The sequence below is a fragment of the Streptomyces sp. NPDC002088 genome (assembly GCF_040296605.1).
Classification (GTDB): domain Bacteria; phylum Actinomycetota; class Actinomycetes; order Streptomycetales; family Streptomycetaceae; genus Streptomyces.
In genome coordinates, this window is the sequence record NZ_JBEOXO010000018.1 from 1 (window position 1) to 114091 (window position 114091).

The window sequence follows — 114091 nt, forward strand, 5'->3', positions numbered from 1 at the left end:
CGCTCGTCCCGGCTGCCGGAAGGGCAGTCGTCAGGCGCGCTGGCCACGGCGTCAAACCCACCACCGCAAGGTAGGGGGGAATCTCCCCCGCTCACGACTCCGTTGGGCGGAGTCGCTCACAGGGGAGAGATCTTCAATCCGGGAGGGGTTGGGGCGGCCGCGGCCCCACGTAGTTGCCGCTCGGGCGCATGCGCAGCGGGCGCTCCCCGTACTCCTCCAGGGCGTGGGCGATCCAGCCCGCCGTACGGGCGACGGCGAAGATCGTCTCGCCCGCGGAGGCGGACATGCCGGAGGACGCGGTGAGCACAGCGAGGGCCAGGTCCACATTGGCGTGCAGCGGAGTGTGGCGGGCGGTGGTCGCCACGATGTCGCGGGCCGCCGCGAGGGCGGGCGCGGCCTGGGGCATCTCCTCCAGAAGGGTGAACAAGGCACGCGCGCGTGGGTCCTCGCCGGGGTAGAGCCGGTGGCCGAGTCCGGGGATACGACGGCCGGCCCGCAGCTCTTCCGCGATCACGGGGGCCGCGTTGCCCTGGTCGAGCACCTCCAGCAGCAGCCGGTGGGCGAGTCCGCTGGCGGCGCCGTGCAGGGGGCCCTCGATCACGCCGAGCCCGGCGGAGACGGCCGCGTAGGGGTGCGCGCGGGCCGACGCCGCGACGCGCACCGCGAGCGTCGAGGCGGCCAGGTCGTGGTCGACCAGCAGGCCGAGTGCCGTGTCCAGGACCCGCAGTGACGCCTCGTCGGCGTCCAGTCCGGTGAGCCGCGCCCAGAGTCGGTGCGCCAACGGGCCCGCGTCACGGTGGCTGCGCCGCACCGGCGGCAGTGCCGCGACGAGGGTGGGGATGAGGGTGCGCGCGGTGCCGAGCACGGCGTTCTCGGACAGGTCGAAGCGCAGGGGGTCGGCCGCTGCCGCGGCGATCGCGGCGACTCGCAACCGGTCGGTCGGTCCGGCATGTTCGGGCAGGGCGCCGACCGCGCGGCGGGCGACGGCGACGGACGCCTCGGGGGCGGTGAACGTGATGCCTGGGCGCAGTCGCCCCGTCCACAGCCATTCGGCGATCTCTTCGTAGGAGTGGCGCGCGGCCAGCTCGGTGGCGTCGACGCCCCGGAAATAATACCGGTCCTTGTCGATGAGCGTGATGCGGGTGCGTACGGACATCTCCGAGCCGGCGCCCGAACTTCCGCTGCTCTCCCGCCTGTTGCGCCGGGCGACCGCCTCGACCTCCTTGGCGTCGAAGGTGCTGCCCCGGCTGCCGGGCACACGTTGGCTGCTGAGCTGACCGCGACTCACGTACGCGTACACGGTCTCGGGCTTCACGCCGAGCAGCTCGGCGGCCTCCTTGGTGCTCAGCCGCCGTCCCGGGTGACCGGGGTCGGATTCTTGATCGCGCATGGAAGTCACCGTATCCGCCCTTTCAATACATTGATTCAATCAATATTGACAGAAGAATAGTCAACCATGGACAGTCGAATCAATTCCAGGGAGGAAATCATGTCCGTCAACAGGTCCGCTGCCGCTCTTGTCGAGGTACCGCGGGGGCTCTCGGGGGTCGTCGTCACCGACACCGAAATCGGTGACGTCCGGGGGCTCGAGGGCTTCTACCACTACCGCCAGTACTCGGCCGTCGAGCTCGCGCAGAGCCGCAGTTTCGAGGACGTCTGGCACCTCCTGGTCCACGGGGAACTGCCGGACGCCGAACGAAGCGCCGCCTTCACGGCCCGGACCGCGGCGCTGCGCCGGCTGCCCGACGACGTGAGCGGGGCATTGCCGGCCATCGCGGCGGCCGGCGGACAGTCCGGCCCGCTCGCCGGCATGCGTACGGCCCTGTCCCTGCTGGGCGCGGCCAAGGGATTCCGCCCGGTGTACGACATCGACGCCGCCCGGCGTCGCGAGGACACCGTCGTGGCCGCCGCAGCCGTACCGACGCTGCTCACCGCGCTGCACCGGCTGCGGCAAGGACTCGACCCGGTGGAGCCCCGCGAGGACCTGTCGTACGCGGCGAACTACCTGTACATGTTGACCGGAGTGGAACCGGACCCGCAGCGGGCCCGTGCCGTCGAGCAATACTTGATCTCCACCATTGATCATGGCTTCAACGCGTCAACCTTCACGGCGCGCGTCATAGCGTCGACCGGGGCGGACGTGGCGGCCTGTCTCGTCGGCGCGGTGGGTGCGCTGTCGGGGCCGTTGCACGGCGGTGCGCCCAGCCGTGCGCTGGACACCCTGGACGTGATCGGCACCCCCGACCGGATCGATCCCTGGATCCGCGAGCGCGTCCTCGCCGGCGAGCGCATCATGGGCTTCGGTCACGCCATCTACCGCACCGAGGACCCCCGCTCCCGGATGCTCCGCGAGATCGCCCAGGGCTTCGGCGGTCCGCGGGTGGACTTCGCCGTCGAGGTCGAGCGCCGGGTCGAGGCGATCCTCGCCGAACTCAAGCCGGGCCGCGAACTGCACACCAACGTCGAGTTCTACGCGGGCGTGGTCATGGAACTCTGCGGTCTGCCGCGCGAGATGTTCACCCCCACCTTCGCGGCGGCACGCGTGGTGGGCTGGGGCGCCAACATCCTGGAGCAGGCGGAGGACTCGAAGATCATCCGTCCGGTGGCGCGGTATGTGGGGCCGGGGGCGCCGGCGAAGGTACCGGACGCGGCCTGAGGAAGCGTGCGGCCTGGTGCCGTTCTGGCGCCAGGCCTCATCGGTGATGACCGGGCAGTGACGGGGTGCCGGGCTGCTCGCGGGATGGGTGCCCGGTGCGCTCGACGGTTGCGGCGGCCGGGGCAAGTGACGGGCCGGGTCAGGGGTGGACGCGTGCTCGTGCGGGGACGTCAGGCGTCGGGAATGTCCGCCTTGGCGCGGATCAGGGTCTCCCGGCTCACGATGACGATGCGTTCGTAGTCTGCGCGGGAGGCGTCGGTGGGCAGTTCGCCATCCAGCGCCTCGGTGGCCTCGGTGCCGATGACGGCGAAGTTGCCGTCGCTGAGTTCGAACACGTCCGGGCAGTTGGCTCCTGACGTACTGCCACGGGCACTCGGGGGCACACCGATGCGGCGCACGATCTTCAAGGGGTACCGGTCCTTACAGAAGATTTGGGCAGAGTGGTGGGCAGCACGCTACTGGGCTTCATGAGGCGTACGCGTCCACATGGGCAAAAGACACCCAGCCGTGTCGCCGTTGCGGATGAGTTGACTGAACGCACGGAGCCGTGCGGGTCAGTCGGGCGGGGGGTTGCCCACCACCCACCACTCGTCTGTGTCGGCTTCGTCCAGGTCCTTGATGAGGCCGTCGACCATGAGGCCGATCCTGGCCTCGTCGGACGATTCCTTCAGAGTCGCGCGCTGCCCCTTCGAGGCCTCCCAGTACTCCCGTAGGAGCGGGCTCTGAAAAATCTCGCGCAGACGTCCGAAGAGCTCCTCCTGGTCCAGGATTCCTGATCGGTAGAGGTGGAAGAGGTTGACGTACCAGGCGTTGGCGTAGAAGAACTGGCGCCGTTTCTCCGCGGGGATGTTCTTGTCGTAGGTGTCGATCACCGAGCCCAGGGAGGGGTCAGCGATGGCCATGGACAGCAGCTCCCAGTGCATGCGCTGCTGATGCGCCAGAGCCGTGCGCCGAGAGTTCAGTTCCTCGAGTTCGAGTCGCTTCACGTGCAGCCGCGCCTCCTCGAGGCGCCGTTGACGCGCGGCCAGCGTCAATGTAGCGGTGGCGAGCATCAGACCGGCCGCGATGGAGCCGACCCTCCCCGCGGTGTTCTTCTGTGTGGCCATGTCAACCCCGATTCAGGCGACCGTCCGCCGGTCGTCGGAGTGCGGGTCGACTGGTGGGGACCGGCGAGCGATGGGCGGCGCGTGCCGCCTCCAGGGTGCCGAGCGGCTCTGATCGGCGGGGGAGGCGGAGAGGAGGCGCACGGAAGGAAGCGAGGGTCGCACACTCCGGCGCCATGCCCAACGTCTGCCCCGCCAACGCTGCTAACAATCGTTCACTCAGCGGTGATTCTTCCGGCTCGTATCCTGGGGCGGCATTCATTCTTTGTACGTGCGCCGGGCCATGAGCCGGTGTACGCGTCGGCGTGAGAGAGGTCGTACGTTGAGTCAGCCGAGCCCGAGCCCGCAGCAGATCCCGGTGGTCGTACTCGCCGGATTCCTCGGCTCCGGCAAGACCACGCTCCTCAACCATCTCCTCCACCGCAGCGGCGGCAGCCGTATCGGCGCCATCGTCAACGACTTCGGTGCCATCGAGATCGACGCGATGGCCGTGGCCGGTGCGCTAGGTGACTCCACCGTCTCCCTCGGCAACGGATGTCTGTGCTGTGCCGTCGACGTCAGTGAGCTCGACGACTACCTCGAGCGGCTCACGAACCCGTCCGCCGGCATCGACGTCATCGTCATCGAGGCCAGCGGGCTCGCCGAGCCCCAGGAGCTGGTGCGCATGGTGCTCGCCAGTGAGAACCCCCGGGTCGTCTACGGCGGGCTCGTCGAGGTCGTCGACGCCGCCGAGTTCGACGACACCCGCGCGCGACACCCAGAGATCGACCGGCATCTCGGCCTCGCCGACCTCGTCGTGGTCAACAAGCTCGACAGGGCGGCGGACGGCGAGCGGGTCCTCGGCCTCGTCCGGTCCCTCACCGACCGCGCCGCAGTCGTCGCCGCCACCTACGGCCGTATCGACCCCGAGTTCCTCTTCGACTGTCGGCCGAACGAGGAGCGCATCGGGCAGCTGTCCTTCGACGACCTGCACGATCGCGACAGTGGGGGTGATCACGACGGTCATCTGCACACCGCGTACGACAGCCTGTCCTTCGTCTGCGCAGTCCCCCTGGAGCCACGCCGGCTGATGGCCTTCCTCGACAGCAGGCCCGAAGGGCTCTACCGGATCAAGGGGTACGTCGACTTCGGCGCCCACGACGTCCGCAGCCGTTACGCCGTCCACGCCGTCGGGCGGTTCCTCCGCTTCTGCCCGGAGCCCTGGGCCGCCGGTGAGGAACGTCTCACCCAGCTGGTGCTCATCGGCTCCGGCATCGACGCGCCCGCCCTCCGCAAGGAGCTCGAGGCCTGCGAGAACGCCGCCCCGCACACCGCCGACGAGCGCGGCATGTGGGGCGTCCTCCGCTACGTACGAGACCCCGAGGAAGCCGGGGAACCCGGGGAACCCGGGGAACGGGCCTAGACCGGCCCCGCCACCACCGCCACCGTCTTCGCCAGCGACACGCCCGAGCCGTCGCGGCGCGGGTCGATGTCCGGGAGTTCGGCCGGGGTGCCGTTCTTCTGCGCGGCCCGTGCCGGGACGGCGCCCGCCCAGGCCAGGGACAGGCAGTCCTCGCCCTTCAGGAACCGCTGGCAGCGGACGCCGCCGGTGGCGCGACCCTTGCGCGGGTACTGGTCGAACGGGGTCATCTTGGCCGTCGTCTGGACGGAGTCGTCCAGCGTGCCGCGCGAGCCGGCCACGGTGAAGACGACCGCGTCCACGGCCGGGTCGACCGCCGTGAAGGAGATCACCTTCGCGCCCTCGATGAGCTTGATGCCCGCCATGCCGCCCGCCGCACGGCCCTGGGGGCGGACCTGGGCGGCCTGGTAGCGCAGCAGCTGAGCGTCGTCCGTGATGAAGACCAGGTCCTCCTCACCGGTGCGCAGCTCGACCGCGCCGACGATCCGGTCGCCCTCCTTGAGGGTGATGACCTCCAACTCGTCCTTGTTGGACGGGTAGTCCGGGACGACACGCTTGACCACGCCCTGTTCGGTGCCGATGGCCAGGCCCGGGGACGACTCGTCCAGCGTGGTGAGACAGACCAGCGTCTCGTCGTCATCGAGGGAGACGAACTCCGACAGCGGTGCACCGCCCGACAGGTTCGGCGCCGACGCGGTGTCCGGGAGCTGAGGCAGGTCGACGACGTTGATCCGCAGCAGGCGGCCCGCCGAGGTGACCGCGCCGAGCTCGCCGCGTGCCGTGGCCGGGACCGCCGAGACGATCACGTCGTGCTTGGTGCGCCTGGCGTCGGGGTCCTCCGGGAAGGGCTCGCCGTTCGCCGTGCGGGCCAGCAGGCCGGTCGAGGACAGCAGCACGCGGCACGGGTCGTCCGCGACCTGGAGCGGCACGGCGGCGACCGGGGCACCAGCCGACTCCAGCAGCACCGTACGGCGCTCGGTGCCGAACTTCTTCGCCACCGAGGCCAGTTCCGCGGACACCAGCTTGCGCAGCTCCGCGTCCGACTCCAGGATGCGGGTCAGCTCCGCGATCTCCGCGTTGAGCCTGTCCTTCTCCGACTCCAGCTCGATCCGGTCGAACTTGGTCAGGCGGCGGAGCGGGGTGTCCAGGATGTACTGCGTCTGGATCTCCGAGAGCGAGAAGCGCTCCATCAGGCGCTCCTTCGCCTGCGCGGAGTTCTCGCTGGAGCGGATCAGCCGGATGACCTCGTCGATGTCGACGAGCGCCGTCAGCAGGCCCTCCACCAGGTGCAGACGGTCCCGCCGCTTGCTGCGCCGGAACTCCGAGCGGCGGCGGACGACCTCGAAGCGGTGGTCGAGGTAGACCTCCAGGAGCTCCTTGAGGCCCAGTGTGAGCGGCTGGCCGTCCACCAGGGCGACGTTGTTGATGCCGAAGGACTCCTCCATCGGCGTCAGCTTGTAGAGCTGCTCCAGGACCGCCTCCGGCACGAAGCCGTTCTTGATCTCGATGACCAGGCGCAGGCCGTGCTCGCGGTCGGTGAGGTCCTTGACGTCGGCGATGCCCTGGATCTTCTTCGAACCGACCAGATCCTTGATCTTGGCGATCACCTTCTCCGGACCGACGGTGAAGGGCAGCTCGGTGACGATCAGGCCCTTGCGGCGCGCGGTGACGGTCTCGACCGCGACCGTGGCGCGGATCTTGAAGGTGCCGCGGCCCGTCTCGTACGCGTCCCGGATGCCGGTGAGGCCGACGATCCGGCCGCCGGTGGGCAGGTCGGGACCCGGGACGAACCTCATCAGGGCTTCCAGATCCGCGTTCGGGTAGCGGATCAGGTGGCGGGCGGCCGCGATGACCTCGCCGAGGTTGTGCGGCGGCATGTTCGTGGCCATGCCGACCGCGATGCCCGACGAGCCGTTCACCAGGAGGTTCGGGAAGGCCGCCGGCAGGGTCGCAGGCTCCCGCTCCTGGCCGTCGTAGTTGGGGTTGAAATCGACGGTGTCCTCGTCGATGGACTCCGTCATCAGGCTCGCGGCGTCGGCCGCCCGGCACTCGGTGTAGCGCATGGCGGCCGGCGGGTCGTCGTTGCCCAGCGAGCCGAAGTTGCCATGGCCGTCGACGAGCGGCACACGCATGGAGAAGGGCTGGGCCATGCGCACCAGGGCGTCGTAGATCGACGCGTCGCCGTGCGGGTGGAGCTTGCCCATGACCTCGCCGACGACACGGGCGCACTTCACATAGCCACGCTCGGGGCGCAGGCCCATCTCGTTCATCTGGTACACGATGCGGCGGTGCACCGGCTTGAGGCCGTCGCGGGCGTCCGGCAGGGCGCGGGAGTAGATGACCGAGTACGCGTACTCGAGGAAGGAGCCCTGCATCTCGTCGACGACGTCGATGTCGAGGATCCGCTCCTCGAACGAGTCGTCGGGCGGCGGGGTCTTCGTGCTGCGGCGGGCCATCGCTGCCGGCTCCTTGCTGAAGCGTGAACGGGTTCTGACGCGGACCATTGTGGACCGCGGTACTGACAGTGCGGGCGAGGGCCCGGCGTCGGCCGCCCGGCCCGGTGTGGAAGGGCGCCTCCCTCCACGACTGCCCGCAGGCTACGCGATCTCGCTCTCGGCGTACGTCGTGCGGGAACTTCGCCCATGGTCCGCCCGCTTGCATACAGTGGCAGGACAGGCACGAAACACGCGGTTCAGACGACCGCGACCGCGATCGAAGGGACGTACATGCCCATGGGTCACACGGCCACAGCCGAGGCAGGCTCCGGGGGCCTGACAGCGACCGAGCACCGACTGGCCAACGGGCTCCGCGTGGTGCTCTCCGAGGACCACCTGACCCCGGTCGCGGCGGTGTGCCTCTGGTACGACGTCGGCTCCCGCCACGAAGTCAAGGGCCGTACCGGCCTGGCTCACCTTTTCGAGCACCTGATGTTCCAGGGCTCCGGCCAGGTCAAGGGCAACGGCCACTTCGAGCTGGTGCAGGGCGCCGGCGGCTCGCTCAACGGCACCACCAGCTTCGAGCGCACCAACTACTTCGAGACCATGCCCACCCACCAGCTGGAGCTCGCCCTCTGGCTGGAGGCCGACCGCATGGGCTCCCTGCTCGCCGCCCTCGACGACGAGTCCATGGAGAACCAGCGGGACGTCGTGAAGAACGAGCGCCGCCAGCGCTACGACAACGTCCCCTACGGCACCGCGTTCGAGAAGCTGACCGCCCTCGCCTACCCGGAGGGTCATCCCTACCACCACACGCCGATCGGCTCGATGGCGGACCTGGACGCGGCCACCCTGGAGGACGCGAGGGCGTTCTTCCGGACGTACTACGCGCCGAACAACGCCGTCCTCTCCGTGGTCGGCGACATCGACCCGAAGCAGACGCTCGCCTGGATCGAGAAGTACTTCGGTTCCATCACCTCCCACGACGGCAAGCCCGCCCCGCGCGATGGCTCGCTGCCCGAGATCATCGGCGAGCAGCTGCGCGAGGTCGTCGAGGAGGAGGTCCCGGCGCGCGCCCTGATGGCCGCCTACCGGCTGCCGCACGACGGCACGCGCGCGTGCGACGCGGCCGACCTGGCGCTGACCGTCCTCGGCGGCGGCGAGTCCTCCCGCTTCTACAACCGGCTCGTACGGCGCGACCGTACGGCGGTGGCGGCCGGTTTCGGCCTGCTGCGGCTGTCCGGGGCGCCCTCCCTGGGCTGGCTGGACGTGAAGACGTCCGGTGACGTCGAGGTGCCAGTCATCGAGGCCGCCATCGACGAGGAGCTCGCCCGGTTCGCCGAGGAGGGCCCCACGGCCGAGGAAATGGAACGCGCCCAGGCCCAGTTGGAGCGCGAGTGGCTGGACCGGCTCGGCACGGTCGCGGGCCGCGCCGACGAACTGTGCCGCTACGCGGTCCTGTTCGGCGACCCGCAGCTCGCCCTCACCGCCGTCCAGCGTGTGCTGGACGTGACCGCGGAGGAGGTCCAGGAGGTCGCCAAGGCCCGCCTGCGCCCCGACAACCGCGCGGTGCTCGTCTACGAGCCGACCGTCCCCGAGGCCCTGGACGAAGCCGAGGCGGCGGAACGCACCGAAGACCCGGAGTCCGCGGCGACCGTGGAAGCCACCGACGAGACCGAGGAGGCGGCCCAGTGACCGAGCTCGCCACGATGGAGTTCCACCCGCAGCCCCGGCCGGGCGAGGCCAGGCCCTGGGCCTTCCCGGCGCCCGAGCGCGGCACCCTGGACAACGGCCTGACCCTCCTGCGCTGCAACCGGCCCGGCCAGCAGGTCGTCGCCGTCGAGGTGCTCCTCGACGCGCCCCTGGAGGCCGAACCGGCCGGTCTCGACGGCGTGGCCACGATCATGGCGCGGGCCTTCTCGGAGGGCACCGACAAGCTCTCCGCCGAGGAGTTCGCCGCCGAACTGGAGCGCTGCGGAGCCACCCTCGACGCGCACGCCGACCACCCCGGCGTACGCCTGAGCCTCGAAGTCCCGGCGTCTCGCCTGGCCAAGGCGCTCGGCCTGCTCGCCGACGCCCTCAGGGCGCCCGCGTTCGCGGACAGCGAGGTCGAGAGGCTGGTCCGCAACCGGCTCGATGAGATCCCGCACGAGCTGGCCAACCCCGCCCGCCGTGCCGCCAAGGAGCTCTCCAAGGAACTGTTCCTGGCCACCTCGCGCATGTCGCGCCCGCGCCAGGGCACCGAGGAGACGGTCGCGAAGATCGACTCCGCGGCCGTGCGGGTCTTCTACGACCGGCACGTCCGCCCCGCCACGGCCACCGCCGTGGTCGTCGGTGACCTCGCCGGCATCGACCTGGACGAGCTGCTGGGCGACACCCTGGGCGCCTGGACGGGCTCCTCGGCCGAGCCCCGCCCCGTGCCGCCGGTGAGTGCCGACGACACCGGCCGCGTCGTCATCGTGGACCGCCCCGGCGCCGTCCAGACGCAGCTGCTGATCGGCCGCACCGGCGCCGACCGGCACGACCGCGTGTGGCCCGCACAGGTGCTCGGCACGTACTGCCTCGGCGGCACCCTCACCTCCCGTCTGGACCGCGTCCTGCGCGAGGAGAAGGGCTACACCTACGGTGTGCGCGCGTTCGGGCAGGTCCTCAGGTCGGCGGCCCCCTCGTCCCCCGGAGGGGCTACGGGCGCCGCGATGCTCGCCATCAGCGGCTCCGTGGACACCCCCAACACCGGTCCCGCCCTGCAGGACCTGTGGACCGTGCTGCGCACGCTCGCCGCGGAGGGCCTGACCGACGCCGAGCGGGATGTCGCCGTGCAGAACCTCGTCGGTGTGGCGCCGCTGAAGTACGAGACGGCGGCGGCCGTTGCGGGCACGCTGGCCGACCAGGTCGAGCAGCACCTGCCCGACGACTACCAGGCGACGCTGTACCAGCAGCTCGCCGCGACCGGCACGGTGGAGGCCACCGCGGCGGCCGTGAACGCCTTCCCCGTGGACCGTCTGGTGACGATCCTCGTCGGCGACGCAGCGCAGATCAAGGAGCCCGTCGAGGCCCTCGGTATCGGTGAAGTCACCGTCGTGTCCGCCGAGTAGAAGCCAAGCAGAAGCCAAGCAGAAGCCAAGCAGAGGCAGAGCAGAGGCACGCGCGCGTAGGGGCCCTGGTGACTGATGAGTCGCCAGGGCCCCTCAATGTCCGGAGAATGTCCGAATTGAGGGAGAGTTACCTGTCTGCCCTGTGGCATGCGCTACAAAAGCTCTGATCCGTTTGAGGATTGAAAGACGGCGCCCGTACGGTCGTCCGGGCTGTTCGTCAGGCAGTGCGCCGCGCCCGCGGCAGCGGACAGCCATCGCCGAGTCCCCGTACGGCGCAAGCCAGGGGAGCCGGGGACCCAATCGCAGTCCCTGGGGTGAATCGGACGCCCGCGCGTGCCGCGAGGGGGTCCGTAGGAGACCTTCCTGCTCCGAACCCGTCAGCTAACCCGGTAGGCGAGAGGGAAGGAAAGGACCAGCCACTACATGGCGTTCATGTGCGCCCCCGGGAAGCACCGTCGTCCCGGCCGGATGAAGCGCACCAGCGCTCAGGCAGCCGGCATCGCGGCCCTCACCACCACCGGCGTCATGGGCACCCTCGCCGCCCCCGCGCTCGCCGCCGAGAACTCCGTCGAGCAGACCGGCCTCACCCCGGTCATCACCATCGGCGACTGGGTCGCCGAGCAGATCGGCGCCCAGGCCGCCGCCCAGAAGCAGGCCGCCGAGCAGAAGGCGGCCGAGGAGGCCGCCCGCAAGAAGGCCGCGGAGAAGGCCAAGAAGGAGCGCGAGGCCAAGGCGCGCGCCGCCCGCGAGGCCGAGCGCAAGCGCCTCAACACGTTCGTGGCGCCGATCTCCCACTCCTACGTGTCCACGGGCTACCTCAGCGGCGGCTCGCTCTGGTCCTCCGGCAGCCACACCGGCATCGACTTCCACGCCGCCAGCGGCACCTCCGTCCACGCGGTCGGCTACGGCACCGTCGTGGAGGCAGGCTGGGGCGGGGCGTACGGCAACCAGGTCGTCATCAGGATGAACGACGGCACGTACACCCAGTACGGCCACCTGTCGTCCATCGGCGTCTCCGTGGGCCAGAAGGTCACCACGGGCGAGCGGATCGGCCTCTCCGGTGCGACCGGCAACGTCACCGGCCCGCACCTGCACTTCGAGGCCCGTACGACCGCTGAGTACGGCTCGGACATCGACCCCGTCGCCTACCTCCGCAAGCACGGTGTCAACATCTGACGCTCGCCCGGCGTGAACGTCCGACAACGGACGGCGAGACATACCGAAGCCCCGGCCCCCCGAGCCGGGGCTTTCGGCGTTTCAGAGGCCCCGCTGTCCAAAAAATATCCCTGGATTCCGGCCTCCCGTCGGAAATTGCAGCTGATTGCAATAGAGTCACTGAACGCACGTCAATCGGCGACGTTTCACGGGGATTAAGGCGGAGGTCGGTCATGCGTATTCCGGCGCACTCGGTATGCACGGCGATCCGGGACGACATCGTCGCCGGTGTCTACGAGCGCGGCAGCCGGCTCACCGAGGAACTCCTCGCGCGCCGCTACGGCGTCTCGCGCGTCCCCGTCCGGGAGGCCCTGCGCACCCTGGAGGCGGAGGGTTTCGTGGTGACCCGTCGGCACGCGGGCGCGTGCGTCGCGGAGCCCACCGAGCTGGAGGCCTCCGACCTGCTGGAGATGCGCATGCTCCTGGAGCCCCTCGGCGCCTTTCGGGCCGCCCAGCGACGTACCGAGGCCCATCTGAAGGTGCTGCGCGGCCTCGTCCGGCTGGGCCAGGAGCGGGCCAGGCGGGGCAACAGCGAGGATCTGCGCTCCCTGGGCGGCTGGTTCCACGAGACGCTCGCGCAGGCGTCCGGCAGTCAAGCCCTGACCTCCACGCTCACCCAGCTGCGGCACAAGATCGCCTGGATGTACGCGGTCGAGGCGCCGGCCAACCCCGTGGAGTCCTGGACCGAGCACGGCGCGATCGTGGACGCGGTGGCGCGCGGTGACGGTGAGCGCGCGCGGGCGATCACGGCGCTGCACACCGAGCGCTCGAGCGTCGCGCACCGGCTGCGTTTCTCCGGGGGAGGAGAGCGCCCGGACCGCGTGAGGACTTCGCAACCTCCCGTAAACATGACGGGTCTGCGGCATTAACACGGGGGCCGTATACAAAGAGGGGATAATTCCCGGGGGACTATTTCTGCTGCCCGTAAACAGGGAAATGCGAAGGGCTCGCCCGATAATTCGGACGAGCCCTTCGGAGTTGCGGGAGAACGTCTTTAAAGCGACAAGCACCGCAACCGTCAATTGAGGGACCCTGACGGCGCGCAACCGGCTCCGCGAGAGCGGCGCCGGCTCAGACGCAAAGGGGGGCGCTCAGACGGTCTCGGGGAGCTCCTCGAGCCCCTCGGAGACCAGCTTCGCCAGACGGTCGAGCGCGGCGTCCGCACCCTCGGCGTCGGAGGCGAGGACGATCTCCTCGCCGCCCTGCGCGCCGAGGCCGAGGACGGCCAGCATGGAGGCCGCGTTGACGGGGTTGCCGTCGGCCTTGGCGATCGTGACCGGGACGCCTGCGGCCGTGGCGGCTCGGACGAAGATGGAGGCGGGACGGGCGTGGAGGCCCTCGGCCCAGCCGACGTTGACGCGGCGCTCAGCCATGTGATGCTGCCCTTCAGTGTCTCAGGGTTGTCTAGACCAGTGTTCCACATCGGAATGCGTGCCCGGAGCGGTCCTGTGTCCCGTCCCGGGGGTGTCGTCGGATCGCGGCCTCGACCCGACTTCCGTCCTCCACAGACTGCCTCGCGCCGATGTCGTACGCGAGCCGTACTCTGGGGCCCATGCAGACCTCGGCGGACCGGCACGAGTACCCCGCCCACTGGGAGGCGGACGTGGTGTTGCGCGACGGCGGCACCGCGCGCATCCGGCCCATCACCGTTGATGACGCCGACCGCCTGGTCAGCTTCTACGAGCAGGTCTCGGACGAGTCGAAGTACTACCGCTTCTTCGCGCCGTACCCTCGCCTGTCCGCCAAGGACGTCCACCGCTTCACGCACCACGACTTTGTGGACAGGGTGGGACTCGCGGCCATGGTCGGCGGCGAGTTCATCGCCACCGTACGCTATGACCGCATTGGCGCCGACGGCATGCCCGCCTCCGCGCCCGCCGACGAGGCGGAGGTCGCCTTCCTGGTGCAGGACGCACACCAGGGCCGCGGTGTCGCCTCCGCCCTCCTGGAGCACATCGCCGCTGTGGCCAGGGAGCGCGGCGTCAGCCGCTTCGCCGCCGAGGTACTGCCCGCGAACTCCAAGATGATCAAGGTGTTCACGGACGCCGGCTACACCCAGAAGCGCAGCTTCGAGGACGGCGTCGTACGTCTGGAGTTCGACCTCGAACCCACTGAACGCTCGCTCGCCGTGCAGCGCGCGCGGGAGCAGCGCGCCGAGGCGCGGTCGGTACGGCGGCTGCTCGTCCCGGGGTCCGTCGCGGTCGTCGGCGTCGGCCGCACCCCGGGAGGCGTCGGCCGCAGCATCCTCGGCAACATCCGGCAGGCCGGGTTCACCGGAAACCTGTACGCCGTGAACAAGGCCCTCCCCGAGGGGCAGAGCGAGCTCGACGGAGTGCCCGCCCACCGCTCGGTGCGGGACATCGAGGGGCCTGTCGACGTGGCGGTCGTCGCCGTGCCGACCGAGCGCGTGCCCGACGTGGTCACCGAGTGCGGCGAGCACGGTGTGCAGGGACTCGTCGTGGTCTCCGCCGGGTACGCCGAGAGCGGCCCCGCGGGACGCGAGCGCCAGCGCGAACTCGTACGCCACGCGCGCGTGTACGGGATGCGCATCATCGGCCCGAACGCCTTCGGGATCATCAACACCTCCCCGGACGTGCGGCTGAACGCCTCCTTGGCCCCGGAGATGCCGAGGCCCGGGCGGATCGGTCTGTTCGCGCAGTCCGGCGCCATCGGCATCGCCCTGCTGTCCCGGCTGCACCGGCGCGGCGGAGGGGTCACCGGGGTCACCGGGGTGTCCACGTTCGTCTCGTCCGGCAACCGGGCGGACGTCTCCGGCAACGACGTCCTCCAGTACTGGTACGACGACCCGGACACCGACGTCGTACTGATGTACCTGGAATCCATCGGCAACCCACGCAAGTTCACCCGCCTCGCCCGGCGGACGGCGGCGGCGAAGCCGCTGGTCGTGGTGCAGGGTGCGGGTTCCGCTCCGCAGGGGCACGCCGTACGGGCGACGCGGTTGCCGCACGCGACCGTGTCGGCGCTGCTGCGGCAGGCCGGGGTCATCCGCGTCGACACGATCACCGAGCTGGTGGACGTGGGGCTGCTGCTCGCGCGCCAGCCGCTGCCGACCGGGCCGCGGGTGGCGATCCTGGGAAACTCCGAGTCGCTGGGCGTGCTGACGTACGACGCGTGCCTCTCCCAGGGGTTGCGGCCGTTGCCGCCGGTGGATCTGACGACGGGGGCCACGGCGGACGACTTCCGGCGGGCGCTGTCACGGGCGTTGGCGGATGAGACGTGCGACGCGGTCGTGGTGACCGCTATACCGGCGATCGGGGAGGCGTCGGTCGGGGACGCGGTGTTGGCGGAGGCGTTGCGGTCGGCTGCCGAGCAGGTCCCGGGGAAGCCGGTGCTTGTCGTGCACGTGGAGCTCGGGGGACTCGCGGAGGCGCTGTCGGCTGCGGCGAGTACCGCACCACAGGCGGGTTCGAACGCACCCGGCACGGTAGGCGGTGCCCACTCGTTCTTCCGCCCTGCGGAACGACCGCCCAGCGCGGAACCGGAACAGCCGGCCACCGCCGCCGAGACCTCCGAAACCGGCTCCCGCCTCATCCCCGCCTACCCCGCCGCCGAACGCGCCGTCCGTGCGCTCGCCGAAGCCGTCAAGTACGCGCAGTGGCGGCGCGAGGCCGCCGACCCCGGGAAGGTGCCGGAGCGCGAGGACATTGACGAGAAGGGCGCCGCCGAGCTGATCGGCGGGCTGCTCGCGCGGGGGCAGGGGCTCACGCTCGGGTCGGAGGAGACGGGCGAGCTGCTCGGGCGGTACGGGATCGCCGTACGCAGGGCCGTGCCCGCGCCCACCCCCGACGCCGGCGTCGAAGCCGCCCGCGCCCTCGGCTACCCCGTGGCCCTCAAAGCCACCGCCCCGCATCTGCGGCACCGTGCCGACCTGGGTGGCGTACGCCTCGACCTGGCGGACGAGGAGCAACTGCGGCGGGCGTACGCCGAATTGACCGAGCTGTTCGGGAAACCGGAGGAGCTGCGGCCGGTGGTGCAGGCGATGGCGCCGCGCGGGGTCGACACGGTCGTACGCGCGGTCATCGATCCGGCGGCCGGGGCCGTACTGTCGTTCGGGCTCGCCGGAGCGGCCTCCCAGCTGCTCGGCGACATGGCGCACCGGCTGGTGCCCGTCACCGACCGCGACGCGACCTCGCTGGTCCGGTCGATCCGGACGGCGCCGCTCCTGTTCGGTTGGCGGGGCTCGACGCCGGTCGACACGCCTGCGCTGGAGGAGCTGCTGCTGCGCGTGTCCCGGCTGGTCGACGACCACCCCGAGGTCGTCGCGGTCACCCTGGAGCCGGTCGTCGTCGCCCCGCAGGGACTGAGCGTCCTCGGTGCCACCGTCCGCCTGGCGCCACCCCCCGCCCGCGACGATCTCGGCCCGCGGACGCTCCCCGCCTACTGAGCGGAACCTTCCCGGGTACGGAACCTTCCCGTGCGCTGAGCGGTGCCTCGCAGTCAGTGCGTCCCCGTAGGATGGACGTCATGGCCAAGACCAGTACGACGACCCAGGGGCTGCGAGCGGCGATCGAGCGCAGCGGCTACTACCCGGCCCTCGTGGCCGAGGCGGTGGAGGCCGCTGTGGGCGGCGAGCCCATCCGGTCGTACCTGGTCCACCAGGAGACCACGTTCGACCAGAACGAGGTGCGGCGGCACGTGACCGTGCTGGTCCTCACCGGCAATCGCTTCATCGTGAGTCACACCGATGAGCAGGCCGCGGACACCACCTCCCCGACGCCGTACGCCACGACGTCCACGGAGTCCGTGAAGCTCGGCCGGATCTCGTCCGTCGTGGTCAGCCGTGTGGTCGCCAACCCGGAGTCCTACACCCCGGGCACGCTGCCGCGCGAGATCGTGCTGACCATCGGCTGGGGCGCCGTCTCCCGCATCGACCTGGAGCCCGCCGCCTGCGGCGACCCCAACTGCGACGCCGACCACGGCTACACGGGCAACTCGACCGCGGACGACCTCAGCCTGCGCGTCAGCGAGGCCGGGGACGGCCCGGAGACGGTCCGCCAGGCCCTCGCCTTCGCGCAGGCCATCTCCGAGGCGACAGCGGACGTCACCCGCTGATGTCCCACCTGTCGTCCGCTGATTCCGTCGCCTGGGACCAGCCCGAACCGCTTCCCGTCGGCTCCGCCCCCGTCCCCGAGTACGGCTCCGGCTCGCTCGCCGACCTGCTGCCCACGCTCGCCACGGGCATGGGCGTTCCGGGGATGCCGTCCGCCATCCCCGAGCTGACCGCCGCCGACCGCAACTGCGTGTTCCTGATCGACGGCCTGGGCTGGGAGCAGCTGAAGGCGCACCCCGACGAGGCCCCCTTCATGGCCTCGCTCCTCGCGAGCTCCCGTGGCGGCACGGGTCGCCCGATCACCGCCGGTTACCCGGCGACCACCGCGACCTCCCTCGCCTCCGTCGGCACCGGCCTCCCGCCGGGCTCCCACGGCCTGCCCGGCTACACGGTCCGCAACCCGGCCACCGGCGAGCTGATGAACCAGCTCCGCTGGAAGCCGTGGACCGACCCGCGCCCCTGGCAGCCGTACCCCACCGTCTTCCAGCTGGCCCAGGACGCGGGCGTGCACGCCGCCCAGGTCTCGTCGCCCACCTTCGCGAACACCCCGCTGACCAAGGTCGCGCTCAGCGGCGGCGTGTTCCACGGGAAGCTGACCGGCGAGGAGCGCATGGACCGCGCGGCCGAGCAACTGGCCGCCGGCGACCGCTCCCTGGTCTACACGTACTACGCCGAACTCGACGGCGCCGGCCATCGCTACGGCGTCGCCTCGGACACCTGGCGCGGCCAGCTCATGTACGTCGACCGCCTGGTCCAGCGCCTGGCCGAGCAGCTGCCCCCGCGCAGCGCGCTCTATGTCACCGCCGACCACGGCATGATCGACGTGCCCTTCGACGAGCAGCACCGCATCGACTTCGACGAGGACTGGGAGCTGCGCGCCGGGGTCGCCCTGCTCGGCGGCGAGGGCCGCGCCCGCCACGTCTACGCGGTGCCGGGCGCCGAGAACGACGTACTGACCTGCTGGCGCGAGGTGCTCGGCGAACAGTTCTGGGTGGCCTCGCGGGACGAGGCGATCGCGGCGGGCTGGTTCGGCCCGCACATCGACGACCGCGTGTACGCGCGCATCGGCGACGTGGTCGCGGCCGCGTGTGACGACGTCCTGATCATCGCCTCCGAGCGGGAGCCGAAGGAGTCGGCGATGGTCGGCAACCATGGTTCGATGACCCCTGCCGAGCAGCTCGTACCCCTGCTCGAAGTACGCTCCTGAAGCTCCCCGCCCTGCCACCCCCGTTCTCTTTTCGCCGAAAGGTGCTCAACTCCCCATGCCCGAGCTGGTGTTCTTCTCCGGAACGATGGACTGCGGGAAGTCGACGCTGGCTCTCCAGATGGAGCACAACCGCTCCACGCGGGGGCTGGTCGGCATGATCTTCACGCGTGACGACCGCGCGGGCGAGGGCAAGCTGTCCTCCCGCCTCGGCCTGGTCACGGACGCGGTGGAGGTCGAGGACGGACAAGATCTGTACGCGTTCCTCGTCGAGCACCTCTCGCAGGGCGGGCGCGCGGACTACGTGATCGCGGACGAGGCGCAGTTCCTGGCGCCGGAGCAGATCGACCAGCTCGCGCGGGTGGTGGACGACCTGGGTGTCGACGTCTACGCCTTCGGTATCACGACCGACTTCCGCTCGAAGCTGTTCCCCGGCTCCCAGCGGCTGGTGGAGCTGGCCGACCGGGTCGAGGTGCTCCAGGTCGAGGCCCTGTGCTGGTGCGGCGCCCGCGCCACGCACAACGCGCGCACGATAAGCGGCGAAATGGTCGTCGAGGGCGCCCAGGTGGTCGTGGGCGACGTCAACCACTCCGCGGACGAGGTCGGCTACGAGGTGCTGTGCCGCCGTCACCACCGCCGCCGTATGACGGCGGCTACGGCGCACGCGGCGGCGCTGTCGCCGGACGTCCTCCCGGTGTCGACTTCCTGGACCGGGTCCCCTGGACCGGATCCCCTGGACCGGGCCTCCTGATCCGGAGTTCCCGAGGGTCAGCGCGGGCTCTGGATCAGTGAGAACCGCGCCCCCTCCGGATCCGCCACCGAGGCCACGCGCCCGTGGGCGCTGTCCCGGGCCGGCATGAGCTCATGACCGCCCAGCTCGACGAGCCGGGCCAGCGCCTCGTCCGTGTCGGCGACCTCGAAGTACGTCATCCAGTGCGGGCCCCTGTCGCGCGGCAGGGCGTTGCCCACGCCGTGGATCCCGGCGACTGGGCGGCCCCCGACATGCAGCGTCACGTAGTCGAAGTCGGCGGAGACGACCGGCTTCTCCTCGTAGCCGAACACCGTTTTGTAGAACTTGGCGACGTTCGCCGACTCGAAGGTCAGCAGCTCGTTCCAGGCGGGCGTACCGGGTACGCCGGTGATGCCGGTGCCCAGGTGTGCCGTCGCCTGCCAGACGCCGAAGACGGCGCCCGACGGATCCGAGCAGATCGCCAGCCGCCCGGCCTCGGCCGCGTCAAGCGGGCCGACCCCGAGTGTGCCGCCGCACAGCCGTACCGTCTCGGCGGTCTGGTCCACGTCGTCCGAGGCCAGGTAGGGGGTCCACGCGATCGGGAGGTGGCGGTCCGGCGGCAGCTGGCCGATGCCCGCCACCTCGCGGCCGTCCAGCAGGGCCCGCACGTAGGGGCCGAGTTGCTGGGGGCCAGGCTGGAACTCCCAGCCGAACAGCTGTCCGTAGAAGTCCTGAGTCGCGGCCAGTCCGTGCACCATCAGACTCACCCAGCAGGGCGTGCCGGGCGAGTACCGAGCGTGCCTTTCGCCGTTCGGGTCGGCCGACCCCCGTGCCTCGGTCATCGTCACTCTCTTCTCGGCCCCTCGCGGTGGCCGTGTCGCTTCCGCTCTCCGGAGCCCGTGCCGATGTTCGCACCGCCCGTGGTGCCGTGCTCACCGGGCGCACCGTCGCGCGCGGGCCGTGACCGGAGAATGCCCGCAGCGCGGTTTCTCGCCCGTTTCCGCGCGATTGCCCACGGGGGTCGATCAGTTGTACAGCATGTGCCCGATCCCGTACGCCTCGTGATCGGGCCTGCCCGGCCGAGCAGAGTAGCCGGACATGGACGATGCGGCCACCCCGTGCGCAAGGATGGTGACCATGAACGCCATCATCTCCGCATCCGAACTCGCGAGCGCCCTGGCGGGGGAGCACCCGCCGGTGGTGCTCGACGTCCGCTGGCAGCTCAGCATGGCCAAGGCCGCCGGTGAGCCGGCCTTCGACGGCCGGGCCGAGTACGAGGCCGGTCACGTTCCCGGTGCCGTCTTCGTCGACCTCGACAGGGAACTCGCCTCCGCGCCCGGCGTGGCCGGCCGGCATCCGCTGCCCGACGTGGCGGACTTCGGCGCCGCGATGCGCCGGGCAGGCGTGTCGGCCGCGGTCCCGGTAGTTGTGTACGACGGCGGGCAGGGGTGGGCGGCAGCCCGCGCGTGGTGGCTGTTGCGCTGGACGGGTCACCCGGACGTGCGGGTCCTCGACGGCGGATTGCCGGCCTGGGAAGGGGCTCTGTCGGTGGACGTGCCCTCACCTGCCGAGGGCGACTTCGAGCCGGCGCCGGGGGCTGTGGGGCTCCTCGACGCGGACGGGGCCGCGGCGCTGGCACGGTCGGGGGTGCTGTTCGACGCGCGCGCGGGGGAGCGGTACCGGGGCGATGTGGAGCCGATCGATCGGGTCGGCGGTCACATTCCGGGCGCGGTGTCGGCCCCTACGACGGAGAACGTGGGGGCGGACGGGCGGTTCCTGCCCGCCGAGGAGCTGAACGCGCGCTTCAAGGCTCTGGGTGCCGCCGGTGACGCCGAAGTGGGCGTGTACTGCGGCTCGGGCGTTTCGGCCGCCCATGAGGTGCTGGCGCTGGCGGTCGCGGGGATTCCGGCGGCGTTGTACGTGGGTTCGTGGTCGGCGTGGTCGTCTGATCCGCAGCGGCCCGTCGCCGTGGGTCCCGAGCCGCAGTAGCCGGTCGGCCGGCGCTCGGGGACGGCCCCGGCTGTGCGGCTGACCGTGCCCCGGTCTCACGCCGACGGCGCCCCCGGCCAGTCGGCTGACCGCGGTCCCGCACTCCGACGGGCCGGTTCGGTACGGCAGGTCCGCACACGACTTCACGCACGCACACGACTTCACGCGCGGCAGGCGCGCGCGCGACGCCCTGCATGGCAGACGGCATACGACGCCACGCACGGCAGACGGCACGCGAAGTCACGCACGGCAGACGGCATACGACGCCACGCACGGCAGGACGGGACAACCACCTCACATACGGCAGGGCCCGCGCCCTCATGGGCGCGGGCCCTCAGCCTCGTAAGGCGGGGACTACTCCTGCTTCTTGCGTCGCGTCCCGAACACGATCTCGTCCCAGCTCGGCACTGCGGCCCGGCGGCCGGGGCGCACGCCGTCGGCCTCGGCCTGGCGGTCGGTCGCGCCGACGAGCCGGTCGCGGTGGCTGCCGACGGAGCGGGGCATGAGGACGTCCGCGTAGGCGGAACCGGCGGAGGCAGCGGGGGCTGGAGGCTCCTCGGCCTCCGGTTCCTCCGCGGGCTCCTCCACGGGTGGTTCCGCCGGGCGTTCCGGGACCACCAGGTCGCCCCGGAAGCTCGGCACCGCCTCCAGCAGGCTGGTCAGCGAGTCCCGTTCGCCCATGCTCTCCTCGGCCGGCTCGGACGCCTGCGCCGGCAGGCTCGGCCGCTCCCGGTCGAGGGAACGATCAAGCGGGCGGTCGCGCGGCAGCCGTGCGATACGCGGCACGAACGGGAAGCTGGGCTCTGGCACGGCGAGGTCGTCGGACTCGCCGATCAGTGAGCGCGCCTCCTCGTCGACGGCCTGGACGAGCCGCCGGGGCGGGTCGTACGTCCAGCTCGCCGAGTGCGGTTCGCCCGCGACCAGGTAGACCAGCAGAACCTCCCAGGTGCCGTCGTCGCGGCGCCACGAGTCCCACTGGACGGTGTCCTTCTCGGCGCCGCGCAGCACCAGTCGCTCCTGGACGGCCTCGCCGAGCTGCGGCCCGGCGTTCTCGCCGGGCCGTCGGACCGGAGTCTTCCGGGCCCGCTCGGCCATGAAGGCGCGTTCGGCCAGCACGGGGCCTTCGAAGCGGCGTACGCGATCGACGGGAATGCCGGCCATCTGGGCGACTTCTTCCGCGGTCGCGCCTGCGCGTATCCGCGCCTGGATGTCGCGGGGGCGGAGATGGCTCTCCACCTCGATCTCGATCTGGCCGAGGCGGGGACGGTCGCCGCGCACGGCGGCACGGAGCCGTTCGTCGATCGGAAGCGTGTACTCCGTGCTGTCCGCAGCCTTCAACACCAGCCGTGTGCCGTCATTCGAGACGGCCACGACACGCAGTTCGGGCATGGGGACCTCCCGGGTGGTGCCTGCCGACGTCACGTGCGTCGCTGCTTCCGCTAGTCGAGTGTGGCCTGCCCGGGTGCAGCCTGCCACAACCTTGCCGAGTTGCCCGGCGTGTCGGGCATGGGCCCGCGTACGCCGTTATGACACGGTTACCTGTTCGCAACGCTAAGTGACCAACTCCGTCACCCTGTGCAACTAGCCCCCTCCCGGTGGTCCGGCAAGGCCCCGGACGCCCAGGCGGGAGACCGGACCCAGGGCTCGCAACAGTACTCCATTTGGGCCACGTGCGTGGATTGGCGCGCCGCCCAACTTGTCGCAAGGGATGGGACTTGGCCCTCCGTTGCGCGGTTCCGCGGTATCGAACGTGGCGTACTTCACGCAATGGCCAGAAACGGAACTAATGGTTTCGTTCGTACGTCCCCTTCTCGTGCAGGTGGTTGATCAAATGGGAAAAGTCGATCAAGTCAGGGAAAGGCAGGCAAGGTCCCGGGATGCGTGAAAGGCCCGTTGTCGTGGACGAGTCCAGCGCCGGGGAGGAGGCGGGAAAGAGGAAGCGGATCGACCTGAGCGTCCCTCAGGTCGCGGGCAGTGCCGTGGCCGCGGTGGTGGCGGCCAAGCTCGCCTCCTACTTCGGCGTCTACGGGACGATCCTCGGCGCCGGTGTGGTCAGTGTCGTCGCCACCTGCGGCGGCACGCTCTTCCAGCACTTCTTCAAGCGGACCGGCGAACAGATCCGCGAAGTGACCGTCCCGTCCAAGTCCGCCGTGATGGTGCCCCAGGTCGAGGCACCCCCGCCCGTCGGCGAGTTCACGGAGGGCACCGTCTACCGTGCCCGGGTCAGGAGCTGGAAGCGGCCGCTGGTCGCGGCCGCCCTTGTGTTCGGGGTCACCATGGCCGGAATCACCACATACGAGCTGGCGTCCGGCAACAGCTTCAGCGGCGGCAGTACGACTGTCGGCGACGCCCTTTCGGGCCACGACAAGTCGTCCTCCGGCTCAGGCTCCGGCGGCTCAGGCTCCGGCGGCGACTCGCCCTCGTCCACTTCCTCCGCGACGCCGGAGGCGACCGACGGCGCCACTCCGTCGAGCGGCGCCTCGTCCGGGGACACGGGGAACGGCGGTACGACGCGGAATCCGGCACCGGCTCCGAGCACCACCGACAGCGAGGGCTCGGGTGACGGCTCGTCGACGCCGGCCGGGACGCCCAGCGCGTCCGCTACTTCCCCAGAACCCTCCGCAAGTAGTCGTTCTGGAACAGCCGTTCCGGATCAAGCCGGTCCCTCAGCGCGTTGAACTCGCCGAAGCGCGGGTAGACCTGGGCCAGGTACTGCGCGTCCCGCGTGTGCACCTTGCCCCAGTGCGGCCGGCCCTCGTGCGCGGTGAAGATGCGCTCGGCGGCGGTGAAATACGCCTGATAGGGCGTACCCCTGAACATATGGACGGCGACGTAGGCGCTGTCCCGGCCCGAGGCCGTGGACAGGGCGATGTCGTCGGCCGGGGCGGTGCGCACCTCGACGGGGAAGCTGATCCGCAGGCCGGAACGGTCGACCATCGTCCTCAGCTCACGCAGCGTCTCCACCAGGGCCTCGCGCGGGACGGCGTACTCCATCTCGACGAAGCGCACCCGGCGCGGAGAAGTGAAGACCTTGTAGGGAATGTCCGTGTAGGTGCGCGCGGACAGGGCCCTGCTGGAGATCCGGGCGATCGCGGGGATCGTCGTCGGGGCCGCCCGGCCGACCCACTGGGCCACCTGGAAGACGCCGTTGGAGAGGAACTCGTCCTCGAACCAGCCGGTCAGCTGCCCCACCGGCTGCTCCGGACCCGCGCTGCGGTTGTTGCGCTTGGTGTTGGTGCTGCCGGTGTGCGGGAACCAGTAGAACTCGAAGTGCTCGTTCTCGGCCCAGAGTTCGTCGAAGTCGGCGAGGACCTTGTCGAACGGCATCGGCTCCTCGCGGGCCGTGAGCAGGAAGAGCGGCTCCACGGCGAAGGTGATCGCGGTGACGATGCCGAGCGCGCCCAGGCCTATGCGGGCGGCCGCGAAGACCTCCGGATTCTCCTTCTCGGAGCAGGTGAGCACCGACCCGTCGGCCGTGACCAGTTCCAGCCCCTTGATCTGGGCGGCGATCGAGGCCGACTCGCGGCCGGTGCCGTGCGTGCCGGTGCTGGTGGCCCCGGAGACCGTCTGCTCCATGATGTCGCCCATGTTGGTGAGCGACAGGCCCTCGCGGGCCAGGGCCATGTTGAGCCTCTTGAGCGGGGTACCCGCCTCCACCGTGACGGTCCCGGCCTCACGATCAATCTTGCGGATGCCGGTCAACAGTTGAGGGCGGATCAACACGCCGTCGGTGGCGGCGATCGACGTGAACGAGTGTCCGGTCCCCACGGCCTTCACCTTCAGGCCGTCCTCGGCGGCCTCCCGTACGGCCGCCGCCAGCTCCTCGACGGAGGCGGGCGTGACCTCCCGCGCGGGTCGGGCGGAGACGTTGCCGCCCCAGTTACGCCACGTGCCGTTCTTCCCGCTCGCTGTCGTGCTCAACGGTGCCTCCCCGCCCCGGAGCCGGCCTGCTGAGCCGGCGGTACCCCAGGAAACCGACCGCGACCGCGACGGCACCGGACACCGCCGGAACCCCGTACCCGGCGCGCGCACCGGCCGCGTCGATCACCCAGCCGGCCGCCGAGGAACCGAGCGCGACGCCGACCGCGAGCCCGGTGCTCACCCAGGTCATGCCCTCGGTCAGTTGCGCGCGTGGTACGTGCTCTTCGATGAGGGACATCGTCGTGATCATCGTCGGCGCGATGGACAGGCCCGCAACGAACAGCGCCACGGCCAGAAACGGCAAGTTTCCGACCAGTAGGAGGGGGATCATACTCACGGCCATCATGAATACGCCCAGCAGCCAGCGACGTTCGGGCGCCCCCTTGAAGTGCTGCAGCCCGAAGACGACTCCCGCCGCGCAGGATCCCGCCGCGTACAGCGCGAGGACGACGCTCGCGGCGCCCTTGTGGCCGCGCTCGTCGGCGAAGGCCACGGTGACCACGTCGACCGCTCCGAAGATCGCTCCGGTCGCCACGAAGGTGGCCACCAGGACCTGCAGTCCGCGCGAGCGCAGCGCCGTACCGCCGCCGTGCCGCTCCCGCGGGTGCGGCTCGGGTTCGGTGGCGCGCTGGGCGGTCAGCCAGAAGACGCCGACGGCCAGGAAGCAGGCGGCGAGCAGCGGCCCGGCCTCCGGGAACCACGCCGTGGACAGCCCGATGGAGATGATCGGCCCGAAGATGAAGCACACCTCGTCCACCACGGACTCGAAGGAGTAGGCGGTGTGCAGCTGTGGGGTGCCCCGGTACAGGGCGGCCCAGCGCGCGCGGATCATTGCGCCGAGGCTCGGTACGGAGCCGATGCCGGCGGCGCACACGAACAGCACCCAGTCGGGCCACTCGAATTGCGCGGCGAGCAGCAGCCCGGCCGCCGCGGCGAGTGCGACCAGCGTTGCGGGGCGCAGCACCCGCCGCTGCCCGTACTGGTCGACCATCCTCGAGATCTGCGGGCCGACCGCCGCCGCGGCCAGCGCGATGGTGGCCGACAGCGCGCCCGCGAGCCCGTATCGCCCGGTGAGCTGGGAGATCATCGTGACCACGCCGATGCCCATCATCGACAGCGGCATCCGGCCGACGAAGCCCGCGGCGGAGAAGCCCTTGGAGCCGGGTGCGGCGAAAAGGGCGCGGTAGGGGCTGGGCACGGGTGTCTCCGGGGATCCGGTAAGGCGCGAAGAAAGCTGATACAGCTTACGGGTTAGGTGACCCTAACGCACCCGGGGTGCGGGCCGAGATCCCGGCTGTCGGTGCCGGGTGGCAGGATCGACTCATGCCAGACGCGCTCGATGCCACCCCCTACGACGCCCTGCTCCTGCTCTCCTTCGGCGGCCCGGAAGGTCCGGACGACGTGGTCCCGTTCCTGGAGAACGTGACGCGCGGGCGCGGCATCCCCAAGGAACGCCTCAAGGAAGTCGGACAGCACTACTTCCTGTTCGGCGGGGTCAGCCCCATCAACGACCAGAACCGCGCCCTGCTGGACGCCCTCCGCAAGGACTTCGCCGGCCACGGCCTGGACCTGCCGGTCTACTGGGGCAACCGCAACTGGGCGCCCTACCTGACCGACACCCTGCGCGAGATGGTCGCCGACGGCCGCCGCCGCGTCCTTGTCCTGGCGACCAGCGCCTACGCCTCGTACTCGGGCTGCCGCCAGTACCGCGAGAACCTCGCGGACTCGCTCGCGGCCCTGGAGGCCGAGGGCCTGGAGCTGCCGGAGATCGACAAGCTGCGGCACTACTTCAACCATCCCGGCTTCCTGGAGCCCATGATCGACGGGGTGATCGAGTCCCTCGCCGACCTCCCCGAGGACGTCCGGGACGGCGCGCACATCGCCTTCTCGACCCACTCCATCCCGACCTCCGCCGCCGACGCCTCCGGCCCGGCCGAGGAGCACGGCGACGGCGGGGCGTACGTCAGGCAGCACCTGGACGTGGCGCAGCTGATCGCCGACGCCGTCCGTGAGCGCACGGGCGTCGACCACCCCTGGCAGCTCGTCTACCAGTCCCGCTCCGGCGCCCCGCACATCCCGTGGCTGGAGCCCGACATCTGCGACCACCTGGAGGAGCGGCACGCGGCCGGCGCCCCGGCGGTCGTCATGGCCCCCATCGGCTTCGTCTCCGATCACATGGAGGTCCTGTACGACCTCGACACGGAGGCCAGGGCCAAGGCCGAGGAGCTGGGACTGCCGGTGCGCCGCTCGGCCACCGTCGGTGCCGACCCGCGCTTCGCCGCCGCGATCCGGGAGCTGATCCTGGAGCGCGCCGGGAGCGAGCGCGGGCAGGAGGTCACGCCCTGCGCCTTGGGCGCGCTCGGCGCGAGCCACAACCTCTGCCCGGTCGGCTGCTGCCCGGCCCGCGCCCCCCGGCCCGCCGCCGCCGGCGCCGACAGCCCCTACGCGTGAGGAACACCGTGACCGACCCCCTGCACACGGAACTGCTCGAGCTCGCCCAGGAGGCCGCCCGCCGCGCGGGTGAGCTGCTGCGGGACGGCCGTCCGGCCGACCTCGCGGTCGCGGCCACCAAGTCGAGCCCGATCGACGTCGTCACCGAGATGGACATCGCGGCGGAGAAACTGATCACCGGCCTGATCGCCGACCACCGCCCCGCCGACGGCTTCCTCGGAGAGGAGGGCGCCTCCAGTGAGGGCACGAGCGGCGTCCGCTGGGTGATCGACCCCCTCGACGGCACGGTCAACTACCTCTACGGGCTGCCGACCTGGGCCGTGTCCATCGCCGCGGAGCAGGACGGTGAGACCGTCGTCGGGGTGGTGGCGGCCCCGATGCGCGGCGAGACGTACCACGCGGTCCGCGGCGGCGGGGCCTGGGCCACCGGAGCCTGGGACGGCGAGCGCAGGCTCGCCTGCCGGCCCGCAGCGCCCCTCGACCAGGCCCTGGTCTCGACCGGCTTCAACTACGTCACCGAGGTCCGCGCGCACCAGGCCGAGGTCGCCCAAAAGCTGATCCCGCTGCTGCGTGACATTCGGCGCAGCGGCTCGGCCGCCGTCGACCTGTGCGACGTCGCCGCGGGCCGCCTCGACGGCTACTACGAGCGTGGACTGCACGCCTGGGACTACGGCGCGGGTGACCTGATCGCCCGTGAGGCGGGCGCCCTGACCGGTGGACGCCCCTCGGAGCGCCCCTCACGCGACCTCACGGTGGCGGGGACCCCGGGCGTCTTCGAACCCCTCCAGCGGCTTCTGGAGGACTTCGGCGCCTGGCACGACTGAGAGCCGGCCAAGACGCCGTACGACGACAGCGGGGCCCCGGCACTGGATCGCCCGGGGCCCCGCTGTCGTACGTACGAACCGGTCAGACGGCGGACACGCCGACCTCAACGCCGTGCTCGGCGGCGAGGCGGCGCAGGTCGTCGAGCTCGCCCTGTTCCACCTCGACGAGGAAGTCGTCGCCCTCGTCACGAGCCCGCGTCAGGTCGGACTCGGTCGCCTTTATGCGCTGCAGAAGTCCTGCGGTGAAAGCGTCCATGCTGCGCCCCCTCGTCCTGGGTCGTGGGCCGATGGCACGGGGGTGTGCCGTTCGGAAGGGGCGATCACGTCTCCCATGGGTGCCCGGCGCAGCCCATTGCCGGGCGGCCACGGTGCCGGACACCCACGCCCACTCTGCGGAAAGCGGACGGCGACGTGCCGCATGGTGTTGCGGCACAAGCAGAGCGTGATCGCGGGGTGTAAACGGTCCTCCCCCCACTCCCTTCCGCGGAAACCTCAACCCGACGAGAAAATCTGCTGTTCCCGGCCGATCACCCGCGCTTCGGAGCCCGATCACCCGTCTTACGGCCGACTTATGACCGAAAAGGGCAGGATGGACGCCACACACCCACGAAGACCCCCTGCCCGCGTGTGCCCAAGGCGCTACGCGGGTGGACACAGGAAGGACAAGCGACGTGCGCGTACTCGTCGTCGAGGACGAGCAACTGCTCGCCGATGCGGTGGCCACCGGACTGCGCCGGGAGGCCATGGCCGTCGACGTCGTGTACGACGGTGCGGCCGCACTGGAGCGCATCGGCGTCAACGACTACGACGTGGTCGTCCTCGACCGCGACCTCCCGCTCGTCCACGGCGACGACGTCTGCCGCAAGCTCGTCGAGCTCGGCCTGCCCACGCGCGTGCTGATGCTCACCGCGTCCGGCGACGTCAGCGACCGTGTCGAGGGCCTGGAGATCGGCGCCGACGACTACCTGCCCAAGCCCTTCGCGTTCAGCGAGCTCATCGCGCGCGTGCGTGCCCTCGGCCGGCGGACGAGCGTGCCGCTGCCGCCCGTCCTGGAGCGGGCCGGCATCAAGCTCGACCCCAACCGCCGCGAGGTCTTCCGCGACGGCAAGGAGGTCCAGCTCGCACCCAAGGAGTTCGCCGTCCTGGAAGTGCTGATGCGCTCCGAGGGGGCGGTCGTCTCCGCGGAGCAGCTGCTGGAGAAGGCCTGGGACGAGAACACCGACCCGTTCACCAACGTCGTGCGCGTGACGGTCATGACCCTGCGCCGCAAGCTGGGCGAGCCGCCCGTCATCGTCACTGTCCCCGGTTCCGGCTACCGGATCTGATCCACCGTGGCCACGACTCCCGCGCCGCCCCAGGCGCCCCCGAAACCCACCTGGGACCCCAGGAGGCCGCAGCCCCCCTTCCCGTGGCTGCGCCCGACCATCCGGATACGGCTGACGCTGCTGTACGGCGGCATGTTCCTGATCGCCGGCATCCTGCTGCTGTCGATCATCTACCTGCTGGCCGCGAACGCCCTGAACGTGGGCAGCGATCTGCCCTTCAAGATCATCTCGGGTCAGGTCACCAGCGACATCTGCAATTTCCCGACCCAGACGACCGCGAGCGAGCTCAACCACGCGATGAGCGAGTGCGTGAACGAGCAGCGCCAGCACGCCCTGGACGACCTGCTCAGCCGCTCTCTGCTCACCCTGCTCGGCCTCGCCGTGATCGCCTTCGCCTTCGGCTACGCCATGGCCGGCCGGGTGCTCTCCCCGCTCGGCCGGATCACCCGCACGGCGCGCGCGGTGGCGGGCTCGGACCTGTCCCGTCGGATCGAGCTGGACGGCCCGGACGACGAGTTCAAGGAGCTGGCCGACACCTTCGATGACATGCTGGAGCGCCTTCAGCGTGCCTTCACCGCCCAGCAGCGCTTCGTCGGCAACGCCTCGCACGAGCTGAGGACGCCGCTCGCGATCAACCGCACGCTCCTCGAGGTCCACCTGTCCGACCCGAACGCGCCGGTGGAGCTGCAGCAGCTCGGCAAGACGCTGCTGGCCACCAACGAGCGCAGTGAGCAGCTCGTGGAGGGCCTGCTGCTGCTCGCCCGCAGCGACAACCAGATCGTCGAGCGCAAGCCGGTGGACCTCGCCGAGGTCGCCGAGCAGGCCGTCGACCAGGTGCACGCCGAGGCGGAGGCGAAGGGCGTGGAGATCCGCGGCGAGCGGAAGCCCGCCGTCGTCCAGGGCAACGGCGTGCTGCTGGAGCGGATCGCCCTGAACCTGGTGCAGAACGCCGTGCGCTACAACGTCCCCGGGGGTGGCTGGGTGGAAGTCACCACGGAGGTCGAGCACGGCCAGGCGGTCCTGGTCGTGTCGAACACGGGACCGGCCGTACCGGCGTACGAGATCGACAATCTCTTCGAGCCGTTCAGACGGCTGCGTACGGAGCGCACGGGCAGCGACAAGGGCGTCGGCCTCGGCCTGTCCATCGCGCGGTCCGTGGCCCGGGCGCACGGCGGGCACATCGCGGCCCAGCCGCGGGAGGGGGGCGGGCTCGTGATGCGGGTCACGCTTCCCATCTGAGATCATGTCGCCGACACACGCGGACATGTTCGCTTTGCGCGGAATTTTCAGGGCAATCGACGATCAGTTCCATGTGTGATCGATCACAAGGGCGAATTTCAGGCCATCTACTCTCCGTGATCATGGCTGGTGTCGTAAAGCCGGGAAAATCCGGGTTTTCGCAGGTCCTGATCACGGGAAGTACACGGTGAGACGCCTTTGAAGAGCGGCCGTCGGACCGTGTACGGTCCCGATCGCCATCCAAGCCGATCACTCTTGAGGGGTCCGGTTGGGTGTCGATTGAGTAACAGACCTTGATGTGAGGCAAAATCTCCGCCTCGGGTCGGGCACAAGTCCGGCCTCTCACGCGTTACGTGCGCTGGAGACACCCGCAGACACCCAGAGGGGGAGAGCGACCATGGCAACCGATTACGACACCCCACGCAAGACCGACGACGACGTTGACTCGGACAGTCTTGAAGAGCTGAAGGCTCGCCGCAATGACAAGTCGGCCTCGGCCGTCGACGTCGACGAGTTCGAGGCCGCCGAGGGCCTCGAACTGCCCGGAGCCGACCTCTCGAACGAGGAGTTGGCCGTCCGAGTGCTGCCGAAGCAGCAGGACGAGTTCACCTGCATGAGCTGCTTCCTGGTGCATCACCGCAGCCAGCTGGCCCGCGAGAAGAACGGCCAGCCGATCTGCCGCGACTGCGACTGAGGACGGGTCGGCCGTGACTGGCTCGACCCCTCCTCGGAAGCGCCGCTTCCCCCTGGGGAAGGCGGACCAAGGGCCGTCCGACGGCCCTCACGGCGTGCGTGACGACGAGCGGGGCTCATCCGGTACGACTGAGTCGTCCGGCTCAGCCTCGCTCGAACCGGCAGGCGACCGGGGTGACCTCCCGGCGCCGGTGGAGAGTCCCGCGCCCGTCGCCAGGCGACGGGCCGCGGCGATCCGCGACAAGGCCACCGACCTGGCCAAGGAGGGCGTCCGCAAGGGCGGCAGCCGCGCCAGGGCGGGCCTGGCGTACCTCGCCGACCGGATCATCGAGATCGCCCCGCGTGTCCCCGTGCGGGACCTCGGGACGCTCCGCAGGCAGTTCCCGGGCCTCGGGCCCGAGCAGCTCGCCGACAAGCTCGTGGCGGGCGCCGCGAACGCGACGTCCAGCGTCGGAGCGGGGATCGGGGCGGCCGCGATGCTCCCCGTGCCGCCCGCGATGCCCACCGAACTGGCCGCGGAGATCACCGGGGTCGCGGCGATCGAACTGAAGCTGATCGCCGAGCTCCATGAGGTGTACGGCGTGCGGCCGCCGGGACAGCTGAAGGACCGCAGCACCGCGTATCTGCGCTCATGGTCGGGCGAGCGCGGGATCGACGTGCTGAAGCCGGCCACGGTCAACTCGGCCCTGGGCGGCAAGATGAAGCGCGAGCTTCGGCAGCAGATCATGAAGCGGACGGTCCGGGACCTGCCGAACCTGATGCCGTTCATGGTCGGGGCCGCCGTGGGCGCGGTCATGAACCGCCGTGACACGAAGAAACTTGCCGCGCGGATCCGGGCAGACCTGCGGAAGATGCAGGTGCCCTGGGACGCGCTGCCCGAGCTGCCGCCGCTGGAGCCCCCGGCGGATCCGGTGCAGCTGGGCGACATCTCGAAGGAACTGGGGCGCTGAGACGTACCGCCCGCGGGTGCCGTCGGCCCCTGTGAGTCGCCCCACGGCCTTCCAGCCCGCCTCCCGGCCGTCGGAAGGCCCGCGACCCCCGCGGGGCCCAGGCGTTACGCCGCGGCCGCCCGGGCGGCCTTCAGGGCCTCCGCCAGGCGTTCCGGTTCCCGGGTGGACAGGTACAGGTACGGCGTGGGGTCGTCCGGGTCCGTGACCTCGACACGCAGGGCCTTGGGGATGTAGGCGCGCAGCAGGAGGAAGGCGCGTACGTCGGCCTTGTAGGTGCGCCAGGCGCGGGCCTCCTCGGCGTCCAGGACCTCCGCCTCGCCGAGGGCCGACAGGGGGATCTTCGCCTCGCCGGCGATCAGGGAGTCCCCCACCACGCGGATGCGGAGCGAGCCGTAGGAGCTGGCCGCGACCGCCGCGGCCGCCGTGCCGCCGACGAGACCGCCGAGCATCGGCAGCGTGCCGAAGGGGAGCAGGATCAGGGCGAGGGCGACGCCCACGAGGAACGAGATCAGCCACCACGAGCGGGGGGCGGTCAGGCGTTCTTCGTACGGGGTGGCGGAGAGCTGCATGGAGTCAAGCTTGGCACGGTGTCCGGATCGCGCCGACGCGCGGGTAAGGTCTGCGGCTGTGAGTGGTACTTCCCCAGCTCTTCAGCCTCCCGTCGATGCCGTGAAACCGGTGCGGCACCCCGATGCTCCCGCACCCGGCGAGCTCCTCGGCGCCCACTATGAACAGTGTTTCGGGTGTGGTGGCGAGCAGCCTCATGGGCTGCACCTCGAGGCGCGGGCCGGCGAGGGCGTCACGATCACCGCCGAGTTCACCGTGCAGCCCGCCCACCAGGGCGCTCCCGGGCTCGCGCACGGCGGTGTGCTCGCGACCGCGCTCGACGAGACCCTCGGCTCGCTGAACTGGCTGCTGCGGACCGTCGCCGTGACCGGACGGCTTGAGACCGACTTCGTACGGCCGGTGCCTGTCGGCACGACCTTGCATCTGGAGGCGGAGGTGACGGCGGTGGCCGGGCGGAAGATCTACTCGACCGCCACCGGACGCATCGGCGGACCCGACGGGCCCGTCGCCGTCCGGGCCGACGCCCTCTTCGTCGAGGTCAAGGTCGAGCACTTCGTCAACCATGGCCGCGACGCGGAGATCCAGGCCGCCATGAGCGACCCGGACCAGATCCGGCGTGTCCGCGCCTTCGAGGTGAACCCGTGAGCCCCGTCGGCCGTGACCTCGTGGACGTCCTGATCCGGCGTGTCGATCCCGACGTACCGCTTCCGGCGTACGCACATCCCGGTGACGCGGGCGCCGACCTGCGCACCACCGAGAGCTGTGAGTTGCAGCCGGGCGAGCGGGCCGTCCTGCCCACCGGGGTGTCTGTCGCGCTCCCCGAGGGGTACGCGGCCTTCGTGCATCCGCGATCCGGTCTCGCCGCCCGCTGCGGTGTCGCCCTGGTGAATGCCCCGGGGACGGTTGATGCCGGGTACCGTGGGGAGATCAAGGTGATCGTGGTGAATCTCGACCCGCGCGAGTCCGTGCGGTTCGAGCGTTTCGACCGGATTGCTCAACTGGTTGTCCAGCAGGTCGAGAGGGTCCGCTTCCAGGAGGTCGCGGAGCTTCCCGACTCGGCACGGGCCGAGGGGGGCTTCGGGTCCACCGGCGGCCATGGCGCGGTGGGCGGCGCGAGCGGCACAAGCGGTCAGGCCGCCGAGGGCGGCACAACGGGTGGGTGTAGATACGCTTCGGTCGTATCCGACCGGGAAGGACAGTGACGTGTTCGGACGTCGCAAGAAGAAGGGTGCCGCCGAGGATGCGGCCGGCGAGGCCGAGCAGGTCGTCGACAGCGTCGACACCGAGGCGGACGAAGAGGGCGGGCGCGGGCGCGTGAGGCTCGAGCCCGAGCCGCGGCCCGACGGGCCCTGGGACGACACCGAGGTGCGCGACCCGGGCGAGGGCCGCGTGGACCTCGGCGGTCTGTTCGTGCCGGGAGTCGACGGCATGGAGCTGCGGGTCGAGGTCGCCGGCGACGCGATCGTCGCGGCCACCGTCGTGCTGCGCGACAGTGCCATCCAGCTCCAGGCCTTCGCCGCTCCCAAGCGTGAGGGCATCTGGGGCGAGGTGCGCGAGGAGATCGGTTCGGGCATCACCCAGCAGGGCGGCATCGTCGACGAGGTCGAGGGTCCGCTGGGCTGGGAACTGCGGGCCCAGGTACCGGTCCAGCTGCCCGACGGCACGGGCGGTTTCCAGGTCGTGCGCTTCGTCGGCGTGGACGGTCCCCGCTGGTTCCTGCGTGGTGTCATCTCGGGCCAGGGCGCGGTGCAGCCGCAGGCGGCCGGTCTGCTCGAGCAGATCTTCCGGGACACCGTCGTGGTCCGCGGCGAGGGCCCGATGGCGCCCCGCGACCCGATCGTCCTGAAGCTGCCGAACGACGCCCAGATGGTCCCCGAGGGTGTCCAGCAGGAGGAGGCCGGTTCGCGCTTCTCCGGCGGCATGGGGCAGTTGCAGCGCGGGCCGGAGATCACCGAGGTTCGCTGAGCACAGTCGTACGCGGTGGGCCGTACCCCGACGGGGTACGGCCCACCGCCATGTGCGGGCTCATGCGCGATCCCTTGACGGCCAGTTGGTCTGTACCTATGGTCTCGGCCCAGCGCACTGTTCATGCAGGCGCTCATCGTTCACATACGAGAACGGATGGCCCCCCACCATGCGCCGTACCGCACTCCTCGCCACCGTCGCCACCCTCGTCGCGGGCGCCCTCGTCTGGCCCGCCGCCCGCCACGCCGACGCCGCCCCCGCCACCTTCGTCCACCCCGGAGTCACCGTCTCCAAGGGCCAGTTGGACTTCGCCCGCACCCAGGTCAACGCCGGCGCTCAGCCCTGGAAGGGCGCGTACGACCAGATGCTGGCAAGCAAGTACGCCGACCTGAACCGCACCCCGGCGCCCCGCGCGACCGTCGAGTGCGGCTCGTACTCCAACCCGAACTACGGCTGCACCGACGAGCGTGAGGACGCGATAGCGGCGTACACCGACGCCCTCGCCTGGTACATCACGCGCGACGCCCGGTACGCGCAGAAGTCCATCGCGCTGATGGACGCCTGGTCCGCCGTGATCAAGGACCACACCAACAGCAACGCGCCGCTGCAGACCGGCTGGGCCGGCTCCTCCTGGACCAAGGCCGCCGAGATCATCAAGTACACGTACACCGGGACGTGGACCAACTCCGGCCGCTTCGCGACCATGCTCCGCGACGTCTACCTCCCCGAGGTCATAGGCGGCTCCAACTCCAACGGCAACTGGGAACTGACGATGATGGAGGCCGCCGTCGGCATCTCCGTCTTCCTCGAGGACAAGACGTCGTACGACAAGGCCATGGCGACGTTCCGGACGCGGACGGCCGCGTACGTCTACCTGTCCTCCGACGGCTCGGTGCCGAAGACCGTGCCGAGCCAGAACCTCGACACCACCGCGAAGATCGTCAACTACTGGCAGGGGCAGTCCACCTTCGTCACCGGCCTCACCCAGGAGACCTGCCGCGACCTCACGCACACCGGGTACGGCATCTCGTCCATCTCGCACATCGCCGAGACCAGCCGCATCCAGGGCCAGGACCTGTACGGCACCGACGTCGGCGAGCGGCTGCGGCAGGCACTCGGCTTCCAGTCCAAGTACCAGCTGGGTACGGCCGTCCCGAGCTGGCTGTGCGGCGGCTCCCTCACTCTCGGGCTCGGTCCGGTCACCGAGGTCGGCTACAACGCCCTGCACAACCGGCTGGGCATCGCGATGACCAACACCCAGACACTGACCCTGCAGAACCGTCCGGCCGGCAGCAACAACCTGTTCGTAGCCTGGGAGACCCTCACCCACGGGGACAACCCGAACTGAAACCGTTGAACGGCCGGGCGCCCGGCGGTGATACTGGCGCCCGGTCCACGGGGGACACGGGGAGCACGGGGGAGGGCACATGAGCCGGGTGGTCACCGAGACCATGGTGCGGGTCGAGGACGTCCACAAGTCGTACGGCCGTGGCGCCGCTGCCGTCCACGCGCTGCGCGGCGTCTCCTTCGAGGTCCCGCGAGGTGAGCTCGTCGCCCTCAAGGGCCGGTCGGGCTCAGGCAAGACCACGCTCCTCAACATCGTCGGCGGACTCGACGAGCCGGACACCGGCCGGGTCACCGTCGACGGGCTCGACCTGGCGGAGCTCGGCGAGGACGGGCTGCTCGCTCTGCGCCGGGACCGCGTCGGCTTCGTCTTCCAGTCCTTCGGCCTCATCCCCATCCTCACCGCCGCCGAGAACATCGGGGTGCCGCTGCGGCTGCGCCGGGCCGACCCGCGCGAGCGCGAGGAGCGCGTCGAACTGCTGCTCTCCCTGGTCGGCCTGGCCGACCACGCGGCCCAGCGGCCCGGCGAGCTGTCCGGCGGCCAGCGCCAGCGGGTCGCTGTCGCCCGCGCCCTCGCCAACAACCCCGCACTCCTCATCGCCGACGAGCCGACCGGCCAGCTGGACGCGGAGACCGGTCACGCCGTCATGGAGCTGCTGCGCGCCGTCGTCCGCAGTGAACGGGTCACCGCCCTGGTCGCCACCCACGATGCGACTCTGCTGGACCTGGCCGACCGGGTGCTCGAGTTGAGGGACGGGGAAGTGGCCGAGCAGTAGGCCCCGCCGGGCGGTAGGCCCCCCCGCCCGGCGCGTCAGGGTTGTGTCAAAGACGCCCCCTGCCCCATTCCTCGCCCTATTTGTCGACATCGTTGACCGTAAGGTCGACGCTGCGTACGCAGTAGTCACGGGAAGACAATGGGGCCATGGCACGCGGCAAGCTTCGGATCTATCTCGGTGCGGCACCGGGCGTCGGCAAGACGTACGCGATGCTGTCCGAGGCGCACCGGCGGGTGGAGCGCGGTACCGACTGCGTGGTGGCGTTCGTGGAGCACCACGGCCGGCCACGTACCGAGGTGATGCTGCACGGCCTGGAGCAGATCCCGCGCAAGGAGCTCGGCTACCGGGACACGGTCTTCACCGAGATGGACGTCGACGCGGTGCTCCGGCGCGCGCCCGCTGTCGCCCTGGTGGACGAGCTGGCCCATACGAACGTCCCGGGCTCGCGCAACGCCAAGCGCTGGCAGGACGTGGAGGAGCTGCTCGCCGCCGGGATCGATGTCGTCTCGACGGTGAACATCCAGCATCTGGAGTCGCTGGGGGATGTCGTGGAGTCCATCACGGGGGTGCGGCAGCGGGAGACGGTTCCGGACGAGGTGGTGCGCCGTGCCGACCAGATCGAGTTGGTCGACATGTCGCCGCAGGCGCTGCGCCGCCGGATGGCGCACGGGAACATCTACAGGTCGGACAAGGTCGACGCGGCCCTGTCGAAGTATTTCCGGCCGGGGAATCTGACCGCGCTGCGGGAGTTGGCGCTGTTGTGGGTGGCGGACCGGGTCGACGAGTACCTGAACGAGTACCGCAGTGAGCATCGGGTGTCGGCGATCTGGGGTTCGCGGGAGCGGATCGTGGTCGGTCTGACCGGTGGTCCGGAGGGCCGGACGTTGATCCGGCGGGCGGCGCGGCTGGCGGAGAAGGGTGCCGGTGGTGAGGTGCTGGCGGTGTACATAGCCCGCAGTGACGGGCTGACGTCGGCCTCGCCGAAGGAGCTGGCCCTCCAGCGGACCCTGGTCGAGGACCTGGGCGGCACGTTCCACCATGTCGTCGGTGAGGACATACCGGCGGCGCTGCTGGACTTCGCGCGCGGGGTCAACGCCACGCAGATCGTGCTGGGTGTCTCGCGCCGCAAGGCCTGGCAGTACGTTTTCGGGCCGGGCGTGGGAGCGACGGTCGCCCGGGAGTCGGGGCCCGACCTCGACGTCCACCTGATCACCCATGGCGAGGCGGGCAAGGGGCGCGGGCTGCCCGTGGCCAGGGGCGCGCGGCTCGGGCGGGCCCGGATCGTCTCGGGCTGGCTGGTCGGCGTGGCCGGCCCGGCGGTCCTGGCACTGTTGCTGAACACCGTGAACCTGGGCCTCGCCAACGACATGCTGCTGTTCCTGTCGCTGACGGTGGCGGCGGCCCTGCTCGGCGGGCTGCTGCCGGCCCTCGCCTCGGCAGCCGTCGGATCGTTCCTGCTGAACTACTACTACACGCCCCCGCTGCACCGGCTGACGATCGCCGATCCGAAGAACATCGTGGCCATCGCGATCTTCGTCGGGGTCGCGGTGTCGGTGGCCTCCGTGGTGGACCTCGCGGCCCGGCGTACCCACCAGGCGGCCCGGCTGCGGGCCGAGTCGGAGATCCTCTCCTTCCTGGCCGGCAATGTGCTGCGCGGGGAGACCAGCCTGGAGGCGCTGCTGGAGCGGGTGCGCGAGACGTTCGGCATGGAGTCGGCGGCGCTGCTGGAGCGGGAGAGCGACGTGGCGCCCTGGACCTGCGCGGGGCGCGTGGGCCTGGGGCGGCCGCTGGAACGGCCCGAGGACGCGGACGTGGACATGCCGGTCGGGGACCACATGGCGCTGGCGCTCACGGGCCGGGTGCTGCCCGCCGAGGACCGCCGCGTACTGGCCGCGTTCGCCGCGCAGTCCGCCGTCGTCCTGGACCGCCGACGCCTCCAGGAGGAGGCCGACCAGGCCCGGAGGCTCGCGGAGGGCAACCGCATCCGTACCGCGCTGCTGGCCGCCGTCAGCCACGACCTCCGTACGCCGCTGGCCGGGATCAAAGCGGCCGTGTCGAGCCTCAGGTCCGACGACGTGGACTGGTCCGAGGAGGACCGGGCGGAACTCCTGGAGGGCATCGAGGACGGCGCCGACCGCCTCGACCACCTGGTCGGCAACCTGCTCGACATGTCCCGCCTCCAGACCGGCACCGTCACCCCGATCATCCGGGAGACGGACATCGACGAGGTCGTCCCGATGGCACTCGGCGGCGTCCCCGAGGACAGCGTGGACCTGGACGTCCCCGAGACCCTGCCGATGGTCGCCGTCGACGCCGGGCTGCTGGAGCGGGTGGTGGCCAACCTGGTCGAGAACGCGGTCAAGTACAGCCCGAGCGACGAGCGCGTCCTGGTCGCCGCCAGCGCCATCGCCGACCGGGTCGAGGTACGCGTGGTGGACCGCGGCCCTGGCGTCCCCGACGACGCCAAGGAACGTATCTTCGAACCCTTCCAGCGCTACGGCGACGCCCCGCGCGGAGCGGGCGTCGGCCTCGGCCTCGCCGTGGCCCGCGGCTTCGCCGAGGCGATGGGCGGCACCCTCGACGCCGAGGACACCCCCGGCGGCGGCCTCACCATGGTTCTCACCCTCCGCGCGGCAGGATCGCGCTCTGAGTTTCTCCCTCCCGTACAGCCCGAAAGGCAGGTCACATGGTGAGCCCGACCGGGGGGACCCCCCAGACCCCCACGAGGGTGCTCGTGATCGACGACGAGCCGCAGATCGTGCGCGCCCTCGTGATCAATCTCAGGGCGCGCAAGTACGAGGTCGACGCGGCCCACGACGGAGCCACCGCGCTCCAGCTCGCCGCGGCCCGCCACCCGGACGTGATCGTCCTCGACCTGGGCCTGCCGGACATGGACGGCGTCGAGGTCATCAAGGGGCTGCGCGGCTGGACCCGGGTGCCGATCCTGGTGCTGTCCGCGCGGCATTCCTCCGACGAGAAGGTCGAGGCGCTCGACGCGGGCGCCGACGACTACGTCACCAAGCCCTTCGGCATGGACGAGCTGCTGGCCCGGCTGCGGGCCGCCGTCCGCCGGGCCGAGCCCGCCGGGGCCGACGAGGACGCAGTGATGGTGGAGACCGACGAGTTCGCCGTCGACCTGGCCGCGAAGAAGGTCACCCGGGACGGGAAGGACGTGCGTCTGACGCCCACGGAGTGGCACCTGCTGGAGGTGCTGGTGCGCAACACCGGCCGTCTGGTCAGCCAGAAGCAGCTGCTCCAGGAGGTGTGGGGACCCTCCTACGGAACCGAGACGAACTACTTGCGGGTGTACATGGCCCAGCTGCGCCGCAAGCTGGAGGCGGACCCCTCGCACCCGAAGCACTTCATCACGGAGCCGGGGATGGGTTATCGCTTCGAGAAGTGAGCGGCGGCGGGCCGGGGGTCCGGGGGTTGGCCCCCGGGGGATGTGGCATCACGGAGCCGGGGATGGGTTATCGCTTCGAGAAGTGAGCGGCGAGAGGGACGCGGCGTTGCGGAGCCGGGCACGGGGACCGGTTCGAGCGTCGGCACGGTGGGTACGTTGCTGACAGTGCATCCCGGTACGCTTCAGATATGAGTGGTGTTCCTCGTTCCGAAAAGCCGGTGGGCCGGTTCCGGCGCATGCTCGACCGGCTCTCCTCCTCGCAGGAGGAGTTGGAGTCCGAGGAGCTGCGGGAGGACGCCGAGACCGCCGGCTGCGTCCGGATCGGTGACTGCCAGGACCGGCAGATCGTTACGGTTACTGGTACCTTGCGCACGGTTACCCTGCGGCCGCGCGCCGGAGTCCCGGCCCTGGAGGCCGAGCTGTTCGACGGCTCCGCCGCACTGGACGTGGTGTGGCTCGGCAGGCGCTCCATCGTGGGGATAGAACCGGGGCGCAGGCTGATCGCGTCGGGCCGGATCTCCATGAGCCGGGGCCGCCGGGTGCTGTTCAACCCCAAGTACGAACTGAGACCCCTCGGACGGGAGTAGCCGGTGACGTCGCTCGACAAGCCGACCCAGGACACCCAGCAGGATGACGCCCGGGCGGTGACGGAGGCCGCGCTCTTCGAGGCGTTCGGCGGGGTGCGGGGCATGGTCGAGACGGTGCTGCCCGGCCTGCTCTTCGTCACCATCTTCACGATCAACAAGGACCTGCACTGGTCGGCGATCGCCGCGCTGGCCGTGTCGCTCGTCCTGGTCGTGGTCCGGCTCGTGATGAGGGACACCGTCAAGCACGCCTTCAGCGGTGTCTTCGGCGTCGCCTTCGGTGTCGTGTTCGCGATGATGACCGGCAACGCCAAGGACTTCTACCTGCCCGGCATGCTCTACACGCTGGGCCTGGCACTGGCGTACATCATCACCACGCTGTGCGGCGTCCCGCTGATCGGCCTGATCCTCGGCCCGGTCTTCAAGGAGAACCTCTCCTGGCGCACCCGCAACCCGGGCCGCAAGAAGGCGTACGCCAAGGCCAGCTGGGCCTGGGGCCTGATCCTGCTCGCCAAGTGCGCGATCATCTTCCCGCTGTACTGGTGGGCCAACACCGCCCAGCTCGGCTGGGTCCTGGTCGCTCTGAAGATCCCGCCCTTCCTGCTCGCCGTCTGGATCACCTGGCTCCTCCTGGCGAAGGCGCCCGCGCCGATCGACGTCTTCGCCGAGATGGAGGCGGAGGAGAAGGCCGAGGAGGAGCGCAAGGCCGCGCTGGCCGCGGAGCAAGGCGAAGCGACGGGCGGACGCCACCGCCGGTAGGCACCTCAGCCGCGTGTACGGCGACCGATAGGCACCTCAGCCGCGTCTACGACGATGGGGGCGCCCGGAGATCTCCGGGCGCCCCCATCGTCGTAACCCCTCGGGGCGACTAGCTCGACGTGTCCTCACGACGCACCGACAGCAGGTCCTCCAGCTGCTCCTCGCGGGCCTGCGCGGCCACGAACAGCAGTTCGTCGCCCGCCTCCAGGGAGTCCTCCTGGGACGGGGTGAGGACGCGGGTGCCGCGGATGATGGTGACGAGGGAGGTGTCCTCGGGCCACTCCACATCGCCGACCTGGGTGCCGGCCAGGGCCGACTCCTCCGGCAGGGTCAGTTCGACGAGGTTGGCGTCGCCATGGCTGAAGCGCAGCAGCCGGACCAGGTCGCCGACGCTCACCGCCTCCTCGACCAGGGCCGACATCAGACGCGGGGTGGAGACGGCCACGTCCACGCCCCACGACTCGTTGAAGAGCCACTCGTTCTTCGGGTTGTTGACGCGGGCGACGACGCGCGGAACGCCGTACTCCGTCTTCGCCAGCAGCGAGACGACCAGGTTGACCTTGTCGTCGCCCGTCGCGGCGATCACGACGTTGCAGCGCTGGAGCGCGGCCTCGTCCAGGGACGTGATCTCACACGCGTCGGCGAGCAGCCACTCCGCCTGCGGGACGCGCTCGACCGAGATGGCGGTCGGCGCCTTGTCGACGAGCAGGACCTCGTGGCCGTTCTCCAGCAGCTCGCCCGCGATCGAGCGGCCGACCGCACCGGCACCGGCAATGGCGACCCTCATCAGTGACCGCCCTCCTTCGGGCCCTCGGCGAACGACGCCTCGACCTTCTCGACATCGTTGCTGCGCATCATCACGTGCACCAGGTCGCCCTCCTGCAGCACAGTCTGCGAGGTGGGCAGGATCGCTTCGCCGAGGCGGGTCAGGAACGCCACGCGGACGCCCGTCTCCTCCTGCAGCTCGCTGATCCGGTGGCCGACCCAGGCACTGGAGGCGTGCACCTCGGCGAGCTGCACGCCGCCGGTGGGATCGCGCCACAGCGGCTCGGCGCCGGACGGCAGCAGACGGCGCAGCATCTGGTCGGCCGTCCAGCGGACCGTCGCGACCGTCGGGATGCCCAGGCGCTGGTAGACCTCGGCGCGCCGGGGGTCGTAGATGCGGGCCGCGACGTTCTCGATGCCGAACATCTCGCGGGCCACGCGCGCCGCGATGATGTTGGAGTTGTCGCCGCTGGACACGGCCGCGAAGGCGCCGGCCTCCTCGATGCCGGCCTCGCGCAGGGTGTCCTGGTCGAAGCCGACCCCGGTGACCCGACGGCCGCCGAAAGAGGAGCCCAGTCGTCGGAAGGCGGTGGGGTCCTGGTCGATCACGGCGACCGTATGCCCCTGTTGCTCCAGGGTCTGGGCGAGAGCGGAACCCACTCTGCCGCAGCCCATGATGACGATGTGCACCTAGCCCTACCCCGCAGTCCTGGTCATCCCGCTGACCTGCGAAAACACGCTGCTCACTCTTCTCTCTCAGTCTGCCGGGCAACAACGGGGCAACAGCATGCGGCGTTGCCCCGAAACGAGCTTATGCTGCAACGTCGTCCGTGCCAGCATCCGCGTACGCATTGGCACGGGCGCGGCCGTGGAAGGCCCGCCCGGCGTCGGATACGACAGGGCCTGGTGCGTGACGGCCGGCTCGGGCCGCCGTGATCCATGAGACGAACGGCAGCCCTCTGGCGGCGACCTCCGCCGACGTATGGAGGACCGTGACGCGGGGTGTGTTCGAGTACGGCCGTCGCGTCGCCTCTTCGGCGGGTGGGGACGAAGCAGACTCCTGAGCGGCCAACACATGCGGGGATCGCGAGCTGTCGTTGGCGCTGTGGGTGAGGCGCGTCTGGTTCGATGAGGTGTCGCTGGCTGCCACAATCCGCGAGGAGTCGATCCTGAACACGTCGGTCGCCGAGGTCATGTCGGTGGTCCTGCTCCTGGCAGTGCTGGCCTGTGCGGTGGTGCGCCCGTGGGGCTGGCCGGAGGCGGCCGTCGCGGTTCCGGCTGCCGGAGTCCTGATCGGCACCGGGGCGATCTCGCCGGAGCACGCGTGGGCCGAGGTGACGCGGCTGGGCCCGGTCGTCGGCTTCCTGGCGGCGGTGCTGGTGCTGGCCCAGCTGTGCGACGACGAGGGCTTGTTCCACGCGTCCGGGACGTGGATGGCGCGGACCGCGGCGGGGCGGCCGCGTCGGCTGCTCGTGCAGGTGTTCGTGATCGCGTCGGTGATCACGGCGGTGCTGAGCCTGGATGCCACGGTCGTGCTGCTCACCCCGGTGGTGTTCGCCACCGCCGCGCGACTGGGCGCCCGCCCCAAGCCGCACGTGTACGCGTGCACGCACCTGTCGAACACGGCCTCACTCCTGCTGCCGGTCTCCAACCTGACCAACCTGCTGGCGTTCACGGTCAGCGGGCTGAGCTTCGCCCGCTTCGCCGCGCTGATGGCGCTGCCGTGGCTTGTCGCGATCGGCGTCGAGTACGTGGTCCTGCGGCGCTTCTTCGCCGCGGATCTCGATGCCGGTGCCCAGGCCCCACTCGCCGCGGACCCTCCCGAACTGCCGGCGTTCGCCCTGGTCACCGTGGCGGGCACGCTGGCCGGCTTCGTGCTCACCTCCGCGCTCGGCATCGAGCCGGTGTGGGCGGCCCTGGCGGGTGCGCTGGTGCTGGCCGCCCGTGCCCTCGCCCAGCGCCGGACCAGTCCCGGGGCGATCGTCCGTGCCGCGGCCGTGCCTTTCCTGGCCTTTGTGCTGGCGCTGGGCATCGTTGTCCGAGCGGTCGTGGACAACGGCCTCGCCTCGGCCCTCGCCGGCCTGGTCCCCGGCGGCACCGGTCTGCCCGCCCTGCTGGGCATCGCGGCGCTGGCCGCCGTGCTGGCGAACGTCATCAACAACCTGCCCGCCGTCCTGGTCCTGCTGCCGCTGACCGCTCCGGCAGGGTCCGGCGCGGTCCTCGCGGTGCTGCTCGGAGTGAACATCGGGCCGAATCTGACGTATGCCGGCTCTCTGGCCACCCTGCTGTGGCGACGCATCCTGCACGAGCACGACACCGCCGTGGAACTGCGGGAATTCACCCGGCTCGGACTCCTCGTCGTGCCGCCGGCCCTGGGACTGGGCGTGGTAGCACTGTGGGTGTCGTTGCACGTCATCGGAGGCTGATCACGTGAGGGTCATTGTCTGGATCGTTGAAGGCACCTGGCCGGCCTGCATCGACGCCGCCCGCTCGCACGCGCCGCACGATGCCGACGTCGTGCTGCTGCACGTCACCGGTCACGACGTGCCCGGCGCCGCGCACGGCGCGTACGCCGGACTGCTCGGCCGTGGCCACCCCGAACGTGACCCCGGCACCCGTGTGGAGGATCTGGCCCGGACGTCCGCCGAAGCCCTTCTCCGGACCGCTGCCGAGCGACTCGCCCGTCCCTGCACCCGCGAAGAGCGGCTGGGACGTATCGAGCTGGAGGTCGTGGCCGCTGTCGAGGGAGCCGACCTGCTCATTCTCGCCCGCGACGGCGACCGCACTCACCTGGGACCCCGCAGCCTCGCCCCCGCCAGCCGCTTCGTCGTCGACCACGCCCCCTGCCCCGTCCTCCTCGTCTGGCCCGAACCAGCCCCTGGCATCGCCACCATTCCGCCCCCGCCACCGCATCCTCCGCACCACCACCCCTAGGGGCCGGGTTCGCTGTATCGGGCGTGCCTGTGGCGGCGCGGCCCGTCGCGGCGCACCGCATACGTGAGCAGCGTGAGCAGATGAGGCCCCGGACCGGTGAGATCCCGGACCGCCGCCCAAGCCGCCCAACCCGCGTACGCGGTGCGCGCTGAGGGCACCCCGTGGCCGGTTACGGGGGATGCGGCGGTCGGCGGCGCGTGATGCTGCGCACGCTGCGCAGGGTCAGGAATCCGAGGCCGACAAGGGCCACGGCGGCGCCGATCAGCTCTGCGGTCGTGGACATGGAACCTCCGAGGGTCGGCGACGGCGGGGTTCAGACATCTAGGCACGGCGGCGGCTCCACCTGCGGAATCCGTCGCCCGCCGCGTCCGCGAATTCACCCGTGAGGCAGATCTCGGGTGGCAGGTGGGCGAGCTTCTGTTCGAAGGCCTACGATCCTCTGTTGTGTCCAAACTGACCGACGTGCCCAAACGGATTCTGATCGGGCGCGCCTTGCGCAGTGATCGGCTCGGAGAAACGCTCCTGCCGAAGCGCATCGCCCTACCCGTTTTCGCCTCCGACCCGCTGTCCTCCGTCGCGTACGCGCCCGGAGAGGTGCTGCTGGTCCTGTCCATCGCGGGCGTGTCGGCGTACCACTTCAGCCCCTGGATCGCCGTCGCGGTCGTCGTGCTGATGTTCACCGTGGTCGCCTCCTATCGACAGAACGTCCACGCCTACCCCAGCGGCGGCGGGGACTACGAGGTGGCGACCACCAATCTGGGACCCCGGGCGGGCCTCACGGTCGCCAGCGCGCTGCTCGTCGACTACGTCCTCACCGTCGCCGTCTCGATCGCCTCCGGCATCGAGAACCTCGGCTCCGCCATCCCCTTCGTCGTCGAGCACAAGGTGATCTGCGCGGTCGCCGTGATCGTGCTGCTGACGCTGATGAACCTGCGCGGCGTGAAGGAGTCGGGCAAGCTCTTCGCGATCCCGACCTACGTCTTCGTCGGCGGTGTCTTCATCATGATCGCCTGGGGCGCGTTCCGCGGACTCGTCCTCGACGACACCATGCGGGCGCCGACGGCGGCGTACGAGATCAAGGCCGAGCACCAGGGACTGGCGGGCTTCGCGCTCGTCTTCCTCATGCTGCGCGCGTTCTCCTCGGGCTGTGCCGCGCTCACCGGCGTCGAGGCGATCTCCAACGGCGTTCCGGCCTTTCGCAAGCCCAAGTCGAAGAACGCGGCGACCACGCTGGCCATGATGGGTCTGCTCGCGGTCACCATGTTCTGCGGCATCATCGCCCTGGCCATGACGACGAAGGTCCGCATGGCCGAGAACCCGGCCGCCGACCTGCTCCACAACGGCAACCCGCTCGGCTCCGGCTACGTCCAGAACCCGGTGATCTCCCAGGTCGCCGAGGCCGTGTTCGGCAAGGGCAGCTTCCTGTTCGTCGTGCTGGCCGCGGCGACCGCCCTGGTCCTGTTCCTGGCGGCGAACACCGCGTACAACGGCTTCCCGCTGCTCGGCTCGATCCTCGCCCAGGACCGCTACCTCCCGCGCCAGCTGCACACCCGCGGCGACCGCCTGGCCTTCTCCAACGGCATCGTGCTCCTGGCCGGCGCGGCCATGCTCCTGGTCGTCATCTACGGCGCCGACTCCACCCGACTGATCCAGCTCTACATCGTCGGCGTGTTCGTGTCCTTCACGCTCAGCCAGACCGGCATGGTCCGGCACTGGAACCGCCACCTGGCCACCGAGAAGGACCCCGTCAAGCGTCGCCACATGGTCCGCTCGCGCGCCATCAACACCTTCGGCGCCTTCTTCACCGGCCTGGTCCTGGTCGTCGTCCTCGTCACCAAGTTCACGCACGGCGCATGGGTCGCCCTGCTCGGCATGGTGATCTTCTACGCGACGATGACGGCGATCCGCCGTCACTACGACCGGGTGTCGGAGGAGATCGCGGCCCCGGAGGGCCCGAGCGACGACAGCGTACGGCCGTCCCGCGTGCACTCGGTCGTCCTGATCTCCAAGATCCACCGCCCCACGCTGCGCGCCCTGGCCTACGCCAAGTTGATGCGCTCGGACACCCTGGAGGCGCTCACCGTCAACGTCGACCCGGCGGAGACGAAGGTGCTGCGGGAGGAGTGGGAGCGGCGCGGCATCGACGTACCGCTGAAGGTGCTCGACTCGCCCTACCGCGAGATCACGCGGCCGATCATCGAGTACGTCAAGAGCCTGCGCAAGGAGTCGCCGCGCGACGCGGTCTCCGTGATCATTCCCGAGTACGTGGTCGGCCACTGGTACGAACACCTGCTGCACAACCAGAGCGCACTGAGGCTCAAGGGCCGCCTGCTGTTCACGCCGGGCGTCATGGTGACCTCGGTGCCGTACCAGCTGGAGTCCTCCGAGGCGGCGCGGAACCGGGCCCGCAAGCGGCAGGAGTGGAACGCTCCGGGCGCGGTGCGGCGCGGTCCGGCGGAGGAGCGGTCGAAGGAGTCGTCGACCGCGAAGAGCTGACCCCGCTCGGCTGACCCCGCTCGGCTCACTCCGCGCGGCGGCTCGTGGTGAACGGCCGGACGACACCCACGTAGACTGGTGGGCTGTTGTCCGGCCGTTCCTCTTTCGATGTTGTGGAGTCACCCCGCCATGCAGGCAGAACCGAAGAAGTCGCTGGTGGGGGAGGAGTACGAGGTCGAGATCGGCCCCGTCGCCCACGGCGGTCACTGCATCGCCCGTACGGACGCCGGCCAGGTGCTGTTCGTCCGGCACGCGCTGCCCGGCGAGCGGGTCGTGGCGCGGGTGACCGAGGGCGAGGAGGGGGCCCGCTTCCTGCGCGCGGACGCGGTGGAGGTGCTGGACGCCTCCAAGGACCGCGTCGAGGCACCCTGCCCCTACGCCGGTCCCGGCCGCTGCGGCGGCTGCGACTGGCAGCACGCCAAGCCGGGTGCCCAGCGGCGGCTCAAGGGCGAGGTGATCGCCGAGCAGCTCCAGCGGCTCGCGGGACTCACGCCCGAGGAGGCCGGCTGGGACGGCACGGTGATGCCGGCCGAGGGCGACAAGCTGCCCGCCGGCCAGGTACCGCAGTGGCGCACGCGCGTGCAGTACGCGGTCGACGCCGACGGCAACGCCGGCCTGCGCCGCCACCGCTCGCACGAGGTCGAGCCGATCGAGCACTGCATGATCGCGGCGCCGGGCGTCAGCGAGCTGGGCATCGAGAAGCGCGACTGGGCCGGCATGGCCTCCGTCGAGGCGATCGCCGCGACGGGCTCCCAGGACCGCATGGTGATCCTGGAACCCCGCCCCGGCGCCCGCCTGCCCCTCGTCGAGCTCGACAAGCCCGTCTCCGTCATGCGCGTCGAGGAGAAGGACGGCGGCATCCACCGTGTCCACGGCCGCGCGTTCGTACGCGAGCGCGCCGACGGCCGCACCTACCGCGTCGGCAGCGGCGGCTTCTGGCAGGTCCACCCGATGGCCGCCGACACCCTGGTCAAGGCCGTCATGCAGGGCCTCCTGCCGCGCAAGGGCGACACGGCCCTCGACCTGTACTGCGGCGTCGGCCTCTTCGCCGGCGCCCTCGCCGACCGGGTCGGCGAGCAGGGCGCGGTCCTCGGCATCGAGTCCGGCAAGCGCGCGGTGGAGGACGCCCGGCACAACCTCGCCGGCTTCGACCGGGTGCGTATCGAGCAGGGCAAGGTCGAGAGCGTCCTGCCGCGCACCGGGATCACCGAGGTCGACCTGATCGTCCTCGACCCGCCCCGCGCCGGCGCCGGCAGGAAGACGGTCGAACACCTGTCCTCGCTGGGTCCCCGCCGCATCGCGTACGTCGCCTGCGACCCGGCGGCACTCGCCCGCGACCTGGCGTACTTCCGTGACGGCGGCTACAAGGTGCGGACGCTGCGGGCGTTCGATCTGTTTCCTATGACGCATCACGTGGAGTGCGTGGCGGTGCTGGAGCCGGTGGCGAAGGGGTCCTGACCTGGGGTTTTGACGGCGCACATGATGTGCGGTGTGGGCGTTACGGGCGATGTCCTGACGCTGAAGTGACGCTCATTCTGACGGTCGTCATGTGCGCTGATGCGCTGGTCAGTCGACCAGGTCGCTCGGATCGGTGTTGGCGCCGCAAAGGACGACGGCGACCTTCTCGCCAGAGGCCGGGCGCTCTCGCGGTAACGCGCGCGCGGCCGTCGCCGGACAGCCCAGCCGTGCCCAGGGTCGGCGGCTTCCCGGCCTGGACCTGCCGTTCTTCGAGCTGCCGCGAGAACTCGCCGACTCGCACACCATCGGTGTCATCTACGACGAGGTCGACGGTCTCAACTTCTACGCGGACTACAGGATGCTGCGGGACCTCTTCGCGGACCCGGCCGTCGCGGGCCGCAGGCAGCATGTCTCCGTGATCGGCGACCGCCTCAGTGCGCTTGCCGTCGGCCGCTGCCCGAGGGCGCGCATATCGCAGTATGCTCGCGTCATGGCGGACACGACGCGCATTACGGTGACGCTGCCGACCGAGCAGGTCGCCGAACTGAGGAAGCTCACCGACAACGTCTCCGGTTATGTCGCCGAGGCGGTGGCCCGCCAGCTGCGGCACCAGCTGCTCGGCGCCGACCTGCAGCGTCACCAGGAGGAGCACGGAGCCTTCACCGAGGAGGAACTGGCGGAGGCCCGCTCCAGGATCTTCGGGACGACGGACGCCGGCGGGTCGGCGAGCGCGGCGTGAACGAGCACATCGAGACCGTCGTCCTGGACTCCCAGGGGGTCTCCGCCTGGATCGCGCAGGATCGCAAGATCCTGGCGATGTTCCAGGTGTTCCATGCCATGGGTGCCGATTTCGTCATCGGTGCCAACACCGTCGTGGAAGTCAGCCATGCGCGGATGAATATGCCCCGGCTGCGGTGGGTGCTGTCCCGCGTCAAGGTCGAGCCGGTGACCGAGAACGCGGCGAAGGCGTCCGCGGAACTGCTCAAGGCCGCAGGTCTGCACGGCCACAAGTACGCGATCGACGCGACAGTCGCCGAGGTGGCACTGCGCCAGCCGGGTCCGGTGGCCATGCTGACGTCGGACATCGATGACATGGCCCGGCTGTGCGGCGACCGCGTCCGGCTCATTGGCATCTGAGCAGGGAAACCCCCCTCCCCGCACCCCGGCTTGGAAGGGAATCCTCCCTGGTCAGGCCGCGATAGACGAAAAGGGCTTGACTGACTCGATCTGAGCGCGCAGTTCACCGATCTTCTCCCGCGCGGCAGCCTCTCGCTGCTCGAGTTCCGCCGGCCACGATCCCAACGCTGTCACCTCCGGAATCCGGCCACCGACACCATGACGATCGATCAGCCAACCGCCGGTGAGCAGTCACGCAGGTCAAAGCTCCCTGCAGGAGAGCCGCACCCAAAACGATTCCCGGCACGAGATCCCGCCCTGGCGGAGCGAGTCGACATGGCCTGGGCATCGCCCCGCAGCGGTGTCCGGCCGTACGCAAGAGAGCGCGGCCGTGAGCACGGGTGGCGGTGTGCTGGGGCAGCCGACGCGCTGCCGAAAGGTCATCTTCCGGTGCGACAGCCTCACAGGTACCATCCCTTGGCAGCCGCGCGCCAGGGCAGGTCACGGGAGTTGGAACGCGGTTTGACCACCACAGGGGGTCGTCATGGGGGGCACGATCAGCATCGGCGAGGTGATCGCGCGCCGCTACACGCTGCTCCGCATCCTCGGGACCGGGGGATTCGGCCAGGTGTGGCACGCCCACGACGAGGACTTGAACGTCGATGTCGCCCTCAAACAGGTGCGCCTGCCGGACCTGGTCGCGCCCGAGGAGCAGCGGCAACGCATCGCCCGCGCGGTGCGGGAGGCGCGGCATGCCGCCCGGCTGCGCGACCACACGAACATCGTCACCGTCCATGACGCCTTCGAGTACGACGACAGCCCGTGGATCGTGATGCAGTACGTCGACGGCCGCTCGCTCGCCGAGGAGCTGCGGCAGCACGGACGCCTGCCGATCGACCGGGTCGCCGGGATCGCCGAGGCGGTGCTGTCGGCCCTGGAAGCCGCGCACAAGGCGGACATCGTGCACCGCGATGTCAAGCCTGGGAACGTGCTTCTCGCCGCTAATGGGCAGGTACTGCTCACGGACTTCGGTATCGCCGTTGCCCCCACCGATGCCACGCTCACCGCCGCCAGCGTGGTCATCGGCTCGCCAGGCTATGTGGCGCCCGAGCGCTTGCAAGGCGCCGAACCGGGCTCGGCGGCCGACCTGTTCGCCCTCGGAGTGACCCTGTACGAGGCGGTCGAGGGCGAGCCGCCTTTCACACGGCAGAATCCGGTTGCGGCCCTGATCGAGGAGCCCCGGCCGCCCCTGCACGCGGGGCGACTCGCCTCGCTCCTGCTGCGCATGGTGGAGAAGGGGCCCACCCAGCGGCCCGATGCCGCCGCCGCCCGCGTCCTGCTCCGGGCAGATCTGGACACCCGCGTGCCTACCAAGCCCACCAAGGTCATCACCACGGAGCGGACCGCGGAGAAGGCGCCCGAGCGCCCGGTGTCCGTCGAACCCGCGACGATCACCAGCGATCGGATGGCGACAGTCAAGGCGCGCGGTACCAGGGCGGCCGACTTCTGGTGCCAACTCCTGGGATTGCTCGGCGTGATAATCGGGCTGGTGGCAGGGCTGACCGGCAACGAATTGATCAGCAACGCCGGGGTGGGCGGGAGCACCTTGCTCGGCTGCTTGGGTGGCTCGGTCGCCGGCTACTTCTGCGGCTGGGGGCTTGGCGCCTGGGATGGGATGTTTGGTGAGCTGGACAGCCTCACGGTCAGCTCTGCCGGGCTGACCGTGAGTGGCGAGGAACCAGCCGTGTACAAGTGGGGTGATCTGAAGGCCGTGACGCTCAAGCGGTCCGGCGCCACCGTGACGCTCGTCGCCACCGTCTGCTCGGAACGCGTGTCCGATACGCAATGGCGACGGAAACACCCGGTCAAGATCGGCAAAGAGGGCAAGTCCAAGATATTCGTCGGCCGCGGCATCCCCGCGAGCGACGTCGGCCGCATGATGACCGCGCTCTCCCACCACGCCGGGACCCTGTACAACGGCCCGTCCAGCCTGCCCTGAGTGAACAACTGGCGCTGATCCTGTGACCAGTAAAGAGGCTGATCGCAAAGCGAGTTGAGAACAGACTGTCGGAAAAGGATCATCGGGAACGGGCCTGGACGAGGCGGGGGTGGCTGTGGCGAGCGGTACGCAACCGGGTCAGGTGATCGGCGGACGCTACCGGCTGGTCGCCGACCTCGGCTCGGGAGGTTTCGGGCGGGTCTGGAAGGCCATGACGAGACCCTCCGCATCGATGTGGCCGTGAAGGAGCTCTGGCTGCCACCGGCACTCTCCGAGACCGAGCAGGCCGAGCGGCTGGCCCCCGCCGAACGCGAGGCGCGGCCACCCGCCGCCGCGGCGCTGTGGCCGGGATGTCAGCCGAGCGCCGCGATCTCCTCGGCCACCGCCCGCATCACCGGCACGGCCGCGTCGACCACGTCCTCTCGGGCGGTGATCAGGTTCACGCACAGGTGCAGCGCAGGATCGGCGGTGCGCAGCGGCACGGCGACGCCGTAGGCCCCGGGTTCGATCTGCCCGAACGTACGGGCGTACCCCCGGTCCCTGACCTCCGCCACGGCGGCCGGCTCCCCCGGGGAGGGCAGACGCAGCGCGGCGAGGGCGAGCCCAGCGGCGCCGACACCGATCGGGTGGCGGCTGCCCACGCGATAGGCGATGTGGTAGTCGACGGTCTGCGGCTCGACCACCGCGACGGCGACGGCCTCGTCGCCTTCTGCGGAGATCAGCGCGACAGTGGCGCCCAGCTCGTCGGCGGTGCGCCGCAGCACGGGCAGCGCCGCCTCCCGGATGCCCGCCGCGTACCCGCGCGCCAGGGTGACCGTGCCTGAGCCGGCGCGATAGCGGCCGTCGGAGCTGCGCACGACCAGCCGGAACTCAGCGAGCGTGACCAGGATGCGGTACGCGATGGTGCGATGGACGTCGAGCCGCTGCGCCACCTCGTTCACGGTCAGGCCCTGAGGCTGACCCGCGATCGCCTCCAGCGCCAGCAGGCCGCGGGCGAGTGTCTGGGAGCCTGCGGCCTTTCCCTGCGCGCCGCCGCCCTGCGCCGTCAAGCCCCGGGCGGTCTTGGCCCCCCGTGTGTTCGAGGCCACCTGATCGTCGCTCATTCCGGCAGTCTACGGCCGCGCGATGACAGCCTGTCACCGCCGCCCACGCCCTGCGGTGCGGGATCCGATCGCCGTAGAATCGGATCCCGCACCGCAGGCCATGACCTGCAGGGGACACGCGCGGAGGCGGGAAGCGGAGGCGGGCGTGGGCGAGGCCGCACCGAGCGGTGTGCTGAGCAAGGCACTCGCCGTGCTGCAGGCGTTCAGCGTCGAGGACACCACCCTCGGCTTCGCCGAGTTGCAGCGTCGCACCGGCCTGCCCAAGGGCACTTTGCACCGCACGCTCGGCGATCTGGTGGCCGCGCGCCTGCTCGACCGGGTACAGGGCCGCTACCGTCTGTCCAGCCTGGTCTTCGAACTGGGGATGCGCGCCTCGGTCGAGCGCGGCCTGCTGGAGGTGGCGACCCCGTTCCTGGAGGACCTGTACGTGCGCACGCACGAACTGGTCCACCTGGGCATCCGCGAGGGCACCGAGGTGGTCTATGTGGCGAAGATGGGCGGGCACCAGCAGGCCGACTCCCCCTCCCGGCTCGGCGGGCGCATGCCGCTGCACTCCACTGCCCTCGGCAAGGTTCTCCTCGCCCACGCGCCCGCCGACGTCCGTGAGTCGGTGCTGCGCGGACCGCTGGAACGCCGGGCCCCCCGGACCATCACCAACGTCGACGTCCTCACGCGCCAGCTGTCCGACATCGCCGCGAAGGGCGTCGCGTTCGAGTACGAGGAGTCGGCGGTCGGCATTGTCTGCGTCGCGTCCGGGATCTTCGGCCCGTCGGACGAGATCCTGGGCGCGGTCAGTGTGACAGGCCCCGTGCACCGCTTCCAGCCCGCCCGGCACGCCAACAGCATCCGGGCGGCGGCGGGCGGCATCACCGCCACCCTCGGCCGACGCGAGGAACTCCTGCGGCACTGACCCCCTCAGGGGCGCCCGGCGGACAGGCCCGAGTTCCGTCTCGCGGAACTTTTTTCTGGGCGCCGCGCGCCCCGAGTCTCCAAGCTGAGGGTATGAACGAAACCCTCCGTGGCAGCGACGCCGTAGCAAAGGCAGCTCAGCGCCTGTTGGCAGCCGCCGCCGACCGCGTGCCCTGCTCCCCGGTCCGCGACCTGATCGGCAGCGACGACGTGAAGGCGGCGTACGCCGTCCAGGAGCTGCTCACCGCACGCCATGTGGAGACCGGCGCGCGCGTCACGGGACGCAAGATCGGCCTCACCTCGCCCGCCGTCCAGGCCCAACTCGGCGTGGACCAGCCTGACTTCGGTGTCCTCTTCGACGACATGCAGGTCGCCGAAGGCGCCCTGGTGCCGGCCGAGCGGCTGCTCCAGCCGAAGGTCGAGGCCGAGATCGCGTTCGTACTCGGCGCGGACCTCGCCGAGGGCCCCCTGGACGCGGAGCAGATCCGGGACGCCGTGGCGTACGCCGTCCCGGCCCTGGAGATCGTCGACAGCCGAATCGCCGGCTGGGACATCACCTTCGGCGACACCGTCGCCGACAACGGCTCCAGCGCCCTGTACGTGCTCGGGTCGGCGACGAAGACCATGGCCGAGTTCGAGCCGGTGACCGCCACCATGACGCTCGCCCGGGGCTGCGAGACCGTCTCCAGCGGTGACGGCGCGGCCTGCCTCGGCGACCCGCTGACCGCGCTCGCCTGGCTGGCGCGGACCGCACGCGAGGTCGGCGACCCGCTGCGCGCGGGCCAGGTCGTGCTCTCCGGCGCCCTCGGCCCGATGGTCGTCGCCGAGCCCGGTGACACGTTCACCGCCGAGATCAGCGGCCTCGGGTCCGTCTCCGTCCGCTTCCCCGCGTCCCCCGAGGGCGACGCGCTCTCCGACTCCGACGAAGGAACCTCCGCATGAAGACCAAGGTGGCCATCATCGGCTCGGGCAACATCGGCACCGACCTGATGATCAAGGTGCTGCGCCTGTCCGACACCCTGGAGATGGGCGCGATGGTCGGCATCGACCCCGCCTCCGACGGGCTCGCCCGCGCCCAGCGGCTCGGCGTCCCGGTCACGGCCGAGGGCGTCGAGGGCCTGGTCCGCATGGACGGCTTCGAGGACATCAAGATCGTCTTCGATGCCACGTCCGCCAAGGCCCATGTGGCCAACGCCGCCGTCCTCGCCCCGCACGGCAAGCAGCTCATCGACCTCACACCGGCCGCGATCGGCCCGATGGTGATTCCCGCGGTCAACCTCCCCGAGCACGTCGCCGCAGACAACGTCAACATGGTCACCTGCGGCGGTCAGGCCACGATCCCGGTCGTCGCCGCGATCTCCCGGGTGGCTCCGGTGCCGTACGCGGAGATCGTCGCGTCCATCGCGTCGAAGAGCGCGGGCCCCGGTACCCGCGCCAACATCGACGAATTCACCGAGACCACGAGCCACGCCATCGAGAGCGTCGGCGGCGCGGGGCGCGGCAAGGCCGTCATCATCCTCAACCCGGCCGAGCCCCCGCTGATCATGCGGGACACCGTGCTCGCCCTGGTGAACGCACCGGAAACGGACACACACGAGGCGATCCGCGCCGCCATCGCCGCGATGGTCGAGCAGGTGTCGGCGTACGTGCCCGGCTACCGGCTCAAGCGACAGGTGCAGATCACCCCGGTCCCCGCCGACCAGCCGGTGCACACCCTCACCTCGGACCCGGTCACCCACCAGGTGTCGGTCTTTCTCGAGGTCGAGGGCGCCGCCCACTACCTGCCGGCCTACGCCGGCAACCTCGACATCATGACCAGCGCGGCCGTCCGCATGGCCGAGGCCATGGCCGCCCACAGCAACGAACTTCAGGGAGCGGGCGCATGACCGTCGACAGGCTCTTCATCCAGGACGTCACCCTGCGGGACGGCATGCACGCCATCCGCCACCGCATCGAGCCGGAGCAGCTCGGCCGGATCGTGGCCGCGCTCGACGCCGCAGGCGTCGACGGCATCGAGGTCTCCCACGGCGACGGCCTCGCCGGCGGCTCCCTCAACTACGGTCCAGGCAGCCACACCGACTGGGAGTGGATCGAGACCGCCGCCGCCCACATCAAGAACGCCCGCCTCACCACGCTGCTGCTGCCCGGCATCGGCACCATCGAGGAGCTCAAGCAGGCGTACGCGCTCGGCGTCCGCTCGGTGCGCGTGGCCACCCACTGCACCGAGGCCGACGTCTCCGCGCAGCACATCGCCACCGCCCGCGAGCTGGGCATGGACGTGTCCGGCTTCCTGATGATGAGCCACATGGCCGACGCCAAGACGCTCGCCGGGCAAGCCAAGCTCATGGAGTCGTACGGCGCGCACTGCGTGTACGTCACCGACTCCGGCGGCCGTCTGATGATGGACGGCATCCGCGACCGCATCCGCGCCTACCGGGACGTCCTCGACCCGGCCACCGAGATCGGCGTCCACGCCCACGAGAACCTCTCCCTCTCGGTCGCCAACTCGATGATCGCGGTGGAGGAGGGCGTCACCCGGGTCGACGCCTCGCTGGCGGGCCAGGGCGCGGGCGCGGGCAACACCCCGCTGGAGGCGTTCATCGCCGTGGCCGACCTCAACGGCTGGGCCCACGGCTGCGACCTGTTCGGGCTCCAGGACGCCGCCGACGACCTGGTGCGTCCGCTGCAGGACCGCCCGGTGCGCGTCGACCGCGAGAGCCTCACCCTCGGCTACGCCGGCGTCTACGGCTCCTTCCTGCGGCACGCCGAGACCGCGGCCGAGCGCTACGGCGTCGACGTGCGCACCATCCTCGTGGAGGTCGGTAAGCGCGGCCTCGTCGGCGGCCAGGAAGACATGATCGTCGACGTGGCGCTGGGGCTGGCCGAGTCCCACTGACCCACGGGGGACGGCACGGCAATTCCCGGACAGCGGCCGGGCCGTCGCCCGTGTCCGCAGACCCGACCCGCTTGCGCGTGCCGGTGGACGACGCTCGTCGGCGCCATGTCCGGAACGTCGCGGGCTGAGCCGCCTGGGTGACTTCCTCCGGAGAGGCGCGGGCAGTTCGGTCCTGGCGCTGCGGCTGGGCCGCCCCACCAGGGCGGCCCAGCCGCAGCAGGACCCCGAACGCCAACGGCACATCACGTTGTCCGGCACGGACGCCCCGGCCGACGACCTGTAGGACTTCGAAGGCACCGACGTCTACGGCGGCAACGCCGTCCCGCCCACCCTGACGGGCCATGGCGTGGTCAAAGACTCCATCGGGGACAGCAACGTGACGGTGAGCGGAGGCGTGCTCTCCACGCTGACCGGTTCGACGAGGGCGGCCACGTCGGAAGCACCACCCTGTCAAGGTCGACAACGACGAACAGATCGCCCCAGCGGCGGAGGCGGCTCCGACAGCTCGGACTACTACTAAGCAGCCTTGTCGAAGTCCGGTGCGGTACGGCGCCCCGTAAGGGGCGCGGGGCTGTGTATCTGCGGCTCCGCCGCGTGGGCGCGACCAGCCCCCACCGGCCCGCGGGTTCGTCACCGCGCTTCCAGCGGAGCGCTTAGGCGCGCGCCCGGTCGGCCCGGGCGAGTGTGGCCTGGCGGCACGGCGCCCGCAAGCTCTCGCCGCTTTGGGCGGTGTGCAGGTGCCAGGACCCGATGCCGAGGCCACGGCCCGTGGACAGCTCGCCCTCGTGCTGCTGCCGCCGAAGGTCAGGCTCGCTCCGCGGCGACCGGTGCGGATGTGACACACCGGCAGCCGCACTGACCGGTCACGGTGCGGTGTGCGCCGTCATCACGCCGAAGCCTGCGATGTACTCGCGGATCGGCCGGTAGAACGAGTACGCCACGTCGTACGGGCCCGCCGCGCCGAGGGCCGCGAAGGCGGCGACCCAGGTGCGGACCTCGTGGGCGGAGTTTCCGGCGTCCTTCGCCATCTGCTCGGGTGTCATCGCGTCGACCGGGGAGAGATCGCCAGAGGCGAGGGTCGCCATCAGGGCCTGGTCCCACTCGGGGTTGAGGTCCTGGATGGTGGCCGTGCCCGCCGTGAAGGCCTTCGCCGTGTCGATGACCCGTTGCTGCCGGGCGTCACGGGCCGCGGCCGTGGGGTGCCTGCCGTTGAGCAGCATGGCGCGGGCGGTGTCGTCGGCGGTGGCCCACTGCGGTACCGGCGGGTCGTGGGAGAGGCCGCCGGAGCCGATGACGAGAACGCGCTCGTCCTTGAGTGTCGAGAGGAAGCCGCCGATCGCCTCGCCGAGCCTGCGGACCCGGCGCATGGTGACGAACGGCTTGGCGACACCGTTGACGAAGACGGGGATGGTCGGCACGGTGTCGATGCCGCCGAAGAGGAGCTCCAGCGGCTGGATGGCGCCGTGGTCGACCTCCATCCGACGGGAGATGGCCACGTCGATGTCGCGTTCGGCCACCCACTGGGCCAGTTCCTCGGCGCGCTCGGTCGGCACGCTCAGCGGGCCTTCGGTGGTGCCGTAGTCACCGACGCCCAACGCCTCGTAGCCGATGCAGAACGGCGGCATCAGGTCGTAGAAGAAGCCGTTGTAGTGATCGGGCGCGAAGGAGACGACCAGCGTGGGGTCGTACTCCTTGACGAAGGCCCGCGCGGTGGCGAAGGCGCTGTGGACGGCGTCGACCACCTCGGCGGGCGGGTCGGCGTACTCGAGGAGCGGGCTGTGCGACATCGTGACGAGGGCGAGGCTCATGCCTGCACTCCTTCCGTGGTACGTGCCGTGGTCTGCGCAGGGGTGTCCGCAGCGGTTCCCGCTGTGAAGAGCGAACCGGCCTTCTTGACGGAGGCGAGGGCCTGCGTCGCCTGCCGGGTCAGGGAGGCCGCGGCGACGAAGCGGTCGGGGCGCAGTACGACCAGGCCGCAGGAGCGGACGTCGAACCAGTCCTTGAGGGCCCCGGTGGTGTCACCGACCACGGTGACCGGCGCCGGGGAGCCCGCGTACTGCTTCTCGGCCCAGGTGCGCTGGGTCTCCGGCATGAAGGAGACCAGTTTGATCCGGTGGCGGCGGACGAACTCGAGGTCGGTGGGAGAGAGGAACGCCGTCGGGTCGGTGCCCCAGGTGGCCAGCGTCCACCAGTCGCCGGTGACGTCGTCGAGCAGGACGTTCGTGGCGTCCGCGGTGTTCACCCGGGGCTGGATGAACTGCAGACCGACCGGCGAGAGCTCACCCGCCGAGTCGATGAACGGTGCCAGCTTGCCGTGCTTGAAGCCGGCCTGCGCCCGGCCCGGGGTGAGCGTGGCCTGGTCGACGACGACACCGGCGGCGTAGCGGGGCATCGGCTTGAACCGCAGCTCGGTGAAGTACGACTTCCACTTCGGCACGAGGTTGAGCGCGGAGGCGGACAGGTCGCGCACCTTGCCGCCGAAGCGGCCCATCTTCATGACCGTACCGGCCGCCATGTTCACGTCGATCATGTCGGCGGCGTGCTTGCGGCGCTCCTCGGTGTAGGTGTCGAGGAGGGCGTCGTCGGCGTCGCCGGACAGGACGGCGGTGAACTTCCACGCCAGGTTGGTCGCGTCACGTATCCCGGAGTTCCAGCCCTGGCCGAGCCAGACCGGCATCAGATGCGCGGCGTCACCGGCGATGAAGACCCGGCCCTTGCGGAAGTCCGAGGCGACCCGGCCGTGGTGGGTGAAGGTGCGCTGGTTGATGACCTTCAGCGTCGACGGGTCGGGGACGTGGCGGCGGAGCAGGGAGTGCATGAACGTGGGGTCGTCGCACAGCTCGCTGGGCTCGTCCTCGTGGAGCATGAACTCCCAGCGGCGGATGCCCTGGGGAAGACCGATGGACACGTACGGTCGGCGCGGGTCGGCGCCGAGGTACACCGACGGGGTGCCGATCGGGTCGTTCTCGACGTCGACGACCACCCATCGGGTCGACGGCGACTTGCCTTCGAACTGGACGCCCATCCACTTGCGGGTGAAGGAGCTGCCGCCCTCGCAGCCGACGGCGTACCGAGCGGTGAGAGTGACCGTCCCGGTGGCGTTGTCGTCGGCGTCGAGCCGCTCGGCGGTGACCGCGACGTGGTCCCCGCGGTCCTCGATCCCTACGACACGGTGACTGAAGCGCAGCTCGGTGCCCTCGAAGCGGTCGAGCCCGGCGGCCAGCTCCTTGTCGACCAGCGGCTGGATGAAGCCGTGCTTGCGCGGGTAGCCGAACTCCTGCGTCTTGGGAGCGTTGGTGGCGAGCACCTGGCCCGTGCCGTTGACCAGCCGGACCACGTGGTGCGGGACCGTGTAGGGCTGGATCTGCTGCCACAGGCCCGCCGTGTGCAGGGTGCGGATCGACTCGTCGTCGAGGCCGACACCGCGGGGGTAGTCGATCAGCTCGTGGCGGGCTTCGAGCACGGTGGCCCGGTGGCCGCGTACACCGATCAGGTTGGCGAGGGTGAGGCCCACCGGCCCGGCTCCGATGACAACGACGTCAGTGTCGAAGGTGGTCATGGGGTGTGTCCGATCGGGTCAGCTGTCAGTTGTGGGAGAGGAAGTCGATGACGAGGCGGTTGAACTCTGCGGCGTGCTCGATCATCGCCCAGTGGCCGCAGCGGTTGAGCAGTACGAGCCGCGAGTTGGGGATGTTGGCCAGGAGCCACAGGCTGGTCTCGTAGTGCAGGACCCGATCGTCCTTGCCGTGGATCAGCAGGGTCGGCGTCTGGATGCCGGGGATCTTGTCGCGGTCCACCTTGATCGGGATCGGGGCGCCGTGCGCGAGGCCCTCGACATAGTTCTTGAGGTGGTCGGGACGGGCGAGCGCCGCTTCCGAGCGGGCCCGGGTCAGCTCCGGGGTCGCGAAGCGCGCCTTGTCGTAGGTCATGATCTCGACGAGCGCCTTCATGTTCTCCGGGCTCGCGTCCTTGTATGCCTTGACCAGGACCTTCAGGCCCTCGCTCGGGCCGTCACCAGCGCCGAAGAGGGAGGCCGGGCCGCGGCCGAGTGAGGCCCCCATGGTCACCAGGTGGGTGATGCGCTCGGGGTGCAGCGTGGCGAAGCGGACCGCGGTGTGGGCGCCCATCGAGTTGCCGACCAGGGCCGCCTTGGGCAGGCCGAGCGCGTCCAGGAACTCCACGAGTGTCTTGTCGTGGTCCATGTCCGTGGTCGCCTGCGCGTCGGAATCGCCCCAGCCCGGCATGTCAGGGGCGATGACATGGAAGCCGGCGTCGGCGATGGCGCTGATGTTGCCGGAGAAGTTCGACCAGCCGGTCGCGCCGGGGCCGGAGCCGTGCAGCAGGACGACGGGCCTGGCACCGGCCTCGCCGGCCTCGTAGTACCGCATGTGCAGCCCCGACGGAAGGGCGATGTCGCGCGATGCGGTCTCTTTTGTGACGGCCATGATCCGGGTCCCTCGTACGGCGCTCGTGCGTTATTTGAACGGCAACGAACGATAGTTGCACTGTTACGTGTATGTAACGCTCGCGATCGAGGAATGTCAAGGGATGGTTGTGCCGGAATGAGGCGCAGCCGATCGGCCGCCACGAGCACCGACGACGGCATGATCGGCGATCTCGGCGAGGCATGGCGTGAAGCTGGACAGTGCGCCGCATGGCGGGCCCCTCTCGGGGGCCCCGCCGGCCTCCGTGCGGCGATCCATCCCACCGGGGGCCAAAAGTATTCAGAAGTCACCTGGTGATCGAGTCGCCCGAGGCGTCGTGCGTGCTCGGATTCACGGCGCACGCGCCGATGACCACCGCCTTCACCCGCGTCCAGTCCTCCACATGGGCGGGCCCGCAGCCGGTTCAGCCCTGACGCACCGGAAGCCGCATCAGATCCGCTCCCAACACCATGCGCCCCCCGTAGTCCGCCTGCCGGGCACTGTCGCGCAGCAGGCGGCGCCAGGTCGCGTCGGTGACGGCGGTCGGCTGTCCCGGGCTGAGGTGGGTGGCGACCAAAGTGCCCACCTCGGCCTCGGCGGCGATCGAGCCGAGTTCGGCCACGTCGGTGTGGGAGGACTTGATGTGGTCGATCAGGGACTGGGAGAGCCCGAGGCTCGCCAGCCCATCGGGGTAGAGGGCCTCGTGCACGAGCACGTCCGCGCCCCGGGCGAGCGTGATGACGTTCGTGGTCGGGGCGGTGTCGCCGGAGAAGACGACGCTGCCGTGGTCGGTGTCGAAGCGGTAGGCGTACGCGGGGAACACCGCGCCGTGCGGGACCAGGACGGCGCTGACCCTCACGTCGTCGTTCTCCATGACCGTGAAGGGCGTCATCGCCGGCGCGGTGTGCGTCGCGGAGGCGCCGACGGCGGACGGCGGCAGCACGTCGTGGACGTTCAGCAGGGTGGCCGGGTCGATGCCGGCGTGCTCCGTCATGAAGAAGGTGGGGGAGGCGGCGTACGCCTGTCCGGCCAGCCGGGTCATCTCCACGGTGCCGGGTACGGGCCCGGGGGCACCGGCGGTGGTGGAGGCGATTCCGGCGGGGCCGGGGCCGTACACCTCGACCGTGCCGCGGAATCCCTGGGCGCCGGAGGCGCCGGCCGCGAGCAGGGGGAACGCGTAGTAGTCGACCACGTGGTCGGCGTGCAGATGGGTCAGGAAGATCCCCGCCAGCGACGGCATCGACAGCCCGGCGCGCAGGTACTGGGTCACCGCGCCCCGGCCGCAGTCGACGACGTACGTCCGGCCGTTGACCACCAGCGCCGACGAGATGCCGTACCGGTCGGCCAGCGGCGGCGGCCCGCCATTCGTCCCCAGCAGGACGACGGAGAGTGGCGTGTCGGCGGAGCCGTCCGGAGTCGCCGCCTCGGCCGGCGAAGTGCCCAGCAACACCGGGGCGCCCACGGCGGAGGCCGCCATGGCGCCCAGCAACGATCTGCGGGACGTCGTCTGCGGGGCGCGTCCACGTCGCGCCCCCGCGGTCGGGTCTCCGGTCGACATCACATCGCCTGCGGCTTCGGCTTCGCACATGGCGGGGCAGCTCCTCTGCGGTTCACAAGGGGTGCTGCGGAATGCTGCCTGCCGCCGCACACGGACCGGGAGCGCGCGGAGCGCAACCTAAGATCGCGCGACCACGCCCTCGCTGCCGCGCGACCACGCCCTTGCTACCAGTCGCGGGCCGCCGCTCGGAGGCGCTCGCGTACGCGGATGACGTCCGGGTTGGCGTCGGAGCCGGGCCGTTGGACCAGGAAGAGGGTGTTGAGCGGTGGTTCCTCCGGCTCGTGGAGGAGTGCGAGGCGGCCGGAGTCCAGGTACTCCTGGCACAGCGAGCGGGGGAGCACGCTGTAGCCGGCGCCCGCGTTGACGGCGGACAGGACGGCGTGCAGGTTCGGCACGGTGACCGCGGCCCGCTCGGTGAGCTGTTTGCCGAACACGGTGCGCCAGTAGCGGCGGGCGATCGGCAGGTCTTCGGCGTAGGTGACCAGGGGGACGGCCCGGAGGGTGGCGCAGAGGTCGTCGGCCTCGGGGTGCTCGGCGATGCGCTCGCCCCAGGCGGGGGCCGCGACCAGCACGTATTCCTCGTCGGCCAGCGGCGTCGAGGGCAGCGCGCGGCCACGGGGCCGTCGGGTGGCGAGGACCAGGTCGTGCTGTCCGGCCCGCATCTCCTCCAGGAGCGGCTCGGTCACCCCCTGCGTGACGCGCAGCTGCACGCCGTCGGCGACGAGGGGTGCCAGCGCGGGCAGTACCCGTACGCAGAGCAGCTCGGACGGGCCGGCGAGGTGGACCGGGGAGGCGTGTCCCGCGAGCGTGCCCTTGCCGCCTTCGAGTGCGGTGAGCGCGTCCAGGGGGCCCGCGATCTGGCCGGCGAGTTCATGGGCGGGCTGGGTGGGTTCCACGCCTCGCGGGAGCCGGGTGAACAGCTCGCGGCCGGTCTGCTGTTCCAGGGTGCGGATCTGGGCGGTGACCGTCGGCTGCGACAGCCCGAGCAGCGGGGCGGCGGCGGTGAACGAGCCGGAGCGGTAGACGGCCAGGAAGGTGCGCAGCAGGTTCAGGTCGGCGTGCGACGGAAGCCGCCGGCCGTCGGTCTCGGTCCCGTCGGCAGGGAGCGTCCGGTTCTTCATACCGGCCAGAGTAGCGCCGTACGGCATCGGAGTTCCGATATCAGAGATCGGGGCATCTATTGGTACTCCGATGGCATGCGGGCCTACCGTCGAGGGCGTCGCCAAGTGGCGGCAGCCGCCGTGAGCGGCAAGCATGCAGCCAAGGGCACCGAGGGAGTCCATGGCGAAGATCCTGTTCCTGATGACCGGCGTGGTCCCGCCCGTCGACCCCGCCCGCCTCGCCGCGCAGGCCGACGGCGGCCCGGAGGGCGCCGGCCCGAACCCCGCCTCCTCCGGCCCCGCTCGCCGCCGAGCCGCTGCAAGGAGCTCGGCTGACTCCCCGGTGTCCCTGAAAGGACTACGAACATGACCGTGCAGAACGCGATCAACTGGCCCGAGCGCTACCTCCCGGGCACCGGCGACAACTTCGTGTCCAACGAGGTGATCGTCAAGGGCCTGACCGCCGCGCAGGTATGGCACTACCTCGTCGACACCTCCACCTGGGAGTCGTACTACGACAACGTCGCCGACATCTCCTTCCCGCAGGGCGATGGCCCCGAGCTGAAGGACGGCGTCGGCTTCAGCTTCGGCACCTTCGGCTTCCCGCCCCTGGCCGCGCGGGTCGTGGAGCTGCAGGAGCCCGCCGAGGATGTCCCGGGGCGCCTGTCGTGGACGGCGAAGCAGGACGGCCCGCCGCAGGAGCAGCTGGACGTGCTGCACGCCTGGCTGGTGGAGGACCTGCCGGGCGGCCGGGTCCGCATCCTGACCCAGGAGACGCAGATCGGGCAGCCCGCCGCCGAGTTGGCGCAGCAGACGCCGAACCCCATGCTCAACGGCCACCAGGCGTGGCTGGACGGACTGGTCCGCGCCGCCTCCGGGCACTCGGGCTGAACACCGCACCACCCCCAGAGCACAACGAACAGGAAGCCGACGAAGATGACCGACAAGCGCACCGTGAGCGTCCTGGGCACCGGCATCATGGGTGCCGCGATGGCCCGCAACCTCGCCCGTGCCGGACACACCGTCCGGGCCTGGAACCGCAGCCGGGACAAGGCCGAACCGCTGGCCGCCGACGGTGCGCACATCGCCGACACGCCCGCCGAGGCGGTCCAGGGCGCCGACGTCGTCCTGACCATGCTGTACGACGGCCCCACCACCCTGGACGTGATGCGCCAGGCGGCGCCCGCGCTGCGTCCCGGCGTGGCCTGGGCACAGTCGACCACCGCGGGCGTCGAGGCGATCGGTGAGCTGGCCGCCTTCGCCCACGAGCACGGCCTGCGCTTCTACGACGCCCCCGTGCTGGGCACCCGCCAGCCCGCGGAAGCCGGTCAACTGACCGTGCTGGCCGCCGGCCCGGCCGAGGCGCGGGACGTGGTGACGCCGGTCTTCGACGCCGTGGGTGCCCGCACGGTGTGGACCGGTGAGGACGGTGCGGCCGGCAGCGCCACCCGGCTGAAGCTGGTGGCCAACAGCTGGGTCATCGCGGCCACCGCCGCGGCCGGTGAGGTGCTGTCCCTGTCGAAGGCGCTGGGGGTGGCTCCGCAGAGCTTCTTCGACCTGATCGCGGGGGGCCCGCTGGACATGGGCTACCTGCGGGCCAAGGTCGCACTCGTGCTGGACGACCGGCTGTCCCCGGCCCAGTTCGCGGTGACGACCGCCGCGAAGGACGCCCGGCTGATCGTCGAGGCCGGCGCGCGCGCCGGCGTCCGGCTCGACGTGGCCGCCGCGAGCGCCGAACGCCTGGAGCGCGCCGCCGCGCAGGGACATGCCGACGAGGACATGGCCGCCGCGTACTTCGCCAGTTTCGACGACACGCCCACCGCCTGACAGACCTGTCCCTGACAGGCCAACGCCTGACAGATCAAGGAGTCCTGATGTCCAAGCCGCCGCTCCCCTCGGAGGCCGTCGCCCTGCTGCAGCGCCCCAACCCCTGCGTCATGGCCACCCTGCGCGCCGACGGCACCCCCGTCTCCACCCCGACCTGGTACCTGTGGGAGGACGGTCGGGCGCTGATCAGCCTGGACGAGGGCCGGATACGCCTGAAGCACCTGCGCCGCGACCCGCGCGTGACCCTCACCGTCCTGGCCGAGGACGACTGGTACACGCACGTCACGATCATCGGCCGCGCCGTCGAGATGTACGACGACGAGGGCCTGGCCGACATCGACCGCCTCTCGGGGCAGTACACCGGCAAGCCCTACCCGGACCGGGTACGCGCCCGCGTCAGCGCCTGGATCGAGGTCGAGCGCTGGCACGGCTGGGGCGCGATGAAGGACAGCGACCAGGCGTCCACATAAGCCATGTGAGCCGAACGACGAGCGGACGAGGGGACGAGCGGCACCGGCGGACTCCGGACCGGTGCGCAACCTCCAGGTGCACTCGATGGTCACATCTGAGTGACCTCGACTCAGATACTGCGCGGCCGCGACGTCTCCGCCGCCCTGGACGCCGACGGCGTCCACCTCACCCGTTCCGGAGAGCGCGTCGACATCCCGCTGGCGGCGGTCCGGGAGGTCCGTGCCGCCGGTGACAGGGTCGTCGAGATCGTGCTCACGGACGGTGTCGCGCACCGCGTGGAGGGCGGCAACCCGACCGCCAACGCCGCCTTCGCCGCCGCCCTGACCACCGCGCTGCCCGAGCGGCGCGACCCGGCCGGGAGTGCCCTGGTCACCGTCGTCGCCGAGCCGCGCGGAGGCATCAACTACGGCTGGCTGGCGCTCTACGCCTCCGGTCCCCTCGCGTTCGTCGCCTACGCCGTGTGGGTCGGCGTCACCCACGGCGCGCGCGTCGTGGGGGTGGTCGTCGGCGTCGTACCGCTCGTGCTGGGCATCGCCTTCATCGGCACCGCCGTGCACGACGTGTTCCGCCGTACGATCCTGCGCCGGCGGGGCATCACCGTCCTGGCCGAGGCGGTCGGCAGGTCCGGCAAGAAGCACACCGTGTACGAGTACACCGACACCGACGGCGCCGTGCACCAGTACCGGTGCAAGCGCAGCAACCCGCGGTTCCAGATCGCTTACGACCCGCGCAAGCCCGAGCGGGCCGCGCATGCCATGTGGCTGCCCGAACTCCTGGTCAGGCTCGTGGTGCTCTTCGGCGGCTCGGTCTTCTGGCTGTTCGTCGGGGTGACGATGATGTTCAGTGTGCTCTGGGACTGACCGGACCCGCGTTCTGGCGGTGAAAATCCGTACTCACGTCTGACGACCGGAGCACGGATGCAAGGATGGGGCGCCATGACGGCTGGGTGGTGTTCCCGCACGGTACGGGCCGCGGTGTTCGCGGCCGTCTGTGTGCTGCTCGCCGCCCTGGGGCACGTCATGATGTCGGGTTCGTATGTGCCCGGTCGGGTGCTGGCCGCGGGGCTGGCCATGACCGGTGCCGCCGGCTGGTGTCTGGCGGGCCGTGAACGCGGGCTGCCGCTGGTCGTGACCGTCGTCGTCGCCACTCAGACGGTGCTGCACTCGGCGTTCTCACTCGCCCGGTCGGCGTCCGGGGGCATGGCCTCCATGGACATGGGCCACATGGACATGAGCGGCATGGCTCACATGGATCACATGGACATGCGTCACATGGATTACATGGATCATGTGGATTACATGGGGCAGTCCATGAGCGGCTCGTCCATGCGCGGCGGCACGTCATCCTTCGGCATGCTTGCCGCCCACCTCCTCGCCGCGCTCCTGTGCGGGCTCTGGCTGGCGTACGGCGAGAAGGCCGCCTTCCGCATCCTGCGGGCCGTGGCCGGCCGGCTTGCGGCCCCGCTGCGGCTGCTGCTCGCCCTGCCCGCCACCCCGGACCGCCCGCGCATCGGCGCCCGCCGCCCCCGCTCGGACCGGGCGCCGCGCCTGCTCCTTCTCGTCCACGCGATCACCTCTCGGGGGCCGCCTGTGGGGACCGCTGTCGGCTGACGACAGCTGGTATCCCGAGGCCGCCCGTATGCGCCTCGGGTCACGGCCGTACGCCCGCGCAGGCGCCGTAGGGCCGTCTCTCCGCTCACCGGACGGCTCGCGCCCTCGTATGCGCCGAGGTCCGGATCCGGGGCGACCCGGACGACCCGAGAAGGACATCAGGTGATCCACTCCACCCTGCCCGTCGCGCACACCAAAAGCGACAAAGCGACATTGGCCGACGAGTCGACAACAGCCTGGGCGCTCGCTGCCCGTGGCGGTGACGCGCGGGCGGTCGAGCAGTTGGTGCGCGCGCTGCAGCGCGACGTCCTGCGGTACGTCGCCCATCTGTGCGCCGATCCGCAGGCGGTCGACGATCTGGCACAGGACACGTTCCTGCGGGCGCTGGGCAGTCTGCACCGTTTCGAGGGGCGCTCCTCGGCCCGGTCCTGGCTGCTGTCCATCGCCCGCCGGGCGGTGATCGACAGCTATCGGTACGTGGCCGCCCGGCCCCGGCTGTGCGACGTGGCGGACTGGCAGCTGGCGGTCGAACGCGCCCAGCCGCGCGATCTGCCCGGCTTCGACGACGGTGTCGCTCTGCTGGACCTGCTGGCCCTGCTGCCGGCCGAGCGGCGGGAGGCGTTCGTCCTCACCCAGCTGCTCGGCCTGCCCTACGCGGACGCGGCCGCGCTGAGCGACTGCCCGGTCGGCACGGTCCGCTCCCGCGTCGCGCGGGCCCGGGCCACCCTGCTGGACCTGCTGACCGAGGCGGCCTGAGCCCGGCGGAAGGGAGGGCGCCGCTTACTCCGCGGCGGCGCCCTGCTCACTCGGTGGCGGCGTCCCGCTCATTCCGCGGCGGCGCCCTGCTTACTCCGCGGCAGCATCCTGCTCGCTCCCGGCGAGGTCGGGCAGCAGTCCGCACACCGCCTCGCGCTGGTCCGGTCCCATGATGCCGGCGAGGGCCTGGGTCACCGTTTCGGCGAGGGGGCCCGAGGCCTCCCGCAGCAGACGGCGGGCCTTGTCGGTGAGGGCGACCTCCACGCCGCGCTTGTCGCCGCACACGGACTTGCGGGTGACGAGCCCGGCGTGCTGGAGGCAGGCGATCTGGTAGGTGAGCCGGGTCTTGGGGCGGCCCAGGAGCTCCGCGATCCGGGTCATTCGCACGCCCTCCCGGGGCTGCTCCGCGAGCAGGCACAGGACCAGGAACTCGTCGTGCGAGACGTCCAGCCGTTCCTTGACCACGGAGCGCAGCCGCTGCTCCACCGCCCCCGTCGCGGCGAGCAGAAGCATCCAGGCACGCAGCTCGGCAGGGAGCAGCCCGGTGCCCTGCGCGGACGGACATTCGGGCAGGTCGGCGGGGTGCTCAGCGGGGTCTGCCATGGTCCCGAGTCTACCTGTTGTCCAAATTTGCACGAACAGGTTGTTCAATTTTGGATATCCGGTTACTGTGGCGCACCTCGGACATCCAAATTTGGACCACTTGGGAGAAGGATCATGACCGTCGCCGTGGAAACCGGACTCTGGCAGCTCGACCCGAGCGCCTCCACCGTCGCCCTCCGGCACCGGACGATGTGGGGCCTGGTCACCGTCAAGGGCACCTTCTCCGGCGTGGCCGGCCAGGGCGAGGTCGCCGCCGACGGCGCCGCCACCGGCACCCTCACCCTGGACGTCGCCTCCCTCGACACCAAGAACGCCAAGCGCGACACCCACCTGCGGTCCGCCGACCTCTTCGACGCCGACAGTCACCCCGAGATCACCTTCGTGGCGCGCCGCGCCGAACCGGGCGACGGCGACACGGTGCAGGTCTCCGGTCAGCTGACCGTGCGCGGCATCAGCCGGCCGCTGTCCTTCCCCGCGCGGCTGACCGGGGCGGACGCCGAGGCGCTCACGCTGGACGCCGAGTTCACCGTGGACCGGGAGCAGTTCGGCATGGGCTGGAACCAGCTGGGCATGATTCGCGGCCTGACCACGGTCACCGCCACGCTCCGCTTCACCCGCTCTTCGTGAGTCGTACGTCCGTGCTCGACAGCGTCTGCGGCGCGGGTGTGAAGGCGCGCAGTCGGATCCGTACGCCGGGACGGGGGACAACGAACCTGCCGTTCGGCGGGCGGAGTTCGTAGTCGGCCGTGGCGTGGGCGGGAAGTGCCGCCGGGCCCCGCACGATCGACCAGTACTTGTTCATGCCCTGGCCCGTGGTGAGGGTGAAGTGCGGCGTCAGAGCGCTGTCGTCCGTGTTGGTGACCCGCAGGCTCAGCAGGGACACGGCCGTCGCCGAGACCCGCCGCACGGCGGTGACCCGCATGCGCAGCGGTGGCGCTCCCGTGACCGCCCAGACCGCGCTCACCAGGGCCGGGGCGAGGACCAGCAGGGCGACGGCGGCCCGGACCGGCCGGCGGCGCGGACCGCGCAGCGCGCGGGGACGCGGCTGCCACGCGTCGGCGAACTCCGCCGGGGGCGCGGTGACCGCGGCCGCCAGCCACAGCGGCGTCATCATCAGGTAGTAGCCGTCCTGGGAGCGCATCGCCAGGTAGAACGCACACCAGGGCAGCACGGTCGCCGCCGGCCCGAGCCGCCGCACGAACAGGACGAACAGCGCGAGCAGCGCCGCGGCCAGCAGCAGGCTGGCGTGCCCGTACCAGTCGACGCGATCGCTGCCGTCGGTCAGGTACAGCGACACGCCCACCAGGCCCTGGCCGTGCAGCACCGCGCCCTGGGTCAGGGGCAGCGCGATCCCGCCCAGCCAGGTGCCGGGCTCGTGCACGATGAAATACGTGTTGACCAGCAGCCATACGGCGGCGGCGACCCCGGCGACCCGCAGCAGCACGGCTGCCGCCGCCCGCCCGCCCAGTTCACCGCGGCGCACCGCGTAGATCCCAGCCAGCAGGAACGGCGCCAGGAACCACGGGAGTTGCTGTGCCGCGCAGGCCGCCCCCAGGCACACGGCCCGTGCGATCCCCGGCGCCTCGAGCCGGCCGCCCTGTCCGATCCGCGGCCAGCGCACCACCACCGGCACCAGCAGGGCCAGGGCCAGGATCGCCGGATAGCCGAGCCGGGCGTACGACGGCAGGAAGCCGAAGCCGAGGAACAGCATGGTCGCCGCCGACCGCCACGGCACCGGCAGCATCCGCCAGGTCACCACCGCGGCGATGACGAGCGCGCCGGTGGTCATCGCCGTGGCGGGCGTGCCGGCGTGCCCCAGCCACAGCAGTGGCGTGGTCAGGAGCGGGGCCAGGGGCGGATAGCCGTAAGTGAAGTCGTAGCCGCCGGTCACCGTCGGTGTGACCGCGACGCCGTGGGTGAACAGCCAGGGCCAGGGCTGCCCGTAGACGGCGTGGCCCACGACCAGTTCCCTGGCGGCCTGGGCGGTCAGGACCGCCTCGTCGCCGCCGTTGTGGGTCATGCTCCACGCGCACAGGGCGAGTGTCACCGCGGTGAGCAGCACACACAGGTCCACGCGTGCCAGCGACCGGGTCCGGCGCACCACCAGGGCCAGCACCCCGCACGCGAGGATCGAGGCGTAACAGACCGAGATGACGGCGGCCACGCCGAGACGGTGGCTCGCCGCCGCCGTCCACACCGAGCGCGTTCCGATGAAGAGACTGACGTCGGCCAGGAGGGTGAGCACGCGGTGCCACTGCGCGGGCGGTTCCGGGGCGGCGGACACCGCCGACTGTGTCCGCCGACCGGGTGTCACCAGCTGTGTTTCTGCCAAGTGCACGCCAACGGACGGTAGTCGCTCCCGGTGAGCGGGGCGTCGCCGGACGTGAAGAGTCCGGTGTGAGGGCGGTAAGAGGCCGGGTCGGCGGGGAATCCGCCGGTCGCGGACCGTGTCGCTGTTGGGCCGAACGGGTGACTTGGCGTAAGAATTGGCTGGTGCAGGCAATGAACGCGAGTCAGATCGGGGGGAGCCGGTGAACCGTTACGACGCCACCGATGAACAGTGGGAAGGGCTCGCCCAAGTCGTTCCGCTGCGCGGTCGGGACGCCTGGCCGTCCGCGGTGGACCACCGCTCGCTCCCGGACGCGGTGACGGAGACCCGTCGCCGGTTCGTCGTCCTACGGGTCAACGTCTTCGCCGACGCCCGCGAGGTCGCCGAGACGCTGATGGCGGGCATCCCGGTGCTGCTCGACCTGACCAGCGCGGAGACCGAGGTCGCCAAGCGGGTGCTGGACTTCAGTACGGGCGTCGTCTTCGGACTGGCGAGCGGGATGCACCGGGTCGACCGGAACGTGTTCCTGCTGACACCGCCCGGGACCGAGGTGAGCGGGCTCATGGAAGGGGCCGGGGTTTCCGGCACATGACGGCGGTCCCCCGATCGTAGGAAAGGCGCCCCGGGCGGAACGGTTCCCCTGACACCGGAGCCCTACCGTCCGGGTATGGCCCTGCCCTTCGTGCCCTCGACCCCCTCCGCACCCTCCACGCCTGCCGCTGCCTCCGTGTCGCCTTCGGCGTCGCCCGCGTCCTCCGTGTCGTCCGTGTCGTCCGTGCCTTCGGTGTCGTCCGTGTCGTCCGTGCCCTCCGTGCCGTCCGTGCCTTCGGTGCCGTCCGTGCCGTCCGTGTCGTCCGTGCCCTCCGCGTCATCCGCGCCGTCCGGGCCCTCGGCGTCTTCCTCGCGTGCCTCGCCGTTCTCGTCGGAAGCCGCGCCTGTGCCGCCTCCGGTGCCGCCGAGGTACGGCCAGGCATTCACGGACCGGCCGTGTCTCACCGAGCTGCGGCTGTCCGCCTTCGCCGGGCACCGGCGCGCGGGGTTCCCGCTCGGACCGTTCACCCTGTTCGCCGGGCCCAGCGGCGGCGGCAAGTCGAGCGCGCTGCGGGCCTACGAGGCGCTCGCCCGGCTCGGCGGCGGCGCCGAGCTCGGCGAGGTGTTCGCCGACCCGGCCGCCTGCGTACCCGAACGGGCCCGGCCCGACGCCCAGCGCCGCCGCGGCTTCCGCATCGGCTGTACGGCGGACGGGCCCGAGGGGCCGGTCCGGCTCGACGTCGCCGTACAGGCCGAGCCCGAACTGCGCATCGTGGGGGAGCGGCTGACGGCCGGTGGACGGGTCCTGCTGGAGACCGCCCTGCGTGATCCCGGGCGGCGCGCGGTGCAGGCCGCCTGGTACACGGCCGGGTCGGCGCCGGTGACCCGTGCCCCGCTGCCGGACGACCGGCTCGGTACCGCGCTGCTGCCGCTGCGGGTGGCCGGCAAGACGGACGGACAGCGCCATGTGCTCGCCGCCGCCGAACAGATGGTCGTCGCGCTGCGCTCCGTCTTCCCCTGCGATCCCCGGCCGGAGCGGATGCGCGCCCCCGTCCCGCTCGGCTCCGGGCGGCTGCTCGGCGGCTGCGACAACCTCGCCGACGTACTGTGGCGCACCCGGGCCGAATGCGCGCGGCGGCACGGGCAGTTGGTCGCGGCGGTCCGGGCCGGGTGCGCCGGGCCCGTCGCCGACGTGCTCGCCGAACCGTTGCCCGGCAGAACGGTCCGCGCGCTGCTGGACCGGGGCGACGGCATCCGCACCGAGCTCGGCCGGCTCGGCGACGGCGAGCTGCGCTACGTCGCCCTCGCGCTGGTGCTGCTCACCGGCCCCGGTGTCCTAGAGGTCGACCCGGCCCGCGAGGTGCCCGCCGCCCTGCAGACGCTCACGGTGCTCGCCGACGGCTTCGACCGGGCCCTGGACGTACGGCAGCGTGCCGAACTGCTGCGACTGGCGGCACGGATGGGCGAGGCCGGGCACCTGCGCTGCGTCGGCGCGGTGAGCGACGCCTCGTGGGCCGCCGGGGTGGACGGAGTGACGGTGGTACATCTGGACGCGTGACGAAAGAGCCCCAGCATCTGGACGTGGCCAAACTGCAGCGCCGCTTGGCCGAGTTCGCGGCGGCGCGCAACTGGCAGCCGTACCACACCCCGAAGAACCTCGTCGCCGCGCTCAGCGTGGAGGCCTCCGAACTGGTGGAGATCTTCCAGTGGCTGACGCCGGAGGAGTCGGCGCGCGTCATGGACGACCCGGACACCGCGCACCGGGTGACGGACGAGGTCGCCGACGTGCTCGCGTATCTGCTGCAACTGTGCGAGGTGCTCGGGATCGACGCGCTGGCGGCACTGGACGCGAAGATCGACCGGAACGAGGGGAGGTTTCCGGCGCCGGGGAGTCCTGAGGAGTCATGAGGAGTCATGAGGAGTCATGAGGACTCGTGAGGGCCCAGGCGCTCAGGAGTCGATCGATCCGTTTTCACTCTCCGGAGTCATTCCACCTCCTCGAAATCGATTTGTTGTCCGAAGATTTCCGTCTTCCTCTGGCTTTTCACCCCACAGCCCTTCACTCTGGGTAGTGAACAGTGTGGTTCGGGCGGACGTGCGAGGAACACGTCTCGGCGGACGGGGGCAGGCCATGGACGCGGTGCGGCTCATCCTGACGAGCAGGCGTGCTCTCGCCGGGAGCGGTGAGGTGCGGGAGATCTTGACGGAGGTGTGGCAGGCGCAGGCCCTGGCACAGGCGATAGGCAGCCGACTGGCGGTCTCGGGCCCGCCCGAACTGCGCGGCGAGGCCCTGGGGTTGACCGAGCTGGCGGGCAGAGGCTGCGGTGTGCTGGACGCGCCGGAGCTCGACCCCGGGGACTTGCGCGCCGCCCAGCTCACCGAACTGGACGACGCCCGCCAGGCACTGCTCAGCCTCGGCGGTCTGCTGGGCGAGGTCGGCATCGCCCTCGTCGGCATCGCCAGCGGCGCGGACGACGAGGGGACGTACTGGCAGTGCATGGAGGCGATCGACGCGGCGGACGAAGCCCGGGACCGGGTCCGGGAGATGCTGCGGAAGCTGGCGGACCGGGATCAGGTGGTGCCGGAGAGATGAGGCGGGTGGGGTCGGCGAAGGGCGGCGGTCGGAGCGGCGGCGTCCGCTCGGGTTTCAGCCGACGGCGTCAGTCTCCTCGGCCGGCGTCCGCCCCGTGCTTCCGGCCGACTGCGACTGCAGGTCCGAGTCCAGGGCGGAGAGGTCCGCGTTCAGCGCCGCCATGAGCTCCTCCATCTGCTGCAGCAGACCCTTGGGCTGAGCGGTGCCCCCGTCCTGCTGCGGCACGGTTTCCTCGGACATGACGGCCTCCTCGGCCCAGGCCTCCGGGGAGGCCGACGCGGGTGACACCCCGGCGGTGACCGGCGGTGCGGGCGCCGGTCGGTCCGGCTCCGCCCGAGCCAACGATCACCATCGGACCGGGTCACTGGCCCGGGCAGGCCGCCGTGTGCGGGGTTGACGGTTTTCACTCGCCCGGGGACGGGAGGGGCCAGGGGGACCGGTGGGATTGACGGGGACTCCGGCGTGCAGGATGGAGGTATGGATCTCCGCATCTTCACCGAGCCCCAGCAGGGGGCGACCTACGACACCTTGCTCACCGTGGCGAAGGCCACCGAGGACCTCGGCTTCGACGCCTTCTTCCGGTCAGATCACTATCTGAAGATGGGCTCCGTGGACGGCCTCCCCGGCCCCACCGACGCCTGGATCACCCTCGCCGGCCTCGCCCGCGAGACCAAGCGCATACGGCTCGGCACGCTGATGACCGCCGCCACCTTCCGCCTGCCCGGCGTGCTGGCGATCCAGGTCGCGCAGGTCGACCAGATGTCGGGCGGCCGCGTCGAACTCGGCCTGGGCGCCGGCTGGTTCGAGGAGGAGCACACGGCGTACGGGATTCCGTTCCCGAAGGAGAAGTTCGGCCGCCTCGAGGAGCAGCTGGAGATCGTCACCGGGCTGTGGGCGACGGAGGTCGGCAAGTCCTTCGAGTTCCACGGGAAGTACTACGACCTCACCGACTCGCCCGCGCTGCCCAAGCCCGCGCAGCGGAAGGTCCCGGTGCTGATCGGCGGCCACGGCGCGACCCGCACTCCGCGGCTGGCCGCGCGGTACGCCGACGAGTTCAAGAAGTCGGTGCGGCCAACTCATCGAGAGTCAGTCGCTCCGCAAGGGCCATCTGGATGTCCAGGCCGGGCAGCCTTACAGCGTCCGGAAGCGGGCTGCCGGGGTAGTCCCCGAGCAGGTCAACGGCCTTCGCCAGGTACTCACCCTCGACCATGTTCACGGCCATCAGTTTCAGGGCCCGGTAGGTCGTGAATGCTGTGACCTCCTCGGGCAACTCCGTCCACCGCAGGCCGTGACGGGCCTTGTAGAACATCGCGTCGAGCACCAGCCTCCGCGACGTCCAGCGCCTCGCGTCACGAGGATCCCTGGGGCTCGGGAGGACGTGAGCAATCCGATCCCACTGCTCATCCGTGAGGGCGTCCGGAATGAGCTTGTCGTTCTCCTTGAACCACTTCTCCACAACGCTGGGCCGGAGTACACCACTGTTGTTCTGATCGGTGACCCTCACCTTGACGTCGAACAGGTCGATCACGTCCCGGCGCTGCCTCGGAGTCAGCTCTTCCAGGCGCGGGGAAATCTGATCCGCAAGGGCGAGGACATCCGCGACGCGCTGTTCCTCGGCCTCAGCCTTGGCCAACCAGCTACGGACGTCGCTCAGTTCCTTTTCGAGATCCTGTTCCTGCTTCGTCAGGGTGGCCTTCAGTTCCTCGACCATCTCCTTGTCGACGTTCCCGGCATCGTCGGTGATTTCCTCGGAGAGGGCGAGCATGGTGAGGATCTTCGACTTGCGGGACTTCCGCTTCTTCTCGATGGCGGTTTCCAGCTCGTTGATCCGGCGCCGGTAGGCTTCCGAGCGCTCGGGAATGCTGCCGAGCCACTGATTGGCCAGCGCTCGTAGGTTCTCGGTGTCCTTCAGGCCGATGACGACGGCGTCCCACACGAACTTCTCGACGGCTTCGGCGTTGATCTGCGCGCATCCGCATTTGGTCTTGCCTCGGGTGTCGTGGCCGACGGATCCGTTGCAGCGGTAGACCGCGTCGCGGTTCTCTGCCTGGTTCTGGGCGCCGATGTAGTCGCTGCCGCAGCGTCCGATGATCCGCTTCGTGACGAGGTAGTCCCGGCCGTTCGGGGAGACGGGCCGGGCCAGGCGCTTGATGGCGGCGCGGGCGGCGTAGACGCGATCGATGGGCAGGATGATGGGCAGCAGCACCTCGTGCGTCTCGCCGTTGACGAAGTTGCCGTCCTCGTCGCGCTCTGCCTCGGACAGCCCGCTCTCGGGGTCGCGGTAGCGGATGAAGCCCTGGACGGCGTTGCCCATGAGGATCTTGCGGAGGGAGGTGCTGTTCCAGGGGCCGCCCTTTCGAGTGGGGCGTTTTTGCTGGTTCAGCTCGTCGCAGGTCTGGGCCAGGTTCTTGTCCAGGTCGACCAGGTACTCGATGGCGAGTTCCAGGGTGCGGGCTTCCTCATCGTTCTTGACGGGTGTGGCGTCGGCGCCCTTGCCCTCCAGAGCGAAGCCGAACGGTGCAGCACCAAGTCCCCACTTGCCTTCGGCCAGCTTCGCCTCGCGACCGGACATGGTGCGTTCCTTGATCAGGATGTGTTCCATGTCCGCCATCCAGGAGAGGATGGAGAGCATCAGCTTGAACATGTCGTCGCTGCTGTCGAGGCGGCCGTCTGCCGTAATGACGCGGACGCCCAACTTGGTGGTGTCGAACACCCACTGGTGGATGTCCTCCATCGTGCGGCCGACGCGGTCCAGCTTGGCGACTACGACAACGTCGATCAGCTTGGCGGCGATCATCGTGTTCATTCGGTCGAACTGCGGGCGGGAACTCAGCTTGCCGGAGACACCCCCGTCGGTGAACACATCGACGATCTCGTAGGGGTGGTTGTTGAACCTCAGGCCAATGAGGGCCCGGCACATTTCGTCCTGCGTCGAGAGTCCGTAGCCTTCGAGCTGTTTGGCCGTGGATACGCGCAGATAGATGGCTATGCGCAGAGTTGCACGGCGCTGCCGGGGCAGTGTTGACTTACGCATGGTCAGTCTCCTCGCAGACTGTACTGAGAAAGCCCCAGCAGGGCCCTATCCCTGCTGGGGTTTCTTGTTGCCCTGGAGACTATCGGATGTCAAGCGGTTTGTGCAGACCGTTTTGTTAGGCCGCCTCCTCGCCGGGGCGGGGTCCGAAGAGGATGCGTGCAAGGCGTTGCTGCTCCTCCTCGGTCCAGGTGCGCCGGGTGATGGTCAGGGTCGACTTGGGACGCTCCGCAGGGGAGCCGGTATGAAGCGGCGTGATGTCGATGATCTGTGCGTCCATAACGTGAACCGTACTACGGCTTTCCAGTTACGTCTATGCGCGCTTGTTAAGGGTATTGCGCAAGTCGCTTGACGTGAGTACGCTCTGAGTCGCAGCGAACACCCCGCACCAGGAGGAAGCGTGACCATCGCACTTCGCAGCGCAGTCGACGAGTTCCTGGATGTCCGTGCGCGCTCCGGCAAGGCCGACAACACGATGCGCACCGACAGCTCCCTGCTCCCGCGCTTCGCGGAGCACGTCGGCAACCCGACCTTCGAGGTCCTGAGTCCGCAGCAGGTGCGGGATTTCTTCTACGGTGACGGCGGGCTGATGGACATCCACGTCACCCGCATCAAGGGTCAGCAGCTTCGCGTGGCCGTGGGGCCCGGCACCCACAACCACTACCGCAAGCGCCTGGGGGTCTTCTTCTCGTACGCCCACATCGCCGGGCACGCCCCGGTCAACAACTACCTCTCCCTCGTCGATCCGCTGCCCGAGCCCAAGCGCAAGCGGATGCAGCCGAGCCCGTCGATCCTGCTGTCCCTCCTGGACCAGGCCGAGTGCGCGATGCACCGGGCCTACCTGGCGACCGCGATCAACACGGCCTGCCGCGCGAGCGAGTTGGTGAATCTGCGCGTCGGGGACGTCGACTTCGCGGCCTCCGAGGTCTTCGTGACGGTGATCAAGACCCACGAGGAGGACGAGATGCCGCTCACCGCCGACCTGGGCAGGGAACTGCGAGTCTGGTTCGAGGAGTACGCGGCCCTGCTTGGCCGCCCGCTGCGCCCGGACGACTACCTCTTCCCTGCTCGTTCCGGCAACCAGATCAAGACCCACTACTTCGACGAGGGGCTGAGGCGGCGGGTCTATGAGCGCACGCCCTTCGTGTGGCATCCGGACCGGCCGGTGGAGCGTACGGAGAAGATCGTCAAGGCGGCGCTGGAGAAGCTGGGCCTGCCGACGCGGTACGAGGGCACGCACACGCTGCGCCGGGCCGTGGCACGTGCCTACTTCGACATGCTGTCCGAGGAGGTCGGCTACGACGCCGCGCTGCGTACGGTCTCCGCGCTGCTGCACCACTCGAACCAGGCGACGACGGAGCGGTACCTGGGCCTGTCGAGCGAGACGAAGCGCCGGGACCAGACGATGAAGGGGCGGCCGTTCCTGACGGGGATGGTCTCCCAGGAGAACGTCGTGCAGCTCCGTCCGGCGCGGTAGGAACGACAGAGCCCCCGACTGGTCAGCTACGACAGTCGGGGGCTTTGGGTTGCGGGTGTAGCGGTCAGCCGATGCCCAGGATGTACTTGAAGATGAAGCCGAGGACGAAGAGGATCAAGACCCCGGTCGCGGCCTCCTTGAGGCCCTGGCGTCCGCCGAAGCCGTGGAAAGGCTGGGCGTTGGACCGCTGGTAGAACTCCATCTGCTCGGCGCGCAGCTCGCGCTGCTGGAGGGCGTCCAGCTCCTCCGAGCCGGACGATCTCTGTATGCCGTTCTGAAGGTTAAAGTCGTCCATCAGTCCACCCCGTCCACATACGGTTTCGCTTGGCGCCGGAGGGGAGAGGTCATGTCCCAGACGTGCCAGCGACCCCCGCAGACCGGATCTTCGCCGTAGGCTACCTCGGACGGGAAGCCAGGTACACGGGGACGCAGTGGCTTCGGTGCTTCCTTGAGGGCCCGACGGCACTTGGGGCACTTCTCCGGGTCGGTCATCGGGTACATGCCCATGCGGGTCTCCTCTTTCGTAGAACCCCACTTTACCTGCTCGTCAAGCAACTTGTCGAGACCGCTTGCGCAGGTGTAGTCTCGGGGTAGCAAAAGTCTACGGAGGAATCCATGGCCGACATCGAAGAGGGACGCACCGTGCACGCGCGTGTCCCCTACGTGCACGACAAGGAGATCGTCGTCTCGACGGTCCAGAGCCCTTCCGACGGCCTGTTCGTTGACCTGCGGGAGTACATCCCCAGCCTGGACGCCTTCGGTCGTGGGCTCACGTTCCCGCTGGGCCTGCTGGACGAGGTGCTCAAGGGTGTCGAGAGCGCGTGGCACGAGAACGGTGGCGGGGCCTCGGAGGAGGACGGGACCGAGGGTCGCCAGACAGGGAAGGCGTAACCCATGGCCGTGACTGTGCTGGTCGACGTGCGATGCCGGGGCTGCCGCAGGCTCCTGGGCGTGTCCAAGAAGGACGCCCCGATCTTCTGTGACGAGATGTGTGCCAACGACTTCCCGGCGGCGTCCACCGAAGCGCGTGACGCGCTGGTGGAAGCGGTCTACTACAAGGGTCGTCACACCTACGACATCCTGGGCAAGATGTTCGGGTTCAGTCGCCAGCGGGCCGCTCAGATCGTGACCGGAAGGGACCTTCGCCGAGTCTCCTGAGTTACTTGGAAAGCGATAATTACAAAGCGATAGACGAAAACGCCTAACCTCAATTCCGTAATAGAAACGGGATTGGGGTTGGGCGTGTCTGTTGTTACGGAGGATGTCGATCACGACGAAGCCATCAGCGATGAGACCGAGGAAGAGCACCAAGCACGCCTCGACACCGAGGTAGTCCTCGACCAGACCTCCCAGAGGTTCGTGGACGAACTGGTCGCCAAGCTGCTGGTGATCGTCGATGAAGTCTCCGGCCACCCGCTGCGCCCCTACCAGCGCCCCTTCGCCGCCCGCCTGATCGAGTCCCTGATCATCGACGACGGCGCCACGATCACCGCGCTGTTCTCCCGCCAGTCCGGCAAGTCCGAGACGGTCGCCAACTGCGTCGCCGCTTGCATGATCATGCTGCCGAGACTGGCGAAGATCTTCCCGGACCTTCTCGGGAAATTCAAAGAGGGACTGTGGGTCGGAGCATTTGCGCCCGTCGAGGAGCAGGCCGACAACCTCTACGGCCGAATAGTGGCCCGCCTCACAAGTGAACACGCCCTGGAAATCATGGCGGACCCTGAAATCGACGAGACCGTACAGGGCAAGGGCCGCTCGATTACCCTCAAGCGCTCCGGCTCCCTGGTGCGAAAGCAGACCTGTCACCCCCGCGCCACCATTGAAGGCCGCACCTACCACCTCATCCTCATTGACGAGTGCCAGGGCGCCGACGCCAAGATGGTGAACAAGTCGATCGGCCCGATGGGTGCCTCGACCAACGCGACCATGGTGTTCACCGGTACGCCCACTTACGAGAAGGGCGTGTTCTACAACCAGATTCAGATCAACCGGCGGACGGCCACCCGGCGGGGCGCCCGGCAGAACCACTTCGACGCGGACTGGAAAGAAGTCTCGAAGTGGTCCGAGTACTACCGGAAGTTCGTCAAGAAGGAACTCCTCCGTATCGGTGAGGACTCCGACGAATTCAAGTTGTCCTACCGCCTGATCTGGTTGCTCGACAAGGGCATGTTCACCACCCAGGAGCGCCTGGACGAACTCGGCGACACCTCCATGCAGGTCGTCCCGGCCTACCACGCCAGCCCCATCGTGATCGGCATCGACCCTGCCCGCAAGCAGGACTCCACGATTGTCACGGCCGTCTGGGTCCGCTGGGAGCAGCCCGACGAGTACGGGAACTACGAGCACCGCATCCTGAACTGGCTGGACCTCGCCGGAATGGACTGGGAGGCCCAGTACTTCCGCATCGTCGAATTCGTCCAGAACTACAACGTGATGGCAATCGCGGTCGACGAGGGCGGCGTTGGAGACGTGGTCATATCCCGTCTGCGGGTCCTGCTGCCGCATATCGATATCGTGCCGCTCTCTTCCCAGCGCCCCGAACAGTCAAAGCGCTGGAAGCACCTCATGGAATTGCTGGACCGGGGGCTGATTTCCTGGCCCGCGCACGCTTACACCCGACGCCTCAAGAGTTACAAGCGCTTCCGTCAGCAGATGGAAGATCTGGAGAAGAAGTTCGAGGGTCCGTACGTCCTTGCAGAAGCCCCCCGCGCGGCCGACGCACATGACGACTATGCGGATTCCCTGGCGCTCGCCTGCGTCCTCACCAAGGACTACACGATGCCCGAGGTCGAGGTTTCCAATTCACCCTTCGAGCGACGCTAAGGATTTACCTTGAACGACGCCTGGAACATCCCCGGCTACACCGCCCAGAACGGAGCCTGGGGCACTCTCGATTCCAACGCGCCCATAGCCACGTTCCCACCGGGCGTAGCCACCGTGACCGTCACCGGTCACCTCCTGGACAGCGACGGTCGCCCCGCCAACGGCCGGTACACCTTCGATCCCAGCGCTGACCGGCTGGTGGACACCGCGACTGCCGTCATCATCCGCATGAAGACCAAGATCGTGAATGTCAAGGACGGCCTGCTCTCCGTCACCTTGATCGCCTCGGACAACACGGGCTTCTCCCCTCAGAACTTCACCTACCGCGTCAAGGGCGTCATCGCTGGGCAGACGCAGGACGCCATCGACATCCTGCTCCCGAAGGCCATCCCCGAGGTCGAGCTGGGCAACCTGGTCCCCGTGGCCACCTCCATGGGCACCGTCTACACCCCCACCGTCTGGACGGTGAACGACGAGCCCGGCCCGAACGTCGTGCTCACAGCGGCCGACGTGGACGCGGACCCCGCAGGCTCTGCCGCTGCTGCGCAGACGGCCGCCGTAGCGGACGCGGCCTCCAAGTACGTTCCGCTGGCCGGAGGCACCCTGACCGGCGGGCTGACCCTGGACGGCGCGAACTTCACCGTGCAGCGCGAGGACGGCGAAGGCGCCTACCGGCTGCGCGTGACCGGCGACGGCCTGGACTTCGAGGTCGGCGGCATGGACGTGCACGTCTCCGCCTGGAGCGAGGGCGACTTCACTGGCGCGCAGACCAACGTCATGCGGTGGGAACCGGCAGGCCCGCACCTGATCGGCCGCACCCAGTTCGGCACCAACCCCTTCAACGCGGTGCACGACCTCGACGCCGGTACAGGTGTCGCCTCCCTGGGTGCGAAGAACGGGCTGGCGAATGTGCGCCTGGCCGGATTCAAGGACTCCGCCGGAGCGCCGCCTACCGGCACCTGGGCTGCCGGGGATGTGGTGCTCGATTCCGCCGGGGCCTGGCACCTGTGCACGGCCGCAGGAACTCCGGGCACCTGGACGTAAACGCGATTACTGCTATCGCTTATTAACAATGCCTTCTTCATTCCTCATACGCTTGTAGCGCTACCTCGCTATCGGAAGAGGATTACGGAATGGCAGGAAATCTCGCACCCGACCCGCAGTTTCAGGAGCGCGTCGGCACGGTCTACGAGCGCAAGTTCGCCGACAACTCCACCCGGCGCGGTCCTCTCCGCTTCGAGGAGGGTGTGGCGACGGACACGGACGTTCCGAACGAGTTCACCAAGGGCGTCATGCAGGGCTACATCACGGCGCCCGGCAGACCGAACCACAACGCCAACGTGTACGAGAAGTACCCCGAGGAGACGATGGCCGAGCGTGTCCATGTCGGCTCCGCGTCCTGGGTCGAGGCACCGACCTACCTGGGCGAGTTCTCCCATGGCTCCTTCTCGGACTACGCCGCTGTCTCGTACGAGGAGGTCGTCCGCAACGGCCGCCGGTACGACCGGCTCTCCCCGGCGGTAGTGGACGACTGACCCATGGTTGCGTTCCACGACCGCCGCAAGGCACCCAAGGCGTCCGTCGATGAGGTGCTTCCCCAGCTCTCCCTGAACAAGGGCGAGACCGTCGGGAAGCAGTTGATCAACGACCGCTATCTGGTGCGCGGCATTCCCGTAGAGGCCGAGGACGGCAATCGCAGCCGTCAGTACGTCCTGCACGAGGTTCTGCCCAACGGCAACGTCGTGCAGCGCGGCGAGGAGCCATTCGAAAGCCGTCGGGCGGCGAAGAAGACTGCCCGTTCCCTTTCGCCCACGCGCATCATCGAAATCTAAAGTCGGAGTCTTCTTCCCATGAGCGGTGCAATCTCATTCGCGAGCCCCAGCATGCGGGCTTCGGGGTCGGACCTTACGGTCTCGATCTCTCCTCTCGGCCTTGTCGAACTGGCCGACGAGGAGTTTGAGGTGCACGGCCCTCGCTTGAATAGGTATAGCCAGAACTTCGCATACTACTTGGGTCACCACTGGGGATACCGTCGCGAAGCGGGAGAAGCGCAGATCACGTTCAACTACGTGAAGGCATTCGCCGACTACATCAACAACTTCACGTTCGGACGTGGCATCCACTTCAAGAGCGTGAAGCAGTACGAGCACATCATCCCAGGCCTTTTGAAGCGAGCCTGGGAAGTCGACAACCGCAAGGAGCAGTTGCTCTGGGAGATGGGCCAGCAAGGCGGCGTCTCCGGTGACTGCTTCATCAAGGTGGCGTACGAGCCCGCATACGTAGATAACCTGGGACAGCAGCAGCCTGGGCGCGTTCGCATCCTTCCTCTGAATTCCTCTTTCTGCTTTCCCGAGTGGCACCCGCACGACCGCGAGCGTCTGGTCCGCTTCAAACTGAAGTACCGCTTCTGGGCGACCGGAGAAGACGGAACGCGATCCGTATACACCTACGTCGAGGTCCTCACAGAGGACACGATCGAGGAATATCTGAATGACGAACTGATCGACTCCCGGCCGAATCCGCTGGGCGTCATCCCCGTCGTGCACATCGCCAACTCGTCGGTCAGCGGCTCCCCTTGGGGCCTGTCGGACATCGTCGACATCATCAGCCTGAATCGTGAATACAACGAGAAGGCAACCGACATCAGCGACATCATCAACTACCACGCCGCCCCGGTGACCATCATTACCGGCGCGAAGGCCTCGAACCTTGAGAAGGGCCCGAGGAAGGTGTGGGGGGGTCTTCCCAAAGACGCCCAAGTGTTCAATCTGGAGAATGGCGTCGATCTCGCGGGACCGCTCCAGTACCTGGAGATGATCAAGCGCTCGATGCACGAGATAACCGGTGTCCCGGAAACGGCACTCGGGCAGATGCAGCCCGCGTCGAATACGTCGGGTGTGGCCCTCGCCATCATGTACCGCCCGATGATGTCCCGGTACGACCAGAAGAAGGTCCAGTACTCCGTCGGCCTCCAGAAGGTCAACGAACTAATCCTCAAGACCCTGTACACCTTTGAGCCCGAGTCGCGTCTCTACGACCCAGCGACCGAAGGCATCATGAAGGACGACCAGCCGGAAATCATCGACGTCCTCGACCCGATGGCCTACTTCACCGAATGTGAATGGCCCGCCCCGCTGCCGGTCGACACCCTCATCAAGTTGAACGAGATCCAGGCCAAGATGTCCATGGGCCTGGAGTCCATGCGCGGAGCGCTGCACGAACTCGGCGAGGAATTCCCGGACGAGAAGGTCCGTGAGATCTTCGAGGAACAGATATCGGATGCCAAGCAGCAGGGCGCTCTGCGAATGCTAAAGGCGCAGATCGATTCCGCTATCCTCCAGTTGACGGGAATGCCGCCTGAAGGGGCGGAGGCGCCTGCACCCCAGACTGATGCAGCGGGGAATCCCGTCGGTATTCAGCCTGGTGGTCCGAATCCGGTGACGCTGCCCGGAGGCCTAGACCTCGGGGATATCACAGCCGCTGAGATTCAGAAGTTGACTACAGAAATCGTGACACAGGCGTACGGCCCACGTGCCGGACTTCGCCGCGATCCGGACAACAGTACCGACTAGGAGTTCGTCCCCCATGACGCTTCATACTTCGGGCATCTCGGTGCCCGCCGACGCAGTCCTCGGCTACCGCGCGGACGGCCGTCCCATCCACCCGATCGCAGGTGGTGCTCCGCAGCCCGGCGAAGGTGGCGACCCCGTCATCGTCGTTCCGGCCGCTGTCGTCGAGCCGCCTGCCCCGCAGACCCCTGCTGAGCCTCGTTTCACCGCCGAGGACATCCAGAAGGCGCGGCAGGAGGAGAAGGACAAGTTGTACAAGCGCCTCCAGACCGTGGAGGAGCAGAACAAGACCTTCCTCACCGAGATCGAGGCCCAGCGCAAGGCGCGCGAGGAGGCCCAGGCCGAGGAGGAGCGCAAGCGCCAGGAGGTGCAGGCCGAGGCCAAGCGCAAGGCCGAGGACGACCTGTCCGCCAAGGACCTCCTGTCGGTCAAGGAGCAGGAGTGGAACTCCCGCTTCGAGCAGATCGAGGCCGAGCGCGCGCAGGAGCGGCTGCTGTTCCAGAAGGAGCAGGAGTTCAACAACCTCCAGACGTACATTCAGAAGCGTGTCGGCGATGAGAGCGAGAATATCGCTCCCGAACTTCTCGACTTCGTCGGCGGTAATTCGCCGGAGGAGGTCGAGGCCTCCATCAATACAGTGAAGGCAAAGACCCAGGCTATCCTGGAATCGGTCCAGCAGGCCGCCATTCAGCAGCGCGCCTCCATGCGTGGTGTGAGCCCCACCGGCTATTCCACCACGGGACCGATGGACACCGAACCGGGACACAAGTCGTACTCCCTTTCTGACCTCCGCGACATGCCGATGTCGGAGTACGCCAAGATTCGGGGCCAGTTGGGCGTCGGTCAGGCAGCCCAGAACCAGCGTGGACTGTACTCGTAATTCGGTCGAGTACCCGTAACTAAGGAAATCCAAGTATGCCAAGCGCGATCACTGGTACCCCGAACATGTCGGCTTCTCCGACGAATTACTCGGGCGCCAACAGCACTCTCGGTGCGGCCATTCAGACCATCTGGAGCAAGGAGATCTTGTTCCAGTCGATGCCGATTCTGCGATTCGAGCAGTTCGCCGTCAAGAAGACCGAGTTGGGTGTTCAGCCGGGTCTGACGATCAACTTCATGCGTTACAACAACCTCGGCGCTGCCTCGCAGTTGGTCGAAGGCGTCCGCATGCAGACCAACGCCCTTTCCGCCTCCCAGTTCTCCATCACCGTCGCCGAGCACGGCTACGCGGTCGCGGTCTCCGAGTTGCTGCTGAACGCGTCGTTCGACGACGTCATGGCGTCGGCATCGCGCCTGCTCGGACGCAACATGGCTCTCTACCTGGACCAGTCCGCCCGCGACACCCTGCTCCAGGCCACCTCGAAGATCTGGGGCTACAACAAGTACGCCACGACTTCCGCGATGAGCGGCATGGGCGTCTACTCCCAGGGCACCGCCGCCACTTCCACCGACGGTCTGGACGGCACCTTCCACTTCACTTCCGCGCTTGTCAAGGACGCGGTCGAGACGCTGGCCACGAAGAACGTTCCGCGTTTGGGCGAGACCTACGTGGCGTTCGTCCACCCGCACCAGTCGCGGCGTCTGCGTGACGACCCGGAATTCATCGAGGTCACGAAGTACGCGGCCCCGGGGAATTTCCTTCTGGGGGAGATCGGCAGGCTCAACGATGTGGTGTTCATCGAGACCACGCAGGTCAAGCAGACCACCAACGCGGGCGGGAAGACGGTTTACCAGTCGATCTTCCTGGGCGACAATGCGTTCGGCCACGCGATTTCCCTCCCGGTGGAATTGAGGGACGGCGGCATCCTCGACTTCGGCCGAGAGCACGCGCTTGCCTGGTACGCGATCTGGGGTCTTGGCCTCATCACCGACCAGGCCGTTCTGATCGCGGAGACCAACTAATCTCTCAGCCTGCCTGATGGCTTAGTTGGTATTCGCGGTCACGCGATCCTGAGAGGTTAGGGGAGCGGTTTTCTGGATTACCAGGACCGCTCCCCTTCCTCGTTAAAGTAGTACCGCATCACATAAATGAGTCCCGAACCCGGAGAACGAAATGCCTGTTGCACGTAACGTCGCCCGCCCCGGTGATCTGACCGGCCGGAACAAGGCTTCTCTCGCCAAGGAGCACGCCGAGGAACTGGCCACCCGCGAGAAGGAGATCGCCCTCATCAACGCGGCGACGGCTGCCGAGCGGTCCGACACCGTCGTTGAGGCCAAGCCCAAGACTCCCGAGCCGGTCGTAGAGACCGTCGTCGAGGTCTCCGAGGCGGTCGAGGTCGAGACCCCGACGCGCGAGTTCCGCGTGAACACCGCCATCGAGAACATGACCTTCGGCCACGACAACCACTACGACTTCGAGGAGGGCGTTCGTTACAGGGCCCCGAAGGCCTTGTACGACCACCTCGATTCTCTCGGCTACATCTGGCACTGACGGTGGCTAGGAGAACCCCTTCCATGACTACTTCCGCTCCCGAACTTCCTGCGCAGGGCGCGACGTACGTGCTGGAGAACGCTGAAGGCCACGGTGCCGGACTGGGACACGTTCCCAACGGCTCCGTGGTGACCGTGGTCGAAGTCCACCCGGCGGGCACTGCCGGGATCGGGCACGCGGGCGAGGACTCCGTCCTGCTGGCGTACGAGCACGACACCCACGTCATCACCGACGACGGCGGCCACGCGCCCGGCAAGGCGATCCGGCACTTCTCTCTGCACCTGTCCGACTTCTTGCGCCTGTTCACGAAGGTTGATGCCTGATGGCTGGTCCCAATGCCACCTGGGCCGGTAACGCCCTGGACTTCCTCACCGGTCGCGCCGTCGCCTACACCGCAGCGCGCTCGTCCTACCTTGCGCTGCTGACGTCCGACCCCGCAGGGGACGGCGAGGTCATCAGCATGACCAACCTGCCGGAGATCACGACGTCCGGCTACGCGCGCCAGCAGGTCGTGTGGACGGCGCCGTCCGGCGAACCGATGACCACGGCCAACAACGCCCTGCTGTTCTACGGTCCGTTCACCGCCGACATGGTCGACGCCGCTGCCTTCGCCGCGCTCGTCACCACGGCGTCCGGTACGAGCGGATCGGTCATCTACGTGTGGCCGATCGACAGCCCCCTCCAGGCCGTCACCAACGAATCGCTTCAGATCGCTGCTGGCGCCCTCACCCTGAACGCCTGATAGGAGTCGCGGAATGGCCACTCTCGACGATCTGCGGAAGCGCGTACGCAACGAGCTGGGCGACCGGCTCACGCCGTTCCGCGACACGATCCGGGGGACGGGCGATGTCGCCGAGTACGAACTGAGCGCCAACAACGTCACCGGAGTCGAAGCCATCCGCGTCACCGGCACCACCCAGACGGAACTTCATACCCCCGAGGACTACGCCCTCGACCCGCTCAACGGCATCCTCACCCTCACCGGCGCGCTGCCGCTGGACGCCCTGCTGCTCGTCTCCGGCGACTCCTACTCCCTGTTCGCCGACGACGAGCTGGACACCTACATCCACGACGCCTTCGGCCAGCACAACCGGGGCCGCACCATATCCACCCGCTACCGCGACGAGCACGGTTTCATCCGCTACGACGAGGTGCCCGTCGACGTGCACAACCTCCCGCCGGAAGAGGACGTCATGGTGGTCCTGCTGGCCACCATCGAGGCCATGTGGGCACTGAGCACGGACGCGGCCACCGACATCAACGTCCAGACCGCCGACGGTACTTCCGTCGACCGGGGCCAGCGCTTCGCGCAGATCCAGACGCAGATCAGCATGCTCAACGACCGGTACAAGACGCTCTGCGAAAAGATGGGCGTCGGCCTGTACTCGATCGAGGTCACCAACCTGCGCCGCGTCTCGCGCACCACCGGAAGGCTCGTGCCGCTCTTCCGCGAGCGCGAGTACGACGACCACTCCCTGCCGGAGCGGATCCTGCCGCCGATCGGGCCGGGTCACCAGAACGACGACGAGTCCGGTGTGCCGTCGCCGATGTACGGCGGATGGGGCTTCTGATGGGTCGCCTGGACTGGAAGCGGTACGGGCGGTTCAACGCCAACTACGAGACCACCGACATCATGGCCACCCTGCGCGGACGGCAGGCCGAGGTCGGGGAGCGGGTGCAGTACTACCGCTTCTCCCACGCCGACTCCTCCGGGGACGACCTGTACGACGAGGGCACGGGCCAGGGAAAGGTCTTCATCGGCCCGTACCGGATCCCGGCTCTGCACGTCATCCACAGCCAGGGCGGTGCGCAGGACACCCCGCAGGGCCTGTACGCGGTCGACAACCTCTCCATCACAGCCTCCTTCGACGCGCTGCGGAAGATGGGGTTCTCGGACCAGGACATCGACCACCGGAAGTACCTCACCGACCGCGTGGTGTACGACGACAAGGTTTTCCGGGTCATGTCGATTGCGGTTCTCGGGCAGATTCAGAACCGGGACATCATCGTCAGCGTGGAATGTGTTCAGGTGAATCCTGACGAGCTGGTCAACGACGCGCAGTTCGCGCGCTGGTCCCAGCCGGTCTGACTATAAACTTCGTCGGCTTTCTTGGGATCCTGAATGGCGGAAGACTTCTGCTATTCGAGATCCCGTGAGGCCCGCTTTGCCATGGCTCATCAACGAGGACCGCGCCGTTAAGGCGAAACTCCAGGGCCTCTCTGTTATCGACGCGAACGCATCGGACGGCCGACCCGTTCCGGTGCGCTACCGCGTCCCCGAGGTGGAGCTGGCGCAGCAGACCTTCCCCCTGATCGTCATCGAGCATGCGGGCATCGAGAAGGACGACGAGCGCGAACACCGAGGCCCTGTCCGGCTGCCGTACGCCCCGGAGGGCAAGCAGGGCTGGTGGGCGGACGGCGCCACGTCCTACGACGTCGCCGACTCCCCGTACCTGGTCGACTACCCGATCCCTTACGAGCTGCGGTACCGCGTCCTCGTCTTCTCCCGCACCTACTGGCACGACGTGGCCCTGGCTTCCGCCCTCGCCCAGCCGGACCGGATTCCCGCGCGCTTCGGATTTCTGGAGATCCCCGAGGACGGCACCGTCCGGCGTCTGGATTTGCTCGGCGGACCCGAGATGGCAGACACCCGCGACGAGAACGGAAAGCGGCTGTTCCGCCGCGAATACGTGATCTCTGTATCCAGCGAAATGCTGCCGTCCGTCGCCGATGCGTACGTGCAGGCCCAGAGCGTGGCGCTGGACTTCGAATACTTCACGGACCACGTAATCCGACCATGACCCGGACCACGGATTTCGAACCCCAGGAACTCCCCATACCCAGGAGAATCACATGACTGTCTACAAGCGGCCCGGCGTCTACATAAGCGAGTCGCTGACCGCGCTCAGCCAGACCGTGGATACCCCCGGCGCGTCGGTCGCCGCGTTCGTCGGCACCTGCAAGAAGGGCGGCCCGCTGGCACCGACCCTGGTCTCGTCCTGGTCCCAGTACGTGGCCACCTACGGCGACTTCGGCGACACCTCCGACCTGCTCCCGTTCGCCGTCTACCAGTACTTCAACAACGGCGGCAACACCGCCTACATCGTGCGCGCCGCAGCCTCCGACGCGGTCGCGGCATCCGTCTCCCTGGATGACACCGAGACGACGCCCAAGGACACCCTCAAGATCAGCGCGATCTCTCCGGGTACCTGGGGCAACGACATCCACATCGACATCACGGCCTCGGCCTCCGGCGGCGGCCGGTTCGACATGTACGTCTACGTCGGCGGCTCGACGGCGGCCTACCTCAAGGAGCGCTTCACCGACGTCTCCCTGGACCCGGCCGATTCCCGTAACGCGACGGCCCTGATCAACTCCCCGGTCACCGGGTCCGCGTTCATCAAGGTCGAGTCGCTGCTCACCACCGCGTGGGCCGCCGACCACGCCCCTGCCGTCCAGACGGGCACCGCTCTTTCCGGCGGGTCCGACGGAGTGGCTGCGATTGACCTGGAGGAGGCCACCGAGCGCCTGGAAATCGTGGAGGACAACCTCGTCCTCAACCTCCCGGGCATCACCGACGCCACCGTCCTCAACCCGGTCATCGAGTGGGCCGAAAGTCAGGGCGGCGTCTTCGTCGTCGTGGACGGAGAGAAGGCATCCAGCGCCGACAACGCCCACTCCTACGCGCTGTCGCTCCAGGGGATGTCCACGGGAGGTTCCGCGCTGCGCGATTCCTCGTACGTGGCCGTCTACGGGCCGTGGCTGATCGTCAACGACCCGGCGACCAGCGCTTCGGGCTCGGCCCGGCTGCTGCCGCCTGGCGGGGCGGTGCTCGGTCAGTACAGCCGCACCGACGCCTCCCGGGGCGTGCAGAAGCCCCCGGCGGGCATCGACACCGTCCTCAAGGGTGTGCTGGACGTGCAGTTCCGGTTCTCCAACGACGACCAGGACGCGCTGAACGTCGCGGGCATCAACGTCATCAAGTCCCTGCCGGGCACGGGCTTCGTCATCTACGGCGCCCGGACCCTGAGCGTGGGCATGCCCGACCGGTACGTCTCCATCCGCCGGTCTCTGATGCTGATCAAGAAGGGGCTCCTCGACGCCACCCGCTTCGCGGTCTTCGAGCCCAACGACCAGATCCTGTGGGACCAGATCAACGCGGTCATCTCCCAGTACCTGCTGACCCTGATGCAGACCAGCGTGCTGGCCGGGACCACCCCGGACGAGGCGTACTTCGTCACCTGCGACTCGACGAACAACACCGCCGCATCGGTGGCCAACGGTGTCGTCAACATCCAGGTCGGTGTCGCTCTCCAGACCCCGGCCGAGTTCATCGTCATCGAGATCGGCCAGTACAGCGGTTCGTCGTCGGCGACCGACAGCACGTCCACTTCTTGAGAGGTAACAAATGGCCACGACTACGTCCACTGTTGGGCACATCGCCACCGATCCCTTGCGGAATTTCAAGTTTCAGGTGCAGATCCAGCACCCGGACATCAAGGGTTTCGCTCGGATGGGATTCATGTCGGTTTCCGGCCTGAACGTCACCACCGAGGTAATTCCGTACCGCGAGGGCGGAATGAACACGACCACCCAGAAGATGCCAGGGCAGTCCGACTTCGCACCCATCACCCTTTCCAAGGGGTTGGCCGTCGGAGATTCGCACATGATGGACTGGATGCGGCAGTTGTTCACCGTCATCCAGGGCACCGGAAACGGAAAGGCCGGATCCGAGTTCCGTCACATGGTCGACATCAAGGTGCTCGACCACCCGGTCACCTCCGGAACCACTCCCGCCAAGGCGGCATTCCGGGTCTACAACGCCTGGCCGACGGCGGTTGCTTTCTCGGACCTCGACGCCGGTGCCAACGCGATCATCGTTCAGCAGATGACCCTCGCTCACGAGGGATTCGAGTTCAAGTTGGCTAACAGTGTCGGCTCGTCTTCCGTTAGTTTCTAATAGCGGAATTCCGAGACTCTACTAGGAGCAATACCAGTGGCTAACGACCTTCATACCGAGGGGTTCACCAACCCCCTCTCCAACCCGGGCGCATCCAACGCTGCCATCCAGGCCCTGCTGAGCGAAGCCCAGGGACAGGTCGCCAAGCCCCAGATCGAACTCCCGGCAGGTGGCAACTTCCGCCTGCCGGGAGGTCTGGTTCAGGGCAGCGACTACACCGACACCCGCTACGACGCCGAGGTCCGCGAACTGACCGGCGCCGACGAGGAGGCCCTGACGAAGGCGCGCTCTGGCGGTGTCGGCAAGTTCATCACCACCCTGCTCCAGAGCGGCACCGTCTCCGTCGGAGGCCAGAAGGCCAGCGCTGCTCTGCTGTCCAACCTCCTGCTCGGTGACCGGGACATGCTCCTGCTGGAGATCCGGCGGGCGACGTACGGCGACGAGGTCGTGTGGGACCAGTTCTCCTGCCCGTGGTGCAGCGAGGAGTTCCGTCTCGCCGTCACCCTCGACGAGATCCCCATCCGGCGCATGGAGAACCCCTCCGAGCGCGTCTTCGAGGTGGAACTCCGCCGGGGCCGAAAGGCCTTCGTCCGGCTTCCCGTGGGGGCCGACCAGGAGGCAATCCTCGCCGTCGTCGAGCGGGCCACGGATTCCGAGCAGAACACTCTCCTGATCTCCCGTGTTCTCATTTCGGTGGTCGAGTCCAACGGCAGTGAGAATGCCGTCACGGGAAATCCAGAGTTCGCCCGTTCTCTAGGCATCCTGGACCGCAAGGCCATCCTGGATGCGATTGAGAAGAATCAGCCAGGCCCTCAGTACAATGAGGTCAAGTTCACGCACGAATCGTGCGGAAAGGAGGTCCCCCTCTTCATCACTGCGGGGGACCTGTTTCAGGGCTTGTAACTACCACGACACGTACTTCGAATACGAGCAACTAGTCGAGCTATCTCCGGCTTGGAGCCTCAGCGAAATTCGCCGGTTGACCGTACGTGAGCGCCTGCACTGGGTGAAGTGGTTCATGGCGCAGCGTAATAGGCGGATGTCTGAGGCGGACAATGGCTAACCAGAGTACGGCAGCAGGGCAGGGACAACTCCTGGGCTGGAACAAGGCCCAGGAGGCAATCTCTGCCCTGACGCGCACTATCACCGACCTGAACAAGGGTCTCAAGGGCGTGTCCGGCGGCGTCGGGCAGATGTCCCAGTCCCGGTCGGTCGGCCTCGCGCTGGGCGACGTCTGGAACGGCAGCAGCCACTTCTCGCAGGGCCGCACCGGCGGCCAGACCTCCTCCAGCAACGGCGGCTCGGTCCGCTTCTCCGGCAGCACCAACCAGGGTGGCGGGTCCGCGAACAACGGCGGCCAGCAGGGCTCGGGCGGCAGCGGAGGCTCGGGCGGTACGAACACGCCCCGGCTCGGTGGAGGCTCCACCAACAACGGCGGCCAGCGCAGCCAGTACACCCTCAAGAGCGGGCTGTCCGGCGTCGTCTCCTGGGGGCAGAAGGAACTGCCCGACCAGGTCACGATGCAGACCACCGCCTACCAGGCGGCCCAGTACTCCTCGAAGTCCTGGCACACCCTGCGCGACCAGGCGTTCAAGAACAACTTCACCGCGCAGTCCACCCAGGACGCCGCCACGGCCTACGCGACCATGTCGCAGCAGGGCATGTCCGGCGGGACGTCCTCCTTCAACACCCAGTGGAACTACGTGAAGGGCACCTCGGGATACCTCAACCCGGGCATGTCCGAGACGCAGCGGGCCCAGGGCACGGCCGCCGCATGGAGTGCGCGCACGTACAACACGATGCGCGGCATGGGTATCCAGACGATCAAGGGCGGGCAGAAGCAGAGCCCGCGTCAGATAGCCCAGCAGATCTACACGCGGTTCCCGGCGCTCAAGAACGTCAAGACCCAGGCGCAGTTGTCGGCAACCCTGAACGACCCGGCCTCCGGCCTGAACCAGTCCCTGAACTCCTGGGGCCTGGACTCGAACACACTGGAACTCGTCAAGGGTGAGCTGCGCGGCATGATGCTGTCGCAGATCCACGGCGGCACCGCCAACACCTACGTCAGCCTCGCCAACCAGCGCGACAACGGCAAGACGCAGGAATCGAAGAACTCCGCGCAGTCCTCCCTCAAGAAGATGGGGATCGGCGGCTCGTCGGCCAACACCCTGATGACCCGGGCCGGGACGCTGCGCAACCAGGACGTCAACATCAACGACTCCTTCACCAGCGGTCTGGAGACCGCGACGAAGTACCTGGACAAGTTCTCCACCGCGCTCCAGAAGGTCCTTGACGTCACGGGCGCCAACTCCGTCATGGGCTTCACCGGGGGCGCCGGTTCCCTGCTCGGCTCCAGTGTCGGCGGGGCCATCGGCGCCTACGGCACGATGCGCGGTCTCGCCTCGGTCGGCCGCCTCGGCGGCATGATGGGCGGAGCCGGTAGCGGTGGCGGACTGCTCAGCGGCCTGGCAGGCGGTGCGGGTGCACGAGTTGCTGGCAGTGGGGCCCTGAGCCTGTCCGGCGCGGCCCTGGGTACCGCAGGCGCTTTCGGCGTGGGTGCGCTCGCCACCGGCTACGTCGGCCACAAGTTGACCAAGAAGATCGACAACGACACGGGCCGGAAGTGGGCCAACGTCGGTGTCGACGCTGGCGCGGGCGCACTGACCGGTGCCGCGATCGGTTCGGTCGTCCCCGTCATCGGTACCGGCATCGGCGCTGCGGTGGGTGGCGTCGCTGGCGCTGCCTGGGGTATCGGAACCAACTTCTTCGGCGGCGCTGGGGAGTCCGGCGGTGCTGCTGCCGCGACGGGCGGCAAGGGCAAGTCCGGTGCGAAGGCCACCGGTACGCAGGGCGCGGGCAAGACGGCCGCTGCCGTCATCAAGGTCGCCATGAAGTACCTCGGTGTGCCCTACGTCTGGGGCGGTACGTCGCCGAAGGGCTTCGACTGCTCGGGCCTGCTCCAGTACTCCTTCAAGCAGATCGGCGTGAGCATCCCCCGTACGGCCGCGCAGCAGCAGAAGGCCGGTAAGAAGGTCAAGCTCAGCGAAGTCCGCGCGGGCGACCTGCTGTTCAACGGCAACCCGGCCCACCACGTCGTGATGTGCATCGGCGGTGGAAAGGTCATCGAGGCGCCGCGTACTGGCCTCAACGTCCGCGTCCGGTCGTTCAAGCCGGGAGAGTTCACCAACGCGGTGCGGATCCTCGGCTCGGTCGGGAATCTCAGCGACACCTCCAGCGATGACACCGAGACCGCCGGTTCGGACACCGAGAGGTTGTCCACCATGGGATTCGGCGGTGACACCGGGGCGTACGGGTCAGTCGAGGAAGCGGACGCCCTCGCCTCCGGCATGGCCGCGCTCGCCACGACCGTCGGCACCTCCAAGAGCGACGAGACGGACAAGTCCGAGTCGGACAGCGGCTCGTCGAGCGTCGGGACCGCACCCAAGGGCAATCTCGCCAAGTGGATCAAGAGCGCTCTGACGCTCATCCACAAGGACACGAAGCAGAACGAGAAGTACGTCAACACCATCGCGATGCACGAGTCCGGCGGCAATCCGAAGGCCATCAACAAGTGGGACTCGAACGCGAAGAACGGCACGCCCTCCAAGGGCATTATGCAGACCATCCAGCCGACCTTCGACGCCTACTCGCTCAAGGGCCACAAGGACATCTGGAACCCGGTCGACAACATCATCGCCGGTACGCGCTACGCGGTCTCCCGCTACGGCTCCCTGGCGAACGTCCCGGGCATCAAGTCCATGGCGAACGGCGGCTCGTACAAGGGCTACGCGGTCGGTTCTACGAACGTGGACGTCGACCAGACCGCGCGTATCCACAAGGGCGAGATGATCATTCCCGCCTACCAGGCCGAGGCAGTGCGCCAGGCGCTCGCAGGAAACACCCCGCTGGCCGGAGGGCTCGGCGGAACCTCTGGCGGCTCAGCCAGCCTTGCGTTCCACTCCGGCTCCGTCGTGATCCAGGTGCAGGGCTCGATGGACCAGCAGTCGGCCCGCGACGCGGCCAAGCAGTTCATGACCGCCCTGGCCGAGGACGACCGAATCAACCTCATCGCAGCAGGGAACTGACCATGCGACTTCATACCTGGGCGGCTGTGTAATGGCCGCCAGCAAGATCGTAGACAACGGACCGTTCGACTCCCGGATAACCAGCATCCCGCTCTTGCAGAAGGTGGTAGGGAACGGCGGATCGGGCGCGGGCGGAAAGAAGTTGACGCGCGGCTTCATCATCCAGAAGGACGCGGTCAGCGGCGTGCGATACCGCTGCAACTTCCTCTACAACCCGAGCGTCCTCAACGTTTCGCATTCCGTCGACTCGGATGTCCTCGCCGACGAGAACTCGAAGAACCCGAACGACGTCACCAAGGACACCTACCTGATGCCCTTGCAGCAGTCGCTGAACTTCAGCCTGCTGTTCGACCGCACCTATGAGATGTGGGACTCCTCGAAGTTGTACGGCGACGCCCTCCTCTGGGTGCCGCAGTTCGGCGTGGCCTACGACGTCCTGTCCCTCTACAAGATCACGGGTGTTGCTGCCCCGGTCGTCATCGAGGGCGACGGTACGGACGCCACCGCGTCCTCGGAAAAGGCCTGGCAGAAGGGCAACTTCTCCACAGGCCCAGCAGGCCCGATGCTCAGCAACCCGGTGTTCGTGGTGATCGGCTCGACGCTGTCCTACTACGGGATCATCCAGAGCCTCAACGTCCAGTACACGCACTGGACCCAGTCCATGATCCCCACGCGCTGCCAGGTCGACATCACCGTCACCCTGCTGCCGACTCCGACAGGCGGCAACAAGTACGCGCCGATCATCGGTCCCCGCGTTGCGAACTGGGGCGACCCGCTGTCGACCTCGGAGCAGTTGGGCAAGAACGGGGTGGCTGGCCGGTGATCTCCTCCAACTCCCGTTACGCGGACTCCACGCTGGCCCTCGTCTCCTCCGGCCGTGGCACGAACCTCACCGTCGTACCCGGCCAGCAGCGCGAGTGGTCGTTCAACTTCACGTACCACCAGTTGACCTCGGCCGACCGCATCGACCTGCTCGCCGTGCAGTTCTACGGTGACGCCCGCCTCTGGTGGCACATCGCCGACGCCAACCCCGAGGTCCTGGACTGGTCCGTCCTGACTCCGGGCCAGATCATCAGGATCCCCAGTGTCTGAGCGGACCCCCGTCACCCGGCTGACGATCGGCACAGACAAGGTCACCTCGTACGTCTCGCGGGTGGAGGTCCGCGAAGGCTACGGGACGCACTCGATGGCCATCATCGACGTCTCCACGCCACCAACCTCCAAGAAGGCCTACACCGAGCTGACTCCCGTCGTGCTCGACTACGGCCGCTCCCCGAACGACCTGGTGCGCTGGTACGGCTACGTGCACCACTCCAGCGCGCTCGCCTCCTCCGGCAGCCGCAATGTCGTCGTGCGCTACATCTGCATCAGCACATCGCTGCCCATGAACACCCAGCGCACCCGGTCGTGGAAGAACGTCTCGCCGACCTCGATCGTGCGGCAGGTGGGACGGGAGAACGGTCTGCGCACCGTCATCTCCCCGTCGGCGCGGCGCCTGACCTACTGGGCGCAGACCGGCCAGAGCGATTTCAAACTGGTCAACGACCTCGCTTCCGAGACCGGATTCCGTTTCTGGGTAGAGGGCACCACGCTGTACTTCCTGGACCCGCGAATTCTGCTCCTCGGGCAGAAGGTCCAGGACATCCCGGTGTTCTCCAAGAACCAGACGGCCGGAGTTTTCGACACTCTTCAGGACCTCTCGATCCTCACCGGCACGATGATTCCCCGGGAGAACGGGACGACCGGCACCTCCGTGGTTTCCGGATTGGATGCGAAGACCGGAAAGGTCATCAAGGCGTCCTCGGCCGCTGATACCGGAACCACGACGTTCCTGAATTCCATCACCACGACCCGCGCCGTGGACAACTACGCCGACGCGCAGGCGCTTATGGAGGCGCGGACGCTGGCTTCCCGTGGCTGGATCACTATGCAGGCAACTCTGTACGGGACGGCGAAGGTATTTCCAGGAACACTGGTCGGCCTCGCAGGAAAGTCCGTTTCCTCGGAGAACACAGGCCGCTGGCTGGTGACCAATACCAAACACGTCATCAACCGGGCCACGGGAAATACCGGGCTGCTCTTCACCACAACTGTGGATGCAGAAAGAGACCAGCCCTACGCCGTAACATTTCAAAGTGACGCTAATAAGCGTTTCAAGTTCGACACGGTCCCGGCTGTCTTGAGGAACAAGCAGTTCTGGGAGTCGAGCCTTCTGGAGGACGTCAATGTCGGCTGATCTCGTGCTGGGTCTTTATCAGGCGAGCGTGGCAAACAATCAGGATCCGCTGAATGAGGCACGGGTAACCCTCCTCATTCCTCAGATCCTCGGAAACGCAGAGAGCGCCTGGGCTGTTCCTGCATCACCGACCAACACAATCCCGCCGGTCGGTCAGACGGTCTGGGTGCAATTCTCCGGCGGAGACATCACCAAGCCGGTGTACAGCCCGCTGGGCATCAAGCAGGCCCAGGACGACTTCGCGGCGAGCATCGACACGCAGCCGCCCAAGGAGCCGACCGGCCTCACCCTGACGACCACGATCTACGTCACGGACGACGGCACCACACAGAGCAGCGTCACCGCCTACTGGACCCCTCCGACGGAGAACCAGGACGGCTCGACCCTCACGGACCTGTCCCACTACATGGTGCAGGCCTCGTACGACGGCGAGACCTGGAGCGGTGGGGGGACCACCGGAGACACCTACCTCGTCTTCGACACGCTTCATACCGGGCGGACTCTCTACGTCCGCGTCCAGACCGTCGACACCAGTAACAACGCCTCCCTGTGGGCGCAGGCCAACATCACTACGGCCTCGTCCACGACCCCACCGCCGACGCCCTCAACCCCTGTGGCGCTCGGTGTGCTGGGCGGTGTCCGCGTTACCTGGAACGGGCTGGACAGCACGGGCGCAGCCATGCCGCTGATCGTCGACCACGTGCAGGTGCAGCGGGACACGACGTCCGCGTTCGCCAGCCCGGTCACCGTGGCGACCCTGCGCGGGGCCGACTTCGTCTACGACTCGATCCAGAACTACGCCAACGCCTACTACTACCGGCTGATCGCGTACTCGAAGGTCGGCATACCCTCGGCCGCTTCGGCCAGCGCGTCCGCGACCGCCAAGCAGGCGTACAACGCCGACATCCTCGACGGCGCGCTCACCGCTGCCAAGATCGCTACGGGCGCCGTCGACTCCACCAAGCTGGCCGCCGGTGCGGTCACCGCCACCGCTGTGGCCAACAGTGCGATCGAAGCCGGGAAGCTAGCCGCGCTCGCGGTCGGCACCACGAACATCGCCAACAACGCCGTCACCGGCGCGCAGATAGCCGACGCCACCATCGGCGCGGCGAAGATCATCAACGCGGCGATCGGTACCGCGCAGATAGCCGATGCCGCGATCAACAACGCCAAGATCGCGAACCTCGACGCGGGCAAGATCACCACCGGATCTCTCGATGCCGCGCGCATCGCCACCGGATCCCTCGACGCCGCGAAGATCACCTCCGGCACGCTCACCGCGACGCAGATCCTGGCCGGATCTCTGACGGGTGCGCTGCTCCAGGCGGACACGATCACCGCCCGCGAGATAGCCACCGGGACGGTCACGGCCAACGAGATTGCGGCCGGGACGATCACGGCGTCGAGCGGTGTCATCGCCAGCATCGACGCGTCCAAGATCACCGTCGGAAAGGTCACGGCATCCCAGATCGACGCAACCAGCCTGGTGGTGTCCGGCGCCAACGTGTCCGGCACGGTGGCCAGCGCAACGACGGCCGCGACGGCGACCACTGCCGCGACAGCAACCACGGCCACGTCCGCTACGACGGCAACCACTGCTTCCAGCGCCACGACGGTCACCGGCGCCATCGGTGCGAGCGTGAGCGTCCCGGCAAGCCAGTTGAACAACACCCAGATCCCGACGACCACCACGATCAACGGCGGCTCGATCCTCACCGGCACGGTGGACGCCTCGAAGATCACCGCCGGGACGATCACTACCGACCGGCTGACGGTAGGCATCTCGGGCAGCGTCAACCAGAAGTTCTACGACACCATGACCGAGGCCACGAAGTGGACCACGTCGGGTGTCACGCCCACCTCGGTAGGGGTGACCGACGCGCACACAGGCGGCTCCATCATGCGCGCCGTCGGCGCCACAGGTTCCCTGTACCGGCCGGACGTGAAGATCCCCTTCGATGCAGGCGTGCTGTACCGGGTCTCTGCCGTCGTACGGCAGACCGCCGACAACTCCACCGCAGGTACCAACCAGGGTGTCTACGTCGGGCTGATGGGCTGGGCTGCGGACGGCACAACCGCAGTCAACCGCAGCGGCCTGGCGTCCGTGTCGTCGCACGTATACGTCGGGGCCTCCAACTCCGCGCTCACGACCGGCGGCGGATGGACGCGCTTCACGGGTTACGTGAAAGGACGGGCCGCCACAGGTGCGCTCGGCTCGGCAGGCCCGAACACCAGCCCGCTGTCGCCGGGTGTCATGCACGCCGACGTCCGCTACATCAGCCCGATCATGTTCCTCAACTACAACGGAGGAACGGGCACTCAGGAAGTCGGCCTCTTCACCATCGAGGTCGTCGAGACCGGCAGCGTAGGAACAGTCAACATCCAGGACGGAGCGATCACGGCCACCCAGGTGGCAGCACGCACGATCACAGCCGACAAGATCGTGATCGGTGACACGTCAAACATCCTCCTGGACCCGTCCTTCAACCAGAACAGCAGCGCATGGAACTGGAACACCAACGTTGTACGGACAGCCTCCAGCGACTCCACCGTGCCGACGGGATCCCCGGCACCGTGGGTCGCCAAGTTGACCAACCAGACCAGCGCCAACACCGACCTCACCTGGAAGCACACCGCCACCACGACAACCGGCATGGCGGTGACCCCAGGGGAGACGTACTACGTGGAGGCGTGGGTCGTAGCCTCCAGCACCTCCAACGCCAACCTGCGGTTCTTCCTCACGACTTGGGACGCCGCAGGCAGCAACGCCTCCTGGCCGTCCGTAGGCACCACAACGCCAGCAAGCGCAACGACCTGGACCAAGATCAGCGGGCAGATCACGATCCCGGCAGGGAAGTACCTCGCAACCTTCGGGATCGGTTCAGTACAGACGACACCGACGACGGCCGCCGGGTTCTGGTGTGTCACCAACGTCAAGATGCGCAAGGCCGTGGACAGTGCGCTGGTGGTCGCTGGGTCCATCACCGCCGACAAACTCGATGCCAACGCGATCAACGGCAAGACGATCACTGGTGTCACGATCACCGGTACGTCCACGATCACCGGTGCGACCATCCGCAGCGCCGCGTCGGGCGGCCGAGTTGAACTAAAGTCCGATAACGCTGATGGCATGGCCATTGTGCACTTCTACGCCCAGACGGCCAGCGATGATCCCGGCACCATCCTGGTGGACGGCGCGGCGTCGAGCAGGTCCCTGAGCATCGTCCCCCCAGCCGCATCCGGTGCCACAAACGTCCCATTCTTCTACCAGGGATATACGAACAATGGCGCGGGGACGGAGACCATTCTCTCCAGTGATGCGGTATCGGTAGAGGGAATCCTCGTCGCCAGCAACATTGCTACCGGACGCGTTAACATTACCCCTAATGCCGCTAACGACCCTACGTCGGTAACCGTAACTGGGCTGGGACTTGTCGGATCCAGCCCACGGGCGGTTGCCACCCCGTCGACCGTAGTGCCCGGAACATCCGTCACGGGAGTCGGCTGCACAGGAGTCACCACGGATTCGGTAACCATCTGGGTTACCCGCACCAACACCACCACAACTGGAGTCGACTACATAGTGATTGCGAGTTAACGGTGGATGAGGAAGAAGCCCAGCCGGTCAAGATGGTTGTGACCTGTCGTACGGAAGGATGCCCCGTCGAGGGTATCTCGTACACAGTGGACATGTATCCCAACAGCACGGAGCCGATATACCGGGCCGTATGCGGGAAGTGCGGCAACGCCATAACGGACATCGTCCCGGCCGCCTGACAGGGGGAATTGGTAGGCATAGCTGCGCTCCTGAGACAATGCAGCTATGCCTACCGAGATTGCTTATCCATTCCGCCTTGCGTCCGACGGGACTATCGCCGTCGAGACGAATCCGGACAGGCAGATCGCCCAGCATGTAAAGGCGCTCATCGGCACGCAGCCGGGGGAGCGGGTCATGCTCCCGGATTACGGGGTTCCCGTGGCTGATCTGCTGTTCGACCCTGACGCGAGTTTCGTCGCTCAGGAAATTAGCCGTGCTGTGACAACGGCATTCAGCGCCTACGAGCCTGGCGTGGTTCTCCAGCAGGCCATCCCCATCCCAGACGCCGGACAGCAGTCCCTCGCACGCATCGAGGTCGACTACATCCGCCGTGAGGACGGGGCTACACCGTCCAGCCTGGCCCTTCAGGCCAACACGGCCGTGGTCCGCGTCGGCGGCACCGTAAGCGAGGTCATCAGTGGCTGACGTTCCCGCTATCGACTACACCAGCCGGGACTACGAGGGCTTCAAGGCCTCCCTGCTGGACTACGCCGCCCGCGCGTTCCCCCAGTGGGTGCCCTCTTCCGAGGGCGACTTCGGCGTGGTCCTGGTCGAGCTGTTCGCCTACCTTGGCGACAGCCTCTCCTACTACGGCGACCGGCTCCAGCAGGAGGCCTTCCTGCCCACTGCGACGCAGCGGCTGTCCCTGCTCCAGATCGCTGACCTGCTCGGCTACGTTCCCAGCAACGGCGTTCCGGCCTCCGGCACGGTCACCTTCCAGACGTCCAACCCGGGTCCGGCGGTCACCGTGCCTGCGGGCACCCAGGTCGTCACCGACTACATCGAGTCCATCGACTCCCCGGTCACGTACGAGACCGACCAGGACGTCACCGTGCCCCTCAACGGCGGCACCGCGACCGTCTCGGTCACCCAGGGCGTCACCCGGACCCAGGTCAACTTCGGCACCAGCTCGGGGCTGCCCGTGCAGGAGTTCCGGCTTCCCGACGTACCGGTCATCGGCGGCACGGTGAGGGTCCTCGTGGACGACGTCACCACCCTCACGGAGTGGACGTACATCGACTACCTAGTAGACGCCGACCCGACGGACAAGGTGTTCACCACCTTCCTGGACGACTCCGGCGCTGCGTGGGTCCGCTTCGGTGACAACATCAACGGCGCCATCCCGACCACGAACCTCACCCTCTACGCCACTTACCGTGTGGGCGGGGGAGTGGTCGGCAACGTCAACGCGGGCGTCGTCAACGCCATCGCCGACGCTGCCCTGCCCGGAGTCACCGTCGCCCAGGACAGCGACGGCACCGCGATCTCGTCGGCCATGTCCGGCGGCGCGGACCCGGAGACCAACGACCAGATCCGGGCGAACGCCCCGCGCATCTTCCGCACCCAGGACCGGTGCGTCACGCTGGCCGACTTCTCCGACCTGGCGCTGATCATTCCTGGCATCGTCCGGGCGAAGGCCGTGGCGTCGACCTACACGAGCATCTCGGTGTTCGTCATCGGATCCGACGGGGGAACGCCCAGCACCACGACGCTCCAGAACGTGCAGAGCACCCTCCAGGCCAAGGCACTGGCGGGCACCACGGTCACCGTGTCCGGCCCGACCGTGGTCCGTCTGAACGTCGGCAAGTCCAGTGCAAAGATCTCCATCGAGTGCTGGCCCCGCTACTCCCGCGCCGCCGTCCTGTACGACGTGCAGCAGGCCCTGAAGACCATGCTGTCCTTCGCCAACGTCGACTTCGGCATGCGGCTGACCCTCTCCGACTTCTACAAGACGCTCCTCGCGGTGGACGGCGTCCGGTACGTCGACATCCCGATGATCGCCCGAGCCGACGCAGCCCAGACCGGTACCGCCGACATCGTCATGCGCGCGTGGGAGATCCCCACGGTCGGCGACATCACCAACATCACCATGACCGGAGGTATCGGCTGATGGCCGCTGTCTACCCCAAGCAGTACAAGTCCTTCACCACGCACAAGAACCTCGTTGAGGACATCGACGCCAGCCACGTGAACAACCTCCAGGACGAGGTCCTGGCGCTTCAGCAGACCCTGGGCGTCAACCCGCACCAGGACACCGCGCTCAAGATGATGACGAACAGGTGGGCCTCCGTGGCCGCGCGGCTGGACGCGATCCAGCGCGGCAAGGGCATACCGGTCTGCTACATGACCAAGACGTCACACACCCTCAGGCCTCCGAAGACGCCGGTCTCCGGTGTCGCCGAACGGGTCACGATCCCCTTCGCGAGACCGCCCCTCGTTAATGACCCCGAAGGCATCTTCAACGGCAGCGGCTCGGTGACGACGAACCGCACCGGCTGGTGGATCGCCTCCGCGTACTGCCGAGGCAGCATCCTGCAAGAAGACCCCGAGCGCTGGCTGGGCATCGCGGTCGGAGGTAAGCGCGCTGTCTGCCACACGGTGACGCACAACTTCAACGGCTACAGCCACACCACCGTGTTCTGGCAGGGCCCGGTCGCCGCAGGCAAGAAGATCGAGATGATCGAGCGCAACCCCTACGGCGGCAAGACCTACACCCTCGACGAGATCAACTTCGCCGTCTCCATGCTCCGGGAGCTGTGATCCGGCATGGGTACCTACGGCGTCTCCAAATACGGGCTCGCGAAGTACGGCACGGACATCCGCGCCGAGTTCGACGTCAGCCCGTTCACAGCCACGCCCGCCGACTACTCCACCGTGCTGCTGGACTGGACGGCCCCGGCCGGTTCGTGGGACACGCTGCGACTGCTGCGCAACCGGTACGGCTGGGCAGTCAATGAGAACGACGGCGAGATCCTGCTCAACCAGACCCACAAGGCCACGTCGTTCGTGGACAAGGACGTAACTGGCGGCCACTGGCAGTACTACACCATCTTCATCCAGGCGTCCGGCCAGTGGTCCCGAGCGGGCACCGTCGCCTGCCTGATGCCCAAGGACAACGGATATACCGACCTGCTGTACTCGCTCCTGCCCGAGCACTACAAGGTCGACGTCGCGGCAGGCAACATCGTCTCCGACGACTCGAACACGCTCAACCCATACCTGCGGCCGTTCCTGTCGATCTTCGCGTTCGGGTTCGACATGGTGAAGTCCTACTACGACTCCAACCGCTACACCAACGACGCGATGCGCACCCGCTTCGACAACATCGCCCAGTTGGCCACGCAGTTCGGCGTCCAGTACGAGGCGTCCACCCCGGCTTACCTCTTCCGGCAGCGGGTGCGGGACGCGGCCACCCTTGGCCGCCAGAAGGGCACCCTGGAGCAGATCCGTTCCATCATCTCCGAAACGACCGGCTACGACGCGGACCTGCGCATCGGCTACAACCTCATGCTGTCCGACGACCAGGCCGACTTCGACCACCCGTCCTTCCCTCAGTGGGACGCGGGCGTGAACTACGCGGCCGGGGACAGCGTCGGGTTCGGCGCCTACCTCTACAAGGCGGGCAGCAGCGGCGCGTACGGCGCTTCACAGGCCCCGACGGGCACGGCCACCTCCAACAGCTACTGGACGGTCGTGCAGTACGGCACGGACTCCACGCTGGTGGACGCCAACGGGCTCGTCGCCGGGTGGGAGCAGGTCTCCTTCACCACGGGCGTCACCCCGGGCACGGGCGGCGTCCTCGTCGGCATCGGCGTGCAGAACCCGACCAACCCCGATGACAAGGCGGGCAACGCGCTGTGGGTGCGCAACACCAACTCCGGCGGTGTGGTCGCCACCATGGGCGTGCGCTCCGTCGGCCGTGTTTCCGGCCAGTCATCGATGGACCCCCAGCAGCCGGTCCTCTACGGCATCCCGCTGCCCTACACCTGGCAGGCCTGGGACGACGACGTCTACTACCAGCCCGGCGACATGGTCATCTATCACGGCCGCGTCTACCAGGCACTGACCGCGAGCCTCAACGTCACCCCGCCGGACACTCCGACCGCGAACACGCAGTGGACGCCGCTCGGTTACGACGAGCGCGTGCAGATGTGCCTGTCCGGCTACGCGCAGGCCTACTCCGGCGAGCAGGTGAACGTGTACCCGTTCGTCGAGTACTACGACGCCCACGGAGCCCTGATCACCTCCCTGTACAGCGATGCCCTGCCCGCCTACACCGTGCTCGACTCCTTCACCCAGGGCTGGAGCGACTGGACGGCCCGCACCTCGGACCTCGGGGCGGCCTCCTGGACAGAGACGGTCGGTCAGTGGACCTCCGGCGGCTACGGGGGCGGCTGCGCCTACCCGGTCGGCGCCACGGCGTCCATCGCCACCACCCCCGGGCATGCGGACGGCACGGTGTCGGCTACCTTCCTCACCCGCCCGAGCGGCGCCCTCAACCAGGCCGTCGTCTTCCGGCTCCAGGACTCCAGCAACTACTGGCGGGCCTCCCGAACGGGACTGCACCGCGTCGAGTCCGGTTCCTGGGTCGCCACCTACAGCTACTCGCAGACGTTCCTGGACGGTGACCGGATCACGGTCGAGTACTCCGGGAGCAACATCACGGTGTACCGAAACGGAACCCAGGTGCTCACACTCAGCAACTCGACCTTCAGCACTGCCACCCGCGTTGGAATGGCGGTCGCCTGATGCCTAACTTGACCTTCAGCGACACCACGGAGTTCTTCAACCGGTTCGCTGTCAGCGGCACCATCGACGCGCGGACGTACCGCGTGCACCGGCCGGAGCTGGCCGGACAGGTCACCATCGACGGCGGCCTCGTCATCACGGTCCCGCGCCCCAAGCCGCTGGCCCCGCTGGCCGGGCAGTTCACTGTCCACGGCACCCTCGCGGCCGGAGTGAAGGCCCCGGCTGCCGCCTTCAAGGACTTCTCCCACTACCCCTACCAGGGCGTCGACCCGGCCAAGGCGTGGATCGGGATCACATCGGGGTCCCTCAAGTCGGCTGTCTCAGGCTCATACAGCCGCCCGTACACCGCGATCACCGGCCCAGTCGACTACCCGGTCTCCGGCGGCGGTTACGCCTGGAAACGCGCGGCGTACGCGGCCGTGGGCTTCAAGTTCGCGAGCATGTCGGCGAACAAGCATCAGATCCTGGACGCGGTGCAGTTCGAACCGCTGCCCCTGGGGGCGACCGGCCCGAGTGCCTACCAGAACGCCAGGGAACTCCGCGTCGTGGTCAAGCCGACGCGGCTGAACTACGCGGACAACCCGAACTTCGAGAGCGGGATTACGGGTACCTCGGCACTCAACGGTGCGACCCTCGAAGCGGACTCCTCGACCTGGTGGAGAGGTACGCAGAGCCTCAAGGTCACCGTTCCTTCCAACCCCACCGCGAACGCCGGATTCAACTTCGCGGCGCGCGGCCTCATACCTGGGCGCCGCTACACCTTGAGCGCCCGCATCGCCATCGCGCAGTCCTGCGGGAGCGTGTACCCGTGGTCCAGCAGCACCAGCACCACCATGAAGTACCGGACCTGGTACAAGGACGCCCCCCAGGACGCCACCAATCCGCGCTGGAGAACGGTCTCCGTCACCTTCGACGCGAAGGCGTCCGTGTGCTGGGTCGGGTTCAGCGTCGAGCGGACCACCATGCCCTCCGGGCAGCCCAGCATCTATTGGGTGGACGGCGTGCTGGTGGAGGAAGGCGGCTCCGTCCGTGACTACTTCGACGGCTCGATGGGCGAGGACTACCTCTGGGAGAGCAGCGGTACCGCGAACCTTGCCAGGTCGTACTTCTACGAGAACTACGTCGAGCGCAGTTACCTGATCCGCACGCTGCTCGAAGAGAATGTTCCCTTGGGAACCACTTCGTCCGTCCCTCAATATGCCGTACTGCCGACCCAGTAACAGCCAACCCGTAAGGAAACCATGTTCACCAACTATGCCGACGCGGCATCCCTCGCCATCGGCCTGGTCCTGCCCGCCGTCGTGGCGCTGCTGACCCGACCCTCGACCAACGCCACCGTCAAGGGCACCGCGCACGCGGTCCTGTCCATCGCAACCGGCGCCCTGGCCGTCTACCAGGCGAACCCCTCCAAGGGCTACATCGTCCCAGCCCTCGTCGCTGGCCTCCTGGCCTGGCTGTCCGGCACCGCGTTCTACCACTCCTTGCTGAAGAAGTACTCCTGGTTCGCCTGGCTCCAGAACGCTCTGGTGCGCGACAAGGTGAGCGGCCTTCATATCGGCGGCGTCCCGGTCGCCGAGGTCTACGAGCAGGCCCGGGTCGCCGAGGACGCCGTCAAGGACGAGGAGGCGGCCGAGGTCGTCGGCCAGGTCGTGCAGAGCGCCAAGAAGGCGATCTGAGACATGGACTGGTTCCGGCTGCTGCTGATCGCCTTCGCCACCTTCACCGCCTGGGAGTGGCTGGTCGTCGTGCTCCCCTTCGCGCTTCCAGCCGCCCTCCAGCCGCTCGCGGTCGTCGGCCTGGCCTACGAAGCGCAGCGACTGCCCGGCTCGTGGCTGGCGGCTACAGCAGCGGCCGGAGTGGTCGCCCTGCTGCACATCCCGGTCCGGGGCGGCGTGGTCGAGGCGACCCCGTTGCGCTTCCCCCGCAGGCATCCGTCTACCGGACGCAGAGTCCCCGACCTGCCCTGATTGTCAAGCCACTTGAAATCCTCGCTAGACAAGCGGGGATTTCTTGCTTTTAGAAGGCGTAACCAGTAACGTCTTCCTCGTCGCCGATCAAGGTGGCACACCACAACCCTGGAGCAGACTTGAGCACCCAGCCCATCACCCTTGCCTTCGCCGGAGCGGCCGACACCGACCTCGACAACATCAAGGCCCTGCTGAACGACTGGCTGGGCTTCGGCGAGGAGGACGCGGACGGCTTCCCTGCCCCGAGCGACCGCGAGATCACTCTGATCCTCCCGATCACCCGCGAGCACCTCTCCGACGGCCTGGAGGCCGTGCTCGACTGGACCGAGTACGCCGACCTCCCCTACGTCGCCGTCGCCGACAACGCCCGCAGCCGCGCGGTCGAGAAGATCCTCGGAGATGCCGAGGTTGTCGAGCACGCCTCCAACGTCACGGCCAAGGTCATCGACCTGCTCAGCGAGGCCAAGGAGCGCGGCGACGAAGTGCACCTGGTCCTCCTGTGGGGCGACGAGGGCAGCGAGCAGGCCGAACTCCTCCTGGACGCCGCCGAACAGGCCGGGATCAAGGCGAAGGACCTGACGGCCGGACTCGACGACATCTCCTTCGGTGACCCGCAGGCCGCCGAGGAGCCTCAGCCCGAGCCCGAGCCCGAGCCGGAACCTGAGCCGGAGCCCCGCCGTGGCCGTCGTCGTGGCCGTCGCGCGGAGCCGGAGGAGGTCGTGCCGGAGGAGCAGCCGCTGACTGATGAGGTGCCGGAGCCCGAGCCGGAGCCCGATCCCAAGCCGCGTCGCCGTGGCCGCAAGGCGCAGCCCGAGCCCGAGCAGACCGAAGAGCCCTCGGTCGAGCAGGACATCCGGGAGCAGAAGGAGGCCGAGGAACTCCAGCAGGAGGTCAACAGCGCAGCGCAGCGGGTGCAGCGCGAGAAGGCCGCCGACCCTGTCCCGGACGAGCAGATCGACGTGCTGCTGGTACGTGCCGCTTTGGAGGGTGCCTACAACGTCCTGCGTCTGGAGGACGAGCGCAACGCCGCCATCAACCAGGCTGACGTGCGCGAGCGACCGCTGACCGAACTGCTGCGCAAGGCGCTTCATACCCTGCCGCAGACCGGCGAGCAGAAGCAGAAGTCCCCCGAGGTGCTGGAGGCGGCCGAGGAGCAGGACGACGACCAGGAGGAGCCGCCCGCCAGCCGTCGGCGCCGTGGACGGCCGCGTGACGAGTCCAAGACGTTCGCGTTCCTGGTCGACGACGAGGGCAACTACACCCGTCGCGGCCGTGGCCGGGTCCCGGCCGGATCGAAGGTCGTCCAACTGACCCGGGCCGAGATCGAGGAGAAGGGCCTCGAACTGGACGCGGAGTGAGCAACGCAAAGGCCCCCAGCGCTGGCGAGGAACTGATCCTCAAGCCACTGCTGGGGGCCTTTGCCCACCACACCCCGAGGCCCACCACAAACCCCGAGACGGGAGTAACCCTAGCATGCCGATACGGCTTCATACTTACGGCTTCTACGGAGCCGCCGAGTGAGCATCCTGATCATGTCGGAGGTGTTCGCGCACTCCGAAACCCGGCTGGCTACGCGGCTCGTGCTGCTCGCGCTCGCCGACGCGGCCAACGACACCCACCGCATGTGCTGGGAGTCCGCCGACACCATCGCGGGCAAGGCCCGTGTCTCCAAGCGCCAGGCGTACGCCTCCCTGGCCACACTGGAGTTGGAGGGGATCGTCGAGCATGTCCCCGACGAGGAAGCCCCGTTGGAGGCCCTGCGCTACAAGTCGGTCGTCCGGCGCATCAAGCCGGTGGTGGAGTGGCCCTCGACCTCGAAGAGTGCAGATCCTGCACCCCTGAGCAGTGCAGATTCTGCACCCCCTGTGTCGAACTTTTCACCCAACCCCAATATCCCTACTGGAAGTAATAGAGATACTTCGTATCTCCAGGGCGACGCCCTCGAAGAGGGGGGCGTGAACAAGCCGGGAGCCAGGGGCTGGAGCGCCGTTGTGGCTCCCAAGCGTGGCGGCCGGAGGAAGACCCGCAAGCAGGTGGCCGAGGAAGCCGTCCTGGCGGAGAAGGAACTCGACCCGGCGTACGTCGTAGCCCAGGCGCTCGGTGAGGGTGACCCGGGAAGCGGGCTGGATAACGATCTCCCGGCCTCGCAGGGCGGCCCGGCCCCTCGGGTCCAGGCGCCGCGTACGGCGCGCTCCAGGAGGCCTTCGGAGGAACTGGCGGAGTTCTTCGACCGCCGGGCCCAGGAAGTCGGTTCGGATGTGCCCGGCGCCACCAACCTCAAGGCCCTGGTCGGAACCTTCGGCCGGTGGATGGCACAGGGAACGGAGCGCGAGACCATCCGGCAGATGATCATCACGTACTGGTCCTCCTCCTGGCAGCGCTCGGACAACACGGTCGCCTGGAAGGACTTCCTCGCGGCCCGTGGGCTGCTGACCCAACGACTGGGCAAGGCCGCCAGCGCGATGGAAGAGAACAGGTTCAACGAGGACTTCTGGTCCTGACCGGCCCACGGGGGCGGGCTGCTTCGGCGGTCCGCCCCTTACTTGTTCTTAAGCGATACTCAAGAAGCAGTAACTGTGGTAGCTTGCTGGACGTTGAACCCACCACCACCAGGAGGTACGCATGGCGACCGACCCCCGGGTCCACGCCTTGAGGCTCAAGGAGTACGGCATCCCGGCGCACTACCGCCACCTGCGGCTTCATACCGTGGCGGACGCTCCCCAGCGCGCCGCCTGCCAGACCTGGCTCGACAACCTGCGCGACCACTACGTCACCGACAAGCGCCCGCTCGACCAGTACCCCGACGACTGGTCACAGATCGGCAAGGGCCTGCTGTTCGTCGGCCCGCCCGGCACCGGCAAGACCTCCCTGGCCACGGCCGCGCTGCTGGAGGTCTACTTCGAGAAGCGCCTGCCGGTCCACTGGCTGGCGTACGCCGACTTCGTTAAGGACTCCATCGAGAAGATGGGCCTTCAGGACCGGCACGAGCCCGAGGCCGTCGCCCGCTGGTGGGAGATCCAGGACAAGATCGTGGCGGCCGAGAAGGCCCCCGTCCTCCTCCTGGACGACGTCGGCAAGGAGCACCGCACCAAGACCGGCTACGCCGAGGGCCTGCTCGACACCCTCCTGCGCCAGCGGCACCGCGATGCCCTGCCCACCCTCGTCACCTCGAACGTCCCGCCCCGGGAGTGGGGCGCCGTCTACAACCCCACGATGGGCTCCTTCATCCAGGCGGCCTTCACTCACCTCACGATCGTTGGAGAAGACCGCCGTGCAGCGTGACTTGTTGACTTCCCACAAAACCGGGCCGCTTCATACCCGGCTCCGCGCGGCGGAGCGAACCTGATGCAGGGCGGCGACATCTCCAACGAGGTGAGTCCCCGCATGGTCCTGGTCTTCGAAGGCCTGCTGGGCAACCTGCCCACAGCGCGCGCCCGAGCTGGCGAAGCCGTGGCCCGCCGGGCGCACCAGTGGAAGCGCGCGGTGAAGGCGTACGAGATCAACGAGCCCCTGGCCCACGTCATCTGGGACACCGTCTGGCGCTACCGGTACTCGGTGGACGTCATCACCTACCTGGGCGACGAGTTCGCCGAGGCCGTCGAGTGGCGCCTGGACATCGAGGGCCTGCCCATCGGCCGCGTCTGGTCCGAGGACCCCAAGAAGCTGGCCCGCCGCCTGGCCCACATGCCTGACGTCGCGGCCGTCTTCGACAACGAGAACCACCTGATCTACGGAAGCAAGGGACGCATGCTCCCGGCCGTACCCACCACCCTGATCGGAGCGATGTAGTGGCGGACTTCGAGCGCCTGCTCGTGTCCCGCGTCATCCAGGACAAGGACCTGGCACCTGTCGCGGACGCGGGCATCACCCCCGAGTTCTTCGGCGACCCGGACAACCGGGCCGCCTTCAAGGCGATCCTGCGGCACAAGGCCAACTACGGCGAGGTCCCGTCGCTGGCCACCATCAAGACCGACTTCCCGACGTACAAG

111 protein-coding genes, 2 pseudogenes and 1 riboswitch (1 of these 114 cut by a window edge) are annotated in these 114091 nt (G+C 69.0%); of the genes and pseudogenes, 87 read left to right on the forward strand and 26 right to left on the reverse strand.

Translation table 11 applies throughout. The features are described 5' to 3' along the window. Window positions 1-133: 133 nt before the first annotated feature. Window positions 134-1390 carry a citrate synthase gene (locus ABT114_RS31545; RefSeq protein ID WP_351146309.1) on the reverse strand — a complete coding sequence of 419 codons (1257 nt, stop codon included), beginning with the start codon at window positions 1388-1390 and terminating at the stop codon, window positions 134-136. A gap of 99 nt (window positions 1391-1489) precedes the next feature. Between ABT114_RS31545 and ABT114_RS31550 the strand changes: the two genes are divergently transcribed. After that, window positions 1490-2656, forward strand: a complete 1167-nt coding sequence (locus ABT114_RS31550; protein WP_351146310.1) for a citrate synthase — start codon at window positions 1490-1492, stop codon at window positions 2654-2656. A 170-nt stretch (window positions 2657-2826) separates the two neighbouring features. Here the strand turns inward: ABT114_RS31550 and ABT114_RS31555 are convergent, their stop codons facing one another. Together ABT114_RS31555 and ABT114_RS31560 are read right to left on the reverse strand one after the other, a co-directional pair. Then, entirely contained in the window at window positions 2827-3063 is a 237-nt protein-coding gene (locus tag ABT114_RS31555; protein ID WP_351146311.1) for a hypothetical protein, read from the reverse strand. A 147-nt stretch (window positions 3064-3210) separates the two neighbouring features. After that, on the reverse strand, window positions 3211-3762 hold the full coding sequence (locus tag ABT114_RS31560; RefSeq protein ID WP_351146312.1) for a DUF6082 family protein: 552 nt from the start codon (window positions 3760-3762) through the stop codon (window positions 3211-3213). A 319-nt stretch (window positions 3763-4081) separates the two neighbouring features. Between ABT114_RS31560 and ABT114_RS31565 the strand changes: the two genes are divergently transcribed. Next, entirely contained in the window at window positions 4082-5161 is a 1080-nt protein-coding gene (locus ABT114_RS31565) for a CobW family GTP-binding protein (RefSeq protein ID WP_351146313.1), read from the forward strand. On the opposite strand, the gene ABT114_RS31570 is transcribed toward ABT114_RS31565, so the two are convergent. Beyond that, a complete protein-coding gene (locus ABT114_RS31570; protein WP_351146314.1) occupies window positions 5158-7614 on the reverse strand; it encodes a DNA gyrase/topoisomerase IV subunit A in 2457 nt (818 codons plus the stop codon). The two genes, ABT114_RS31565 and ABT114_RS31570, sit on opposite strands and share 4 nt — an antisense overlap. 276 nt (window positions 7615-7890) lie before the next feature. On the opposite strand from ABT114_RS31570, the gene ABT114_RS31575 reads away from it, so the two are divergent. The 4 genes from ABT114_RS31575 (at window position 7891) to ABT114_RS31590 (ending at window position 12772) form a co-directional block, all read left to right on the forward strand. Further along, window positions 7891-9288, forward strand: a complete 1398-nt coding sequence (locus tag ABT114_RS31575) for a M16 family metallopeptidase (RefSeq protein WP_351146315.1) — start codon at window positions 7891-7893, stop codon at window positions 9286-9288. Next, window positions 9285-10688, forward strand: a complete 1404-nt coding sequence (locus tag ABT114_RS31580; RefSeq protein WP_351146316.1) for a M16 family metallopeptidase — start codon at window positions 9285-9287, stop codon at window positions 10686-10688. Before ABT114_RS31575 ends, ABT114_RS31580 begins: the two co-directional genes overlap by 4 nt. A gap of 245 nt (window positions 10689-10933) precedes the next feature. Next, a riboswitch (cyclic di-AMP (ydaO/yuaA leader) is annotated at window positions 10934-11099 on the forward strand. 12 nt (window positions 11100-11111) lie between these two features. After that, complete coding sequence (locus ABT114_RS31585) at window positions 11112-11864, forward strand: M23 family metallopeptidase (protein ID WP_351146317.1); 753 nt, start codon at window positions 11112-11114, stop codon at window positions 11862-11864. Window positions 11865-12076: 212 nt separating this feature from the next. Beyond that, entirely contained in the window at window positions 12077-12772 is a 696-nt protein-coding gene (locus ABT114_RS31590; protein WP_351146318.1) for a GntR family transcriptional regulator, read from the forward strand. Window positions 12773-12994: 222 nt separating this feature from the next. On the opposite strand, the gene ABT114_RS31595 is transcribed toward ABT114_RS31590, so the two are convergent. Further along, on the reverse strand, window positions 12995-13276 hold the full coding sequence (locus ABT114_RS31595) for an HPr family phosphocarrier protein (RefSeq protein WP_003993478.1): 282 nt from the start codon (window positions 13274-13276) through the stop codon (window positions 12995-12997). Between the two features lie 179 nt (window positions 13277-13455). On the opposite strand from ABT114_RS31595, the gene ABT114_RS31600 reads away from it, so the two are divergent. The 4 genes from ABT114_RS31600 (at window position 13456) to ABT114_RS31615 (ending at window position 18929) form a co-directional block, all read left to right on the forward strand. Then, window positions 13456-16308 (forward strand): bifunctional acetate--CoA ligase family protein/GNAT family N-acetyltransferase, encoded by a 2853-nt coding sequence (locus ABT114_RS31600; protein WP_351146319.1) that lies wholly within the window; start codon window positions 13456-13458, stop codon window positions 16306-16308. A gap of 71 nt (window positions 16309-16379) precedes the next feature. After that, window positions 16380-16976 carry a DUF5998 family protein gene (locus tag ABT114_RS31605; protein WP_351146542.1) on the forward strand — a complete coding sequence of 199 codons (597 nt, stop codon included), beginning with the start codon at window positions 16380-16382 and terminating at the stop codon, window positions 16974-16976. Beyond that, window positions 16976-18181 (forward strand): alkaline phosphatase family protein, encoded by a 1206-nt coding sequence (locus ABT114_RS31610; protein ID WP_351146320.1) that lies wholly within the window; start codon window positions 16976-16978, stop codon window positions 18179-18181. The genes ABT114_RS31605 and ABT114_RS31610 overlap by 1 nt, the downstream gene beginning before the upstream one ends. A gap of 55 nt (window positions 18182-18236) precedes the next feature. After that, window positions 18237-18929 carry a thymidine kinase gene (locus ABT114_RS31615; protein WP_351146321.1) on the forward strand — a complete coding sequence of 231 codons (693 nt, stop codon included), beginning with the start codon at window positions 18237-18239 and terminating at the stop codon, window positions 18927-18929. Between the two features lie 17 nt (window positions 18930-18946). Here ABT114_RS31615 and ABT114_RS31620 read toward each other — a convergent pair whose 3' ends face one another. After that, window positions 18947-19750, reverse strand: coding sequence for a VOC family protein (locus ABT114_RS31620; RefSeq protein WP_351146322.1), 804 nt, complete (start codon window positions 19748-19750; stop codon window positions 18947-18949). 295 nt (window positions 19751-20045) lie between these two features. Here ABT114_RS31620 and ABT114_RS31625 point away from each other — a divergent pair, with 295 nt between their 5' ends. Continuing rightward, a complete protein-coding gene (locus tag ABT114_RS31625) occupies window positions 20046-20897 on the forward strand; it encodes a sulfurtransferase (protein WP_351146323.1) in 852 nt (283 codons plus the stop codon). Between the two features lie 354 nt (window positions 20898-21251). Here the strand turns inward: ABT114_RS31625 and sepH are convergent, their stop codons facing one another. Next, window positions 21252-22286 (reverse strand): septation protein SepH, encoded by a 1035-nt coding sequence (gene sepH / locus ABT114_RS31630; protein ID WP_351146324.1) that lies wholly within the window; start codon window positions 22284-22286, stop codon window positions 21252-21254. Window positions 22287-22774: 488 nt separating this feature from the next. Here sepH and ABT114_RS31635 point away from each other — a divergent pair, with 488 nt between their 5' ends. Next, entirely contained in the window at window positions 22775-23575 is an 801-nt protein-coding gene (locus ABT114_RS31635; RefSeq protein ID WP_351146325.1) for a hypothetical protein, read from the forward strand. Here ABT114_RS31635 and ABT114_RS31640 read toward each other — a convergent pair. Further along, window positions 23499-24818: a D-arabinono-1,4-lactone oxidase gene (locus ABT114_RS31640; RefSeq protein ID WP_351146326.1), complete on the reverse strand. Its 1320-nt coding sequence runs from the start codon at window positions 24816-24818 to the stop codon at window positions 23499-23501. The genes ABT114_RS31635 and ABT114_RS31640 overlap by 77 nt on opposite strands. Continuing rightward, on the reverse strand, window positions 24778-26016 hold the full coding sequence (locus ABT114_RS31645) for an MFS transporter (RefSeq protein WP_351146327.1): 1239 nt from the start codon (window positions 26014-26016) through the stop codon (window positions 24778-24780). Before ABT114_RS31645 ends, ABT114_RS31640 begins: the two co-directional genes overlap by 41 nt. Before the next feature lie 125 nt (window positions 26017-26141). On the opposite strand from ABT114_RS31645, the gene ABT114_RS31650 reads away from it, so the two are divergent. Both ABT114_RS31650 and ABT114_RS31655 read left to right on the forward strand, forming a co-directional pair. After that, window positions 26142-27269, forward strand: a complete 1128-nt coding sequence (locus tag ABT114_RS31650) for a ferrochelatase (RefSeq protein WP_351146328.1) — start codon at window positions 26142-26144, stop codon at window positions 27267-27269. Between the two features lie 8 nt (window positions 27270-27277). After that, entirely contained in the window at window positions 27278-28093 is an 816-nt protein-coding gene (locus tag ABT114_RS31655) for an inositol monophosphatase family protein (RefSeq protein ID WP_351146329.1), read from the forward strand. A gap of 82 nt (window positions 28094-28175) precedes the next feature. Here the strand turns inward: ABT114_RS31655 and ABT114_RS31660 are convergent, their stop codons facing one another. Then, window positions 28176-28349, reverse strand: coding sequence for a hypothetical protein (locus ABT114_RS31660; protein ID WP_351146330.1), 174 nt, complete (start codon window positions 28347-28349; stop codon window positions 28176-28178). A gap of 415 nt (window positions 28350-28764) precedes the next feature. On the opposite strand from ABT114_RS31660, the gene ABT114_RS31665 reads away from it, so the two are divergent. The 4 genes from ABT114_RS31665 to ABT114_RS31680 all read left to right on the forward strand — a co-directional run bounded on the left by ABT114_RS31665 (window position 28765) and on the right by ABT114_RS31680 (window position 32300). After that, complete coding sequence (locus tag ABT114_RS31665) at window positions 28765-29418, forward strand: response regulator transcription factor (RefSeq protein WP_009340866.1); 654 nt, start codon at window positions 28765-28767, stop codon at window positions 29416-29418. A 6-nt stretch (window positions 29419-29424) separates the two neighbouring features. Then, window positions 29425-30657 (forward strand): sensor histidine kinase, encoded by a 1233-nt coding sequence (locus ABT114_RS31670; RefSeq protein WP_351146331.1) that lies wholly within the window; start codon window positions 29425-29427, stop codon window positions 30655-30657. A 397-nt stretch (window positions 30658-31054) separates the two neighbouring features. After that, window positions 31055-31351, forward strand: a complete 297-nt coding sequence (locus tag ABT114_RS31675) for a DUF4193 domain-containing protein (RefSeq protein WP_003993510.1) — start codon at window positions 31055-31057, stop codon at window positions 31349-31351. A 13-nt stretch (window positions 31352-31364) separates the two neighbouring features. Beyond that, complete coding sequence (locus ABT114_RS31680) at window positions 31365-32300, forward strand: hypothetical protein (RefSeq protein ID WP_351146332.1); 936 nt, start codon at window positions 31365-31367, stop codon at window positions 32298-32300. 104 nt (window positions 32301-32404) lie between these two features. Here ABT114_RS31680 and ABT114_RS31685 read toward each other — a convergent pair whose 3' ends face one another. Then, window positions 32405-32869 (reverse strand): DUF3093 domain-containing protein, encoded by a 465-nt coding sequence (locus ABT114_RS31685; protein WP_351146333.1) that lies wholly within the window; start codon window positions 32867-32869, stop codon window positions 32405-32407. A 58-nt stretch (window positions 32870-32927) separates the two neighbouring features. Between ABT114_RS31685 and ABT114_RS31690 the strand changes: the two genes are divergently transcribed. The 9 genes from ABT114_RS31690 to ABT114_RS31730 all read left to right on the forward strand — a co-directional run bounded on the left by ABT114_RS31690 (window position 32928) and on the right by ABT114_RS31730 (window position 41698). Continuing rightward, window positions 32928-33512 (forward strand): PaaI family thioesterase, encoded by a 585-nt coding sequence (locus tag ABT114_RS31690; protein WP_351146334.1) that lies wholly within the window; start codon window positions 32928-32930, stop codon window positions 33510-33512. Beyond that, window positions 33509-34069 carry a dUTP diphosphatase gene (gene dut, locus ABT114_RS31695; protein ID WP_351146335.1) on the forward strand — a complete coding sequence of 187 codons (561 nt, stop codon included), beginning with the start codon at window positions 33509-33511 and terminating at the stop codon, window positions 34067-34069. The genes ABT114_RS31690 and dut overlap by 4 nt, the downstream gene beginning before the upstream one ends. Before the next feature lies 1 nt (window position 34070). Then, window positions 34071-34832: a DUF3710 domain-containing protein gene (locus tag ABT114_RS31700; RefSeq protein WP_351146336.1), complete on the forward strand. Its 762-nt coding sequence runs from the start codon at window positions 34071-34073 to the stop codon at window positions 34830-34832. Window positions 34833-35001: 169 nt separating this feature from the next. After that, the gene (locus ABT114_RS31705; protein ID WP_351146337.1) at window positions 35002-36180 is read left to right on the forward strand and encodes an alginate lyase family protein; all 1179 of its coding nucleotides are present in this window, start codon (window positions 35002-35004) and stop codon (window positions 36178-36180) included. A gap of 79 nt (window positions 36181-36259) precedes the next feature. After that, window positions 36260-36952, forward strand: a complete 693-nt coding sequence (locus ABT114_RS31710; protein ID WP_351146338.1) for an ABC transporter ATP-binding protein — start codon at window positions 36260-36262, stop codon at window positions 36950-36952. Window positions 36953-37098: 146 nt separating this feature from the next. Next, on the forward strand, window positions 37099-39645 hold the full coding sequence (locus ABT114_RS31715) for an ATP-binding protein (RefSeq protein WP_351146339.1): 2547 nt from the start codon (window positions 37099-37101) through the stop codon (window positions 39643-39645). Then, window positions 39639-40355 carry a response regulator gene (locus tag ABT114_RS31720; protein ID WP_351146340.1) on the forward strand — a complete coding sequence of 239 codons (717 nt, stop codon included), beginning with the start codon at window positions 39639-39641 and terminating at the stop codon, window positions 40353-40355. Before ABT114_RS31715 ends, ABT114_RS31720 begins: the two co-directional genes overlap by 7 nt. Window positions 40356-40543: 188 nt before the next feature. Continuing rightward, entirely contained in the window at window positions 40544-40942 is a 399-nt protein-coding gene (locus ABT114_RS31725) for an OB-fold nucleic acid binding domain-containing protein (RefSeq protein WP_351146341.1), read from the forward strand. Between the two features lie 3 nt (window positions 40943-40945). Then, on the forward strand, window positions 40946-41698 hold the full coding sequence (locus ABT114_RS31730; protein ID WP_351146342.1) for a DUF3159 domain-containing protein: 753 nt from the start codon (window positions 40946-40948) through the stop codon (window positions 41696-41698). A gap of 109 nt (window positions 41699-41807) precedes the next feature. Here the strand turns inward: ABT114_RS31730 and ABT114_RS31735 are convergent, their stop codons facing one another. After that, window positions 41808-42485 carry a potassium channel family protein gene (locus ABT114_RS31735; RefSeq protein ID WP_351146343.1) on the reverse strand — a complete coding sequence of 226 codons (678 nt, stop codon included), beginning with the start codon at window positions 42483-42485 and terminating at the stop codon, window positions 41808-41810. Then, complete coding sequence (locus tag ABT114_RS31740; RefSeq protein ID WP_351146344.1) at window positions 42485-43153, reverse strand: potassium channel family protein; 669 nt, start codon at window positions 43151-43153, stop codon at window positions 42485-42487. Before ABT114_RS31740 ends, ABT114_RS31735 begins: the two co-directional genes overlap by 1 nt. A 503-nt stretch (window positions 43154-43656) precedes the next feature. Here ABT114_RS31740 and ABT114_RS31745 point away from each other — a divergent pair. From ABT114_RS31745 to ABT114_RS31775, 7 genes are all read left to right on the forward strand, one after another. Next, window positions 43657-44889, forward strand: a complete 1233-nt coding sequence (locus ABT114_RS31745) for an SLC13 family permease (RefSeq protein ID WP_502988426.1) — start codon at window positions 43657-43659, stop codon at window positions 44887-44889. A 4-nt stretch (window positions 44890-44893) separates the two neighbouring features. Next, window positions 44894-45397 (forward strand): universal stress protein, encoded by a 504-nt coding sequence (locus ABT114_RS31750; protein WP_351146345.1) that lies wholly within the window; start codon window positions 44894-44896, stop codon window positions 45395-45397. A 444-nt stretch (window positions 45398-45841) separates the two neighbouring features. After that, window positions 45842-47893, forward strand: coding sequence for an APC family permease (locus tag ABT114_RS31755; protein ID WP_351146346.1), 2052 nt, complete (start codon window positions 45842-45844; stop codon window positions 47891-47893). Window positions 47894-48022: 129 nt separating this feature from the next. Next, entirely contained in the window at window positions 48023-49351 is a 1329-nt protein-coding gene (locus ABT114_RS31760; protein WP_351146347.1) for a class I SAM-dependent RNA methyltransferase, read from the forward strand. Between the two features lie 490 nt (window positions 49352-49841). Then, window positions 49842-50090, forward strand: coding sequence for a type II toxin-antitoxin system CcdA family antitoxin (locus ABT114_RS31765; RefSeq protein WP_351146544.1), 249 nt, complete (start codon window positions 49842-49844; stop codon window positions 50088-50090). Beyond that, window positions 50087-50488, forward strand: coding sequence for a DNA-binding protein (locus ABT114_RS31770; RefSeq protein WP_351146348.1), 402 nt, complete (start codon window positions 50087-50089; stop codon window positions 50486-50488). Before ABT114_RS31765 ends, ABT114_RS31770 begins: the two co-directional genes overlap by 4 nt. A 523-nt stretch (window positions 50489-51011) precedes the next feature. Next, window positions 51012-52466, forward strand: a complete 1455-nt coding sequence (locus tag ABT114_RS31775; RefSeq protein WP_351146349.1) for a serine/threonine-protein kinase — start codon at window positions 51012-51014, stop codon at window positions 52464-52466. A 353-nt stretch (window positions 52467-52819) separates the two neighbouring features. Here the strand turns inward: ABT114_RS31775 and ABT114_RS31780 are convergent, their stop codons facing one another. Next, window positions 52820-53569 (reverse strand): IclR family transcriptional regulator, encoded by a 750-nt coding sequence (locus tag ABT114_RS31780; protein WP_351146350.1) that lies wholly within the window; start codon window positions 53567-53569, stop codon window positions 52820-52822. Between the two features lie 145 nt (window positions 53570-53714). Between ABT114_RS31780 and ABT114_RS31785 the strand changes: the two genes are divergently transcribed. The 4 genes from ABT114_RS31785 to dmpG all read left to right on the forward strand — a co-directional run bounded on the left by ABT114_RS31785 (window position 53715) and on the right by dmpG (window position 57374). Continuing rightward, window positions 53715-54479, forward strand: coding sequence for an IclR family transcriptional regulator (locus tag ABT114_RS31785; RefSeq protein WP_351146351.1), 765 nt, complete (start codon window positions 53715-53717; stop codon window positions 54477-54479). Between the two features lie 92 nt (window positions 54480-54571). Continuing rightward, window positions 54572-55420, forward strand: coding sequence for a 2-keto-4-pentenoate hydratase (locus ABT114_RS31790; RefSeq protein WP_351146352.1), 849 nt, complete (start codon window positions 54572-54574; stop codon window positions 55418-55420). Continuing rightward, entirely contained in the window at window positions 55417-56364 is a 948-nt protein-coding gene (locus ABT114_RS31795; RefSeq protein ID WP_351146353.1) for an acetaldehyde dehydrogenase (acetylating), read from the forward strand. Before ABT114_RS31790 ends, ABT114_RS31795 begins: the two co-directional genes overlap by 4 nt. After that, window positions 56361-57374, forward strand: coding sequence for a 4-hydroxy-2-oxovalerate aldolase (dmpG, locus tag ABT114_RS31800; RefSeq protein WP_351146354.1), 1014 nt, complete (start codon window positions 56361-56363; stop codon window positions 57372-57374). The genes ABT114_RS31795 and dmpG overlap by 4 nt, the downstream gene beginning before the upstream one ends. Window positions 57375-58237: 863 nt before the next feature. On the opposite strand, the gene ABT114_RS31805 is transcribed toward dmpG, so the two are convergent. The 5 genes from ABT114_RS31805 to ABT114_RS31825 all read right to left on the reverse strand — a co-directional run bounded on the left by ABT114_RS31805 (window position 58238) and on the right by ABT114_RS31825 (window position 64477). Continuing rightward, window positions 58238-59182 carry a 3-carboxyethylcatechol 2,3-dioxygenase gene (locus ABT114_RS31805; protein ID WP_351146355.1) on the reverse strand — a complete coding sequence of 315 codons (945 nt, stop codon included), beginning with the start codon at window positions 59180-59182 and terminating at the stop codon, window positions 58238-58240. Then, a complete protein-coding gene (gene mhpA / locus ABT114_RS31810) occupies window positions 59179-60933 on the reverse strand; it encodes a bifunctional 3-(3-hydroxy-phenyl)propionate/3-hydroxycinnamic acid hydroxylase MhpA (protein ID WP_351146356.1) in 1755 nt (584 codons plus the stop codon). The genes ABT114_RS31805 and mhpA overlap by 4 nt, the downstream gene beginning before the upstream one ends. Before the next feature lie 25 nt (window positions 60934-60958). After that, the gene (locus tag ABT114_RS31815; RefSeq protein WP_351146357.1) at window positions 60959-61819 is read right to left on the reverse strand and encodes an alpha/beta fold hydrolase; all 861 of its coding nucleotides are present in this window, start codon (window positions 61817-61819) and stop codon (window positions 60959-60961) included. Window positions 61820-62222: 403 nt separating this feature from the next. Then, window positions 62223-63386: an MBL fold metallo-hydrolase gene (locus tag ABT114_RS31820; RefSeq protein ID WP_351146358.1), complete on the reverse strand. Its 1164-nt coding sequence runs from the start codon at window positions 63384-63386 to the stop codon at window positions 62223-62225. A gap of 134 nt (window positions 63387-63520) precedes the next feature. Beyond that, window positions 63521-64477, reverse strand: coding sequence for a LysR family transcriptional regulator (locus tag ABT114_RS31825; RefSeq protein WP_351146359.1), 957 nt, complete (start codon window positions 64475-64477; stop codon window positions 63521-63523). Between the two features lie 160 nt (window positions 64478-64637). On the opposite strand from ABT114_RS31825, the gene ABT114_RS31830 reads away from it, so the two are divergent. The 7 genes and pseudogenes from ABT114_RS31830 (at window position 64638) to ABT114_RS31860 (ending at window position 69120) form a co-directional block, all read left to right on the forward strand. After that, a complete protein-coding gene (locus tag ABT114_RS31830; RefSeq protein WP_351146360.1) occupies window positions 64638-64826 on the forward strand; it encodes a hypothetical protein in 189 nt (62 codons plus the stop codon). After that, complete coding sequence (locus ABT114_RS31835) at window positions 64823-65347, forward strand: SRPBCC family protein (RefSeq protein WP_351146361.1); 525 nt, start codon at window positions 64823-64825, stop codon at window positions 65345-65347. Before ABT114_RS31830 ends, ABT114_RS31835 begins: the two co-directional genes overlap by 4 nt. A 42-nt stretch (window positions 65348-65389) precedes the next feature. Then, a pseudogene (locus tag ABT114_RS31840) lies at window positions 65390-66283 on the forward strand (NAD(P)-dependent oxidoreductase); the annotation flags it as partial. Window positions 66284-66330: 47 nt separating this feature from the next. Further along, complete coding sequence (locus ABT114_RS31845; protein ID WP_351146362.1) at window positions 66331-66753, forward strand: PPOX class F420-dependent oxidoreductase; 423 nt, start codon at window positions 66331-66333, stop codon at window positions 66751-66753. 99 nt (window positions 66754-66852) lie between these two features. Further along, a complete protein-coding gene (locus tag ABT114_RS31850; RefSeq protein ID WP_351146363.1) occupies window positions 66853-67614 on the forward strand; it encodes a DUF3592 domain-containing protein in 762 nt (253 codons plus the stop codon). A 75-nt stretch (window positions 67615-67689) separates the two neighbouring features. After that, entirely contained in the window at window positions 67690-68364 is a 675-nt protein-coding gene (locus tag ABT114_RS31855; protein WP_351146364.1) for a hypothetical protein, read from the forward strand. Window positions 68365-68526: 162 nt separating this feature from the next. Continuing rightward, window positions 68527-69120 (forward strand): sigma-70 family RNA polymerase sigma factor, encoded by a 594-nt coding sequence (locus ABT114_RS31860; protein WP_351146365.1) that lies wholly within the window; start codon window positions 68527-68529, stop codon window positions 69118-69120. Between the two features lie 90 nt (window positions 69121-69210). On the opposite strand, the gene ABT114_RS31865 is transcribed toward ABT114_RS31860, so the two are convergent. Next, on the reverse strand, window positions 69211-69723 hold the full coding sequence (locus ABT114_RS31865; protein WP_351146366.1) for a MarR family winged helix-turn-helix transcriptional regulator: 513 nt from the start codon (window positions 69721-69723) through the stop codon (window positions 69211-69213). Between the two features lie 114 nt (window positions 69724-69837). On the opposite strand from ABT114_RS31865, the gene ABT114_RS31870 reads away from it, so the two are divergent. Then, a complete protein-coding gene (locus tag ABT114_RS31870; RefSeq protein ID WP_351146367.1) occupies window positions 69838-70350 on the forward strand; it encodes a YceI family protein in 513 nt (170 codons plus the stop codon). Here ABT114_RS31870 and ABT114_RS31875 read toward each other — a convergent pair. Beyond that, window positions 70334-72061, reverse strand: coding sequence for a hypothetical protein (locus ABT114_RS31875; RefSeq protein ID WP_351146368.1), 1728 nt, complete (start codon window positions 72059-72061; stop codon window positions 70334-70336). The two genes, ABT114_RS31870 and ABT114_RS31875, sit on opposite strands and share 17 nt — an antisense overlap. Before the next feature lie 193 nt (window positions 72062-72254). On the opposite strand from ABT114_RS31875, the gene ABT114_RS31880 reads away from it, so the two are divergent. Then, window positions 72255-72644 (forward strand): cell division protein SepF, encoded by a 390-nt coding sequence (locus ABT114_RS31880; protein ID WP_351146369.1) that lies wholly within the window; start codon window positions 72255-72257, stop codon window positions 72642-72644. 62 nt (window positions 72645-72706) lie between these two features. On the opposite strand, the gene ABT114_RS31885 is transcribed toward ABT114_RS31880, so the two are convergent. After that, window positions 72707-73030: a hypothetical protein gene (locus tag ABT114_RS31885; RefSeq protein ID WP_351146370.1), complete on the reverse strand. Its 324-nt coding sequence runs from the start codon at window positions 73028-73030 to the stop codon at window positions 72707-72709. On the opposite strand from ABT114_RS31885, the gene ABT114_RS31890 reads away from it, so the two are divergent. The 3 genes from ABT114_RS31890 (at window position 73002) to ABT114_RS31900 (ending at window position 75176) form a co-directional block, all read left to right on the forward strand. Further along, window positions 73002-74141, forward strand: coding sequence for an AAA family ATPase (locus ABT114_RS31890; RefSeq protein ID WP_351146371.1), 1140 nt, complete (start codon window positions 73002-73004; stop codon window positions 74139-74141). The genes ABT114_RS31885 and ABT114_RS31890 overlap by 29 nt on opposite strands. Beyond that, window positions 74138-74491 carry a nucleotide pyrophosphohydrolase gene (locus ABT114_RS31895; protein ID WP_351146372.1) on the forward strand — a complete coding sequence of 118 codons (354 nt, stop codon included), beginning with the start codon at window positions 74138-74140 and terminating at the stop codon, window positions 74489-74491. The genes ABT114_RS31890 and ABT114_RS31895 overlap by 4 nt, the downstream gene beginning before the upstream one ends. A gap of 223 nt (window positions 74492-74714) precedes the next feature. Then, the gene (locus tag ABT114_RS31900; RefSeq protein ID WP_351146545.1) at window positions 74715-75176 is read left to right on the forward strand and encodes a DUF6099 family protein; all 462 of its coding nucleotides are present in this window, start codon (window positions 74715-74717) and stop codon (window positions 75174-75176) included. Between the two features lie 54 nt (window positions 75177-75230). On the opposite strand, the gene ABT114_RS31905 is transcribed toward ABT114_RS31900, so the two are convergent. Further along, window positions 75231-75416, reverse strand: a complete 186-nt coding sequence (locus tag ABT114_RS31905; protein ID WP_351146373.1) for a hypothetical protein — start codon at window positions 75414-75416, stop codon at window positions 75231-75233. Window positions 75417-75653: 237 nt separating this feature from the next. Here ABT114_RS31905 and ABT114_RS31910 point away from each other — a divergent pair. After that, window positions 75654-76232, forward strand: a pseudogene (locus ABT114_RS31910) (LLM class F420-dependent oxidoreductase); the annotation flags it as partial. Here ABT114_RS31910 and ABT114_RS31915 read toward each other — a convergent pair. After that, window positions 76231-78210, reverse strand: a complete 1980-nt coding sequence (locus ABT114_RS31915; RefSeq protein ID WP_351146374.1) for a recombinase family protein — start codon at window positions 78208-78210, stop codon at window positions 76231-76233. The pseudogene ABT114_RS31910 and the gene ABT114_RS31915 sit on opposite strands and share 2 nt — an antisense overlap. Before the next feature lie 115 nt (window positions 78211-78325). Then, window positions 78326-78487 (reverse strand): hypothetical protein, encoded by a 162-nt coding sequence (locus ABT114_RS31920; RefSeq protein WP_351146375.1) that lies wholly within the window; start codon window positions 78485-78487, stop codon window positions 78326-78328. A 120-nt stretch (window positions 78488-78607) separates the two neighbouring features. Between ABT114_RS31920 and ABT114_RS31925 the strand changes: the two genes are divergently transcribed. Then, window positions 78608-79684: a tyrosine-type recombinase/integrase gene (locus ABT114_RS31925; protein WP_351146376.1), complete on the forward strand. Its 1077-nt coding sequence runs from the start codon at window positions 78608-78610 to the stop codon at window positions 79682-79684. A gap of 64 nt (window positions 79685-79748) precedes the next feature. Here the strand turns inward: ABT114_RS31925 and ABT114_RS31930 are convergent, their stop codons facing one another. After that, window positions 79749-79979 (reverse strand): hypothetical protein, encoded by a 231-nt coding sequence (locus tag ABT114_RS31930; RefSeq protein ID WP_351146377.1) that lies wholly within the window; start codon window positions 79977-79979, stop codon window positions 79749-79751. Between the two features lie 320 nt (window positions 79980-80299). Here ABT114_RS31930 and ABT114_RS31935 point away from each other — a divergent pair, with 320 nt between their 5' ends. The 35 genes from ABT114_RS31935 to ABT114_RS32105 form a co-directional block, all read left to right on the forward strand. After that, on the forward strand, window positions 80300-80575 hold the full coding sequence (locus tag ABT114_RS31935) for a hypothetical protein (protein ID WP_351146378.1): 276 nt from the start codon (window positions 80300-80302) through the stop codon (window positions 80573-80575). A gap of 3 nt (window positions 80576-80578) precedes the next feature. Next, on the forward strand, window positions 80579-80842 hold the full coding sequence (locus ABT114_RS31940) for a hypothetical protein (protein WP_351146379.1): 264 nt from the start codon (window positions 80579-80581) through the stop codon (window positions 80840-80842). A gap of 84 nt (window positions 80843-80926) precedes the next feature. Next, a complete protein-coding gene (locus ABT114_RS31945) occupies window positions 80927-82507 on the forward strand; it encodes a phage terminase large subunit family protein (protein ID WP_351146546.1) in 1581 nt (526 codons plus the stop codon). 9 nt (window positions 82508-82516) lie between these two features. After that, window positions 82517-83551 carry a hypothetical protein gene (locus tag ABT114_RS31950; protein ID WP_351146380.1) on the forward strand — a complete coding sequence of 345 codons (1035 nt, stop codon included), beginning with the start codon at window positions 82517-82519 and terminating at the stop codon, window positions 83549-83551. 89 nt (window positions 83552-83640) lie between these two features. Beyond that, window positions 83641-84042 (forward strand): hypothetical protein, encoded by a 402-nt coding sequence (locus tag ABT114_RS31955; protein ID WP_351146381.1) that lies wholly within the window; start codon window positions 83641-83643, stop codon window positions 84040-84042. Window positions 84043-84045: 3 nt separating this feature from the next. Continuing rightward, on the forward strand, window positions 84046-84339 hold the full coding sequence (locus tag ABT114_RS31960; protein WP_351146382.1) for a hypothetical protein: 294 nt from the start codon (window positions 84046-84048) through the stop codon (window positions 84337-84339). Window positions 84340-84357: 18 nt separating this feature from the next. Continuing rightward, window positions 84358-86079 carry a phage portal protein gene (locus ABT114_RS31965; protein ID WP_351146383.1) on the forward strand — a complete coding sequence of 574 codons (1722 nt, stop codon included), beginning with the start codon at window positions 84358-84360 and terminating at the stop codon, window positions 86077-86079. Between the two features lie 13 nt (window positions 86080-86092). Beyond that, window positions 86093-86956 (forward strand): hypothetical protein, encoded by an 864-nt coding sequence (locus ABT114_RS31970; protein WP_351146384.1) that lies wholly within the window; start codon window positions 86093-86095, stop codon window positions 86954-86956. Between the two features lie 35 nt (window positions 86957-86991). Next, the gene (locus ABT114_RS31975) at window positions 86992-87978 is read left to right on the forward strand and encodes a N4-gp56 family major capsid protein (RefSeq protein WP_351146385.1); all 987 of its coding nucleotides are present in this window, start codon (window positions 86992-86994) and stop codon (window positions 87976-87978) included. Between the two features lie 151 nt (window positions 87979-88129). After that, complete coding sequence (locus tag ABT114_RS31980; RefSeq protein WP_351146386.1) at window positions 88130-88507, forward strand: hypothetical protein; 378 nt, start codon at window positions 88130-88132, stop codon at window positions 88505-88507. 23 nt (window positions 88508-88530) lie between these two features. After that, on the forward strand, window positions 88531-88830 hold the full coding sequence (locus tag ABT114_RS31985; protein ID WP_351146387.1) for a hypothetical protein: 300 nt from the start codon (window positions 88531-88533) through the stop codon (window positions 88828-88830). Further along, the gene (locus tag ABT114_RS31990; RefSeq protein ID WP_351146388.1) at window positions 88830-89249 is read left to right on the forward strand and encodes a phage tail fiber protein; all 420 of its coding nucleotides are present in this window, start codon (window positions 88830-88832) and stop codon (window positions 89247-89249) included. The genes ABT114_RS31985 and ABT114_RS31990 overlap by 1 nt, the downstream gene beginning before the upstream one ends. Before the next feature lie 13 nt (window positions 89250-89262). After that, window positions 89263-90078, forward strand: a complete 816-nt coding sequence (locus tag ABT114_RS31995) for a hypothetical protein (RefSeq protein ID WP_351146389.1) — start codon at window positions 89263-89265, stop codon at window positions 90076-90078. Beyond that, window positions 90078-90596, forward strand: a complete 519-nt coding sequence (locus ABT114_RS32000) for a hypothetical protein (RefSeq protein WP_351146390.1) — start codon at window positions 90078-90080, stop codon at window positions 90594-90596. The genes ABT114_RS31995 and ABT114_RS32000 overlap by 1 nt, the downstream gene beginning before the upstream one ends. 64 nt (window positions 90597-90660) lie before the next feature. Then, window positions 90661-91308, forward strand: coding sequence for a hypothetical protein (locus tag ABT114_RS32005; protein WP_351146391.1), 648 nt, complete (start codon window positions 90661-90663; stop codon window positions 91306-91308). Window positions 91309-91360: 52 nt separating this feature from the next. Further along, window positions 91361-92905, forward strand: a complete 1545-nt coding sequence (locus ABT114_RS32010) for a phage tail sheath family protein (protein WP_351146392.1) — start codon at window positions 91361-91363, stop codon at window positions 92903-92905. Between the two features lie 10 nt (window positions 92906-92915). Continuing rightward, entirely contained in the window at window positions 92916-93467 is a 552-nt protein-coding gene (locus tag ABT114_RS32015) for a phage tail protein (RefSeq protein WP_351146393.1), read from the forward strand. Window positions 93468-93503: 36 nt separating this feature from the next. Continuing rightward, entirely contained in the window at window positions 93504-94370 is an 867-nt protein-coding gene (locus ABT114_RS32020) for a T4 family baseplate hub assembly chaperone (protein WP_351146394.1), read from the forward strand. A gap of 152 nt (window positions 94371-94522) precedes the next feature. Beyond that, window positions 94523-97552 (forward strand): NlpC/P60 family protein, encoded by a 3030-nt coding sequence (locus tag ABT114_RS32025; protein WP_351146395.1) that lies wholly within the window; start codon window positions 94523-94525, stop codon window positions 97550-97552. A gap of 94 nt (window positions 97553-97646) precedes the next feature. Then, entirely contained in the window at window positions 97647-98375 is a 729-nt protein-coding gene (locus tag ABT114_RS32030; protein WP_351146396.1) for a hypothetical protein, read from the forward strand. Further along, on the forward strand, window positions 98372-98644 hold the full coding sequence (locus tag ABT114_RS32035) for a LysM peptidoglycan-binding domain-containing protein (RefSeq protein WP_351146397.1): 273 nt from the start codon (window positions 98372-98374) through the stop codon (window positions 98642-98644). The genes ABT114_RS32030 and ABT114_RS32035 overlap by 4 nt, the downstream gene beginning before the upstream one ends. Beyond that, window positions 98637-99788 (forward strand): phage late control D family protein, encoded by a 1152-nt coding sequence (locus ABT114_RS32040; RefSeq protein WP_351146398.1) that lies wholly within the window; start codon window positions 98637-98639, stop codon window positions 99786-99788. Before ABT114_RS32035 ends, ABT114_RS32040 begins: the two co-directional genes overlap by 8 nt. Beyond that, the gene (locus ABT114_RS32045; protein WP_351146399.1) at window positions 99778-103386 is read left to right on the forward strand and encodes a phage baseplate assembly protein V; all 3609 of its coding nucleotides are present in this window, start codon (window positions 99778-99780) and stop codon (window positions 103384-103386) included. Before ABT114_RS32040 ends, ABT114_RS32045 begins: the two co-directional genes overlap by 11 nt. 225 nt (window positions 103387-103611) lie before the next feature. Further along, the gene (locus ABT114_RS32050) at window positions 103612-104031 is read left to right on the forward strand and encodes a GPW/gp25 family protein (protein ID WP_351146400.1); all 420 of its coding nucleotides are present in this window, start codon (window positions 103612-103614) and stop codon (window positions 104029-104031) included. Continuing rightward, window positions 104024-105496, forward strand: coding sequence for a baseplate J/gp47 family protein (locus tag ABT114_RS32055; protein WP_351146401.1), 1473 nt, complete (start codon window positions 104024-104026; stop codon window positions 105494-105496). Before ABT114_RS32050 ends, ABT114_RS32055 begins: the two co-directional genes overlap by 8 nt. Beyond that, the gene (locus ABT114_RS32060; RefSeq protein ID WP_351146402.1) at window positions 105496-106146 is read left to right on the forward strand and encodes a hypothetical protein; all 651 of its coding nucleotides are present in this window, start codon (window positions 105496-105498) and stop codon (window positions 106144-106146) included. Before ABT114_RS32055 ends, ABT114_RS32060 begins: the two co-directional genes overlap by 1 nt. Before the next feature lie 6 nt (window positions 106147-106152). Beyond that, window positions 106153-108135, forward strand: a complete 1983-nt coding sequence (locus ABT114_RS32065) for a phage tail protein (protein WP_351146403.1) — start codon at window positions 106153-106155, stop codon at window positions 108133-108135. After that, entirely contained in the window at window positions 108135-109355 is a 1221-nt protein-coding gene (locus tag ABT114_RS32070) for a hypothetical protein (RefSeq protein WP_351146404.1), read from the forward strand. The genes ABT114_RS32065 and ABT114_RS32070 overlap by 1 nt, the downstream gene beginning before the upstream one ends. 21 nt (window positions 109356-109376) lie before the next feature. Then, a complete protein-coding gene (locus ABT114_RS32075; RefSeq protein ID WP_351146405.1) occupies window positions 109377-109811 on the forward strand; it encodes a hypothetical protein in 435 nt (144 codons plus the stop codon). A gap of 3 nt (window positions 109812-109814) precedes the next feature. Further along, complete coding sequence (locus tag ABT114_RS32080) at window positions 109815-110102, forward strand: hypothetical protein (RefSeq protein ID WP_351146406.1); 288 nt, start codon at window positions 109815-109817, stop codon at window positions 110100-110102. 119 nt (window positions 110103-110221) lie between these two features. Further along, complete coding sequence (locus ABT114_RS32085) at window positions 110222-111460, forward strand: hypothetical protein (RefSeq protein WP_351146407.1); 1239 nt, start codon at window positions 110222-110224, stop codon at window positions 111458-111460. A 159-nt stretch (window positions 111461-111619) separates the two neighbouring features. Then, window positions 111620-112603, forward strand: a complete 984-nt coding sequence (locus ABT114_RS32090) for a helix-turn-helix domain-containing protein (protein ID WP_351146408.1) — start codon at window positions 111620-111622, stop codon at window positions 112601-112603. Between the two features lie 121 nt (window positions 112604-112724). Then, window positions 112725-113384, forward strand: a complete 660-nt coding sequence (locus ABT114_RS32095; protein ID WP_351146409.1) for an AAA family ATPase — start codon at window positions 112725-112727, stop codon at window positions 113382-113384. A gap of 63 nt (window positions 113385-113447) precedes the next feature. Then, window positions 113448-113891 carry a hypothetical protein gene (locus ABT114_RS32100; protein ID WP_351146410.1) on the forward strand — a complete coding sequence of 148 codons (444 nt, stop codon included), beginning with the start codon at window positions 113448-113450 and terminating at the stop codon, window positions 113889-113891. Then, window positions 113891-114091 carry the 5' portion of a DnaB-like helicase C-terminal domain-containing protein gene (locus tag ABT114_RS32105; RefSeq protein ID WP_351146411.1) on the forward strand. It continues 1065 nt past the right edge of the window, so the window shows 201 of its 1266 coding nt (coding positions 1-201); it begins with the start codon at window positions 113891-113893; its stop codon lies beyond the right edge, outside the window. The genes ABT114_RS32100 and ABT114_RS32105 overlap by 1 nt, the downstream gene beginning before the upstream one ends.

Bases quoted from the DNA above. Each gene is read 5' to 3' on its own strand.
- ABT114_RS31545 (WP_351146309.1), bottom strand. From the start codon at position 1,390: ATGCGCGATCAAGAATCCGACCCCGGTCACCCGGGACGGCGGCTGAGC.
- ABT114_RS31550 (WP_351146310.1), top strand. From the start codon at position 1,490: ATGTCCGTCAACAGGTCCGCTGCCGCTCTTGTCGAGGTACCGCGGGGG.
- ABT114_RS31560 (WP_351146312.1), bottom strand. From the start codon at position 3,762: ATGGCCACACAGAAGAACACCGCGGGGAGGGTCGGCTCCATCGCGGCC.
- ABT114_RS31570 (WP_351146314.1), bottom strand. From the start codon at position 7,614: ATGGCCCGCCGCAGCACGAAGACCCCGCCGCCCGACGACTCGTTCGAG.
- ABT114_RS31575 (WP_351146315.1), top strand. From the start codon at position 7,891: ATGGGTCACACGGCCACAGCCGAGGCAGGCTCCGGGGGCCTGACAGCG.
- ABT114_RS31585 (WP_351146317.1), top strand. From the start codon at position 11,112: ATGGCGTTCATGTGCGCCCCCGGGAAGCACCGTCGTCCCGGCCGGATG.
- ABT114_RS31590 (WP_351146318.1), top strand. From the start codon at position 12,077: ATGCGTATTCCGGCGCACTCGGTATGCACGGCGATCCGGGACGACATC.
- ABT114_RS31595 (WP_003993478.1), bottom strand. From the start codon at position 13,276: ATGGCTGAGCGCCGCGTCAACGTCGGCTGGGCCGAGGGCCTCCACGCC.
- ABT114_RS31600 (WP_351146319.1), top strand. From the start codon at position 13,456: ATGCAGACCTCGGCGGACCGGCACGAGTACCCCGCCCACTGGGAGGCG.
- ABT114_RS31605 (WP_351146542.1), top strand. From the start codon at position 16,380: ATGGACGTCATGGCCAAGACCAGTACGACGACCCAGGGGCTGCGAGCG.
- ABT114_RS31610 (WP_351146320.1), top strand. From the start codon at position 16,976: ATGTCCCACCTGTCGTCCGCTGATTCCGTCGCCTGGGACCAGCCCGAA.
- ABT114_RS31615 (WP_351146321.1), top strand. From the start codon at position 18,237: ATGCCCGAGCTGGTGTTCTTCTCCGGAACGATGGACTGCGGGAAGTCG.
- ABT114_RS31620 (WP_351146322.1), bottom strand. From the start codon at position 19,750: ATGACCGAGGCACGGGGGTCGGCCGACCCGAACGGCGAAAGGCACGCT.
- ABT114_RS31625 (WP_351146323.1), top strand. From the start codon at position 20,046: ATGAACGCCATCATCTCCGCATCCGAACTCGCGAGCGCCCTGGCGGGG.
- sepH (WP_351146324.1), bottom strand. From the start codon at position 22,286: ATGCCCGAACTGCGTGTCGTGGCCGTCTCGAATGACGGCACACGGCTG.
- ABT114_RS31635 (WP_351146325.1), top strand. From the start codon at position 22,775: ATGCGTGAAAGGCCCGTTGTCGTGGACGAGTCCAGCGCCGGGGAGGAG.
- ABT114_RS31650 (WP_351146328.1), top strand. From the start codon at position 26,142: ATGCCAGACGCGCTCGATGCCACCCCCTACGACGCCCTGCTCCTGCTC.
- ABT114_RS31660 (WP_351146330.1), bottom strand. From the start codon at position 28,349: ATGGACGCTTTCACCGCAGGACTTCTGCAGCGCATAAAGGCGACCGAG.
- ABT114_RS31675 (WP_003993510.1), top strand. From the start codon at position 31,055: ATGGCAACCGATTACGACACCCCACGCAAGACCGACGACGACGTTGAC.
- ABT114_RS31685 (WP_351146333.1), bottom strand. From the start codon at position 32,869: ATGCAGCTCTCCGCCACCCCGTACGAAGAACGCCTGACCGCCCCCCGC.
- ABT114_RS31705 (WP_351146337.1), top strand. From the start codon at position 35,002: ATGCGCCGTACCGCACTCCTCGCCACCGTCGCCACCCTCGTCGCGGGC.
- ABT114_RS31710 (WP_351146338.1), top strand. From the start codon at position 36,260: ATGAGCCGGGTGGTCACCGAGACCATGGTGCGGGTCGAGGACGTCCAC.
- ABT114_RS31715 (WP_351146339.1), top strand. From the start codon at position 37,099: ATGGCACGCGGCAAGCTTCGGATCTATCTCGGTGCGGCACCGGGCGTC.
- ABT114_RS31720 (WP_351146340.1), top strand. From the start codon at position 39,639: ATGGTGAGCCCGACCGGGGGGACCCCCCAGACCCCCACGAGGGTGCTC.
- ABT114_RS31725 (WP_351146341.1), top strand. From the start codon at position 40,544: ATGAGTGGTGTTCCTCGTTCCGAAAAGCCGGTGGGCCGGTTCCGGCGC.
- ABT114_RS31735 (WP_351146343.1), bottom strand. From the start codon at position 42,485: ATGAGGGTCGCCATTGCCGGTGCCGGTGCGGTCGGCCGCTCGATCGCG.
- ABT114_RS31745 (WP_502988426.1), top strand. From the start codon at position 43,657: ATGTCGGTGGTCCTGCTCCTGGCAGTGCTGGCCTGTGCGGTGGTGCGC.
- ABT114_RS31760 (WP_351146347.1), top strand. From the start codon at position 48,023: ATGCAGGCAGAACCGAAGAAGTCGCTGGTGGGGGAGGAGTACGAGGTC.
- ABT114_RS31765 (WP_351146544.1), top strand. From the start codon at position 49,842: ATGGCGGACACGACGCGCATTACGGTGACGCTGCCGACCGAGCAGGTC.
- ABT114_RS31775 (WP_351146349.1), top strand. From the start codon at position 51,012: ATGGGGGGCACGATCAGCATCGGCGAGGTGATCGCGCGCCGCTACACG.
- ABT114_RS31780 (WP_351146350.1), bottom strand. From the start codon at position 53,569: ATGAGCGACGATCAGGTGGCCTCGAACACACGGGGGGCCAAGACCGCC.
- ABT114_RS31790 (WP_351146352.1), top strand. From the start codon at position 54,572: ATGAACGAAACCCTCCGTGGCAGCGACGCCGTAGCAAAGGCAGCTCAG.
- ABT114_RS31795 (WP_351146353.1), top strand. From the start codon at position 55,417: ATGAAGACCAAGGTGGCCATCATCGGCTCGGGCAACATCGGCACCGAC.
- dmpG (WP_351146354.1), top strand. From the start codon at position 56,361: ATGACCGTCGACAGGCTCTTCATCCAGGACGTCACCCTGCGGGACGGC.
- ABT114_RS31805 (WP_351146355.1), bottom strand. From the start codon at position 59,182: ATGAGCCTCGCCCTCGTCACGATGTCGCACAGCCCGCTCCTCGAGTAC.
- mhpA (WP_351146356.1), bottom strand. From the start codon at position 60,933: ATGACCACCTTCGACACTGACGTCGTTGTCATCGGAGCCGGGCCGGTG.
- ABT114_RS31815 (WP_351146357.1), bottom strand. From the start codon at position 61,819: ATGGCCGTCACAAAAGAGACCGCATCGCGCGACATCGCCCTTCCGTCG.
- ABT114_RS31820 (WP_351146358.1), bottom strand. From the start codon at position 63,386: ATGTGCGAAGCCGAAGCCGCAGGCGATGTGATGTCGACCGGAGACCCG.
- ABT114_RS31825 (WP_351146359.1), bottom strand. From the start codon at position 64,477: ATGAAGAACCGGACGCTCCCTGCCGACGGGACCGAGACCGACGGCCGG.
- ABT114_RS31830 (WP_351146360.1), top strand. From the start codon at position 64,638: ATGGCGAAGATCCTGTTCCTGATGACCGGCGTGGTCCCGCCCGTCGAC.
- ABT114_RS31835 (WP_351146361.1), top strand. From the start codon at position 64,823: ATGACCGTGCAGAACGCGATCAACTGGCCCGAGCGCTACCTCCCGGGC.
- ABT114_RS31845 (WP_351146362.1), top strand. From the start codon at position 66,331: ATGTCCAAGCCGCCGCTCCCCTCGGAGGCCGTCGCCCTGCTGCAGCGC.
- ABT114_RS31855 (WP_351146364.1), top strand. From the start codon at position 67,690: ATGACGGCTGGGTGGTGTTCCCGCACGGTACGGGCCGCGGTGTTCGCG.
- ABT114_RS31865 (WP_351146366.1), bottom strand. From the start codon at position 69,723: ATGGCAGACCCCGCTGAGCACCCCGCCGACCTGCCCGAATGTCCGTCC.
- ABT114_RS31870 (WP_351146367.1), top strand. From the start codon at position 69,838: ATGACCGTCGCCGTGGAAACCGGACTCTGGCAGCTCGACCCGAGCGCC.
- ABT114_RS31900 (WP_351146545.1), top strand. From the start codon at position 74,715: ATGGACGCGGTGCGGCTCATCCTGACGAGCAGGCGTGCTCTCGCCGGG.
- ABT114_RS31905 (WP_351146373.1), bottom strand. From the start codon at position 75,416: ATGTCCGAGGAAACCGTGCCGCAGCAGGACGGGGGCACCGCTCAGCCC.
- ABT114_RS31915 (WP_351146374.1), bottom strand. From the start codon at position 78,210: ATGCGTAAGTCAACACTGCCCCGGCAGCGCCGTGCAACTCTGCGCATA.
- ABT114_RS31920 (WP_351146375.1), bottom strand. From the start codon at position 78,487: ATGGACGCACAGATCATCGACATCACGCCGCTTCATACCGGCTCCCCT.
- ABT114_RS31930 (WP_351146377.1), bottom strand. From the start codon at position 79,979: ATGGACGACTTTAACCTTCAGAACGGCATACAGAGATCGTCCGGCTCG.
- ABT114_RS31935 (WP_351146378.1), top strand. From the start codon at position 80,300: ATGGCCGACATCGAAGAGGGACGCACCGTGCACGCGCGTGTCCCCTAC.
- ABT114_RS31940 (WP_351146379.1), top strand. From the start codon at position 80,579: ATGGCCGTGACTGTGCTGGTCGACGTGCGATGCCGGGGCTGCCGCAGG.
- ABT114_RS31955 (WP_351146381.1), top strand. From the start codon at position 83,641: ATGGCAGGAAATCTCGCACCCGACCCGCAGTTTCAGGAGCGCGTCGGC.
- ABT114_RS31960 (WP_351146382.1), top strand. From the start codon at position 84,046: ATGGTTGCGTTCCACGACCGCCGCAAGGCACCCAAGGCGTCCGTCGAT.
- ABT114_RS31965 (WP_351146383.1), top strand. From the start codon at position 84,358: ATGAGCGGTGCAATCTCATTCGCGAGCCCCAGCATGCGGGCTTCGGGG.
- ABT114_RS31970 (WP_351146384.1), top strand. From the start codon at position 86,093: ATGACGCTTCATACTTCGGGCATCTCGGTGCCCGCCGACGCAGTCCTC.
- ABT114_RS31975 (WP_351146385.1), top strand. From the start codon at position 86,992: ATGCCAAGCGCGATCACTGGTACCCCGAACATGTCGGCTTCTCCGACG.
- ABT114_RS31980 (WP_351146386.1), top strand. From the start codon at position 88,130: ATGCCTGTTGCACGTAACGTCGCCCGCCCCGGTGATCTGACCGGCCGG.
- ABT114_RS31985 (WP_351146387.1), top strand. From the start codon at position 88,531: ATGACTACTTCCGCTCCCGAACTTCCTGCGCAGGGCGCGACGTACGTG.
- ABT114_RS31990 (WP_351146388.1), top strand. From the start codon at position 88,830: ATGGCTGGTCCCAATGCCACCTGGGCCGGTAACGCCCTGGACTTCCTC.
- ABT114_RS31995 (WP_351146389.1), top strand. From the start codon at position 89,263: ATGGCCACTCTCGACGATCTGCGGAAGCGCGTACGCAACGAGCTGGGC.
- ABT114_RS32000 (WP_351146390.1), top strand. From the start codon at position 90,078: ATGGGTCGCCTGGACTGGAAGCGGTACGGGCGGTTCAACGCCAACTAC.
- ABT114_RS32010 (WP_351146392.1), top strand. From the start codon at position 91,361: ATGACTGTCTACAAGCGGCCCGGCGTCTACATAAGCGAGTCGCTGACC.
- ABT114_RS32015 (WP_351146393.1), top strand. From the start codon at position 92,916: ATGGCCACGACTACGTCCACTGTTGGGCACATCGCCACCGATCCCTTG.
- ABT114_RS32025 (WP_351146395.1), top strand. From the start codon at position 94,523: ATGGCTAACCAGAGTACGGCAGCAGGGCAGGGACAACTCCTGGGCTGG.
- ABT114_RS32045 (WP_351146399.1), top strand. From the start codon at position 99,778: ATGTCGGCTGATCTCGTGCTGGGTCTTTATCAGGCGAGCGTGGCAAAC.
- ABT114_RS32050 (WP_351146400.1), top strand. From the start codon at position 103,612: ATGCCTACCGAGATTGCTTATCCATTCCGCCTTGCGTCCGACGGGACT.
- ABT114_RS32060 (WP_351146402.1), top strand. From the start codon at position 105,496: ATGGCCGCTGTCTACCCCAAGCAGTACAAGTCCTTCACCACGCACAAG.
- ABT114_RS32065 (WP_351146403.1), top strand. From the start codon at position 106,153: ATGGGTACCTACGGCGTCTCCAAATACGGGCTCGCGAAGTACGGCACG.
- ABT114_RS32070 (WP_351146404.1), top strand. From the start codon at position 108,135: ATGCCTAACTTGACCTTCAGCGACACCACGGAGTTCTTCAACCGGTTC.
- ABT114_RS32075 (WP_351146405.1), top strand. From the start codon at position 109,377: ATGTTCACCAACTATGCCGACGCGGCATCCCTCGCCATCGGCCTGGTC.
- ABT114_RS32080 (WP_351146406.1), top strand. From the start codon at position 109,815: ATGGACTGGTTCCGGCTGCTGCTGATCGCCTTCGCCACCTTCACCGCC.
- ABT114_RS32095 (WP_351146409.1), top strand. From the start codon at position 112,725: ATGGCGACCGACCCCCGGGTCCACGCCTTGAGGCTCAAGGAGTACGGC.
- ABT114_RS32100 (WP_351146410.1), top strand. From the start codon at position 113,448: ATGCAGGGCGGCGACATCTCCAACGAGGTGAGTCCCCGCATGGTCCTG.